This is a genomic window from Pantoea sp. AG702 (genome assembly GCF_003182295.1).
Taxonomy (GTDB): Bacteria; Pseudomonadota; Gammaproteobacteria; order Enterobacterales; family Enterobacteriaceae; genus Pantoea; species Pantoea ananatis.
Genome location: NZ_QGTU01000002.1, coordinates 230,687 through 346,029, shown reverse-complemented (window position 1 = coordinate 346,029; position 115,343 = coordinate 230,687). Strand labels below are relative to the sequence as shown.

104 protein-coding genes, 3 tRNA genes and 1 pseudogene (2 of these 108 running past the window's edge) are annotated in these 115,343 nt (G+C 54.1%); 44 read left to right on the top strand and 64 right to left on the bottom strand.

Going from position 1 to position 115,343, the window contains the following annotated elements:
• The 5 genes in view from DFO57_RS08010 to DFO57_RS07990 are tightly spaced (at most 20 nt apart) and all read right to left on the bottom strand, a layout consistent with a single transcriptional unit that may run on beyond the window.
• Positions 1-72, bottom strand: partial view of a 2-hydroxyacid dehydrogenase gene (locus tag DFO57_RS08010; RefSeq protein ID WP_110015250.1) — the 5' portion only. The gene continues 924 nt to the left of window position 1, outside the view; only the first 72 of its 996 coding nucleotides appear in the window; its start codon is at positions 70-72; its stop codon lies off the left edge, out of view.
• Between the two features lie 16 nt (positions 73-88).
• Positions 89-850 carry an SDR family NAD(P)-dependent oxidoreductase gene (locus DFO57_RS08005; protein WP_110015249.1) on the bottom strand — a complete coding sequence of 254 codons (762 nt, stop codon included), beginning with the start codon at positions 848-850 and terminating at the stop codon, positions 89-91.
• Between the two features lie 11 nt (positions 851-861).
• Positions 862-2,400 (bottom strand): FGGY-family carbohydrate kinase, encoded by a 1,539-nt coding sequence (locus DFO57_RS08000; RefSeq protein WP_110015248.1) that lies wholly within the window; start codon positions 2,398-2,400, stop codon positions 862-864.
• Positions 2,401-2,420: 20 nt separating this feature from the next.
• Positions 2,421-2,972: a glycerol-3-phosphate responsive antiterminator gene (locus tag DFO57_RS07995; RefSeq protein WP_110015247.1), complete on the bottom strand. Its 552-nt coding sequence runs from the start codon at positions 2,970-2,972 to the stop codon at positions 2,421-2,423.
• Between the two features lie 14 nt (positions 2,973-2,986).
• Positions 2,987-3,778, bottom strand: coding sequence for a class I fructose-bisphosphate aldolase (locus DFO57_RS07990; RefSeq protein WP_110015246.1), 792 nt, complete (start codon positions 3,776-3,778; stop codon positions 2,987-2,989).
• A 597-nt stretch (positions 3,779-4,375) separates the two neighbouring features.
• On the opposite strand from DFO57_RS07990, the gene DFO57_RS07985 reads away from it, so the two are divergent.
• Together DFO57_RS07985 and DFO57_RS07980 are read left to right on the top strand one after the other, a co-directional pair.
• Entirely contained in the window at positions 4,376-4,537 is a 162-nt protein-coding gene (locus DFO57_RS07985) for a hypothetical protein (protein ID WP_233255855.1), read from the top strand.
• A gap of 76 nt (positions 4,538-4,613) precedes the next feature.
• Positions 4,614-5,420, top strand: coding sequence for a phosphotransferase family protein (locus tag DFO57_RS07980; RefSeq protein ID WP_199226571.1), 807 nt, complete (start codon positions 4,614-4,616; stop codon positions 5,418-5,420).
• Between the two features lie 253 nt (positions 5,421-5,673).
• Here the strand turns inward: DFO57_RS07980 and dcm are convergent, their stop codons facing one another.
• Positions 5,674-6,996, bottom strand: coding sequence for a DNA (cytosine-5-)-methyltransferase (gene dcm / locus DFO57_RS07975; RefSeq protein ID WP_110015244.1), 1,323 nt, complete (start codon positions 6,994-6,996; stop codon positions 5,674-5,676).
• A 107-nt stretch (positions 6,997-7,103) separates the two neighbouring features.
• Here dcm and DFO57_RS07970 point away from each other — a divergent pair, with 107 nt between their 5' ends.
• Both DFO57_RS07970 and DFO57_RS07965 read left to right on the top strand, forming a co-directional pair.
• Positions 7,104-8,606, top strand: coding sequence for an McrB family protein (locus tag DFO57_RS07970; protein WP_158279689.1), 1,503 nt, complete (start codon positions 7,104-7,106; stop codon positions 8,604-8,606).
• A complete protein-coding gene (locus DFO57_RS07965) occupies positions 8,603-9,850 on the top strand; it encodes an LlaJI family restriction endonuclease (protein ID WP_110015242.1) in 1,248 nt (415 codons plus the stop codon). The genes DFO57_RS07970 and DFO57_RS07965 overlap by 4 nt, the downstream gene beginning before the upstream one ends.
• A 108-nt stretch (positions 9,851-9,958) precedes the next feature.
• On the opposite strand, the gene DFO57_RS07960 is transcribed toward DFO57_RS07965, so the two are convergent.
• The 12 genes and pseudogenes from DFO57_RS07960 to DFO57_RS07900 all read right to left on the bottom strand — a co-directional run bounded on the left by DFO57_RS07960 (position 9,959) and on the right by DFO57_RS07900 (position 18,072).
• Positions 9,959-10,354, bottom strand: a complete 396-nt coding sequence (locus DFO57_RS07960) for a hypothetical protein (RefSeq protein WP_110015241.1) — start codon at positions 10,352-10,354, stop codon at positions 9,959-9,961.
• A gap of 431 nt (positions 10,355-10,785) precedes the next feature.
• Positions 10,786-11,225, bottom strand: a pseudogene (locus tag DFO57_RS07955) (transposase); the annotation flags it as partial.
• A 233-nt stretch (positions 11,226-11,458) separates the two neighbouring features.
• Entirely contained in the window at positions 11,459-11,734 is a 276-nt protein-coding gene (locus DFO57_RS07945; protein ID WP_110015239.1) for a hypothetical protein, read from the bottom strand.
• A gap of 31 nt (positions 11,735-11,765) precedes the next feature.
• Positions 11,766-12,104 (bottom strand): DUF1493 family protein, encoded by a 339-nt coding sequence (locus DFO57_RS07940; RefSeq protein WP_110015238.1) that lies wholly within the window; start codon positions 12,102-12,104, stop codon positions 11,766-11,768.
• Positions 12,098-12,550 (bottom strand): STM2901 family protein, encoded by a 453-nt coding sequence (locus DFO57_RS07935; RefSeq protein ID WP_110015237.1) that lies wholly within the window; start codon positions 12,548-12,550, stop codon positions 12,098-12,100. The genes DFO57_RS07940 and DFO57_RS07935 overlap by 7 nt, the downstream gene beginning before the upstream one ends.
• Before the next feature lie 764 nt (positions 12,551-13,314).
• Positions 13,315-13,665, bottom strand: a complete 351-nt coding sequence (locus tag DFO57_RS07930; RefSeq protein WP_110015236.1) for a DUF1493 family protein — start codon at positions 13,663-13,665, stop codon at positions 13,315-13,317.
• The gene (locus DFO57_RS07925; RefSeq protein WP_064373099.1) at positions 13,659-14,102 is read right to left on the bottom strand and encodes an STM2901 family protein; all 444 of its coding nucleotides are present in this window, start codon (positions 14,100-14,102) and stop codon (positions 13,659-13,661) included. Before DFO57_RS07925 ends, DFO57_RS07930 begins: the two co-directional genes overlap by 7 nt.
• Positions 14,103-14,369: 267 nt before the next feature.
• The gene (locus DFO57_RS07920; protein ID WP_110015235.1) at positions 14,370-16,694 is read right to left on the bottom strand and encodes a phage/plasmid primase, P4 family; all 2,325 of its coding nucleotides are present in this window, start codon (positions 16,692-16,694) and stop codon (positions 14,370-14,372) included.
• Between the two features lie 11 nt (positions 16,695-16,705).
• Positions 16,706-17,029 carry a DUF5375 domain-containing protein gene (locus DFO57_RS07915; protein WP_110015234.1) on the bottom strand — a complete coding sequence of 108 codons (324 nt, stop codon included), beginning with the start codon at positions 17,027-17,029 and terminating at the stop codon, positions 16,706-16,708.
• On the bottom strand, positions 17,026-17,250 hold the full coding sequence (locus DFO57_RS07910; protein ID WP_088900631.1) for a hypothetical protein: 225 nt from the start codon (positions 17,248-17,250) through the stop codon (positions 17,026-17,028). Before DFO57_RS07910 ends, DFO57_RS07915 begins: the two co-directional genes overlap by 4 nt.
• Complete coding sequence (locus DFO57_RS07905; protein ID WP_110015233.1) at positions 17,247-17,786, bottom strand: host cell division inhibitor Icd-like protein; 540 nt, start codon at positions 17,784-17,786, stop codon at positions 17,247-17,249. Before DFO57_RS07905 ends, DFO57_RS07910 begins: the two co-directional genes overlap by 4 nt.
• Before the next feature lie 28 nt (positions 17,787-17,814).
• Positions 17,815-18,072 (bottom strand): AlpA family transcriptional regulator, encoded by a 258-nt coding sequence (locus DFO57_RS07900; RefSeq protein WP_064373074.1) that lies wholly within the window; start codon positions 18,070-18,072, stop codon positions 17,815-17,817.
• Positions 18,073-18,608: 536 nt separating this feature from the next.
• On the opposite strand from DFO57_RS07900, the gene DFO57_RS07895 reads away from it, so the two are divergent.
• The 4 genes from DFO57_RS07895 (at position 18,609) to DFO57_RS07875 (ending at position 23,635) form a co-directional block, all read left to right on the top strand.
• Positions 18,609-18,884: an ogr/Delta-like zinc finger family protein gene (locus DFO57_RS07895; protein ID WP_110015232.1), complete on the top strand. Its 276-nt coding sequence runs from the start codon at positions 18,609-18,611 to the stop codon at positions 18,882-18,884.
• A gap of 11 nt (positions 18,885-18,895) precedes the next feature.
• Positions 18,896-19,720, top strand: coding sequence for a hypothetical protein (locus tag DFO57_RS07890; protein WP_110015231.1), 825 nt, complete (start codon positions 18,896-18,898; stop codon positions 19,718-19,720).
• A 469-nt stretch (positions 19,721-20,189) separates the two neighbouring features.
• The gene (locus DFO57_RS07880) at positions 20,190-21,179 is read left to right on the top strand and encodes an AAA family ATPase (RefSeq protein ID WP_029569537.1); all 990 of its coding nucleotides are present in this window, start codon (positions 20,190-20,192) and stop codon (positions 21,177-21,179) included.
• Between the two features lie 11 nt (positions 21,180-21,190).
• Positions 21,191-23,635 (top strand): S8 family peptidase, encoded by a 2,445-nt coding sequence (locus DFO57_RS07875; RefSeq protein ID WP_029569536.1) that lies wholly within the window; start codon positions 21,191-21,193, stop codon positions 23,633-23,635.
• 13 nt (positions 23,636-23,648) lie between these two features.
• On the opposite strand, the gene DFO57_RS07870 is transcribed toward DFO57_RS07875, so the two are convergent.
• Together DFO57_RS07870 and DFO57_RS07865 are read right to left on the bottom strand one after the other, a co-directional pair.
• Positions 23,649-24,911 carry an integrase arm-type DNA-binding domain-containing protein gene (locus DFO57_RS07870; RefSeq protein ID WP_110015229.1) on the bottom strand — a complete coding sequence of 421 codons (1,263 nt, stop codon included), beginning with the start codon at positions 24,909-24,911 and terminating at the stop codon, positions 23,649-23,651.
• Between the two features lie 163 nt (positions 24,912-25,074).
• Positions 25,075-25,159 (bottom strand) — tRNA-Leu (locus tag DFO57_RS07865).
• 231 nt (positions 25,160-25,390) lie between these two features.
• On the opposite strand from DFO57_RS07865, the gene DFO57_RS07860 reads away from it, so the two are divergent.
• From DFO57_RS07860 to DFO57_RS07840, 5 genes are all read left to right on the top strand, one after another.
• The gene (locus DFO57_RS07860; RefSeq protein WP_006121821.1) at positions 25,391-25,882 is read left to right on the top strand and encodes a DUF2501 domain-containing protein; all 492 of its coding nucleotides are present in this window, start codon (positions 25,391-25,393) and stop codon (positions 25,880-25,882) included.
• 182 nt (positions 25,883-26,064) lie between these two features.
• Positions 26,065-26,700: a hypothetical protein gene (locus DFO57_RS07855; protein WP_006121820.1), complete on the top strand. Its 636-nt coding sequence runs from the start codon at positions 26,065-26,067 to the stop codon at positions 26,698-26,700.
• A 12-nt stretch (positions 26,701-26,712) separates the two neighbouring features.
• On the top strand, positions 26,713-27,381 hold the full coding sequence (locus tag DFO57_RS07850) for a MarC family NAAT transporter (protein WP_013024411.1): 669 nt from the start codon (positions 26,713-26,715) through the stop codon (positions 27,379-27,381).
• 144 nt (positions 27,382-27,525) lie between these two features.
• Positions 27,526-29,094 carry an ABC transporter substrate-binding protein gene (locus DFO57_RS07845; protein ID WP_110015228.1) on the top strand — a complete coding sequence of 523 codons (1,569 nt, stop codon included), beginning with the start codon at positions 27,526-27,528 and terminating at the stop codon, positions 29,092-29,094.
• Between the two features lie 91 nt (positions 29,095-29,185).
• Positions 29,186-30,688: a helicase HerA-like C-terminal domain-containing protein gene (locus DFO57_RS07840; protein ID WP_013024409.1), complete on the top strand. Its 1,503-nt coding sequence runs from the start codon at positions 29,186-29,188 to the stop codon at positions 30,686-30,688.
• Positions 30,689-30,720: 32 nt separating this feature from the next.
• Here DFO57_RS07840 and DFO57_RS07835 read toward each other — a convergent pair whose 3' ends face one another.
• Positions 30,721-31,215: a hypothetical protein gene (locus DFO57_RS07835; RefSeq protein WP_014606710.1), complete on the bottom strand. Its 495-nt coding sequence runs from the start codon at positions 31,213-31,215 to the stop codon at positions 30,721-30,723.
• A gap of 248 nt (positions 31,216-31,463) precedes the next feature.
• Between DFO57_RS07835 and DFO57_RS07830 the strand changes: the two genes are divergently transcribed.
• Entirely contained in the window at positions 31,464-32,753 is a 1,290-nt protein-coding gene (locus DFO57_RS07830) for a DUF445 domain-containing protein (RefSeq protein WP_019106727.1), read from the top strand.
• Positions 32,754-33,098: 345 nt separating this feature from the next.
• Here the strand turns inward: DFO57_RS07830 and DFO57_RS07825 are convergent, their stop codons facing one another.
• A complete protein-coding gene (locus DFO57_RS07825; RefSeq protein WP_029570928.1) occupies positions 33,099-33,944 on the bottom strand; it encodes a BtpA/SgcQ family protein in 846 nt (281 codons plus the stop codon).
• A gap of 29 nt (positions 33,945-33,973) precedes the next feature.
• On the opposite strand from DFO57_RS07825, the gene DFO57_RS07820 reads away from it, so the two are divergent.
• Positions 33,974-34,855 carry a ribokinase gene (locus tag DFO57_RS07820; RefSeq protein WP_110015227.1) on the top strand — a complete coding sequence of 294 codons (882 nt, stop codon included), beginning with the start codon at positions 33,974-33,976 and terminating at the stop codon, positions 34,853-34,855.
• Here DFO57_RS07820 and DFO57_RS07815 read toward each other — a convergent pair.
• The gene (locus tag DFO57_RS07815) at positions 34,848-35,798 is read right to left on the bottom strand and encodes a substrate-binding domain-containing protein (protein WP_014606714.1); all 951 of its coding nucleotides are present in this window, start codon (positions 35,796-35,798) and stop codon (positions 34,848-34,850) included. The genes DFO57_RS07820 and DFO57_RS07815 overlap by 8 nt on opposite strands.
• A gap of 325 nt (positions 35,799-36,123) precedes the next feature.
• Here DFO57_RS07815 and DFO57_RS07810 point away from each other — a divergent pair, with 325 nt between their 5' ends.
• The 7 genes from DFO57_RS07810 to DFO57_RS07780 all read left to right on the top strand — a co-directional run bounded on the left by DFO57_RS07810 (position 36,124) and on the right by DFO57_RS07780 (position 42,783).
• Positions 36,124-37,146, top strand: coding sequence for a LacI family DNA-binding transcriptional regulator (locus tag DFO57_RS07810; RefSeq protein WP_110015226.1), 1,023 nt, complete (start codon positions 36,124-36,126; stop codon positions 37,144-37,146).
• 376 nt (positions 37,147-37,522) lie between these two features.
• Positions 37,523-38,269: an ATP-binding cassette domain-containing protein gene (locus DFO57_RS07805; protein WP_020693768.1), complete on the top strand. Its 747-nt coding sequence runs from the start codon at positions 37,523-37,525 to the stop codon at positions 38,267-38,269.
• Positions 38,270-38,291: 22 nt separating this feature from the next.
• On the top strand, positions 38,292-39,293 hold the full coding sequence (locus DFO57_RS07800; protein ID WP_026021094.1) for an ABC transporter permease: 1,002 nt from the start codon (positions 38,292-38,294) through the stop codon (positions 39,291-39,293).
• A 3-nt stretch (positions 39,294-39,296) separates the two neighbouring features.
• Positions 39,297-40,376 (top strand): phosphotriesterase, encoded by a 1,080-nt coding sequence (locus DFO57_RS07795; protein WP_013024400.1) that lies wholly within the window; start codon positions 39,297-39,299, stop codon positions 40,374-40,376.
• A 12-nt stretch (positions 40,377-40,388) separates the two neighbouring features.
• Positions 40,389-41,144, top strand: a complete 756-nt coding sequence (locus tag DFO57_RS07790; RefSeq protein WP_014595188.1) for a glutamine amidotransferase — start codon at positions 40,389-40,391, stop codon at positions 41,142-41,144.
• A complete protein-coding gene (locus DFO57_RS07785; RefSeq protein ID WP_072136358.1) occupies positions 41,144-42,259 on the top strand; it encodes a M20 family metallopeptidase in 1,116 nt (371 codons plus the stop codon). Before DFO57_RS07790 ends, DFO57_RS07785 begins: the two co-directional genes overlap by 1 nt.
• A 155-nt stretch (positions 42,260-42,414) precedes the next feature.
• The gene (locus DFO57_RS07780) at positions 42,415-42,783 is read left to right on the top strand and encodes an SH3 domain-containing protein (protein ID WP_233255854.1); all 369 of its coding nucleotides are present in this window, start codon (positions 42,415-42,417) and stop codon (positions 42,781-42,783) included.
• Positions 42,784-42,936: 153 nt separating this feature from the next.
• On the opposite strand, the gene lptG is transcribed toward DFO57_RS07780, so the two are convergent.
• Both lptG and lptF read right to left on the bottom strand, forming a co-directional pair.
• Complete coding sequence (gene lptG, locus DFO57_RS07775) at positions 42,937-44,013, bottom strand: LPS export ABC transporter permease LptG (RefSeq protein ID WP_014606720.1); 1,077 nt, start codon at positions 44,011-44,013, stop codon at positions 42,937-42,939.
• Positions 44,013-45,113: an LPS export ABC transporter permease LptF gene (gene lptF / locus DFO57_RS07770; RefSeq protein ID WP_014606721.1), complete on the bottom strand. Its 1,101-nt coding sequence runs from the start codon at positions 45,111-45,113 to the stop codon at positions 44,013-44,015. Before lptF ends, lptG begins: the two co-directional genes overlap by 1 nt.
• A 268-nt stretch (positions 45,114-45,381) precedes the next feature.
• Here lptF and pepA point away from each other — a divergent pair, with 268 nt between their 5' ends.
• From pepA to DFO57_RS07755, 3 genes are all read left to right on the top strand, one after another.
• Positions 45,382-46,893 carry a leucyl aminopeptidase gene (pepA, locus tag DFO57_RS07765; RefSeq protein WP_110015225.1) on the top strand — a complete coding sequence of 504 codons (1,512 nt, stop codon included), beginning with the start codon at positions 45,382-45,384 and terminating at the stop codon, positions 46,891-46,893.
• A 69-nt stretch (positions 46,894-46,962) separates the two neighbouring features.
• Positions 46,963-47,421, top strand: a complete 459-nt coding sequence (locus DFO57_RS07760) for a DNA polymerase III subunit chi (RefSeq protein WP_110015224.1) — start codon at positions 46,963-46,965, stop codon at positions 47,419-47,421.
• A gap of 5 nt (positions 47,422-47,426) precedes the next feature.
• Entirely contained in the window at positions 47,427-50,282 is a 2,856-nt protein-coding gene (locus DFO57_RS07755; protein ID WP_089517655.1) for a valine--tRNA ligase, read from the top strand.
• Between the two features lie 48 nt (positions 50,283-50,330).
• Here the strand turns inward: DFO57_RS07755 and DFO57_RS22855 are convergent, their stop codons facing one another.
• Entirely contained in the window at positions 50,331-50,834 is a 504-nt protein-coding gene (locus DFO57_RS22855; protein WP_232285115.1) for a hypothetical protein, read from the bottom strand.
• 767 nt (positions 50,835-51,601) lie between these two features.
• Between DFO57_RS22855 and DFO57_RS07745 the strand changes: the two genes are divergently transcribed.
• The gene (locus tag DFO57_RS07745) at positions 51,602-52,138 is read left to right on the top strand and encodes a GNAT family N-acetyltransferase (RefSeq protein WP_110015222.1); all 537 of its coding nucleotides are present in this window, start codon (positions 51,602-51,604) and stop codon (positions 52,136-52,138) included.
• A gap of 5 nt (positions 52,139-52,143) precedes the next feature.
• Here the strand turns inward: DFO57_RS07745 and DFO57_RS07740 are convergent, their stop codons facing one another.
• The gene (locus tag DFO57_RS07740; protein ID WP_014595182.1) at positions 52,144-52,905 is read right to left on the bottom strand and encodes a tRNA-(ms[2]io[6]A)-hydroxylase; all 762 of its coding nucleotides are present in this window, start codon (positions 52,903-52,905) and stop codon (positions 52,144-52,146) included.
• Positions 52,906-52,961: 56 nt separating this feature from the next.
• Positions 52,962-53,384 (bottom strand): ribonuclease E inhibitor RraB, encoded by a 423-nt coding sequence (rraB, locus tag DFO57_RS07735; RefSeq protein ID WP_013024385.1) that lies wholly within the window; start codon positions 53,382-53,384, stop codon positions 52,962-52,964.
• Between the two features lie 163 nt (positions 53,385-53,547).
• On the opposite strand from rraB, the gene argF reads away from it, so the two are divergent.
• The 4 genes from argF (at position 53,548) to ridA (ending at position 56,681) form a co-directional block, all read left to right on the top strand.
• Positions 53,548-54,555 (top strand): ornithine carbamoyltransferase, encoded by a 1,008-nt coding sequence (argF, locus tag DFO57_RS07730; RefSeq protein WP_110015221.1) that lies wholly within the window; start codon positions 53,548-53,550, stop codon positions 54,553-54,555.
• A gap of 245 nt (positions 54,556-54,800) precedes the next feature.
• Positions 54,801-55,736: an aspartate carbamoyltransferase gene (gene pyrB / locus DFO57_RS07725; RefSeq protein ID WP_013024383.1), complete on the top strand. Its 936-nt coding sequence runs from the start codon at positions 54,801-54,803 to the stop codon at positions 55,734-55,736.
• Positions 55,737-55,747: 11 nt separating this feature from the next.
• Positions 55,748-56,212, top strand: a complete 465-nt coding sequence (gene pyrI / locus DFO57_RS07720; protein WP_013024382.1) for an aspartate carbamoyltransferase regulatory subunit — start codon at positions 55,748-55,750, stop codon at positions 56,210-56,212.
• Positions 56,213-56,294: 82 nt separating this feature from the next.
• On the top strand, positions 56,295-56,681 hold the full coding sequence (ridA, locus tag DFO57_RS07715) for a 2-iminobutanoate/2-iminopropanoate deaminase (RefSeq protein WP_014606727.1): 387 nt from the start codon (positions 56,295-56,297) through the stop codon (positions 56,679-56,681).
• Positions 56,682-56,728: 47 nt separating this feature from the next.
• On the opposite strand, the gene DFO57_RS07710 is transcribed toward ridA, so the two are convergent.
• On the bottom strand, positions 56,729-57,373 hold the full coding sequence (locus tag DFO57_RS07710; protein ID WP_015701081.1) for a cysteine hydrolase family protein: 645 nt from the start codon (positions 57,371-57,373) through the stop codon (positions 56,729-56,731).
• A 133-nt stretch (positions 57,374-57,506) separates the two neighbouring features.
• Between DFO57_RS07710 and DFO57_RS07705 the strand changes: the two genes are divergently transcribed.
• Positions 57,507-58,475, top strand: coding sequence for a GlxA family transcriptional regulator (locus DFO57_RS07705; protein ID WP_088900618.1), 969 nt, complete (start codon positions 57,507-57,509; stop codon positions 58,473-58,475).
• Positions 58,476-58,486: 11 nt separating this feature from the next.
• On the opposite strand, the gene lplT is transcribed toward DFO57_RS07705, so the two are convergent.
• From lplT to DFO57_RS07665, 8 genes are all read right to left on the bottom strand, one after another.
• A complete protein-coding gene (lplT, locus tag DFO57_RS07700) occupies positions 58,487-59,674 on the bottom strand; it encodes a lysophospholipid transporter LplT (RefSeq protein ID WP_014606730.1) in 1,188 nt (395 codons plus the stop codon).
• The gene (aas, locus tag DFO57_RS07695; protein WP_014595178.1) at positions 59,671-61,821 is read right to left on the bottom strand and encodes a bifunctional acyl-ACP--phospholipid O-acyltransferase/long-chain-fatty-acid--ACP ligase; all 2,151 of its coding nucleotides are present in this window, start codon (positions 61,819-61,821) and stop codon (positions 59,671-59,673) included. Before aas ends, lplT begins: the two co-directional genes overlap by 4 nt.
• A gap of 96 nt (positions 61,822-61,917) precedes the next feature.
• Entirely contained in the window at positions 61,918-63,303 is a 1,386-nt protein-coding gene (locus DFO57_RS07690) for an efflux transporter outer membrane subunit (RefSeq protein ID WP_072136348.1), read from the bottom strand.
• A 3-nt stretch (positions 63,304-63,306) separates the two neighbouring features.
• The gene (locus tag DFO57_RS07685; RefSeq protein ID WP_110015220.1) at positions 63,307-66,408 is read right to left on the bottom strand and encodes an efflux RND transporter permease subunit; all 3,102 of its coding nucleotides are present in this window, start codon (positions 66,406-66,408) and stop codon (positions 63,307-63,309) included.
• Positions 66,405-69,608, bottom strand: a complete 3,204-nt coding sequence (locus DFO57_RS07680) for an efflux RND transporter permease subunit (RefSeq protein WP_013024375.1) — start codon at positions 69,606-69,608, stop codon at positions 66,405-66,407. Before DFO57_RS07680 ends, DFO57_RS07685 begins: the two co-directional genes overlap by 4 nt.
• Positions 69,605-70,828, bottom strand: a complete 1,224-nt coding sequence (locus DFO57_RS07675; RefSeq protein WP_170934929.1) for an MdtA/MuxA family multidrug efflux RND transporter periplasmic adaptor subunit — start codon at positions 70,826-70,828, stop codon at positions 69,605-69,607. Before DFO57_RS07675 ends, DFO57_RS07680 begins: the two co-directional genes overlap by 4 nt.
• A gap of 405 nt (positions 70,829-71,233) precedes the next feature.
• Positions 71,234-72,973 carry a penicillin-binding transpeptidase domain-containing protein gene (locus DFO57_RS07670; protein WP_014595174.1) on the bottom strand — a complete coding sequence of 580 codons (1,740 nt, stop codon included), beginning with the start codon at positions 72,971-72,973 and terminating at the stop codon, positions 71,234-71,236.
• A 276-nt stretch (positions 72,974-73,249) separates the two neighbouring features.
• On the bottom strand, positions 73,250-75,523 hold the full coding sequence (locus tag DFO57_RS07665; protein WP_110015299.1) for a molybdopterin-dependent oxidoreductase: 2,274 nt from the start codon (positions 75,521-75,523) through the stop codon (positions 73,250-73,252).
• 187 nt (positions 75,524-75,710) lie between these two features.
• Here DFO57_RS07665 and galR point away from each other — a divergent pair, with 187 nt between their 5' ends.
• Positions 75,711-76,721 carry an HTH-type transcriptional regulator GalR gene (galR, locus tag DFO57_RS07660; protein WP_013024371.1) on the top strand — a complete coding sequence of 337 codons (1,011 nt, stop codon included), beginning with the start codon at positions 75,711-75,713 and terminating at the stop codon, positions 76,719-76,721.
• Positions 76,722-77,595: 874 nt separating this feature from the next.
• Here galR and DFO57_RS07645 read toward each other — a convergent pair.
• The gene (locus tag DFO57_RS07645; RefSeq protein ID WP_041457449.1) at positions 77,596-79,971 is read right to left on the bottom strand and encodes a beta-N-acetylhexosaminidase; all 2,376 of its coding nucleotides are present in this window, start codon (positions 79,969-79,971) and stop codon (positions 77,596-77,598) included.
• A 247-nt stretch (positions 79,972-80,218) separates the two neighbouring features.
• On the opposite strand from DFO57_RS07645, the gene nrdD reads away from it, so the two are divergent.
• Together nrdD and nrdG are read left to right on the top strand one after the other, a co-directional pair.
• The gene (gene nrdD / locus DFO57_RS07640) at positions 80,219-82,357 is read left to right on the top strand and encodes an anaerobic ribonucleoside-triphosphate reductase (RefSeq protein WP_110015217.1); all 2,139 of its coding nucleotides are present in this window, start codon (positions 80,219-80,221) and stop codon (positions 82,355-82,357) included.
• On the top strand, positions 82,354-82,821 hold the full coding sequence (gene nrdG / locus DFO57_RS07635; RefSeq protein ID WP_014606739.1) for an anaerobic ribonucleoside-triphosphate reductase-activating protein: 468 nt from the start codon (positions 82,354-82,356) through the stop codon (positions 82,819-82,821). The genes nrdD and nrdG overlap by 4 nt, the downstream gene beginning before the upstream one ends.
• Here nrdG and DFO57_RS07630 read toward each other — a convergent pair.
• Complete coding sequence (locus DFO57_RS07630) at positions 82,813-83,448, bottom strand: NAD(P)H-binding protein (protein ID WP_015701089.1); 636 nt, start codon at positions 83,446-83,448, stop codon at positions 82,813-82,815. The two genes, nrdG and DFO57_RS07630, sit on opposite strands and share 9 nt — an antisense overlap.
• A 146-nt stretch (positions 83,449-83,594) precedes the next feature.
• Between DFO57_RS07630 and DFO57_RS07625 the strand changes: the two genes are divergently transcribed.
• Positions 83,595-84,116, top strand: coding sequence for a type 1 glutamine amidotransferase domain-containing protein (locus tag DFO57_RS07625; protein ID WP_013024366.1), 522 nt, complete (start codon positions 83,595-83,597; stop codon positions 84,114-84,116).
• A gap of 39 nt (positions 84,117-84,155) precedes the next feature.
• Here DFO57_RS07625 and DFO57_RS07620 read toward each other — a convergent pair whose 3' ends face one another.
• Positions 84,156-84,584: a YhbP family protein gene (locus DFO57_RS07620; protein WP_014606741.1), complete on the bottom strand. Its 429-nt coding sequence runs from the start codon at positions 84,582-84,584 to the stop codon at positions 84,156-84,158.
• A gap of 82 nt (positions 84,585-84,666) precedes the next feature.
• Between DFO57_RS07620 and DFO57_RS07615 the strand changes: the two genes are divergently transcribed.
• Positions 84,667-84,954 carry a GIY-YIG nuclease family protein gene (locus DFO57_RS07615; RefSeq protein ID WP_015701091.1) on the top strand — a complete coding sequence of 96 codons (288 nt, stop codon included), beginning with the start codon at positions 84,667-84,669 and terminating at the stop codon, positions 84,952-84,954.
• Here DFO57_RS07615 and DFO57_RS07610 read toward each other — a convergent pair.
• A complete protein-coding gene (locus DFO57_RS07610) occupies positions 84,938-85,444 on the bottom strand; it encodes a GNAT family N-acetyltransferase (protein WP_072404344.1) in 507 nt (168 codons plus the stop codon). The two genes, DFO57_RS07615 and DFO57_RS07610, sit on opposite strands and share 17 nt — an antisense overlap.
• Complete coding sequence (locus tag DFO57_RS07605) at positions 85,438-86,013, bottom strand: SCP2 domain-containing protein (RefSeq protein ID WP_014595167.1); 576 nt, start codon at positions 86,011-86,013, stop codon at positions 85,438-85,440. The genes DFO57_RS07610 and DFO57_RS07605 overlap by 7 nt, the downstream gene beginning before the upstream one ends.
• A 154-nt stretch (positions 86,014-86,167) precedes the next feature.
• Between DFO57_RS07605 and DFO57_RS07600 the strand changes: the two genes are divergently transcribed.
• The 3 genes from DFO57_RS07600 (at position 86,168) to DFO57_RS07590 (ending at position 89,180) form a co-directional block, all read left to right on the top strand.
• Positions 86,168-87,163: a peptidase U32 family protein gene (locus DFO57_RS07600; RefSeq protein WP_014595166.1), complete on the top strand. Its 996-nt coding sequence runs from the start codon at positions 86,168-86,170 to the stop codon at positions 87,161-87,163.
• Between the two features lie 9 nt (positions 87,164-87,172).
• Positions 87,173-88,057 (top strand): U32 family peptidase, encoded by an 885-nt coding sequence (locus DFO57_RS07595; protein ID WP_013024360.1) that lies wholly within the window; start codon positions 87,173-87,175, stop codon positions 88,055-88,057.
• 112 nt (positions 88,058-88,169) lie between these two features.
• The gene (locus DFO57_RS07590; RefSeq protein WP_013024359.1) at positions 88,170-89,180 is read left to right on the top strand and encodes a luciferase-like monooxygenase; all 1,011 of its coding nucleotides are present in this window, start codon (positions 88,170-88,172) and stop codon (positions 89,178-89,180) included.
• A 91-nt stretch (positions 89,181-89,271) separates the two neighbouring features.
• On the opposite strand, the gene DFO57_RS07585 is transcribed toward DFO57_RS07590, so the two are convergent.
• From DFO57_RS07585 to rlmE, 17 genes are all read right to left on the bottom strand, one after another.
• Positions 89,272-91,164, bottom strand: a complete 1,893-nt coding sequence (locus DFO57_RS07585; RefSeq protein ID WP_014595165.1) for a DEAD/DEAH family ATP-dependent RNA helicase — start codon at positions 91,162-91,164, stop codon at positions 89,272-89,274.
• On the bottom strand, positions 91,157-91,231 hold the full coding sequence (gene yrbN / locus DFO57_RS23060) for a protein YrbN (protein WP_226374622.1): 75 nt from the start codon (positions 91,229-91,231) through the stop codon (positions 91,157-91,159). The genes DFO57_RS07585 and yrbN overlap by 8 nt, the downstream gene beginning before the upstream one ends.
• Before the next feature lie 110 nt (positions 91,232-91,341).
• A complete protein-coding gene (gene nlpI / locus DFO57_RS07575) occupies positions 91,342-92,226 on the bottom strand; it encodes a lipoprotein NlpI (RefSeq protein ID WP_013024357.1) in 885 nt (294 codons plus the stop codon).
• A gap of 129 nt (positions 92,227-92,355) precedes the next feature.
• Positions 92,356-94,485 carry a polyribonucleotide nucleotidyltransferase gene (gene pnp, locus DFO57_RS07570; protein ID WP_014606747.1) on the bottom strand — a complete coding sequence of 710 codons (2,130 nt, stop codon included), beginning with the start codon at positions 94,483-94,485 and terminating at the stop codon, positions 92,356-92,358.
• A 306-nt stretch (positions 94,486-94,791) separates the two neighbouring features.
• Complete coding sequence (rpsO, locus tag DFO57_RS07565) at positions 94,792-95,061, bottom strand: 30S ribosomal protein S15 (RefSeq protein ID WP_006121766.1); 270 nt, start codon at positions 95,059-95,061, stop codon at positions 94,792-94,794.
• A gap of 123 nt (positions 95,062-95,184) precedes the next feature.
• Positions 95,185-96,129 carry a tRNA pseudouridine(55) synthase TruB gene (truB, locus tag DFO57_RS07560; protein ID WP_015701095.1) on the bottom strand — a complete coding sequence of 315 codons (945 nt, stop codon included), beginning with the start codon at positions 96,127-96,129 and terminating at the stop codon, positions 95,185-95,187.
• Positions 96,129-96,536, bottom strand: coding sequence for a 30S ribosome-binding factor RbfA (gene rbfA, locus DFO57_RS07555; RefSeq protein ID WP_014606748.1), 408 nt, complete (start codon positions 96,534-96,536; stop codon positions 96,129-96,131). Before rbfA ends, truB begins: the two co-directional genes overlap by 1 nt.
• A gap of 65 nt (positions 96,537-96,601) precedes the next feature.
• Positions 96,602-99,286 carry a translation initiation factor IF-2 gene (gene infB / locus DFO57_RS07550; protein ID WP_013024353.1) on the bottom strand — a complete coding sequence of 895 codons (2,685 nt, stop codon included), beginning with the start codon at positions 99,284-99,286 and terminating at the stop codon, positions 96,602-96,604.
• 17 nt (positions 99,287-99,303) lie between these two features.
• Positions 99,304-100,791, bottom strand: a complete 1,488-nt coding sequence (gene nusA, locus DFO57_RS07545) for a transcription termination factor NusA (protein ID WP_014595162.1) — start codon at positions 100,789-100,791, stop codon at positions 99,304-99,306.
• A gap of 24 nt (positions 100,792-100,815) precedes the next feature.
• Positions 100,816-101,268, bottom strand: a complete 453-nt coding sequence (gene rimP, locus DFO57_RS07540; RefSeq protein ID WP_006121761.1) for a ribosome maturation factor RimP — start codon at positions 101,266-101,268, stop codon at positions 100,816-100,818.
• A 211-nt stretch (positions 101,269-101,479) separates the two neighbouring features.
• Positions 101,480-101,556: transfer RNA gene (locus DFO57_RS07535), tRNA-Met, on the bottom strand.
• Between the two features lie 59 nt (positions 101,557-101,615).
• Positions 101,616-101,702: transfer RNA gene (locus tag DFO57_RS07530), tRNA-Leu, on the bottom strand.
• Positions 101,703-101,758: 56 nt separating this feature from the next.
• Positions 101,759-102,094 carry a preprotein translocase subunit SecG gene (gene secG, locus DFO57_RS07525; RefSeq protein WP_014606749.1) on the bottom strand — a complete coding sequence of 112 codons (336 nt, stop codon included), beginning with the start codon at positions 102,092-102,094 and terminating at the stop codon, positions 101,759-101,761.
• A 218-nt stretch (positions 102,095-102,312) separates the two neighbouring features.
• Positions 102,313-103,647, bottom strand: coding sequence for a phosphoglucosamine mutase (gene glmM, locus DFO57_RS07520; RefSeq protein WP_014606750.1), 1,335 nt, complete (start codon positions 103,645-103,647; stop codon positions 102,313-102,315).
• A 6-nt stretch (positions 103,648-103,653) separates the two neighbouring features.
• On the bottom strand, positions 103,654-104,487 hold the full coding sequence (gene folP / locus DFO57_RS07515) for a dihydropteroate synthase (RefSeq protein WP_015701097.1): 834 nt from the start codon (positions 104,485-104,487) through the stop codon (positions 103,654-103,656).
• Positions 104,488-104,567: 80 nt separating this feature from the next.
• Positions 104,568-106,499 carry an ATP-dependent zinc metalloprotease FtsH gene (gene ftsH, locus DFO57_RS07510; protein ID WP_015701098.1) on the bottom strand — a complete coding sequence of 644 codons (1,932 nt, stop codon included), beginning with the start codon at positions 106,497-106,499 and terminating at the stop codon, positions 104,568-104,570.
• 113 nt (positions 106,500-106,612) lie between these two features.
• Positions 106,613-107,242 (bottom strand): 23S rRNA (uridine(2552)-2'-O)-methyltransferase RlmE, encoded by a 630-nt coding sequence (gene rlmE / locus DFO57_RS07505; RefSeq protein WP_014595159.1) that lies wholly within the window; start codon positions 107,240-107,242, stop codon positions 106,613-106,615.
• A gap of 126 nt (positions 107,243-107,368) precedes the next feature.
• Between rlmE and yhbY the strand changes: the two genes are divergently transcribed.
• A complete protein-coding gene (gene yhbY, locus DFO57_RS07500) occupies positions 107,369-107,662 on the top strand; it encodes a ribosome assembly RNA-binding protein YhbY (protein ID WP_013024345.1) in 294 nt (97 codons plus the stop codon).
• Between the two features lie 106 nt (positions 107,663-107,768).
• Here the strand turns inward: yhbY and greA are convergent, their stop codons facing one another.
• Positions 107,769-108,245 (bottom strand): transcription elongation factor GreA, encoded by a 477-nt coding sequence (gene greA / locus DFO57_RS07495; protein WP_006121754.1) that lies wholly within the window; start codon positions 108,243-108,245, stop codon positions 107,769-107,771.
• 246 nt (positions 108,246-108,491) lie between these two features.
• Here greA and dacB point away from each other — a divergent pair, with 246 nt between their 5' ends.
• Both dacB and DFO57_RS07480 read left to right on the top strand, forming a co-directional pair.
• Complete coding sequence (gene dacB, locus DFO57_RS07490; RefSeq protein ID WP_014595158.1) at positions 108,492-109,925, top strand: serine-type D-Ala-D-Ala carboxypeptidase; 1,434 nt, start codon at positions 108,492-108,494, stop codon at positions 109,923-109,925.
• A 474-nt stretch (positions 109,926-110,399) separates the two neighbouring features.
• Positions 110,400-110,825 (top strand): hotdog fold thioesterase, encoded by a 426-nt coding sequence (locus DFO57_RS07480; protein WP_015701100.1) that lies wholly within the window; start codon positions 110,400-110,402, stop codon positions 110,823-110,825.
• 47 nt (positions 110,826-110,872) lie between these two features.
• On the opposite strand, the gene cgtA is transcribed toward DFO57_RS07480, so the two are convergent.
• The 3 genes from cgtA to rplU form a co-directional block, all read right to left on the bottom strand.
• The gene (gene cgtA, locus DFO57_RS07475) at positions 110,873-112,045 is read right to left on the bottom strand and encodes an Obg family GTPase CgtA (RefSeq protein ID WP_013024341.1); all 1,173 of its coding nucleotides are present in this window, start codon (positions 112,043-112,045) and stop codon (positions 110,873-110,875) included.
• A gap of 241 nt (positions 112,046-112,286) precedes the next feature.
• On the bottom strand, positions 112,287-112,544 hold the full coding sequence (gene rpmA, locus DFO57_RS07470) for a 50S ribosomal protein L27 (RefSeq protein WP_009092448.1): 258 nt from the start codon (positions 112,542-112,544) through the stop codon (positions 112,287-112,289).
• A 15-nt stretch (positions 112,545-112,559) separates the two neighbouring features.
• The gene (rplU, locus tag DFO57_RS07465) at positions 112,560-112,871 is read right to left on the bottom strand and encodes a 50S ribosomal protein L21 (protein WP_013024339.1); all 312 of its coding nucleotides are present in this window, start codon (positions 112,869-112,871) and stop codon (positions 112,560-112,562) included.
• A gap of 255 nt (positions 112,872-113,126) precedes the next feature.
• On the opposite strand from rplU, the gene ispB reads away from it, so the two are divergent.
• Both ispB and DFO57_RS07455 read left to right on the top strand, forming a co-directional pair.
• Positions 113,127-114,098 (top strand): octaprenyl diphosphate synthase, encoded by a 972-nt coding sequence (gene ispB / locus DFO57_RS07460; protein WP_013024338.1) that lies wholly within the window; start codon positions 113,127-113,129, stop codon positions 114,096-114,098.
• 233 nt (positions 114,099-114,331) lie between these two features.
• Positions 114,332-114,613, top strand: coding sequence for a helix-turn-helix transcriptional regulator (locus tag DFO57_RS07455; RefSeq protein WP_013024337.1), 282 nt, complete (start codon positions 114,332-114,334; stop codon positions 114,611-114,613).
• A gap of 73 nt (positions 114,614-114,686) precedes the next feature.
• Here DFO57_RS07455 and murA read toward each other — a convergent pair whose 3' ends face one another.
• A protein-coding gene (gene murA, locus DFO57_RS07450) for a UDP-N-acetylglucosamine 1-carboxyvinyltransferase (RefSeq protein WP_014595155.1) crosses the window boundary here: on the bottom strand, positions 114,687-115,343 show its 3' portion. 603 nt of this gene lie beyond the right edge of the window; only the last 657 of its 1,260 coding nucleotides appear in the window; its start codon lies beyond the right edge, outside the window; the stop codon is at positions 114,687-114,689.

Genomic DNA, 115,343 nt, shown 5'->3' with positions numbered 1-115,343 from the left:
CTTGAGCGCTTTTAGTCCTGCTTCCATCATCGCTGCATTGATAAACAGATCGGCAATTGCCAGACATTTCATAATGATTCTCCGTAGATTAACGCATCAACATACCGCCGGTAACATCCAACGTAGCTCCCGTCATATAGCTGGTTTTAGGCGAGACCATGAACACACCGATATCGGCAATTTCGTGAGGCTGGGCAACGCGGCCCACCGGAATACGGTTGACGTAATAGTCAGGGTTCTGCTCAAGATTTTTGCGGATCATCGCGGTATCCATGATCCCCACGGCGATATTGTTCACATTGATTTTTTGTTTTGCGACTTCCCGCGCCAGAGAGATAGCGAAGGCGACAAGGCCGGCCTTACTTGCCGCGTAGTGTGCATGCCCCGTTGTGGAGCCGTGAAATGCAGCCTGGGAAGTGATATTCAGAATGCTGCCCATCCGATCGTGTTTCAGGCAGTGGTTGATAAACAACTGGCAGAGATGGAAGACGGCTTTGAGATTGACATTCATTACCCTGTCCCAGTCCTGCGGGCTGATTTCTGTTACATAGCCACTCAGCCAGATCCCGGCGTTATTCACCAAGATGTCAGCTTTGCCCAGCCTGTCGATACAGGTAGCAAAAAGATTTTCCCGGCTCTGTTCGTCACCGAGGTCAGTTTTAACCGCGATAATCTCAACGTTAGCGCTGGACTTCACCCTTTTGACCAGTTGTTCGGGGCACTCTTCTTCACGCAGATAGGTAAAACAGATATTGACTCCTTCTTTTGCCAGCGAAAGGACAAACTCTTTCCCCAAACCGGTCGCACCGCCTGTCACGATGGCCGTACGATTCGTCAAATTCAGCTCCATTCTTTCCTCACTTAGTGCGAAATGTAGTTGCTGCAGCTTTTCCAGGGAGACTGCATTTCAGATAACAGGTTTTTATAGAGCTGGTATTTTTGCTGGTAAACCCTGTGGCTTTCTGGATCGGGAGACACGGTACGTGAGACATGGACCATTTCATTTGAGGCCGCAAATACATCTTCATACCAGCCCACCATCACGGCGGCTGTCATCGCGGTACCCAACGTGCCGTGCTCTTTGACGTCAACGATTTCCAGCGTGGACTGGAAGATATCCGCGAATATCTGCAGCCAGACCGGGGAGTGAGTGACGCCGCCGGCAATACGAATCGTGCGGCTTAATTGCGGGTTAATATTGCGTAAGCGCTCGGTGTGATAGAGATGGCTGAAGGCCACGCCCTCATAAATCGCCCGCAGAAAATGCGCTTTTCTATGGAAACTGTTCACGCCGATAAAGCCTGCCGAGGCGTCGGGAATGGTGTTGGAGCCAAACACGAACGGAAAGAACAGCAGATGGCTTTCATCCGGCGTCGTTGATGACACCAACCTATTGCACAGGTCATAAACGGACGCTCCCTGCACGGCGGCGGCTTCACGATCGCTCTCCATAAAGTTATTGATAAACCACTCAAGGTTGCTTGCGGAGGTAGGACTGGCCTCGGTGATTAACCATTTCCCCTCAATGGGATAAATGGAGGTCATAAACAAGTCTTTATCAATAACCGGGTGGTCAGTAACGTATTCGTTAATGCTCCAGGTTCCCGTGACGATCGCCATCTTATTGAGGCTGTTAATTCCCGAGGCAATAGAAGACGCCGAAATATCGAATACCCCGCCAGAAACCGGTGTTCCGGCGCATAAACCGGTCAGGCTGGCTACGGCGTCGGTAATTTTTCCACAGCATTCTGTTGAGCGTTTGACAGGGGGCAGTCTGTCTCGCAGTTCAGCAAGCCCCCACCATGCAAGCAATTCCTCGTCATATTCGCAGTCGCGTACGTTGATCAGGTTAGTCCCTGAGATATCGGTAAGTTCAAGAAAAGCTTCTTCCGTCAGGAAAAAACGAATCAGGTCTTTGACCATAAAAATGTAACGCGCTTTTTGCAGCGTTTCGGGTTCGAAGTCCTTCAGCCATGCCAGCAAAGCCACAGGCTGGCCGGCCCAGATTGACTGCATCGTTTTTGGCAATATGTCGGCAAGAAATTCAGGCGATCGTTGCCATTTTTCAACATATTCTCTTGCCCGATTGTCGGTGGAGATAATGCCGTTACGCACCGGCTTGCCGGCTTCATCAACCAGGTACAGGCCGTTACCATGGCCGGTCACGGCAACACCTTTAATCTGGCTGGCGTTGATCCCTGACTTTTCAATCACCTTTTTGATGACCTCGACATTAGCGGCCCAGAGTTCATCGATACTCCGCTCTGTATGAAACTCCTTGGGGGTGATCATCTGCGTCGCTTTTGAGGCGATAGCGAGTACATTTCCTTTACGGTCATAAATGGCTGCCTTGGTGACGGTTCCACCATTGTCGATGCCCATTACGTATTCATCATTCATTAGCGTGGACTCCTTATTGGTTACCATAAGCCGGGATCACTGGTGGTTATTCCTTTGAATCCGGCATGGAATATTTTGTCTACAAGGTATTTCCGCTTAACAAAGCCTCCGGCGATGAATACCACATCAAAGCCTTTCAAATTTCGGCTAATCAACTCCAGACACTGGCAGGCATATTCAGCAGGTAAGATTTCAATTGCGTCCGGTGGACTGTGTTTAACAATATTGAGCGACTGATCAAGCGATCGTGAATCGATAAGTAAAACCCGATAAATGGTCAGTAACCCCTCTTTTTTTGCATAGCGTAGTGCAGAGAGATTGGAAGAAATAACACCATCAACTTTATAATAAATTTTCAGTAGATTTATCCCGACCTGATCGGGTTTGAACCCCCCGAGCAATTCAAGATGAACCAGTACCTTCTTACCGCTTTGATGACATTTACCAATCAGTGACTGTAGGTTTCCAATATTTGCCTCGGACAACAGAACATATTCGGACTGACATGCTATTGCCTTATCAAAGTATTTATATTTCCTGACAGAAGGAATGATGGTGTTATTTGCAAACATATTAATTTCCGAAGTTATTTAGCCATGTAAAGACTATATGCATCTTCCGGTGTCGCGTTTTCATGGATGATGGCATTCAGACCTGCGACTACTTTCGCGGGCTGCGGGTCCTGGGTAATGTTACGCCCCACCGCTACGCCTTTAGCCCCCATCTGCATACAGTGCTGAACAAATTTGAAATAACCATCGATACCGGTTTTTGGCCCTCCCAGGGCAAGCACCGGCACGCCAGCGGCTTCAACGATCAGCCGGTCGTCGGATGTACCGGTGAAACGCGTTTTGATAATGTCTGCCCCCAGCTCAACGGCCGCGCGGGCCGATGCGGCAATGATGGCTGGATTATTCGAGTCATCACTGGTGACGGGATAACCATAAGGGAGTGATTCAACAATCAGCGGCATGTTCCAGCGATCCGATGCCTGCGCGAGCTTCATCGCCATAACGTGTGTCTTTTCTTCGTTGAAGGCCCCCGGGAAGGTCATGCAAACCACCCCCTCGGCCGCGACTTTAAGCGCATCTTCAATAGAAAAAACGGGGGTCGTATCGGGAACGGTATTGTTAAAGATATTCACCGTACTATCGACGCGTAACACGACGGGCACGCGATCCAATGCTTTCCGGTAATTTTTCAACATTCCGTATGTGACGAGTGCACAATCCAGCCCCTGCTCAACCAGCGCCGGGAGTTGATTGATGGTGTTATCAATACCTTCTGTTTTCGTTGAAAAATAGTATCCATCCAGCGCTAAGGTGACGGATTTACCGTCTTTTGCGAATATTCTTGAGAGACGACGTTCTTTGGACATTAATTTACTCCTGAGATAAAAAAACAAAAAAAGCCCTCAGAGACTCGCGTCTCTGAGGGCTTTCTATTCACTTACCCTTTTGATAATGGTTCAGTCACCCAAAGCATTATCAATAATGATTTTTTAGCAAAATGAGAGGGGTTTACTGTTTAAATTAAATCCGTTCTCTTTCTTTATTTAATAACTAACATGCGTGATAACTTTCTGTCCAGTCTGTATCTTTGAAATGGGACACTCATCACATCGGCATTAACTATTGCACTGCACCGCCCAGGCCAAATACGGAAACCAAACCCATTGAAAGATAATAATTAATTCCTCATACCTATGGTGAGACTCATGCTGATTGTTTTTCCTGAATCAATCCTGAAAAAGACCTGAACTTACCGCGGGATTTGATACACCGTTGAGTGAATCATCTCTGTGTTTTAAGTATCCCGCTAAAGCGAACTGGAGATCTTTCGACATACTCAACGCGCTAATGAAGGGGGCAACTCTACGTGACAGGCCGTTTTTGCTGAGCATCAGATTATCGCCGCGTTCCGGCGATTACCCTGAAAGGCTGTTGGCTGAAAGAAGCAGGGGGTTTCTATTGGTGTGCAACTGGATGTGAAGGTCACCTGGTGCCAGATTATTATCAGCTTTAAACCCAGAGACGTGATCAACGGGACGCGGGTGGGATCGATTAAGGATCTGGCTTCGCTGTCCGTCCAGCAGAGAAAGCGTGTGATGAAGGCTATTGGGCTGACTGAGTGGTAAAGGGTTGAGGCGGCCTGCTCCTACGGGGTTAGGAGCAGGCTAGATTTGTTACGTTAAAAGTAAATGCAGAGTTACTATGACCGACGCCGATATAGCGAAAATGGGTAGTGCCCGCGTAAAACGACTTGCGGATGAAGATGGTAAGCCCTGTGCCATTGAGAAAGAGCCGGTAAGTGAGGTGGAATATGCTTTCTATCACAATGCCGCTCCCCTTCTGGCCCAGCTTGGCATTCTGACGCCCGTGGTGAAATCAGCCTGCTACGAACAACGAAAGCTCGTACTCGAATACATTCCTGAACCCATCCAACAAGACGCTGTTATGAGCGATGCGTTCCTGTCCGTGCTTGCGCGATTACACATAATCGAGCCTGATTCCTCATGGAGGTTCAGCACACATCAGTGGGATGAGGCAGCACTTGAAGGCTGCCTCGCTCTGCTTCGCCTGCCTGCTCAGGCGGAACGGCAGTTTCGGGCAATGCAGAAGCACAGCAATGTTCTTTTTGAACAGCATTGCGTGATCTCCGGTGATACCAATGCAGGTAACTGGGGAAAGAGAGAGAATGGCGAACTGGTGCTGTTCGACTGGGAACGCTTTGGCCTAGGTAACTCAGCGATAGATTTAGCGCCTTTGGTCAAAGGGATGGGCGGAGAAGAAGACTACCGGGCGATAGCGCGACGCTATTGTCAGTTGAATAGCAGGTTCAATGCGGATGTGCTGGCAAAAGAGATAGCTCTTGCTAAAGCGTGGATTGTGAATGAGGTGGTGCTGATATTGAGTGAGCGGGGAAAGCCGGAACTGGCGCAGTATTTGGGATGGTACGGGGAGGTGCTGCCTGAGTGGTTGGCATCATTAAGATTAACGATTAAACCACGGTTATTTTAGTAGTTACCAAAAAATGAGAAAATAAAGCGTTTGAAATGGGTAAAACCACCATAAAATAGGATGGTAAAATGCTAAAATACCTCAATTAACATATTTAAAATTTTAATAAAATTACGCAAAAGGCATTTCTATGTGAGATAAATTCCATCCAAAAATATAACAACACCCACATAACACGCAATAATTAAAAACATTTTAAAAAAGTTTAAATAAGTATATAAAAGTGGCGAAATAAAGATACGCCACTCACATTTTAGTTCGCCAGATCTAACTGCTGAATGCGCTTTTCAATAACTAGCTTTTGCTCAGCATTTTGCATCGCTTCAATTAATTTTTCGGCTACAGCTCTAATGACATTTATACAAACAGAATTTCCAAACTGCTTATAAATTTGGCCCTGAGATACAGCATCAACGATGTACTCATCGGGAAAACCTTGTAATCGAGCACACTCGCGTGGGGTCAACTTCCTCGGATTTTTTCCAAGATGAGATTGATCAATTAAAATTTCAGATCCATCTTTATAATATCGAGCGCTAATTGTATTGGTATATTTACTCTCACTATTGAAAAGAGAATATCCAAAGCCATTCCCTTTCTTGCCATGTTCGAGTTTTCTTTTTTGATGACCGACCCATAGCCTATCAGAAATAGTATATTTATCTTCGAATGAAGACAAATTACTTAAATCTTCAAGAATATTACCAACTCGAGTTTCTTCCATCGTTGGTTTGGGCCACTGGAATAGCTCTTCGATATTAACACCGCTAAAATAATCCATATCAAAACCTACAATAAAAATTCGCTCGCGATTCTGTGGTGCGCCAAAATCACCAGCCCTCAAAACTTTATAATCGACCCAATAGTTAAGTTTTTCTGAAAGAGCCTTTCTGGCATCGTCACTTATAGGAAAATCATTTGGAACTGTATCACTATTATTACCTCTCAATATGTCAAGAATAGTGTTTAAAGTCCGTCCTTTATCATGACCTTGCAGTTGTTTAACATTCTCAAGCATAAATGCTTTAGGCCTTTTAGCCGCGATAATTCTTTGAATTTCAAAAAACATGGTACCGCGAGTGTCACTAAAACCTTTTTTTAAACCAGCTTGAGAAAATGCTTGACATGGAAATCCCCCGAGAAGTACGTCATGCTCAGGTATGTCTGTTGCCTTAATTTTAGTAATATCTCCATGTGGCATTTCTCCAAAGTTAGTAAGATAAGTTTTTTGAGAAAACTTATCCCATTCAGATGAAAAAACGCATTGTCCACCCTGTTGCTGAAAGGGAAGTCTTATCCCACCAATACCCGCAAATAAGTCAATAAATGTAAAATCACCTTTTTTTTCAAGGGATTGGCTGAAAGGTGCATTTTTCAAATATTCGTTAATCTTTTCTTCAATGTCGAGAATGGCTTGCCACTTCGCTTTAGAAGGAGAGTGCTCGCCTTCCTCCCATCCGCGAATGGTGCGTTCACCTGAGCTGCCTAGCCCCAAAAGGTTTGCTAACTCCGTTCGCCCAAGGCCTAATCTTTTCCTCAATTCTTTGATATATTGTGGTTTATGAGAGTCGGTCATTCAAAATTGCCTTATCCGGTTTTTCACCCTGCAAAACTATCAGTCTGTTGATAATGAGTCAACATAGTTCTGATCTTATAAGCATTAAATCAGCAAAAGAGGAAAATATGTCTCAGATTTCGATTGAGCAACTTGAAAACTTAAACTTAATTTGGAACGAATCTTCTGATTTTAAAGTGTTTTTTTTAGGCACGGGCTCTTTTTTTGAGGTTACTAATTCGTCAGGTAAAACTCATGACGTTTCATTTCAATGCATCCTGCAATCATTGATTGACATTAGCAAAAGTAACAAAGCAAAACAATTTATAAACTATTCGACTCAACAACCATCCAAGATCACTAATGTGCAAGCACTGGACCAAAAAACTTTTGATGACATTATCGAAACTGGTCCTGCAGAATGCACTGAGTGGAAATATTACGAAAAGATGGTTCGCGTTCTAGCAATACGTGTTCTTACACATCCCCGCGCTCGAGTAGTTGCATCAGAACAAACTAAACTTTTTTTTAATATTGCATCCAGAATAATTCATATTGCCAATAACTTGGATCCTAAGAATCTTGACAACTACATTCCTTTTAATAATGAACAGCTTAATGTTGCCATTTTATATCTCGAACAGATAATTAAAGTTTTCAGCTCAATAACATACCAGAAAAAAATCAATTCGCATCAGTCATTTCTCGAAAAGAAATTAAATACCATTTTCTTTGGTGCACCTGGGACTGGAAAAAGCTGGGTGATAGAGCGTGAGACGGTAAATGCCATTAAGATTAGAACAGTCTTTCATCCTGATATGCAATATAGTGATTTTGTAGGTGCATTAAAACCTCGAATGATTAAAAGCGATAACAATATAAGAGTGGGCTATGAATTTCGTCCTGGACCTTTCACCAATGCTTATATTAAAGCTCTAAATAATCCACGTAATTATGTTTATTTGATAATTGAAGAAATAAATAGAGCGCCGGCAGCAGCTGTTTTTGGAGAATTGTTCCAACTTATAGACCAAGATAATGCCTATGAAATTGATATTGATCCAGATATGTTAGATTATATAAATGAGAATATTGAAAATAAAATAGAAAAAATCTTTCTCCCCCCTAATTTCACAATATTAGCAACAATGAATAGTAGTGATCAGGGAGTTAATTTACTTGACACTGCATTTAAAAGAAGATGGTCAATAAAATATATGCCTATTGATTACAACAACGCGACTCCAGGGGTATTTTTAATACCTGTTACGGGTGCTACTTGTGAGATAAGCTGGGCTAATTTTTCAAAAATTATAAACGAAAAACTCACAAATTTAGGTATACCCGAAGACAGACTTTTAGGTCACCGTTTCATTTCAACAAATGAAATATCTAGCAAAACGGCTGCTACTGATACTTTACGTTTTAAAATTTTTGCTTATCTCTGGGATGATGTTTTACGCCACGGAAAGCGCCAACTGATATTCTCCCCTGAGGTGTTAGGAGAGAACATTAGCAATTTTGGCAATCTCATTTCAGCTTTTGATGCCGGCATGCCTATCTTTAATATTAATGTTGAAGAATCTATTTGTGCAGCAGGAAATATAACTTTATCGACGAATCAATTATGAAAATAAATATCCATGAAGACAGATGTATGCTTAGCCTTTTATCAAAAGATGTAATTGATATTTTGAAGGTTAGAAACATAATTAGAAATGAGCAAGAAAGAATTGATTTTTGCGGCATGGTTATTAGGAGAGAGGAAATTGACGTATTTATTCCTCGCAACAGTTCTATCAATAAAAACAACAATACTAAAAGTATTTGTTCTTTGCTAATGCGAGCAATCCATAAATTTTCACTTAGACGAGAACGCTTTTCTTTATCGGATGGAGATACTGAGCATATTACAGGTGAATCTCTACTCAATCTGGCTTTCAGGATCCTTACAGATTATATTTCACATGGTATTTATTCTAAAAGAGTTTATGAAATAAAGAAAAACCCATCGAAAACCGACTGGAACAGAACGATTAAAAAAAGTAAAATCTATCCTTCTTTTGAGTCTTACATATATTTAGATACTTATGGAAAACGAAAGAAAATATTTTATAATGATCCAATCACACTAATTCATGTCAGTATCATACGTGAAATATATCATTCTTATGGATGGATATTTTTCAATTTTGATTCCAACACAGAATCAAATTTATCCGAATTTGAAAACCCTGTTAGCGATATAAAAATTAAGCTAATGATTTTAGAAAATGAACTTAGACATGTATATTCTGACCGCGAAACAAAATTAATTAAAGATATGATGGATTATCTATCAGAAGTTAATGGTCATCCAGGTCAAGATTGTGTTATTGGCGTTAATAAATTTCAAACTGTGTGGGAACACATGATAGATGCCTGTCTTGAATATAAATTTGATATTAATAATAAGTTAGCAAAGCCATGTTACAAAATTAATGGTCTTTATGAAGTGGCCAAAAATAAAGGTGGTCGTACAGACACAGTTCTCAAAGATGAAACTGGAAAAAAACTTGCAATCGTAGATGCTAAATACTATGGTGCGACTAACCCTAATGAACTTCCTGGATGGCCCGACATCATTAAACAGTTTTTTTATGCCATGGCCCTCAAGGATATTTATCAGAATTCAATAATCTATAACTATTTTGTTTTCCCGGGCGGTTTAAAAAATATCGAGTCAATACATTTGCAAGATCCTATTACTAAAGTTTTAAAAGATGAAAGTTATGAGCCTATAAGGTGTATTTTTATTGAGCCATTTTCTTTGATGAAAGCCTATAATTCAGACAGTAAACTAAAAGATTTATCAAATACTCTTCTTCATATTTAAACCATACTATTTCATTGCAAATAAAGATATAAAGGATATTTTAAAGCATCATATAAATATTGATGCTTTACGTTTTTTTAGGATTATAGATTCTTCGGATAAAAATATTTAAATACGGTGCCAATCATTCGGATGCATATAACCAACGGTTAGTAAATTGTCACCTCTACCATGATAAATAAACCATATACTCCCTGCAGGCGCATAAAAATCCTTACCATTTGCCATGTACAAACGCAATTCATTTTTTTCAGGCTTGGGAAATACTAAATTTAAACGAACAATGCCATTTTGATAGAGTTTAAATTCTTTGGCCGCCAAATCAGGATTACTTTTTACAGGCCCCCGACAAATTTTATCCGGACCAAAAAAATTTATCGCTAAATTTTTTTCATGATCAGTTAAAGTTATTTGGCTTTTTGTCGCCTCATCTGCTAAAGATATTTCAGAATAGGCTCCATCCAAAGCATTAAAAAAACTTAAATGATTTTGATTAAATCTCATGGGAAACTCCTTGTGTGTATAATGTATAAATTTAATTCTTTAATTCTTTAATTCTTTAATTCTTTAATTCTTTAATTCTTTAATTCTTTAATTCTTTAATTCTTTAATTCTTTAATTCTTTAATTCTTTAATTCTTTAATTCTTTAATTCTTTAATTCTTTAACTTGGAATATTAATTCAAATAAATTAAAATTAATAAATCATTGATGATAATTTAGTATTTATTGAAGCAGTTTAATATATAATAAAACTCTGATTGTTAAATGTCTACTTTTTTATAGCTGCACCATTTAAATAAAAAAACTTAAAATACAATGAGTTGAGAAGATTTTACAAAGTGGACTTTAAATCATCCTTCATAAAAAGCCATTTTATATTAAAAGCAAGTAATTAAGACCTTCGACCACAAACACTCTCATTTGGCCAGTAAAAAAATATTTACGTTTAAGCGCTAGTTTAGTTATGCCCCCAGATAAATATGCATCCGCAAGCATAAACTCGTAGCGGAAAACCGATAGGGATAAGTCTGCTAGCCTGCAGGCATGACGTTGCGACAAACCGGTTGCAGAGCACATCAACACCACGGCTTCCCGCTTCTGGCCTGTCGTCAGTACTTTCGCCCCAGAGCAACCTGAAGTGCCTCCTTATCCAGCATGGCTTCGGCAAGCAGCTTCATGAGTCTGGCGTTCTCTTCCTCAAGCGACTTCAGGAGCTTAACCTCATGCATCTTCATGCCGCCATACTTCTTACGCCAGGTGTAAAACGTGGCGTCGGAAATGGCGTGCTTACGGCAGAGCTCACGAGCAGAAACTCCGGCTTCAGACTCGCGGATAATACTGATGATCTGTTCGTCGGAAAAACGCTTCTTCATGGGGATGTCCTCATGTGGCTTATGAATACATTACAAACATCGCGGTGTATTGATCAACGGGGAACAAGTCAAATCTTACATGCCTCTTTGGACAATATGACGTTGTTACGTCTAATCGTCCGTGGCTTGATGTTTTGAAGGAAGCGTTCGCAAAGACTTATTACTGTCACATATTGAGGAAATGATAAGATAAAAGCCCTTTAATGGGCCTTAAAATAAATTAATATTGTGAACTAATCTTCTATTTCAACAAGTTTAAAAACCGTACCATCACTACGAGTCATTTTCCGATTATCGATATCTATACCAAATGCTATAGTTTCGATTTGTTTTGTAACTATAAAGCCAGCGCCGCCCTCTGAATGCTTTTTAGGTAAAATTTTGGTTATGTCCATTGAAACTTTGCCATCCACTATCGGATACACAAGCTCCCATCTTCTATCCTTAAAGCGCCCTTCTGCAATATACCCGTAGGTAATACCTTCAAGCTCGACTGCAAATCTTTTCATTTTTTTCTCCAGAGATATTCAAGATAAATAATCACGACTTTTTGTACTCGTATAACCACTGTCCCGCCTTTGCTGATTCAGCGAACATCCTTACTGTCAGAGGCTTCTTATTTTGTTTTACTGGCTCTTTTTTAAACCATTTACGGAAGAACCAAGAGGTTTTCCACGGATAATAATTGTCAATATTCAACTTTGAAACATCGATATTAAATTGTTCAGAATACTTATCAATAGCTTCAACTAAATCATCAAATTCTGCGTATTCCTGTAAAGCGTCATCGATTTCAAGTGGAACGATTTTGAAGCTGAACGTTCTGACTTGCGGTAATTTTTGTCGAAAGAAATCCAAGACTTGCTCGTAAGTTACCATAACTTATCATTACCTCGTGCTATGCGGTTGTAGTTAGTCGTGGCATTGAAAGCAATTTTTGATAAGTCTGAGGCAACCATAACCCAGCCCAATATCGGCACAGTCCGTCCTACAAAAGCGCCAAGATTGGTAACAAATGAAAACCTTAATCTTTTTATGCTGGAATTGGTGAGTGTTGGAAGTCTGAAAGGAAGTTCTACATTGAGATAGCGTCTTGCTGCCTCTGAGATTAGGGAAGTACCTTTAGTCGTCATTGTACCGCCAATTTTGCCACGTGTTGGGCGATTTGGTTGTCCAACTATGATGAAAGCAGCAGCAGCGATATCTGATACCCCAAGTTGCTCATCTACAGCATCAAGGAATACCCAGAAAAACAACTCGCCTGCTGAAAGGTTAGATACGCCTTTATAGAAGTACGTTCCGTTTAACTCTTCAGTTGTATCCATGCATCAGCCCCACAGATAAGATTGTTTTATCATATGAGTCAGTTTAGAAAGAGTCTATATAAAAAAACATAGGAACCAATAAGCCTCGTTGGTTGTACTACCAACAAGCGGAGCGTAGCGACTTCATCAATTGTCCAGACTGACCACACCTTATCAGGGTAAGCGTTTACTCTTGCGGGAGCGTGGCTGAGACGCTGGCAGAGCCGGATCTGTAGCTACCGGAGAATTACCACCATAAACCTGTTTAGGAGCCATATAAGGCTACACATCGGGCTTAAATGCGTCTGACAGAATGTTTTGGGATGATTTAGAGACGTGGCTAGGCGTCATAGGTTTCAAGTTGAAAACTGAACGTGTTTGAAGCTTGGAACTACATGCCGCTATTAGATAGTATTTCCTAGATCTGGCCACTACTAACTACAGCGGCAATTTCTGGTTAACGGTATATGTCATTTCTTACATGCAAAAAAGGTATAATTTCAATCCTAACTTTTTGATAAGTAATGATTTTTATGACTTGGTGCGAAGGCCGGACTCAAATAATTATGCAAGCGTTTGTTTTAATGGTTATTTTAAAAACACGAAACCCAAAGTGCCCCCTTTTGTGCCCCCTGATTTTTTTTAGCGATTTCAACTGGCAGGGTTCTCAATACGGTTAAGAACTAGTAATGTCGAAAACTATCAAACCCATTGGTTAGGTTCCGAAAGACGGAACCTAACCACGCTCGATGCCTTTTTGGTGGAGCTGGATGCACTTAAACTGATTAGTAGAAAAGCCATCGTCCAGCTTTTGCCGACTCAACAAGCATAAAAATCGTAAGAGGCTTTGGTTCAACATCAGGGACTCTTTGCGACTTAGGCCTTAAGATATTGGGCAGAAAGCCTTTTTCGTAAGGCCAGTATGCAAGAAAGTCAAATCCACTACTATCAACGTTAAATCGTTGAAAATAGTCATTCATTATTTCATCACCAGTCTCTCTGGCCCAAGGATACTTACCTGTTGAGAGGCTGGTTTCGAGCGTTAATTCAGGCTTATCTCTTGAGAAAAGGGGTTTAGAATTATAATTATTGTCGTACCACTCAAAAATAGCGCTTTCTATCGTGTCCTTTACCATAGCTTGTCACCATTCTTTGCAATCAGGTTATAGGTATGGGTTGCTTTCCATGCGATTTGTGTCACGTCATTTAATATAAAGCCAATCCCTAGTATTGGTATCCAGCGTCCAGCAAACGCCCCCAGATTATTAACGTAACTAAATTTAAGTCGTTTGATACTTTCAGTTGTAAGAGTTGGCCAGCGGTTAACTCTTATGTTCAACCAAACGCGGAGATTTGCACTCAAGATCGACGTCCCCTTTGTGGTCCCAGCCGGTTTTCCCCGCGTCGTTTGAGTTGGTTGCCCTAAAATTATAAGTGCCAAAGTAGCTATATCCTCGACACCAAGCTGTTTTTGAGCCTCATCCAGAAATACGAAGAAAAAAAGCTCTCCAGCGGTGAGATTGAACATTCCTTTGTAAAAATACGTTCCACCCAGCTCTTCAACTGTATCCATTTCGCACCTCGCTTGTAGCTGTCTGAATACCATATCTGTCGAATTGGTGTTCGTCCAGAATCGACGTTGGTTAATAACGGCTCAATATGATGTCGTGATTCCCCATAAAAAAAGATTTTATGAATAATCCTTCACACTGTTCACCTTTGAATTTTATTCATTTATATCAGATTCTTAACTGGTGATGAATGGGTGAAGGGTGACGCATATCCTTCACCGCGGGTGAACGATGGGCATAAAAAAACCGGCTTTCGCCGGTTCAGGTTGTCATGCTGCGTTCGGATCGTCGCACTTCGGCAGCCAGTCGGCGCTGCTTTCTTCCGTCAGCCCCAGGTTGGTCTGCATCCCGAGCTTCGTGCGCCGCTTCAGGTAGCTCCTGCCGTACTCGCGCAGGATGCTCTCCAGCGCCTGGCTGAAGGTCTTCATGCTGAGCGGATTGCGGTAGCCGTTGGCCTCCATGTACGCCAGATAGGCGTGGTAGAGGTAGCGACGGGGTTGCAGGGGCCGGATGCTGGCGTTACCCATGTGCAGGCCGTTCGGCTCAGCGGTCGCGAACAGGTAGCCGCAGAAGTCCACCATCGGGTCGGCGTCGCGCTTGATACGCATGGCCTCGCCGGAGTTCTGCTGCTGCTGAAGCAGCGCGCGGGCGTCCTGCGGGTTGCTGAAGCGCTGCATCAGCTGGCGCACGATGACGGCCAGCTCCGCCTGTATCTTCTCCTTCAGCTGCGGGTCGCGCTCGTTTGCCGGGATGATTTCCGCGAAGTGCAGGATGACGCGACGGCGCGACACGCCCCCGCTGCGGTCGGTGAAGCGCATGGGGTTGTTGTTTACGGCCAGAATCACCGCCGGGATGTGGGTCGAGTAGGCGTCGCGGTATTTCGGGTCAACGGACACCGCATCGCCGCCGGTAATCGCCTTGATGCCCGCGCCGTCGCCGCTCCACTTCTCCTGGTCGGGCAGGCGGATGAGCGAAAAGCCGATGACCGAGGCGCGCTCGCGTGACGACTCCAGCGTCTCGATGGTGGCCGACACGGCGTTATCCGTTCCTGCCAGCATGGTGGCGATTTCCGCCATGATGCTCTTGCCACTGCCGCCGGGGCCGGTGACCTCCAGAAACAGCTGCCAGTCGTAGCGGTTCGCCAGCACCATGAACAGCGCGGCCAGAATCACGTCCCGTTTCTCGGCGCTGCGCCCGGCGGCGCGGTCAAGCCACTGCCAGAAGTGCGGCGCGTGGCGCTCCAGCGTTTCGCCCGCCACCGGGCGGGTGTAGTCCACGTCGCTCACCGTGCGCAGCCAGTTCTCGCGCTGGTGCGGGCTGAAGGTGCCGCTGCGGGTGTCGAGCACCCCGTTGCGGAATCCGATGAGCTGTCGCTGCGGTGCAGCCTGCTGGGGCAGCATAAGCTTGAGCGTGTCCACCACGCCCGCCACCTTGCCCGCCGAGAACGGCGCGCGCAGGCGCTGAAACAGCTTCGCCACGTCGCGCCCGAACTGATTGCCGGAAATCACCTTCCACGCCCCGGCCTCATAGCGGCAGAGGATTTCGCCGCTGGCGTCCACGGCCAGGTTACGCCCGTAGTGCTCCGCAACGCGCTCCGCCTTCTCGCTGGCGCTCATGGCCGTAAACTCGGCCTCGCTCATGGTGTCGAACGGGCTGGCGGCGGGCGGGGCCGAGGCCTCGCGCAGCGCCTGCCGGGTGGCGTCCTCCCCGTGCGCGGTAAAGGCGTCGTTCCAGTCGCCAAACACCGGCGGCAGGGCAACCGTTGCGTTGCAGGCCGCTGCAGCGTGTTTCGCCTTACGCTGGCCGTCGCCGTTCAGGTCGCGGTCGGCGGCAATCACCAGCGGCAGCGCCGGGTGCTTTTCACGGACGAGGCCGGCCAGGGAAAGAAGGTTAGCGGACGACAGGGCAACCCACACCGCATCCCCCGTCAGCGCGTGCACCGTCAGCCCGGTGGCGTAGCCCTCGGTGAGCCAGATGCGTTTCGGCGTGCCTTTACCGCTCAGGACGTAGCAGGTGCCTTTCACCTGGCCGCCTTTAAGCGTGCGCTTGTCACCGGCGGCGTTAACCAGCTGGACGTTGACCAGCGCGCCGTCCGCGTCGTGCAGCGGCACCACCAGGTCGCCGGGGCGGTAGGCGGTCAGCGCCACCTTATGCGGCCTGGTGAGTGTCAGGCAGGCCTGCTCCGGCAGCCCCTTACGGGACAGGTAGGCGTTGCCGGTGACCGCTTTTGCGCTGCTCACCAGCTGCTGCGCCAGCGCGGCGGCGGCCGTGCGGGTTGCTTCGTCTTCAGGCTCCGCCTGTGCGTCTTCCGTCACCGGCGGCAGGTTGCCGGTCAGGTCGTTCACGCGCGCGGCGGCCCCGGTCAGGCTGACGCCCAGCGCCTTCTGCACCAGGTCCATGCCGTCACCGGCCCCGCACTGGTTGCAGAACCACGTCCCGCGCCCCTCTTTATCGTCAAAGCGGAAACGGTCTTTGCCGCCGCACACCGGGCACGCCGTGTGCCGGTTCTTCACCACCTTCACGCCCAGCACGGGCAGGATGCGGGGCCACTGGCCCCGAGCGGCGCTGGCCGCGTCTGATACGGTCATTTTCATTGTGTTTTCCCTCAGTGCAGCGGCGGCGCGTCGTGGATGCGCCCGCAGAGTTCGTCCATCACCACCTGGCCTAAAAAGCTCAGGCACGGGGCGGCCTTCAGCGGCCCGGCGGTCAGCAGGTCGTCCAGCAGCGCGCAGGCAATCTCCAGCCCGCGCGCCCGGCCGTGCTGGCGCAGGTAGAAGCCCTCCAGTTCGGTCTCAATGGCGCGCTCCAGGCGGGCCAGCGTCAGGCCGGAATGTCGCTGCTGCTCACGGCACGGGGTAAGCCAGGCGCAGGCCACCGCGCGGCGTGACAGCGCGGCGCGCAGCTCAGGGGACAGGGTGCGTGCGTTCATGCGCTCACCTCCCCGTTCATCCAGCCGTCGCGGCAGCGGGTCACCACGTCATCAAGCTGGCCGGTGATGAGAAACAGCAGCGAGGCCAGCTGTGCGCTGTCGGCAGGCTCCGGCGGGGTGCAGCAGTCGCGCAGGGCCGCCGCGTCACAGGCCAGACGCCCGGCGTTGCGCAGGTGCTCCAGGCGGGCAAGGTCGTCAAGGGTAATGGTGGCGTGATTCATGCGCGCACCTCCGCAGCCGGCAGGCGGGCAGCAAAGGCCAGCACGTAATCGCGGGCCAGCAGCTGGCGGGCGGCGCGTTCGGTGGCGGCAGTGGCGCGCAGCATCTGCACGCGGGCGTGACGCTCACAGCGGCGCACGGCGGCAAACACAAAGACAAATTCTGAATGCGGGGAATTAAGGACGGAAGCCATAAGGGCAATCTCCAATGTTAGTAGCATACAGCTACCACCGGAAACGCCAATTTCACTGGTGGTAGCCCAGACGGGGTTGGCGTAACCGGCAACATTGGAAACCGGCGCTTCGTGAGAAGCCCCCGCCTGAGCCACCATTACACGGACGGCACAACGGATACAGGACCGTCGCCCGAAAAATGGGTGCATCAGAGCACAGACACAAAAAAAGACGCAAGGCGCGTCTGGTGTCGCCAACGTTGTATTCAGGACGCCAATCCCGGCTGTCGATTTTGCGACAGCAGAAACACTGTACCAGGGAAGGCCCCCGGCGCGCAAGCCGGGGAAAGCAAAGAAATGCAGCATGACGGACGGTCTCAGCGGTGGGTGAAGGTCATGCCGCTCGCCCCTGACTCCGGGCAGCGATGCGTTCGTTCATCCAGGCGTTCACCTCGCTGGCTGCCCACGCGACGTTCTTGCCGCCCAGTGAAATCTGCGCGGGAAAGGCGTCGCGGCTGATGAGGTCGTAAATCGTCGAGCGGGACAGGCCGCAGACGTGAATGACCTCCGGCAGGCGCATGAAGCGCTCCTGAACCGGGGGCGCGTAAGGGGCCGCCGGGGCCGAAGATGGTGCGGTTAAAGCAGTGTGCATGGGCTACCTCTCGTTGATTCCATACAGAGCCGGTCGGGTACGTCCGGCATCGGGCAGCTCTTTATTCTGAGCATTTTTCTGCTCCGTTCAACAGGTAAAATAAGCCTTTGTGGACTCAGAAAACCTTGCAAATTCAGTCTGGTGCATCGGGGTGCCATATAGTGGCAAATAGTGACATAGTGAAAAATGGAAGAAACTTAAGGAAATAAATTCAGTGTTATTTATTTCTTATTGTTCTTAAAAGTCCTGTTTCCTCAAAATCGGAAGGGTGAAGGATGGTGAACAGTGGGTGAAGGATTCTTTTTCAACCGTTCACCCTCTAATTTACTGTATTACTTATCTTTTTCTTTCTGGTGAAGAATAGTGAAGGATTTATATAAAACTAAAAGCTGAGCAGTTGGTTTCGTGAGACCTTTCCCTGGCTGGCCAGAAGAAGGGCTTTTTGTCTGAGTCGTCACACAATGTCATCCGGTGGCACCGCCTGTGCCAGCCCCGGCACAATTGACTGACTGAAAACGACCACACAGGAAAACGAAATGGCCCTGAAATGTCCCGAATGCGGTCAGGTGGCCCACACCCGCACCAGCGCCTACGAGGCACCGTCCGTCAAGCGCACCTGGTATCAGTGCCAGAACCTCGACTGCTCCTGCACGTTCACCGCGCTTGAGAGCGTCGAAAAAATCATCGTGAAGCCCCACAAGCCCGTGGCGGCAGAGCCGGAGGCGCAGAGCGATGAGCCTGCACGCCAGCCGCAGACGCTGGGCCGCTACGGCTCCGCCTGCACCCGTAAAGACCGCCACGCACAGCCCTGAGAGGAAAAGACATGACACAGCAGCAGATGACCGAAGAACAGATTCATGCCGTAGCCATCCGCCTGGGTGGCGTGATTGCCAGGTCAGAGAAACCACTGAAAAATGCGGGCTGGCTCATGAAGCTGCCCGAGGCTGAGTTAGCAGAACAGACCGCCGCGCTGGTGAAAAGCCTTCCGGCTGGCTGGCAGCCCCGCATCCAGCAACTCCAGGAAAAAATGCTGGCCTGGGTGGAGGCCAAAAAGGCCGAAGCCGCCGCCACGGAGAGCGTTGAGGCGCTGCGCCAGAGCCAGGCACAGACGGAGCAGGCAGGCCAGGACAACCGGGCGCGCTTTCGTGAGCTGCTGGAGCAGAACGGCGGCACCGTCACGCCGGAGATGAAAGCGCTGCGTGCGGAATACCTGGAGCAGCAGGAAACGGCGACCGAGCTGGCCGGACTGGTTACCCAGAGGGAAAAGCAGCTGCCGGGGCTGGCGGACGTGACCGGGCAAAAGGCTCACGCTTACATCACCTGCCATGAGCGCATCATGGACGAGCGTATTGATACGCTCATTGATGAATTCTTTATCGTGCATGGTGTGGAGCTGGCCAGCCTGCTGAAAATGAAGTACCGCCAGTTTGAACGCGACGGCTCACCCCATGCGCCGGGTGTGCTGGAGGGAGCGAACGATGCAGACACGCTCTACCGTGGCTTTATCATTAATCTGATGCTGCGCTGGACGAATGCAGAGCTGCCGCTGATGTTCCGTGATGATGTTATCAGCCTTGCTGGTCCCTACCCCTTCAGGGGTGCCGGAACTGACCGGCGTAAGCGCAGGCGGTTCCCCGGCCAGAAATAACCCCTCAGCCCGGCATCTGCCGGGCTTTTTTACGTCTGCTGCGTGAGTGCATGTCTATGCTGCATGAAAACGCATGAGTTTCGGGCATCCAGACATGGCAGCAAAGGCCAGCAGCGGCGCGGCGCGAAGCCATTCATGCAGGTGCATGAAAACCGCTACATGAAGTGCGCAGGCGTGGCGGGGCTACGAGCGCGCGCAAGCATGTTAAACTCGATAAGCCACCCAGTAAAAGGTTCTGCTTCTGTCAGATAACCAAGATGCTACACCCTTACAGGCAACTACGAGTTCGATAAAGACGTTATGAACATCACGCACCACGATAAAAACACCACAACCGATTGATAATTAAGGATTATAAATAAAAACTTAGTGAGTGTTAATTGCAAAAAATTAGCGTTAAAATAGCCGCATCAATGAAAAATCATGGCTGCTTCATCTCTGAATGTAGTGACAATGGAAAATATAATTTATGGCTAGCGCAAATCAAATAAAGCTATTAGTTAAAAATTTTATAGCCAAAGATGAAAGAAAGTTTCTCTCAATTGTATTACAGATAGCTGCCCACGAAGCAAGAATAGGACATGCCAAACTAGCTGATGAACTTAGAACATTAGTTGAAAAGGCTAAATTGGTCCACAGCAGTGAAAATGCTGATACTTACCCTCGGGTGTTGTCATCCAGCTCAGCAGCACTTAATCATTCATCAAATGATTTATTTACAGTATCTCACCCTACAGTTTCACTTAATGAAATTATCATTTCAAAAATAGTGAGGAACAAACTATTCCGTTTTCTCGATGAAAACAAGAATGCTAAAAAAATACGTCAGCATGGATTATCACCACGTAGGCACCTTTTATTATATGGTCCACCGGGAACAGGTAAAACACTTACAGCCAGTGTCATTGCTCATGAGTTACACCTTCCTTTATTCACCGTAAGAATGGATTCTTTGATTACAAAATACATGGGTGAGACCTCGGTAAAGCTGAGGGGGATATTTGATTACATCTCTCATAATAGAGGAGTTTACCTTTTCGATGAGTTTGATTCCATCGGTTCGAAGCGAACTATGGATAACGATGTGGGCGAGATCAGAAGGGTATTAAACACATTTCTCCAACTTATGGATGAGCACATATCTGATAGTTTAATTATCAGCGCTACGAATCATAAAGACATTTTGGATAGTGCACTGTACCGTAGGTTTGATGATGTCATAGAATACGAACTCCCCCAAAGAGAAAATATTGAAACACTTATTAAAAACAAATTCTCGACCTTTAAAATTCAAATTAAAGACTTTGAAAATATTATCGATGCTTCAAATGGGCTTAGTTATTCTGAAGTCGCTAAAAGTTGTGATGACGCCATAAAACTAGCCATAATAAATAATAAAAAAATTATTAACCAGATGGAACTCGAAGAAATTCTCAACGAAAGAAAAAGCTATAAATAAAGGTGAAAAAGATGAAAGGACACATAAAAGTAACACCATCCTATAGGCTAATTGATTTCTCCCCTATCCCTCTATCTATTACTGTGGAACGAAAACCAGTTAATAGAAATGCGCATTTTGCGAAGCTTAATCAATCGTTAAAATTAGCGATTGATGAATTCAAAAAATCTGATGACTTTACTGATTTCATTCTCAGAGATGAAGACAAACCTAAGCACTTAGTTCTTACCTTTAAAGAAAATGTTGATGTAGATGATAGAATTGCACTATCCACATTAAGTTCACACGGCATGACCCTTTTATCAGTAAACAATGTCGAAGGCCGAACAGTTGCAAACGTTTCAGTACCTATCGAAAAAATTAGTAAAATTGATGAAATATTTAACGAATATCTTAATAAAGAAACAAAATCACAAGAACCAAAGAATAGGAAATTTGTTGAATCGATTTCAGATATTGAGTTTGGAAGTATTAGATCACTTTGGATTAGCCCTGAAGCATTACCGGATGATAATAAGGAAATTATAAACGTCGAACTTTGGTTCGATTTTAGTAAAACAGATAAAGATGAAACAGTTCACAGAATTCATCAAGCCGCTCAATTGGCAGGGGTTACTCTAAAGCAACATACTTTGATCTTCAAAGAGCGAATAGTAAAACTTGCATATGCATCATTGTCACAATTATATAATTTACAATTACTTTTAGAAAACATAGCTGAGATTAGACCCGCGCAAACTATTAGTAACACATTCTTAGATATGAATCCCGCTGAATCATACGAGTGGGTGGGTTCTTTAAAGACAAGAAAAATTAGCAACCCTATTCCAGTTTGTGTATTAGACACAGGAATAAACTCAGCCCATCCATTGCTTCAAGAGTTTACCCCTGAAGAAACAGTTATAAGTTCAGAGCCCACATGGTCTACCAATGATATCAAAGGTCATGGGACGGCCGTTTCAGGTATTGTTCTATATGGAGATCTTAAGCTGGCACTGCAGAGTGGCGTAACTGATATAACTTCGACAATAGAATCAGTTAAAATTCTACCTGATGAGGGGGAAAATGATTATGATTTGTATGGAGCCATAATAACCGACGCAGTTTATAACATTGAAGCGATACGACCAAGTCAAAAAAGAATTTATACAATGGCAGTAACTTCTGGATATAAACTCAGGGGTATTGCCTCAAGCTTTTCCGCAGCAATAGATGTATTGGCAAGCGGAAGTCCCGATGACGACATGAAGAGAATTTTTGTTATTTCCGCAGGAAATATGGACCCTAAATTTCTAAAAGACTACCCAGAATCAAATTTTACCTCAACAATAGAAGATCCAGCAAACTCATATAATTCAATAACTGTAGGATACTGGGCTAGTGAAGGTAATATTGTTGAAAAAGGTTATAGATTACTAGCAGACCTGACCGATTTAGGCCCGTCATCCACTACCTCAATGAGTTGGATTTCATCATCCCCCTTTAAACCAGACGTTATTTTTGAAGGTGGAAACTATGGTTTTGATGATGAGTATGAATTCCCAGCGAACCTCGAAGAATTAAGCCTACTGACAACTTCAAATGAATTTATTGACGGAAAATTTTTCGCTTCATTTATCGAAACCAGTGCTGCAACTGCTCTAGCTTCGAATTTCATATCAAAATTATGGTCTCAATATCCTGATTATCGCCCAGAAACAATCAGAGCACTACTGATACATAGCGCAGAATGGCCTCAAAGAATTATCGAAAGATTTTCCCCACTAAAGAACAAACAATCAGTTTCTAATCTATTAAGAGTAGCTGGTTATGGTCAACCAAATCTTTCTAAAGCGCTTACAAGTGGTGATAAGTCAGTTAATTTGGTTGTAGAAGATCAAATACAACCTTATACACCAGAAGGCACTATGAACAAAATGGTATTATACAGCTTACCATGGCCTTCAGAAGAACTTGAAAAACTAGGTGATATAGAAGTTAAATTAAGAGTTACACTCTCTTATTTCATCGAGCCTAATCCAGGTGAGAGAGGTTGGGAAAACAAATTCAAATACACTTCCCATGGTCTTAGATTTGATTTCAATTGCGCTGGGGAAGAATCAGGTGAATTTGTAGCTAGAATAAACAAAAAGTACAGGAACTCTAATCCAGATATAGATATAGGTGATAGCGATTCTGACAAGTGGCTTCTCGGACCCACAATGCGTAACAGAGGCTCAATTCATAGTGACGTATGGGTTGGAAGTGCAGTAGAGCTTGCTGATAAAAAATATATAGCTGTTTACCCAGTCAGTGGTTGGTGGAAAGAGCTTAAAAAAGAAAATCGACAATCCAGTATTGCTCAATTTAGTTTAGTTGTTTCGATTGAAACGCCTGAAAATAATTTAGAATTACATAACAAAATCTCTCAAATTTTAGAAATAGACACTTCAGTTCAAAGCGTAGTATCAATATAATTAGGAAACTCCCTTATTTTAGGGGGTTTTTCGCAAATTCATATGGTGAGATTAAACCATGCGTGTTTTCATCAAGATAATCAGCCCACCATTGTGCCATTAATCTTCTTTCATCTAAGTGCTCAGAAGTGTGGATGTAGGCTGCTCTAACATTATTTCGCTCTGAATGACTCAATTGTCTTTCTATTGCATCATCACTCCACAATCCAGATTCACCTAAAGCACCTCTTGCCATAGTTCTGAATCCATGCCCGCATACTTCTGTTTTTGTATCATAGCCCATAGTGCGCAAGGCATTATTAATTGTGTTTTCGCTCATCACCTTGTTTGGGTTGTGATCGCCAGGAAATAAGAGTTCATTGTCGCCACTTAATTGTTGCAACTGAGCAAGCAAAGCCAACGCTTGGTGGCTTAACGGAACTATATGTTCTTCCTTCATTTTCATACCACGATGGGAATGTCGTACTCCCTCAATCTCTTTACGCTTTGCGGGAATTCGCCAACAAGCCTTGTCAAAATCGAATTCTTTCCATCTTGCAAAGCGCAACTCACTAGAACGAACAAAGGTAAGCAAAGAAAGTTCAACAGCTATACGAGTCATAATACGCCCACCATAAACACGCAGACGCTCCAAAAATTCAGGGAACCGACTAAAGGGTAATGCTGGATAGTGACGTACTTTAGTAGTAGACAAAGCTCCTGCCATATCCATAGCGGGGTTAGATTCGATATAGTCATTCTGCACGGCATAACGCATAACGGCTGTAACACGCTGCTGAAGTCGCTGGGCAACGTCGTGCTTACCACTGGCATCAACTTTTTTAATTGGGGCTAAAAGGTGGCTAGTTTTGAGCTGGCGAATGTCGGACGAACCGATATGTGGAAAGATATAAAGCTCAAGATAGCGGATAACGCGCGAACGATGGTCTTCGCTCCAACGTTTGTTGCTGGCGTGCCACTCTCGAGCGATTGTTTCAAAGGCATAAGCCCCCGCATTTTCTGTCTCGGCTTCCTTAGATTGAGCTTTTGGATCAATACCTTGTCCTAACAGCTTTTTTGCTTCGTCGCGTTTAGCTCTTGCTGTAGCAAGCGTCACTACCGGCCAGACACCAAATGCCAAGCGATCTTCTTTTTTATCAGAAGGCCGTCTGTATTTCATGCGCCAGTATTTAGAACCTTTTGCCGAAACCTCGAGATACAACCCGCCGCCATCGGCCATTTTATAGGTTTTGTCTTTTGGCTTTGCTGTCTCTACCTGTCTGGCGTTGAGCTTCATTTGGGGGCACATTTCTTATCGAAGTTAAGATGCCCCCAATTATGCCCCCAATGACATCAGGATTTCAACGGACAACCTCGGACGACTCAGGACATAAAAATCGCTGCAAGCATTGATTTTTAAGGGATAATTGGACTTACTCGGATGGTCTTGGAAGAACTAATGGTGCCGAAGGCCGGACTCGAACCGGCACATCTTTCGATGGTTGATTTTGAATCAACTGCGTCTACCGATTTCGCCACTTCGGCACTGAAGAGGATGCGGAAAACGTTGGGGATTATACCGTTACGTGCCCAGCAAGCAACCCAATTCCGCTGTGATGTGCGCTAAGCGGCGAAAAAACACACGGAACCCGGTAAACCCGCGCTGTCTCGCTGCCAGAATCCTCCCAAACCGCCTTCCACTTATGTTTCCGTCGGAACTTTCTCATCCGCACCGCCTCTTAACAGCACGAAGCATAAAACCCAACCGAGGTCGAAATGAAAAAGCGCCATATCGCCTGCGCCCTGGCAGCCCTGCTGCTGGCGGGCAATGCGTCAGCTGCAAGCTGGCAGGATCAACTCAGCAGTGCCGCCAACCAGCTGAGCCAGCAAAATAACGGCGCAGCAGGTCAGCAGAACGGCGGGCTGTCGATGTCCTCCATTACCAGCCTGCTGAACAGCAACGACAAAGCCATGAGCGCCAACAGCATGACCAATGCCGCCGGCGTGATGCAGTACTGCGTGGAGCACAACGTGGTGAAAAACAACGTGCAGTCGGTAAAAGATCAGGTGCTAAGCAAGCTGGGCCTGAATACCACCGCGGCACAGGAGCAGAAACCGGATTACACTCAGGGCGTGGCCGGGCTGCTGAACACCGGCAATGGCCAGCAGCTAAACCTGCAAAGCCTCAGCAACTCGCCGATGGGCGAGAAGCTCAAAACCAAAGCCTGTGACGTGGTGCTGAAACAGGGTAAAAACTTCATCTCCTGACAGCCGCCTGCCAGCCCCGCGCTGGCAGGTTTATCGCCCCTTCTTACCCGCTTTTTTCCCGCCAGTCAGTCCCCCGCCCTCTGTCTGCATCACCTTGTATCGCAACACGTTAAGTCATAAGTTTTCCTTCCTAATGCGTTGGGCGCTATAGTGATGTTTTGGATTTGAACAGGACAGCACGCATGAAAGGTATCAACATCGCAATTTACTTCGATCCAGACCTGATCACAGCCTGCGTAAATGCGTCAGAAGGGAGCTATGTAAACAAAAAGTTCGAGTACGACGATGGGGTGATCGAAGAGATCTACCAGTGGCTCGAAGAGTACGATCCCAACCGCACGCATATCTGTCTGATTGAAAACGAAAGCGCCGAGCTGCTGGCCGACGAGCTGGTGGATAACGGTTATCACGTCCATCAGGTCACCATCCACCAGCTGCTGACCTGGTTCGCCGCCGAACCGCCCAAGTCCCCGGATGGCACGCCGATGCGCCTGATGCTGCGCTATATGGCAGAAGAGCATCCGCGCGAATATGAATCCCGCACGCCGCAGACCGAAGCGTTGATGGAGATGTTCGACGAGCTGGACGCGCTGGAGATGGTGGAAGATAACGAAGACGAAGATAATCTGCCCGCCGACCTGCTGCGCAGCATGAAGAAGCACAAAATCAGCGCCAGCGATGCGGCACAGCGCCTGATCCCCGACGTAAACGAACGTATCCGCGAGCACCTGATGCAGTACCCGGAGCTGATGACGCCGGAGATCCTGCAAGACTTCTTCCCGGAGCTGCTGGAAGCGCTGGAACGTCCTAAACACTAAGCGGGATAAGGCATGCTGGAGTTAATCAAAGCAATCGGGTTGGGGTTGGTGGTGATCCTGCCGCTCGCCAACCCGCTCACCACCGTGGCGCTGTTTTTGGGCCTGGCCGGTGAGATGAATTTTCAGGAGCGCAACCGTCAGGCGCTGCAGGCGAGCATCTATGTGTTCGCCATCATGATGGTGGCCTGGTACGCAGGCAGCGCGGTGCTGCACACTTTCGGTATCTCCATTCCGGGGCTGCGCATCGCGGGCGGGCTGATCGTGGCGTTTATTGGTTTTCGGATGCTGTTTCCGGCGAAGCCGGTGGGCCATTCGGTTGAAGCTAAGCACAAGCACGATGAGCTGGAAACCGCACAGGAACCGGTGAACATCGCCTTTGTGCCGCTGGCGATGCCGAGCACGGCGGGGCCAGGGACGATCGCGATGATCATCTCCTCGGCCTCTACCGTGCGCAGCGGGGTGGATTTCCCTGCCTGGGTACTGAACGTCGCGCCGGTGCTGACATTCCTGGTAGTGAGCGTGATTTTATGGATTTCCCTGCGCAGTTCAGGGGCGATCATGCGCCTGGTGGGTAAAGGCGGCATCGAGGCGATCTCACGCCTGATGGGCTTTTTGCTGGTCTGCATGGGCGTCCAGTTCATTATTAACGGCGTGCTGGAAGTCATTCATAACTTCCACTGACGGCCTGAGCCGCCCGCCTCTGGGCGGCTTATCACCTAAGACAAATCGGCTAAGGCAAAACTGGCATAGCTCAGAACAAACCGGCATTTTGACCTGCTCTGGCGCGGGTTACAGTAGGGTTATCAATCATTAAGGATAACCGCTATGCGCAAACCGCTGCTCCTGCTTACCGCCCTTGCTCTCTCCTCTGCCGCCCACGCGGCAACGCCGAAAGATACGTTTGTGGTCGCCGTGCCGCTGGACGGCATTATCAGTTTCGATCCGGCGGAAAGCTTTGAAACCGTCAGCAACAGCAGCCTGCGTAATATCTATCAGACGTTACTGGAGCCGGACCATCAGGATCCGCAGAAGCTGGCCCCGCTGGCGGCCCTGCGCTGGCAGGCGGGCAAAACTCCGCACAGCCTGGTGTTTGACCTGAATCCGCAGGCTCGTTTTGCCAGCGGCAATCCGTTAACGGCGCAGGATGTGGTGTTCTCCTTTACCCGCGCGGTGAAGCTAAACAAAGCGCCCTCGTTTATCCTCGGGGAATTTGGCTGGACGCCGGAGAACATCGATCAGCAGTTCACCGTGATCAACGATCATCAGCTTGAGCTGCGCTGGCCGGCAGAGATCGGGCAGGATCTGGCCCTGCGCCTGTTGACCGCGCCGGTCTCCTCCATCGTTGACAGCAAGCTGGCGCAGTCGCATGCCGCCAATAACGACTTCGGCAATGGCTGGCTGAAAACCCACTCGGCGGGCAGCGCGTCCTATGCGATCAAGCAGTTCGTGCCCCTGCAGGCGCTGGTGCTGGAGGCCAATCCCAACAGCACCCAGAAAGCGCACCTGAAACGGGTGCTGCTGAAAGGCGTGGCCGATCCGGGTACCCGTCGGCTGTTGATCCAGCAGGGCGATGTGGATGCGGCTTACCAGCTGGGGCCGGATCAGCTTGCCTCGTTGAAAAGCGATCCCAACGTGCACATCGCCGCCTTTCCCTCCAGCCTGATCTACTATCTTGGCTTTAACACCAAAAGTACGCAGCAGCCTGCGCTGGGCAATCCGGCCTTATGGCAGGCGGCGCGCTGGCTGGTGGACTACGACAGCCTGGCGAATCAGCTGCTGAAGGGGCAATATCGCGTACACCAGAGCTTCCTGCCCCAAGGCTTTGACGGCGCGCTGGAAACCAAACCGTTCCACTACGATGTCGAGAAGGCCAAAGCGATTTTAGCCAAAGGCGGCATTAAGCCCGGCGCGCATATCGCGCTGTCGGTGGTGAATCAGCCGCCTTATATCGATATTGCCCAGGCGCTGCAGTCGAGCTTTGCGAAGGCGGATGTAAATCTGGATATTCAGCCGGTGGCGGAATCCGAGCTGTGGAGCAAGATGCGCAGCCGCAACTTTGAATCCATCTTTACCTACTGGGGCGCGGACTACATCGATCCCAATACCAACGCCAGCACCTTCGCCTATAACGTGCCGAACGGCAGCAAAACCCTGGCCTGGCGCGTAGGCTGGGATATTCCGGAACTGAGCGCCCTGACGCGCAAAGCCGCCGGAGAAAGCGATGCCGCGAAGCGCCGGGCCGATTACGTCTCGCTGCAACAGCAGCTTCAGCAGAACTCGCCTTACGTGGTGATGCTGCAGGGCGAGGTTCAGGTGGCGCTGCGCAAGAACGTGACGCACGCGCAACAGGGGATTGGCGTCACGCTACTGAATTTTGAAGAGGTGGAGAAGTAAATTTCAGGGCGGCAGCACGTAATCTTTACTCACGTCTGCCGCCCCTCTGGCTATGCTTAACGCATGACTGACTGTTTATGAGTGCCGCGCTATGACCGCTCCCCTGCTTATCGCCCAAACCCCTGACGTTCAACTGCACCTGCTGCCACAGATGGCAAACCGCCACGGCCTGATCACCGGTGCCACCGGCACAGGAAAAACCGTGACGCTGCAAAAGCTGGCGGAATCCTTCTCTGCCATCGGCGTGCCGGTGTTTATGGCGGATGTGAAAGGCGATTTAACCGGCGTGGCGATGGCAGGCCAGAGCAGCGAAAAGCTGCAGGCGCGGCTGGCCAACATCGGTGTGACCGACTGGCAGCCGACCAGCAGCCCGGTGGTGCTGTGGGATATTTTCGGCGAGAAAGGCCATCCGGTGCGCGCGACGGTGTCGGATCTGGGGCCGCTGATGCTGGCGCGGCTGCTGAACCTGAACGAGGTGCAGAGCGGCGTGCTGCAGATCATCTTCCGTATCGCTGACGACCAGGGCCTGCTGCTGCTGGATTTTAAAGATCTGCGCGCCATGACACAGTACATCGGCGATAACGCGAAAAGCTTTCAGACGCAGTACGGCAACATTAACAGCGCCTCAGTAGGCGCGATCCAGCGCGGGCTGCTGGCGCTGGAGGAGCAAGGCGCAGAGCACTTCTTTGGCGAGCCTATGCTGGAGATTAGCGACTGGATGCGCGTTGACAGCAACGGCAAAGGCGTTATTAACATCCTGTCGGCCGAGAAGCTGTATCAGATGCCCAAACTTTACGCGACCAGCCTGCTGTGGATGCTGTCAGAGCTGTATGAACACCTGCCGGAAGCGGGCGATCTGGATAAACCGAAGCTGGTGTTCTTCTTTGATGAGGCGCACCTGCTGTTTAACGAGGCGCCGCCGGTGCTGCTGGAGAAGATTGAGCAGGTGATCCGCCTGATCCGCTCCAAAGGCGTGGGGATCTGGTTTGTGACGCAGAATCCGGCGGACATTCCCGACAGCGTGCTGGGCCAGCTGGGCAACCGGGTGCAACATGCGCTACGCGCCTTTACCCCGCGCGATCAGAAAGCCGTGAAAACCGCCGCCGAAACCCTGCGCGCCAATCCGGCGTTTACGACCGTGGAGGCGATACAGGCGCTGGGCACCGGCGAAGCGCTGATCTCCTTTCTGGATGCCAAAGGCAGCCCGTCGGTGGTGGAGCGGGCGATGGTGATCGCACCCGGCTCGCGCATGGGGCCGGTGAACACGGACGAGCGCAACGGGCTGATCAACCATTCTCCGCTGTCGGGCAAGTACGACACGGAAGTCGATCGGGAATCGGCTTACGAACGTCTGCAACAGGGCGTGCAGGCCGCCAGTGACAAGGCCAATGCGCCCGAAGCCAAAGGCAATGCGGTGGCAGTGGATGACGGTATTCTGGGGGGATTAAAAGACATTCTGTTTGGCAGCACCGGTCCGCGCGGCGGCAAGCGGGACGGCGTGGTGCAAACCATGGCAAAAAGCGCGGGGCGTCAGATTACTAACCAGATCGTTCGCGGCGTGCTGGGCAGCCTGTTTGGCGGACGCCGTCGGTAAAATACGGTGGCAGCCGGGCTGCCACCTCAACGCTACTTGTGTTTCCAGCTGGTGGACACCGGATTGGTGACGGTGTTCTTTTCTTGGGTATAAGTGCCGTTCTGCTGGGCGATCGCCTCGCCGGTATCAACAATCGCGTTCTGAATAAACACGTTCTGCTTGTCGCCGCGCACAAAGGTCAGCTGATGGAAGGCGGTTTTGTTGCCCCAGTCGGTGGAAGGCAGCGAGATAAAGCGCACCGTGAAGGTCTCATCATCAAACTTACCCTGCATCACGTAAACGCCGTAGTGGTTTTCGCCCTGCGAGATGATTTTATAGGTGCCGTTGTCGTAGTAATAAATTTCGGCATCGGGGAAGGGTTTTTTGTCGTACATTTTACGGTAATGCAGCACCTGCTTAATGGTGGGCTGCCCGAAGCTGACGGTCAGGTTTTTACCATCCTGCGAGGTGGTCAGCCCTTCCGCCTGCGCGGATACGCCACTCATTAACATCAACAGACTTGCGGTTGCCGTTGCGATTGCTTTCACGTGAATTCTCCTGGTCTGGTTCCATGGATAGGGTGCGTCAACGTACGGAGACTGCACCGGAAATGTACACTGACGTAACTGTTTATAAGAGTGGTAATTTTTGAGGTTATTAGTTTTTAGGAACAGTCTGATGCGGCAATCGCCCACCGCGTTAAGACAGGCCGGTTTAATGCCAGGCTTAACTGGATTTGAGGGCCGGGACTGGGCGATGTTGACGTATTCATCAGGCAAGCTGCTAAGATCAGGACATGGATAAACAACGTGAACTAAAACGGACCAAACGTCTGGCGCTGTCGCTGCTGCTGCTGGCTGCCGCTACCTTTGTGGTTACCCTGTTTCTGCCGCCCAACTTTTACGTCAGCGGCATCAAAGCCATCGCCGAAGCCGCGATGGTCGGCGCGCTGGCTGACTGGTTTGCGGTGGTGGCGCTGTTTCGCCGCGTACCGGTGCCGTTTATTGCCCGTCATACGGCGATCATCCCGCGCAATAAAGATCGCATCGGGGAAAATCTGGGCCGCTTTGTGCAGGAAAAGTTTCTGGATACCGATTCGCTGCTGAATCTGATCCGCCGTCACGATCCCTCGCAGATGCTGGCCACCTGGCTGAGCGCGCCCGGCAATGCCGATCGGATCGGTCGCCACCTGTTGCAGGTCATGCGCGGCTTTCTCGATCTGACCGATGACGCGCGCATCCAGCACTTCATGCGCCGCGCGGTGCATAAGGCGATCGACAAGGTGGATCTCAGCCAGAGCGGCGCGCTGATGCTGGAAAGCCTGACCAAAAATAACCGGCATCAGGAACTGCTGGATGCGGCGGTCGAGCAGTTGCTGCGGCTGCTGCATAAGCCCAGCACCCGGGAATTTATCGCCAGCCAGCTGGTGCGCTGGCTGAAGCGCGAGCACCCCATCAAGGCCAAAATGTTGCCGACCGAATGGCTGGGGGAGCACAGCGCAGAGCTGGTGGCCAACGCGGTGGATTCCCTGCTGGATGACGTGGCGCTGGATCAGGGCCACGAGCTGCGGCTGGGCTTTAATCGCGCGGTAGATCGCCTGATCGAAAAACTGAAAAACGATCCCGAGATGGCCGAGCGCGCCGAGGTGATCAAAGGCTGGCTGAAAGACGATCCCACGCTGAACCGCTATATTGGCGAGCTGTGGGGCGATCTGCGCGACTGGTTGAAAACGGATCTCAACAGCGAGGCGTCAAAAGTGCAGGACAAGGTCCGTCAGGCGGCCCTGTGGCTGGGCGAAACCCTGGCCGCCGATGAAGGGCTGCGCAGCTCGATGAATCAGCATCTGGAAGACGCTGCCCGCAGCGTCGCGCCAGAATTCGCGGCGTTCCTGACGCGCCATATCAGCGACACGGTGAAAAGCTGGGATGCGCGCGATATGTCGCAGCAGATCGAGCTGAATATCGGTAAGGACCTGCAGTTTATCCGCATCAACGGCACGCTGGTGGGCGGCACCATCGGCCTGATTCTCTACCTGCTGTCGCAGATTCCGGCGGTGCTGCCGGTGGTGAAAGGCTGGCTGGCCTGACGTAACCGTTCTGCTTTTTCGAACCCTGTGATTAAAGGGAGGTGAATATCACCTCCTTTAGGTGCGGCCTGAACGTGATTTACCTGAAGGACTTCACGATAATTTCAAGCTCTTGCAGTAGTGCAACCATGAGCTTAAGAAATACGCGAGCGATTTCTATCCATCTCATACGCTGGCTCCTGTGGTCAGGAGCACTTACAGCCTGCGACCCTTTCCGCTGCCTGTAACAGGCTGATTAGGTTGATAATGCATGATGTGCACCGCACGTAACCGTGCTGACGTAAACAAAAAACCTCGCCTCACCCGCGGGGTTTTTTGTTGCCTGTGGCTGACGTTAAACGGCGGCTAGGCCTTATCCAGCGCCGCCTGCGCCACGGCCATAAAGTGTTTAACCCTTTCCCGATCCACATCGTTCCACCAGACGCCGTCCACCTTGAGCGCGCTGGCGACAATTACGCCCTGGGTGCGGCCCAGGATCTGGCAGACATTGGCAGGCGTGACGCCCGACCCCACCAGCAGCGGCAAGGCGGTGGCGGCGCGGATCTCGTCGATTTCGTCCAGGGTGGCGCTGTCGCCTGTGCGCTGTCCGGTGGCGATCACGGCGTCCGCGTCAAAGAAGTCAACGTCGCGCGTCAGTTCCTGAATGGAGCGGTCGGCCACTATCGCATGGCTGCCGTGTTTAACATGGCTGTCGGCAAACACCCGAATATGTTCGGCACGCAGCTGGCTGCGGTAGCGCAACGCTTTGGCGGCGGCCCCTTCAATAAAGCCTTCGTTGGCGATGTAAGCATTCGCCCACTGGTTGACGCGGATAAAATCCGCCCCGCCCGCCAGCGCGGTGGCAAAGGCCGGCAGCGCCGCGTTCGCCAGCACGTTAATGCCCAGCGGCACGCCAAACCGTTCGCGCACTTTTTCCGTGATAACCGCCATCAGGGCTGAGGTTTCCGGGCCAATATCCTCGGGTTTTGAAAACGGAATATCGCCGTGGTTTTCAATAATCAGGCCATGAACGCCGCCGCAAATATAATTTTCCGCATCGCGCAGGGCACGCTCTGTTATCGCCTTGACTGATTTCCCCCGGTATTTAGGCGAGCCGGGAAACGGGTCACAGTGAATCACGCCAATGACCGCTTTGGGGCGGGAAAATATCGCTTGTATTGCATCATTTTTTTCTGCTGATATAGCAACCATCTTGTCTTTATCCTGTTCAGGGAAACACTATGCGTGTTTATGTGGCCGGAAATATCACTGTCGATGAAATCTGGAGCATTGCCGATATTCCGCTAAAAGGCGCATCGGTTCATGGAAATAAAGTTTCGCAGGATATCGGCGGTAAAGGCGCGAATCAGGCGATTCTGTTATCCCGCTGCGGCATAGAAACCCATTTAATTGCCGCAACGGGCAAAGACAGCAATGGAATAACTCTTCGCCAGCAGCTCACTCAGGAGCCGCTTTATTTTGTGCCCGCTGAACCGGTCCATCCCTTTAGCGATACTTCGCTTATTCTCAACAGCGCCGACGGCGACAACGCCATTATTACCAGCACCGGTGCAGCCGATGCGTTGAGCATTGATATCATCAGTGCACATCTGGCCGCGGCACGCGCTGGCGATGTCCTGGTGCAGCAGGGCAACTTCTCGCCGGAGAAAACCCATGCGCTGTTCCAGCTGGCGAAGTCGCGTGGCCTGATCACCGTCTTTAACCCTTCGCCGGTCCATGCCGGGTTCAGTGCCTGCTGGCCGCTGGTGGATATTGCCGTAGTGAATCAGCACGAAGCCCGGCAGTTGCATCCTGAAGCGGTTAAAACGTTAGTGGTTACTCACGGTAGCGCGGGTGCCTGGCTGATTCAGGGCGACCGCCGCGAGTTTTGCCCTGCCACGCCCGTCGAGGCGCTGGATACCACCGGCGCGGGCGATACCTTTCTTGCCGTCATGCTGGCGTCGGCACTCAGGCGCCAGGTTCAGATTGATAAGTTAGCACTTACTCATGCCAGTCAGGCCGCCGCCATCACGGTGAGCCGTCGTGGCACGCTGAGTGCCTTCCCCTCCGTCAACGAACTCGCCGCACTGCTGAGTGCAGGCGGCGAGTCAGGCGTTACTTAAACATCGCGCGGTAGCTGTCCACGTTGGCTTTGGTGACGACCGTCGCCGGTACCAGAATAGTTTTCGATACGGTTTTGCCGGACGTCACCGCGTTCAGAGCTTTGACCGCCTCTTCACCCATTTTTTTCGGGTCCTGCTGCAGGACGGCGGTGACATAACCGTTATCGATACCGGTGATCGCTTTTGACGTCAGATCCCAGCCGAACACCTTGATGTCTTTCTGCCGCCCCTGGTTCTCTACGGCCGCAATCGCGCCCAGTAACGCCGGTTCACCAGTGGCATAGATGGCCGTCAGGTCCGGGTTGCCGGTGATCAGGTTCTCTGCTGCCGTCATCGCGGTGTCCTGCACGTTCTGGCCATCCACCACGTCCGCGACGGTAATGCCAGGATTGCTCTTAATGGTGTCTTCAAAGCCTTTCTGACGCTGGTTCTGCACGGCTGAGTTCAGCGCGCCCACAATGCCCAGCCGCGCTTTGCCGCCCATATTTTTCGCCACGTAATCGACAAAATATTTGCCGATAATCTTACCGCCTTCCAGATTATCCACGCCCACCTGCGCCGCCTGTGGGCCCGCCGGTAATACCGCATCAATCGCAATCACCGGTATTTTAGCGGCGGCTGCTTCTTTAATCGCAGGCATAATGCCGTTGACGTCAATCGCGTCCACCATAATGCCCTTCACGCCCTGCTGAATATAATTTTCGATCGCGTCGTTTTGCGATACGGGATTATCGTTGGCGTTGAAGATCACTAAATTTTTACCGCTGGCTTTCGCTGCTTCCTGTGCGCCCTGATTCATCTGATTAAAGAACAGGGCCTGCTGGTTGATCTGTACCAGCGCATAAGTCGGTGCTGCATGAGCCAAAGTAAAAAACGAACCCGCTGCCAGTAAGCCCGTTGCCAGCGCAACAGAACGCAGTTTTCTGGTGTTAAATGCCATCATCTTAAAATTCCTCGTCGGGAATGTGCGATAACCAGTCGATCTCCGCATCGAAATGCAGAGGGATTATTGTTGGCGGGCAAATATCGTGTGAATGGCTTATTCAGCCTGAACCTGAATAACCGCGTTTCTGCTCACTGTCCATTATGGTGAACACCTGAAACGGGCTAAGCCGGTGTGGGAGTGACTCCCGGGTAATGCGGTAAACTGTCTCTACCATTCTCTTCCGCTCAGATTTTGTCAAGCGATTATTTTATCGCCAGGGGCAGCGCAAAAATACTGTATCCGGCGCGCGTAACTGTGTTACAGATAGCCGATTCTGGGCAAGATGGCTGTGGATATGATTAAAAAACGGGTGCTGTTATCCGACGTAGCGACGCTGGCCGGGCTGTCAAAAGCGACCGTATCCCGCTATATGAATCAAAGCATTATGCTGCCGCAGGACACCATCGATCGCATTGAAGCCGCCATTCGCCAGCTGGATTATCGCGGCAACAGCCTGGCGCGCCGCCTGAGCAAAGGCGGCAGTGAAACCTTAGGGCTGGTCCTGCCCGATATTACTAACCCTTTCTTCGCCGAACTGGCGGACGCGGCGGAAGAAGCCGCTTCGGCCTGTGGCTACAGCCTTGTGCTCTGCATCACCCGCAACCATCCCGGCAAAGAAAGCCAGTTTATCCGCTGGCTGGATACCTGCCAGGTGGATGGCCTGCTGTTTACCACCAACCACCCGGATAACGGGCTGCTGCGTAAGGAAATTAACCGTCACCAGCGTATTGTGCTGCTGGATGAAGATATTCCCGGCAGCAGAGTGCCAAAGGTGTTCGCCGATAATGTGCAGGGCGGCCGCATTGCTACCGAAAAGCTGATCGCCGCCGGTCATCGTCACATCGCGTTTGTTGGCGGGCCGGATGAGCTGATGAGCGTGCGCGAACGCTATCAGGGCTTCTGCACCGCCATGGCGCAGGCGGGCCTGACCGTGCCGCCCGAATGGGTGATGTACGGCGAATACCAGCGTGAGTTTGGCGAACAGGCGCTTCAACACCTGTTCAGCCGGCCGCAACGCCCAACCGCCGTGTTTGCCGCCAGTGACTATCTGGTGCTGGGCTTGCTGGATGGTCTGCGCGCACGCGGGTTGCAGGCTCCCGAGGCGCTGTCTCTGGTGGGATTTGACGACGCCACCTATGCCGATTTTACCCAACCCCGCATTTCCACCATCCGCCAGCCCGCCCGGGAACTGGGCCGCACGGCGGTTCACATTATGCTGCGCATCCTGAATGACGAGCCCGATATTCCCCCTGAAACCCGCCTTGCGGTGGAATGGGTGGCGCGCGATTCGATACAGATGTGTTAACAGCGTCCCAAAATGGCGCAAAAGTGCACAACTTTAGCGCAAATAACGCGCTTTTTAATTTCTGCGCGTTATAGTTAGTAAACCGGTTTACCAAAAGTTAGCATTTAAACGTGTTTAAAAACAACGTGTTAAACCGGATGTGTAATGCCTGTGTTGCAGGCTGGCACGGATGCTGCAATGACGTATCTGGCAAGCAAATATCGTTACAGCGGTTGTTCAGCGATTATGTATGAAGGCTTTATCTGGCAGGTAAACCGGTTTACAAGGGCGTAAACCGTGCACGATAACGTTTTTTTATCTCTGTTCAGCTTTTCCCGTTAGTGGTGATGGGAGTTATCGAATGCAGCAATCACAAACTGCCCCGGCACGGGTAGAGATGGTGAATATAACCAAAACCTACGGCGCGATACGGTCCCTGCGCGGCGTGAACTTACAGCTGGCGCCCGGCGAAGTGCTGGGCCTGGTGGGCGATAACGGCGCGGGCAAGTCCACGCTGACCAAAGTGCTGTCTGGCGCGGTGGTGCCCACCAGCGGCACGATCCGCATTGACGGTGAAGAGCAGCAGTTCAGCAATCCGGCGGATTCTCGCCGCTGCCATATCGAAATGGTTTATCAGGACCTGTCGCTGTGCGACACCGTGGATGTGGCGGGCAACCTGTTTATGGGACGCGAGCCGATGAAATCGATCCTCGGCATTCCGTTTCTTGATGAAGAGAAAATGCACGCTGATGCGCGCGAAATGCTGAAAGGCCTGGGCATTTCCATTCCTGATACGCGTTTGCTGGTGCGCAATCTGTCCGGCGGACAGCGTCAGGCAATTGCCATTGCGCGCGCGGCCGCCTTCGATCCCAAAGTGCTGATCATGGATGAGCCCACCGCCGCGCTGGCCGTGGCTGAGGTGGAAGCGGTGCTGGAGCTGATTCGTCGGGTATCGGCGCGCGGCGTCAGCGTGATCCTGATTACCCATCGCCTGCAGGATCTGTTTCTGGTCTGCGATCGCATCATGGTGATGTACGAAGGCACCAACGTGGCAGACCGCCGGGTGGCGGACACCGATCTGGGCGAAATTGTGAATTTGATCGTGGGCGAAAAATTTGTCGCCCGCTCTGCGGCGACGCACTGAGCGAGGTAACAGGATGACTATTATGAATCTGAGCGGTTCCCGTATGGCCCAACACTCGTTGCCGCGTCGCCTGCTGCACAATCACTCTGGCGTGGTCAGCATCGCGCTGTTCTTTGTGTTCTGTTGCGTGGTGTTTTCGTTGATCACCGGCAACTTTCTCAGCAGTGCTAACTGGCTCAATATCATTCGCCAGAGCGCGCCTCTGCTGATCGTCGCCACGGCGATGACCCTGGTGATCACCACGGGCGGGATCGATCTTTCGGTGGGATCGACGCTGGCGCTGGTCGGTGCGCTGTCGGCTATTGCGCTGAACAACTGGGGACTGCCCTGGCCGGTGGTGTTGCTGGGCGGCCTGCTGCTGGGCGCGCTGGTGGGCGCTATCAACGGCTTCTTTATCGCCTATGAGGGCATTCCGGCCTTTATCGTCACGCTTGCCACCTTAGCCGTGGTGCGCGGGGTCGCGCTGCTGATTACCCAGGGCTATTCCATTCCCATTCCTGCCGACAGCCTGTTTGCCTTTATGGGGCGCGCGAAAGTGCTGGGCGTGCCGATGCCGGCGCTGATCGGCATTGTGGTGCTGATTGTCGGCCATATCGTGCTTAATCATATGCGTTTTGGTCGCTATGTCACCGCGATTGGCGCGAATGCCGAAGGCGCGCGCCGCAGCGGGATTAACACCAAAGCCGTGACCATGAAGGTCTATATCATCAGCGGCATGGCTGCCGCGCTGGCGGGCATGATTATCACCGCCCGTCTGGGCAGCGGCTCCTCTAACCAGGGCGAAGGCTTTGAGTTACAGGTGATTGCGGCGGTGGTGCTGGGCAGTACCAGCCTGTTTGGCGGCTTCGGCACCATCATCGGTACATTGCTGGGCGCGCTGTCGATTGCCATTATTCAGAACGGCCTGATTTTGTCGCACATCTCTCCTTTTTACACGCAGATCGCGACCGGTACGATTATTTTGCTGGCGATCTGGCTGAATACCCGCATTCTCAACCCGACCCGCGCGGCGGCAAAAGGATAGCCAATGAAACACTCTATTTTTCGGCATCCGGATCCCCTACCGCTCGGCATCAACAGCGGCTATGTCATGACGGTGCTGGGGCCGCTGCCGGTCAGTGAGATGGGCGTGACGCTGATGCATGAACACATTCTGCTGGATGCGTCCGGCAAGTGGGTGCCGCCCTGCTGCTGTGGCGATCGCCATTTAGCGGAAATGCCGGTGAGTATGGAAAACCTGGGCGAACTGTCGCTTAACCCGTTAATCAGCCGCGATAATTGCCAGCTGTTCGATGTGGATCTGGCGATTGAGGAGCTGATGAAGTTCCGTGCTCTCGGCGGTGACACGGTTGTCGATCCTACCAATATCGGCATCGGTCGGGATCCCAAGGCATTGCAGCGCATCGCCCGCCTGACCGGGCTGAACATCATCATGAGCACCGGCCTGTACCTGGAGCCTTCGCATCCGGAATGGGTGAAAACGATTAGCGTCGAGGCGTTAGCTGACAAGCTGATTTACGACCTGGGCGGCCGGGAAGAAAAACCCGAGGTACTCGCCGGGTTGATCGGTGAGATCGGCGTGTCCAGCCGCTTTACCGCCAGCGAGGAGAAATCTCTGCGGGCGGCGGGCCGGGCCAGTGCAGCAACCCGGGTGCCGATTGAGGTGCATCTGCCCGGCTGGGAGCGGCTGGGGCACAAGGTGCTGGATATTCTTGAACACGAAGGGGCCGATCTGCGCCACGTGGTGCTGTGCCACATGAATCCCAGCTTTGCCGACAAGCGCTATCAGCGTGAGCTGGCCCAGCGCGGTGCGTTTCTGGAATACGACATGATCGGCATGAGCTATTACTACGCCGACGAGTCCGCGCAGTCACCGTCCGACGAAGAGAACGCCCGCGCCATCCGTGAACTGATCGATGACGGCTTTATTGAGCAGATTTTGCTGTCCCAGGACGTGTTCCTGAAAACCATGCTGACCCGCTACGGCGGCCACGGCTATGGCTACATCCTTAAACATTTTGTTCCGCGCCTGAAACGCCACGGCGTGAGCGGCGAACAACTTGAAACCTTACTGATTGCTAACCCACAGCGCGTTTTTGGTGGGTAAGGGAGAACCGTAATGCAGAAGAAAATTTTACTGGTCGGGGAATCCTGGACCAGCACGTCCGTTCACGTTAAAGGCTTCGATCAGTTTGCCACCGCCACCTGGCACAATGGTGCAACCGACTTTATGGCGGCGCTGGCCGACAGCGACTATGCCATCACCTATATGCCCGCGCACGCGGCGGCGACCGAATTTCCGCTGACGCTGGCCGGGCTGCAAGCGTGGGACGCGATCATTCTGTCGGATATCGGCGCGAACACGTTGCTGCTGCATCCGGATACCTGGCTGAAGAGCCAGCGCACGGCGAACCGTCTGACGCTGATCCACGACTATGTGGCGGCGGGCGGTGCCTTGATGATGATCGGCGGCTACTTCAGTTTTCAGGGCATCAACGGCGGCGCGCGCTATCGCAACACGGCGGTCGAGAAAGTGCTGCCGGTACGCTGCCTGGCCTGGGACGACCGCATCGAAACGCCCGAAGGCTCTTATCCGAGCGTCACCGAATCCCATGCGCTGTTTACCGACATGCCCGACGAATGGCCGTGGTTACTGGGCTATAACGAAGTGGAAATGCACCCTGAAGGCAAACTGCTGGCAACCATTGCCGGCACCGCGCATCCGTTGCTGGCGGTGCGCGAATATCAGCAGGGCCGCTCGCTAGTGTGGACCAGCGATATGTCTGCCCACTGGTTGCCGCAGGAATTTGCCCAGTGGCAGGGTTATCGCCAGCTGTGGATCAACTGTCTTGACTGGTTAACGGTTCGCCACTGATGGCCCTTACCCGCACGGCGGATCTGGCGTTACAGCTGATCCGCTTTGATACCCTCAATCCACCGGGTAACGAAGCCGCCTGCATGATGTTTTTTGCCGGCTGGCTGGAGGAAAACGGCTTCGAGGTCACGCTGTCATCCTTCGGCGAAGGACGCCATAACCTGATAGCCCGCCTGCGCGGCGAGCAGGCCGGACCTGCGCTGGCCTTTACCGGCCATCTGGATACGGTGCCGCTCGGTAACGCCGACTGGCAACACGATCCCTTTGGCGAGATCGTGGACGATCGGCTCTATGGCCGGGGTTCGAGCGATATGAAAGCGGCCGTTGCCGCCTTTGCCGTGGCCTGCGTCACGCACCAGCAGGCCATTCGCCAGGGGCCGGGCGTGGTGCTGCTGATTACCGGCGGTGAGGAAACCGGCTGCGACGGCGCGCGGGCGCTGATCGATACCGCTGACCTGCCCGAGGTGGGCGCGCTGATCGTTGGCGAACCCACCGCGAACTATCCGGTTATCGGCCACAAAGGCGCACTGTGGCTGCGCTGTGAAACACGCGGTAAAACCGCGCACGGCGCGATGCCCGAGCTGGGCATCAATGCGATCTACCTGGCGGCCGATGCGCTGGGTAAAATTCAGCATTTCTCCCCCGGCGCGCCGCATCCGCTGATGAAACAGCCCACGATCAACGTCGGGCGCATCACAGGCGGCCTGAATATTAACTCCGTGCCTGACCGCACGCAGTTTGACGTGGATATTCGTAGCGCGCCCAATCTTCAGCACGCCACCATCCGTCAGCAGCTCAGCACCTTACTGGGCGAAAGTGTGACGATATCTACGCTGGTGGACCTGCCAGCAGTGCTCAGTGAAGGCGATCACGCATGGATTCAGGCGGTTTATCAACGATGCCAGCCATTGCATGATGCGCCCCTGGTGCCGCGCATTGTGCCCTACTTCACCGATGCTTCACTGCTGTTGCCCGCGCTGGGCAATCCGCCCTGCATTATTCTGGGCCCCGGCGAGCCATCGATGGCGCACCAGACCGATGAATATTGCCTGCTGAGTAGGTTAGCCGAGGCGGAGACGCTTTATGGTGCGTTGATTTGTGACGGAGTGCGATGACCTGTGAAGCGGTATTCTCCTGAAGCACGGCCGGGTGAAGGCGATCTGCCCTACAAGGTCGGCAACAATGCGGAGATGGTGTCGGTGATGTAGACGCGCTGCTGGCACGCCGCCCGGTAAACCCGATTTAGCTGTCTGTTAAAGCTGTTCGTAAGATGGCAGGAGAAAAAATCATAAGAGCACAGGCCGTGGTCACCGATGAATACAGGTCGGCATTCCCCGATCCGATTACGATTAAGGCCGACGAGATAGCCGTGGTGAGCCACTGCGATCTTGAATGGCGAGGATGGATATGGATTACGCTGCCCGATGGCAAAGCGGGCTGGGCGCCAGAGCAATACTTTTTGCCACTGAGCCCAAATGAGGTTGTCTGTCTGGAAGACTATAGGGCACAGGAGTTAACCGTCCATCCCGGTGAGGCCCTGATAGTGACGCAGGCGCTTAACGGCTGGTACTGGGCTGAGAAGCCTTCTGGGGAAAATGGATGGGTTCCTCAGGAATGCCTTACCTTACTAGATCGATAATCCAGTCTGTAAAACATCAGGGCAACCGGATGCACCTTTACTGGCACGTGACGATCGCCACCGCATCAGGCGGTGAAATTCAGGCGTTCGATTCGTCACCGACACCAGCCATAAAAAAAGGCCGCATCGCGCGGCCTTTCTGACTGTCAGCATCTATCGCCGTTTTATCAGCATAAACAGACTGATGGCAAAGAAGGCAAAGCTTGGCAGGATCGCGCCGAAAATCGGCGGCAGACCATAAACCAGGCTGAGCGGGCCAAAAATCTGATCCAGTACGTAGAACAGGAAGCCGAAGCTGATCCCGGTGACCACGCGCACGCCCATGGATACGCTACGCAGCGGACCAAAGATAAACGACAGCGCCATCAGCATCATGACCGCCACGGACAGCGGCTGGAAGATTTTGCTCCACATGTTCAGCAGGTAACGGCCAGACTCCTGACCACTTTGCTTAAGGTATTTGCTGTAATCGTAGAGGCCGGTAATCGACAAGGCATCCGGATCCAGCGCCACCACGCCCAGTTTGTCTGGAGTCAGGCTGGTTTTCCACTCGCCAGTCAGGCTTTGTGAGCCGGTGATTTGTTTCGGATCGGTCAGATTCGATTCGTCCACCTGAGACAGCACCCACAACTTCTTGTCTTTATCCCATTTCGCCGTTGCAGCATAGCGGACGCTCTGTAAACGGCGATCGTCTGTGAAGCTGTAAATGCTGACGCCGTCAATTTCATCGTCGCCTTTAACACGTTCAATGTAGATAAAGTTGTTGCCGTCTTTGGCCCACAAACCGCTCTGCGTCGACACCAGCGCGCCACCATAGAGCTGCTGCGCACGGAAGTTTCGCGCCATCTGCTCGCCCTGAGGGGCGACAAACTCGCCGATAGCCATGGTCAGCAGCACCAGCGGAATAGCCGTTTTCATCACCGACAGGGCCACCTGCATGCGGGTAAAGCCCGCCGCCTGCATGACCACCAGTTCACTACGCTGCGCCAGCGTTCCCAGCCCCAGCAATGCACCTAACAGGGCCGCCATTGGGAAGAAGATTTCGATGTCTTTTGGCACACTCAGCAAGGTGTAATAACCTGCATCCAGCGCGCTGTAGGCACCCTGTCCGGTTTTACGCAGCTGATCGACGAACTTGATAATGCCGGACAGCGAGACCAGCATAAACAGCGTCATCAGGATGGTATTAAATATCGTTTTACCGATATAACGATCGAGAACGCGAAACATCAGACCGATCCTCCGCGTGTAAAGCGCGCACGAATTCGACGCATCGGCACGGTATCCCACAGGTTAAGCACGATCGCTAACGCCAGATAACTGATATTCACCACCCACATCCAGATAGCCGGATCGAGGCGGCCTTTCGCCCCGCTTGAGCGCAGCGAACTCTGCAGCAGGAAGAAAATCAGGTACAGCAGCATCGCGGGCAGCATCGAGAGCACGCGTCCCTGACGCGGGTTGACCACGCTGAGTGGCACCACCATTAACGCCATAATCAGCACGGAAAAGACCAGCGTAATACGCCAGTGAAGTTCGGCCTTAAACTCAGGTGTTTTGTTCGATAACAGCGTAGCAAACGTGGCCTGGTCTACATCGTTAGGATCCAGCGTGGCCTGCTTATAACCTACGTAAGCCTGGTAGTTAGTGAAGTCGGTGATGCGGAAATCACGCAGCAACGCCGTTCCCTCGAAGCGAGTGCCTTTATCCAGGGTCACAATCTGTGAGCCGTCATTCTTTTGTTCCATATGGCCGCTGTCGGCCAGCACCACGGAAGGCCGCGCATTCCCTTTTGGCCGCAGCTGTGCCAGGAAGACATGGCCAAAATTGCTGCCCTTAACGTCTTCAACAAACAGTACGGTGTTGCCATCGCTGGATGTCTGGAACTTCCCGGCAGCCATTGCCGCTGCGCCGGGGTTCGCTTTAGCGTTTTGAGTGACCTGTTCCTGATAGCGCGACGACCAGGGGCCAAGCCAGATGACGTTAACCGCAGCCACTAACGAGGTGAACAGCATCAGCACCATCGCCGCTTTGACCAGCACCGCCTTACTCAGGCCGCAGGCATGCATAACGGTAATTTCACTTTCCGTATACAGCCGCCCGAGCGTCATTAAAATCGCCAGAAACAGGCTTAGGGGCAAAATAAGTTGCGCCATTTCAGGCACGCCGAGTCCTAACAGCGTCAGAACAAGGTTTGTCGGCACTTCGCCATCCACCGCAGCCCCTAAAATCCTTACCAACTTCTGACAGAAGAAGATCAACAGCAGGATAAACAGGATAGCCAGCTGGCTTTTGAGCGTTTCCCGAACCAGATATCTAATAATGATCACGCTTAATACGCCTGTGAAAACTTGTCTTTTTGCAGGAAAATCGCTAATTTCAACGCTTATTAGCCATTTTTCTTCATAAATGGCCGTCGTCGACGCTAAAAATGTATGGTAATCGCGTTTGGGTGGTGAAAAAACAACATCTTGTCACCCTGATTCATTATGACCTCCAGCAGCATGCTGTCATGTTGCTCTAATTAATAAATGGGTCACGAACGCGCTACATTCTAGCGGCAGCAGCGGCCGTTGTCTTTAAGATTCAGGAGAGTGCATGGAGTTCAGTGTAAAAAGCGGTAGTCCGGAAAAACAGCGCAGTGCATGCATTGTAGTTGGTGTTTTCGAACCGCGTCGTCTGTCACCGATTGCCGAGCAACTGGATAAGATCAGCGACGGCTATATCAGCGCCCTGCTGCGCCGCGGTGAACTGGAAGGCAAAGTGGGCCAGACGCTGCTGCTGCATCATGTGCCGAATATCCTGTCAGAGCGTATTCTGCTGATTGGCTGCGGTAAAGAGCGTGAGCTGGACGAGCGCCAGTACAAGCAAGTGATCCAGAAAACCATCAACACGCTGAATGACACTGGCTCGATGGAGGCCGTGTGCTTCCTGACCGAACTGCACGTCAAAGGGCGTAATACCTACTGGAAAGTGCGTCAGGCCGTCGAAACCTCGAAGGAGGCGCTGTATAACTTCGACCAGTTGAAGAGCAACAAAGCGGAGCCTCGTCGTCCCCTGCGTAAGCTGGTGTTTAACGTGCCGACGCGCCGTGAACTCACCAGCGGTGAGCGCGCCATTCAGCACGGGCTGGCGGTGGCCGCCGGTGTGAAAGCGGCAAAAGATCTGGGCAACATGCCGCCTAACATTTGTAATCCTGCGTACCTGGCATCTCAGGCGCGCCAGCTGGCGGATGCCTACAGCAAAAACATCACGACCCGCGTGATTGGCGAGCAGCAGATGAAAGAGCTGGGCATGAACGCCTACCTCGCGGTGGGCTCGGGATCGCATAATGAATCCCTGATGTCGGTCATTGAGTACAAAGGCAACCCGGATACTGACGCACGCCCGATTGTGCTGGTTGGCAAAGGGCTGACGTTTGACTCCGGCGGTATCTCCATCAAGCCTGCGGACAGCATGGATGAGATGAAGTACGACATGTGCGGTGCGGCCTCGGTTTATGGCGTGATGCGCATGGTCGCCGAACTGAATCTGCCGCTGAACGTAGTGGGCGTGCTGGTCGGCTGCGAGAACATGCCGGACGGCAAATCCATGCGTCCGGGCGACGTGCTGACCACCATGTCCGGTCAGACGGTTGAAGTGTTAAATACCGATGCTGAAGGCCGCCTGGTGCTGTGTGATGCGCTGACCTACGTGGAGCGGTTCGATCCGGAAGTGGTGATTGACGTTGCCACACTGACCGGCGCCTGCGTTATTGCCTTGGGTCATCACGTCAGCGGACTCTTGTCGAACCACAATCCGCTGGCGCATGAACTGATTGGTGCCTCGGAGCAGTCTGGCGACCGCGCCTGGCGTTTACCGATGGCCGATGAGTATCAGGAACAGCTGGAATCCAATTTTGCCGATATGGCGAACATTGGCGGCCGTCCGGGTGGGGCGATTACCGCAGCTTGCTTCCTGGCCCGTTTTGCGCGCAAATATAACTGGGCGCATCTGGACATCGCCGGTACCGCCTGGCGTTCAGGCAAGGCCAAAGGCGCCACCGGTCGTCCGGTGCCGATGCTGTCGCAGTTCCTGTTGAATCGTGCTGGCCTGAACGGCGACGATTGATCGTACGGACCACCGAACCCATCGGGGCGGAGCTTACTCCGCCCTTCTTTTCTTTAAACAGGCAATTCGATGAAAAACGCAACCTTCTACGTGTTGGAAACCGATGCATCCAGCGGTGGCTTAAGCGCCGTCGAAGCGCTGGTGTGCGATCTGGCGGAAACACGCTGGCGGGCCGGTAAGCGGGTGCTCATCGCCTGTGAAGATGAGCAGCAAGCCATTCGGCTTGATGAGGCGCTGTGGCAGCGCCCCGCCAACGCCTTTGTGCCGCACAATCTCGCCGGGGAAGGTCCGCGCTACGGCGCACCGGTTGAGCTGGCATGGCCGCAGCGTCGGGGCAATTCGCCACGCGACCTGCTGATCAGCCTGCTGCCGCAGTTCGCAGATTTTGCTACTGCTTTCCATGAAGTGATAGACTTCGTTCCTTACGAAGACGCTCTCAAACAGCTGGCGCGCGATCGCTACAAAGCGTATCGCAGCGTTGGCTTCCAATTGAATACGGCAACGCCGCCACAGCCGCAAACGACATAGCAGAAATGGATAAGACATATAACCCGCAAGATATCGAGCAGCCGCTTTACGAGCATTGGGAAAAGCAGGGCTACTTCAAACCGAATGGCGACACCAGCCAGGAAAGCTTTTGCATCATGATCCCGCCGCCGAACGTCACCGGTAGCTTGCACATGGGTCACGCCTTCCAGCAAACCATCATGGACACCATGATCCGCTACCAGCGCATGCAGGGCAAAAATACCCTGTGGCAGGCCGGTACCGATCACGCAGGCATCGCCACCCAGATGGTGGTTGAGCGCAAGATCGCCGCAGAAGAAGGCAAAACCCGTCAGGATTACGGTCGCGATGCGTTCATCGACAAAATCTGGCAGTGGAAAGCTGAATCGGGCGGCACCATTACCCGCCAGATGCGCCGCCTGGGCAACTCGGTTGACTGGGAGCGCGAGCGTTTCACCATGGACGATGGCCTGTCTAATGCGGTGAAAGAAGTGTTTGTGCGCCTGTACAAAGAAAACCTGATTTACCGTGGCAAGCGCCTGGTGAACTGGGATCCGAAGCTGCGTACGGCAATCTCTGACCTGGAAGTGGAAAACCGCGAGAGCAAAGGCTCGATGTGGCACATCCGTTATCCGCTGGCCGATGGCGCGAAAACCGCCGACGGTAAAGATTATCTGGTCGTCGCGACCACCCGTCCGGAAACCCTGTTGGGTGATACCGGCGTGGCGGTAAACCCGGAAGATCCGCGTTACAAAGATCTGATCGGTAAATTTATCATGCTGCCGCTGGTTAACCGCCTGATTCCTGTGGTGGGCGATGAGCACGCCGACATGGAAAAAGGCACCGGCTGCGTGAAAATCACCCCGGCGCATGACTTTAACGACTACGAAGTGGGCCGTCGTCATAAGCTGCCGATGATTAACATCCTGACCTTCGACGGCGATATCCGTGAAAGCGCCCAGGTTTATGACACCAACGGCGAAGCCAGCACCGCTTACAGCGACGCGATTCCTGCTGCGTTCCAGAAGATGGAGCGTTTTGCCGCCCGTAAGGCCATCGTGGCTGCGGTAGACGAGCTGGGCCTGCTGGAAGAGATCAAACCGCATGATCTCACCGTGCCTTACGGCGACCGTGGCGGCGTGGTCATCGAGCCGATGCTGACCGATCAGTGGTACGTGCGTACGGCACCGCTGGCAAAAGTCGCGGTTGAAGCGGTTGAGAATGGCGATATTCAGTTTGTACCGAAGCAGTACGAGAACATGTACTTCTCCTGGATGCGTGATATTCAGGACTGGTGTATTTCCCGTCAGCTGTGGTGGGGCCACCGTATTCCGGCCTGGTATGACAACGACGGCAACGTTTATGTGGGTCGTACCGAAGACGAGGTTCGCGCCGAGAACAACCTGGCCGCCGATGTGGCGCTGCGCCAGGACGATGACGTGCTGGACACCTGGTTCTCATCAGGCCTGTGGACCTTCTCGACGCTGGGCTGGCCGGAAAATACCGAAGCCCTGCGCACCTTCCACCCCACCAGCGTGCTGGTGAGTGGCTTCGACATCATCTTCTTCTGGATTGCCCGCATGATCATGCTGACCATGCACTTCATCAAAGATGAAAACGGCAAGCCGCAGGTGCCGTTTAAAACCGTCTACATGACCGGTTTGATCCGCGACGAAGAAGGCCAGAAGATGTCGAAATCCAAGGGTAACGTGATTGACCCACTGGATATGGTTGACGGCATTTCGCTGGAAGATCTGCTGGAAAAACGCACCGGCAACATGATGCAGCCGCAGCTGGCGGAAAAAATCCGCAAGCGTACCGAGAAGCAGTTCCCGAACGGCATTGAGCCATCAGGTACCGATGCCCTGCGCTTTACGCTGGCGGCGCTGGCCTCAACCGGCCGTGATATCAACTGGGACATGAAGCGCCTGGAAGGTTATCGCAACTTTTGTAACAAGCTGTGGAACGCCAGCCGCTTTGTGCTGATGAACACCGAAGACCAGGACTGCGGTCAGAACGGCGGCGAGATGACGCTGTCGCTGGCGGATCGCTGGATTCTGACCGAGTTCAACCACACGGTAAAAGCCTATCGTGAGGCGCTGGACAGCTATCGCTTCGATATCGCTGCCAACATCCTGTATGACTTCACCTGGAACCAGTTCTGTGACTGGTACCTGGAGCTGACTAAGCCGGTGATGAACAGCGGCAGTGAATCCGAGCTGCGCGGCACGCGCCATACGCTGGTTCACGTACTGGAAGCGCTGCTGCGCCTGGCGCACCCGATCATTCCGTTTATCACGGAAACCATCTGGCAGCGCGTGAAAGGCCTGAAAAACATCAGCGACGACACCATCATGCTGCAGCCGTTCCCGCAGTTTGATGCAGCGAAAGAAGATGCCGAAGCCAAAGCCGACATCGAGTGGATGAAGCAGGCGATCATCGCGGTCCGTAATATCCGTGCGGAGATGAACATCGCGCCCAGCAAGCTGCTGGATGTGCTGCTACGCGACTGCTCCCCGGCGGCCCAGCGCCGCGTTGAGGCCAACCGTAACTTCCTGTCACGCCTGGCGCGACTGGAAAGCCTGACCATTCTGCCTGCGGGCGAGAAAGGCCCGGTGTCGGTGACCAAAATCGTGGAAGGCGCCGAGCTGCTGATCCCGATGGCGGATCTGGTGGATAAAACCGCCGAGCTGGAGCGCCTGGCCAAAGAGCTGCTGAAGCTGGATGTGGAAATCGAGAAGATCCAGACCAAGCTGGCTAACGAAGGCTTTGTGTCCCGTGCCCCGGAAGCGGTCGTTGCCAAAGAGCGCGAGCGCGTCGCCGAGATGGAACAGTCAAAAGCAAAACTGATTGAACAGCAGGCGGTGATTGCCGCGCTGTAATCGTTCTGGTTTGCTTTCGCTAAAGCCCACGCGCCGACGTGGGCTTTTTTATGGCTTCATTTGCGGCGCATTGGGGAGTAGCGCGTTCAAGACCGCCGCCGTCGTCACCTTATCGCCCTTAATCAAGAGACAGTTCTGGCTCATGCCAACCAGGTCCGCTTTGGCTTTCTCATCTGCCTGCCATAGGAAGGCATTCCTTTTCAGCGCCCTTTGCCTGAGCGCCTTTAAACGTGCCGGGCAGATCAGGTGGGTTTCGCCGTTGGTAAATGCCTCGATGCCTGTAATCAAACGTGCATCGCCCGTCGCTTTACTGGGCCCCCAGACAGAAGTGGGGAAGTAATAGGCCGGGAAGTCTTTCGACGGCACGGAAAACACCTTTTCGTGCCAGGACGCCATGCCGACGATTTCAATCGCACGCTGATTAATCTGCACCAGCTGAACAGAAAACAGCGTAAACACGCCGAGGACCAGCCCAGGTGAAAACGCCAAAATGGGTTTGAAGCCATGATGCGCTTTTATTTTATTGGTCAACAGTGAGAACAGCGCCGGCATAAAGAGCAGCAGATATAAACCGGTAATAATAAAATACTGCAGCAGGGTATTTTTCGCTGAGAAATAGATATCACCTGGCAATAGAAACAACAGAGGAAAAAAAGAGAGAACAGAGACAGCAACAGAGAAAAGCGTGTAAGAGAGATTGATGCTAATGACATTCAGGCTTATTTCTGCCAGCAAAAAACGCCTTTTACATTTTGCAGTTAGTCCGTTCTCAGCCGACCGAATGCGCTTGAGCCTGGCAAGCAGCTGGCGCTGGCGCTGTTGCCGGTGGCGATTAATCCGGTGATTCACCAGGCTGTGTACGCACAAAGCCACAACGAATGCCGCGGGGAGAATCAGCCAGGCGCGTGTAGTGCTGCCAAAATAAAGCCATGTGAAAATAGTCAGGAAGGTGCTAAAGGTGGTGATCGCGCAGCAGCCTTCGTTATAGCGCCGCGTCGGGCGAGCTTTTTTGCCCTTTTGCGCGGAGGATATTGAACAGAACCCGGAGGGAATAAGTAACGTGACCGAAAATACGCTGAAAAACAGTATCGAGGTGATAAGAATAGCAATAACGCCAGTCACATTATTTATTATCAGCGGAAAAACATCCGGCCTGCCAATCCATTGAAAATATGCCCAGACGTTGATAAAGCCGACAATAATAAAGAAAGGGAAAAGGTCTTTAATGGTTTTAAAACTGAAACGGGAAAACACGTTATACGCCTCCATGCACGGTGAACATTATTGCTTTTGCCCGACGATAATGCTATTTCTGACGCATGTCTAACCTGATTCCGTCACGCTACCCCGTTATGATCCCTGATACTCAGCCGCAACCCTTGCTGCGTCCTATCGTCGCCGACGACAATCCTCATATCGCCCGGGTGATCCGCGACGTTTCTGCGGAATTTGGCCTGACGGCTGACAAAGGCTATACCGTGGCCGATCCCAACCTGGACCAGCTTTATGAACTTTACAACGCCGGGCACAGCGCCTACTGGATTGTGGAACATCAGGGAAAAGTGATGGGCGGCGGCGGCATTGCCCCCCTCGCCTGCAGCGCGCCGGATATCTGTGAGCTGCAAAAGATGTATTTCCTGCCGGGCATCCGTGGCCTCGGCGTGGCGCGTGAACTGGCGCTTTTAGCCATGGCGCACGCGCGTCAGCGGGGCTTTCGCCGCTGCTATCTGGAAACCACCGGCAGCTTAACCCGCGCCATTAAGCTCTATGAATCGCTGGGTTTTGCCCGCATCGACCATGCGCTGGGCTGTACCGGACATGGTGACTGCGAGTTCAGGATGCTGAAAACGCTGTAATGCGCTTAAAACGCCGGAACACCGCTGTGAAAGCGCAGCTCCGTGTCCGGTTCACTGATTAGCCTGGCCTCCGCTTCCCCAATCGCCCGCACGCGCGCCGAAATGTCTTTCGGTGAGATCTGCGCGGCCAGCGCCAGGTAATCCTGGTAATGCCGGGCTTCTGAACGCAGCAGCGAGATATAAAACTTCTCTAATTCGCTATCCAGATAAGGCGCCAGGCTGGCAAAGCGTTCGCAGGAACGCGCCTCAATATAGGCACCGCAAATCAGCTTATCCACCAGCGTATCGGGTTCGTGGGTGGTCACTTCACGCAGCAGGCCTTTGGCGTAACGGCTTGAGGTGATTTTCTGATAGACCAGCCCGCGCGCCTGCATAATTTCCCACACCTGATAAAAGTGATGCAGCTCTTCTTTAATCAGCAGCACCATTTTCTCAACCAGATCGTCCGCCCAGGGAAGCTCGTTACGCACAATAATGGCTTTGGTCAGATTTTTATGGGCGTTGATAAAATCGCTGTCGCCGTCCTCGCGGAAGATAAAATTCTCGTAAGGCTTCAGCCACGCCAGAATCCGGTCACCGCTGGGTTTGTCGGCAACGTATTTGCGGATCAGCCACACGGCGGTCTGGGCCGCTTTCAGTTCGCATACCAGATGGTCAGTGAGCAGCAGGGTCAGGTTTTCCGGTTTACGCGCCTCAAGGATCCAGGACTGAGGCGTGCGGCAGAGCAAAAACTGATGTATCGGTTCAAGTAAAGGTGCGTAATTCATGGATGTCAGACAGGGCCGGAGAACAGGAAAGGCGGAGCAGGCTCCGCCGGTGTTGATTAGTGGCGAATGCCGTTGTCGTCTTCGTCGATAGCCTCGCCGTCGTCTTCGTCGTCATCCTGGGCGTTCGGGTCTTCGAAGTAGGTACCCCAGCCGTCATAGTCGACGTTGTATTTGGCTACCAGGTTCACCAACTGCTCCACCTGGGCATCAATCAGCTCCGCTTTCAGCGCGCCTTCGCTGAGGATGTCCACACACATCACGGTAGTGCCGTCTTCCAGCTCCAGCTCTTCTGGCTCGGTGACTTCATAGCCCAGTTTAAAGGCGTCCACCGCCGCTTTTTCCAGCGAGTCGAAGTTGTTACAGGAGAGATGGTGCTCAATGGTATAGAGCGCATCGGGATCGCTGCCATCCTCTAACAGTTCTTCGATGATCAGCCGCGTCTCTTCACGCTGCTCTTCCAACAATGCTTCAAATGCCATGGCGATATCCTCTCTGAGTTCGGCAATAAGTGATTATTTTCCCATACTGCCTGTCGCGCCACTACACAAAACAGAAAAGATTATTCTCGCCAGGGTTGAAAATGCATATTCATACGGTTAAATTGAATTTTAATTCATTATAAACCCCGTACCGGAGTGCTGTATGAGTCAGTTGTATCAACGTCATTTCCTCAGGCTGCTGGATTTTACCCCGGCTGAGATTGACTACTTGCTTACCCTGTCCGCCGAATTAAAACGCGCAAAAAAAACCGCCAGTGAAACCCAGTACCTAAAAGGCAAAAACATCGCGCTCATCTTCGAAAAAGACTCGACCCGTACCCGATGCTCTTTCGAAGTTGCCGCTTACGATCAGGGGGCAAACGTCACTTACCTCGGCCCAAGCGGCAGCCAGATCGGCCATAAAGAGTCGATGAAAGACACCGCGCGCGTGTTAGGCCGAATGTATGACGGTATTCAGTATCGGGGTTACGGTCAGGCACTGGTCGAAACCCTGGCGGAACATGCTGGCGTGCCGGTGTGGAACGGCCTGACCACCGAGTTCCATCCAACGCAGCTGCTGGCCGATCTGCTGACCATGCAGGAGCATCTGCCAGGCAAGCCGCTCAATGAGATGACCCTGGTGTACGTGGGCGATGCTCGCAACAATATGGGTAACAGCATGCTGGAAGCGGCGGCACAGGTTGGCTTAGATCTGCGTATGGTCGCGCCGCAAAGCTGCTGGCCGGAAGCCGACCTGGTGGCTCAGTGCCGTCAGGTTGCCGAACAGACAGGCGGCAAAATCACCCTGACGGCCGATATTGCCGAGGGCGTGAAAGGCGCCGATTTCATCTATACCGACGTCTGGGTTTCCATGGGTGAAGCCAAAGCAGTGTGGGAAGAACGTATTGCCCTGCTGCGCGACTATCAGGTCAACCACGCGATGCTCGCGCTGACCGGCAATCCGCAGGTGAAATTCCTGCACTGCTTACCGGCCTTCCATGACGATCAGACCACGCTGGGCCGTCAGATGGCGGAACAGTACGGCCTGCAGGATGGCATGGAGGTCAGTAATGACGTCTTTGAGTCGGCGCACAGCATCGTATTCGATCAGGCGGAAAACCGGATGCACACCATTAAAGCGGTGATGGTGGCCACGCTGGGACAGCGCTAATCGGGTTGCCGCAAACGTTTACCTGTGGCGCGATTTTTCCTTGATGCGCATGCCTGATGGCGTATAATGCGCCACAATTTGCCGGAGGAAACATGCAACAGCATCGTGCACAATGTGACGCGCTACCTCGCCTCAACGCAGGCGGCACCGCTGTTTCTTTCCGTCATCGAACCGATCTTAAAAAAGCCCCTTTCTAAGGGGCTTTTTTTTGTCCGCAATCCGGCCGCGCCGCAGAGGAGAGAGCTATGGCTAACCCGCTATATCGCAAGCATATCATTTCAATTAACGATCTCAGCCGCGACGAGCTGGAGCTGGTCCTGCACACCGCTGCGCAGCTTAAAGCACATCCCCAGCCGGAACTGCTGAAACATAACGTGATCGCCAGCTGCTTCTTTGAGGCCTCGACCCGCACCCGGCTGTCGTTTGAAACCGCCATCCATCGCCTGGGCGCCTCTGCGGTGGGCTTCGCCGATGGCAGCAATACGTCACTGGGTAAAAAAGGGGAAACCCTGGCCGATACCATTTCGGTTATCAGCACCTACGTGGATGCCATCGTGATGCGTCATCCGCAGGAGGGCGCCGCGCGGCTGGCCACCGAGTTTTCCAACGGCATCCCGATTCTAAATGCCGGAGACGGCGCAAATCAGCACCCAACGCAAACGCTGCTGGACCTGTTCACCATTCGTGAAACCCAGGGGCGCCTCAGCAACCTGAACGTGGCGATGGTGGGTGACCTGAAATATGGGCGCACCGTGCACTCTCTGACCCAGGCGCTGGCGAAGTTTGACGGCAACCGCTTCTTCTTTATCGCCCCGGATGCGCTGGCGATGCCGGCATATATTACCGATATGCTGGACGAGCAGAATATCACCTGGTCACGTCACGACAGCTTTGAAGAGGTGATGCCGGATCTGGATATTCTCTACATGACCCGGGTGCAAAAAGAGCGACTTGACCCTTCAGAATATGCCAACGTCAAAGCGCAGTTTATTTTACGCGCCGCAGACCTGAACGGTGCGCGCGACAACATGAAGGTGCTGCACCCGCTGCCGCGCATCGATGAAATCACCACCGACGTGGACAGCACGCCGTACGCCTGGTACTTCCAGCAGGCCGGTAACGGCATCTACGCACGCCAGGCTTTACTGGCATTGGTTTTAAACAGCGACACCGCCCTGTAAGGAGTGACAGTATGAGCCAGGATAACAAACTGCAGGTCGAAGCCATCAAAAACGGCACGGTTATCGATCACATCCCTGCGCAGGTAGGCTTTAAGCTCCTGTCGCTGTTTCGCCTGACCGAAACCGACCAGCGCATCACCATCGGCCTGAATCTGCCGTCGGGGGAGATGGGCCGCAAAGATTTGATTAAGATCGAGAACACCTATCTCACGGAAGATCAGATCAATCAGCTGGCGTTTTATGCGCCGCACGCCACCGTCAACCGCATTGATGACTATGAAGTGGTGGCCAAGATCGCCCCTGCGCTACCGGATCGCATCGATCGGGTGCTGACCTGTCCGAACAGCAACTGCATCAGCCGCAGCGAACCGGTGTTCTCCAGCTTCGCCGTGAAGCATCGCGCCGATGAGGTACACCTCAAGTGTAAATACTGTGAGAAAGAGTTCGCCCGTCATGTGGTATTGGGTCACTTTTAATCGGCCCTACCGCGCTTATAATGAACCGCGTTTTATGGCGGGCAGCGCCTTTGCTGCCCCGGCCTTACTCTAAGGAGAAATGATGTCTCGTGAAATCAGTACGGAAAAAGCCCCAGCGGCTATCGGCCCCTACGTGCAGGGCGTTGATCTCGGCAGCATGATCATCACCTCGGGTCAGATTCCGGTGAACCCGGCCACGGGCGACGTTGCTGAAGACGTATCGGCACAGGCGCGCCAGTCGCTGGAAAACGTGAAGGCGATCGTCGAAGCGGCGGGCCTGAAGGTTGCCGATATCGTGAAAACCACGGTATTCGTGAAAGATTTGAATGACTTTGCGACCGTAAACGCCACCTACGAAGCCTTCTTTACCGAGCACAATGCGCCCTTCCCGGCGCGCTCCTGCGTGGAAGTGGCCCGTCTGCCCAAAGATGTGAAGATTGAGATTGAAGCGATCGCGCTGCGTCGCTGAATCTGACCGCGCACGGCACTGACCGTGCGCGTTTTTGCACACTGCCCTTACCTTTCCTGGTATAGCACTCCCCGCGCCCGTTGATTTGAGCGGTAAAGCGTATCACGCACCGGCAACATACCATTGTCCACGCACGTCAGCCACTGCTGGGTTGAAAGCACCGCCGCAAAATTTGACTGCAATACCACACAAAATACCCGATGGATCTCTTCTGCGCTCGCCTGTCCTGCCTGATTCTTATATGGCAGCGATCCGCTGGCATCATGAAGGTATTCTACGGCGGTTCCCCTGTGCCAGGCGTGGTTAATGGTGGAGGCATTACAGTTGTGGGTCATGTAACCCGTAACGGTAAGCGTATTAATATCGCGCTCTGCCAGCCACTCCGCCAGTTGCGTGCCGGCGTAGGCGCTGGCACGGGATTTTTTTAGCAGAAGATCGTGCGGACGTGAAGCCACGGTGGGATGCAGTTGCCAGCCGTCGCTGTCTACCGCAAACAAGGGGGCATCAGCAGGCGAGGTCTGCTGCACCACAATCACCGGGATCCCCGCCTCACGCGCCTTATCCATGACAAGACCAATATTGGTCAGCGTTTCATCAGGGCTGGGATATTCCAGTGGAAGATTGCCGCTAAAATACTCATTCTGAACATCAATTACGATCAAGGCGCGCTTTGCGGTGAAGGTTGTGACCATTAGCAGAACTCCTCTGAAAATGCCGGGCTGACGGTGCGCCAGTCCTCTCACCCCATCTTCCCCTGTAGCCGGAATGCGGTATAGTGGCCCGAAAGACAATAAACGAAATAATCGGGCCAATATGGAAACCAGGATGCCACCCAGCACTATCGCCGTTTTGGCGTTTAACGGTATAAGTCCTTTTCACCTTTCAGTGCCTTGCCTGGTGTTTGAAAACCGTGCCGGTGAAGGTTTACCTGCCTTCGATCTGCGCGTCTGTGCCGTGGATGCTGACGAAAATGCTAAGCTGCGCACCGTCGCGGGTTTTACGTTACATAGCGATCTGACGCTTGAGGATGCCATGCAGGCCGAGGTGTTAATCGTCCCTTCCTGGCGCAGCGCAACGGAACGTCCACCCGAGTCCATGCTGAATGCGGTGCGAACGGCCTGGCAGCGCGGGGCAACGGTGGTCGGCCTTTGCCTGGGCGCCTATGTGCTGGCGGAAGCCGGGCTGCTTGATGGACAGCAAGCCACCACGCACTGGAGCGCAGTGGCAGATTTTTCGCAGCGCTATCCGCAGATCACATTACTGCCTGACGTGTTGTATCTGGATGCGCATGACGGGCGACTGGTGACGTCGGCCGGCACCGCAGCAGGGCTCGATTGCTGTCTGCATTTAGTACGCCGCTGGTATGGCGCAGAGGTGGCGAACCAGATTGCACGGCGGCTGGTCGTTGCGCCCCACCGTCAGGGCGGCCAGGGGCAGTATATTGAACAGCCCCTGCACCATCAGCCGGGCGGAGACCGTTTATCGGATTTATTGAACTGGATGGTGGCGAACCTCGCTGAGCAGCATACGCTTGATGCACTGGCGCAGCGAGTGTCCATGAGCCGGCGAAACTTCACCCGACGCTTTCGTGAGCTGACGGGAATGACGGTCAACCAGTGGCTGCTGGGCCAGCGTCTTGCGTATGCTCAACGTTTGCTGGAAAGCACGCGCCAGCCGATCGAAAACGTGGCGCAACAGTCAGGCTTTGGCAGTGCGGTATCCTTGCGCCAGCACTTTAACAGGACTTTCAAGACCTCGCCGGGAGCCTGGCGTAACTTGTTTAGCCGCGACTGACTGCGAGAATGTTACATTTTAGGACGCCACAGCCACAGCACGGCAATCGCCAGTGCAAACAGTGCGCCGAAGCCCATGCCGGTCGCCACCGCGGGCGCGCCAGCCCGTATGGCTAAGGTATACAGCCCAAGCATCACCAGCATGGCGGTGTTTTCAACGAGGTTCTGTACCGCGATGGCATTACCGGATCCCACGCTCTGTTTGCCCCGCTCCTGCAGCAGCGCGTTAAGCGGAACCACGAAGAAACCGCCGAGTACGCCAATCACTAACAGCAGCAGGTAAGCATTCAGCAGCGTATGTTGCAGCGAGAAAATTACCACCACGATCCCAATCAGCACACCGGCAGGCATACAGCGGCGCACGGTCTCCAGCGTAACCAACCTTGCCGCCAGCGCCGCGCCCACGACGATACCGACCGCCACCATGGCATTCAGCGTGGTCGGGGTTTTGTTATCCTGGATCCCCAACGCCACCGGCACCCACAACACCAGCAGAAAACGCAGCGTGACGCCTGCGCCCCAGAACATGCTGGTCCCGAGCAGGGAGAAACGCGTTTCAGCGTTGTTCCACAGTACGCGCGTTGCGGCAATAAAGCTGCGCAGCATGGCCGCGAAGTTCCAGCTCTGGCCGGGACGCGCGGCGTGCAGTTTAGGGATAAACAGATTCGCCGTTACCGCCACGGCATAGGTCAAGGCACAGACCGCCAGCGCGGCAACCAGGTTCCAGTCAGCCAGGATGCCGCCCGCCACCGAGCCCAGTAAGATCGCCGCAATGGTGGAAGCTTCCATCAGCCCGTTGGCTTTGACCAGCTTCTCGTCATGGGCGATTTCCACAAGGATGCCGTATTTGGCGGGCGAATACGCCGCCGCGCCGATCCCCACCAGGGTGTAACCCAGGAAGGGATTAAAGCCAAAGCAGATGATCATCGCACCCAGTAGCTTCAGGCTGTTGGCAAACATCATGACCCGCCCTTTGGCAAAGCTGTCCGCCATCTGCCCCACAAACGGGGCCAGCAGGATATAGGTTGCCACGAACAGCATCTGCAGGATCGGCTGGCTCCAGTCGGGATAGAACTGGTTTTTTAATAATGCCAGGGTGGCAAACAGCAGGGCATTATCGCCGAACGCGGAGAAAAACTGCGCCACCATTACCGCTATCATGCCGCGCGACAATAACGGCGCATCACGTTCTACGATCATGCCTGTTCCTCTTCCGCCATGTTTTTCAGCGTGACATAGTCAGGTTTACCACTGCCCAGGAGGGGCAACGTTTTTACCACGCGAATGTCGCGAGGTACGGCCAGCTCGGCAGCCCCCAGCTCACGCGCGGCTTTTTGCAGGCTCTCGCGTGCCAGTTCGCTGTCGGTAGTAAACAGCACCAATGCTTCACCCCGATTACCGTCAGGCCGCAGCGAGGCCGCATGCTGTTTATCCGAAGAGGCCTTCAGGGCAATCTGCTCGACCACCTCCAGTGACACCATCTCACCGGCTATTTTGGCAAAGCGTTTGGCTCGCCCCTGAATCTGGCAGAAGCCGCCCTCATCAAAGCTGACGATATCGCCGGTATCGTACCAGCCCGCTTCACTCTGGCCTTCGCCGTTATCAGCTGCCGGGGTTTCCAGCACGCCGGGGTTCTCGACCCGCAGATAGCCCTTCATGATGTTAGGGCCACGCAGCTGTAGCTGCCCGCCGTTTTCGATGCCCGGCACCGACATCAGGCGAGAATCCATTCCCGGCAGGATACGGCCCACGGTATGCGCTTTCGCGGCCATCGGCACGTTGATCGCCACCACCGGCGCGCATTCGGTGACGCCATAGCCTTCCAGAATACGAATGCCGTACTTGTCCATATACAGCTGGCGCGTGGTTTCCTGCAACTTCTCTGCCCCGGCCACCACGTAGCGCAGTCGCGCAAAGTCATAGGGCTGGGCAAAGCGGGCATAGTTACCCAGGAAGGTGGAGGTCCCAAACAGAACGGTGCAGTTACGGTCGTAAACCAGCTCCGGCACGATCCGGTAGTGCAGCGGGCTGGGATAGAGAAAGACCTGCGCTCCGGTCATCAGCGGTGTAAACAGCCCCACGGTCAGGCCAAAAGCATGAAACAGCGGCAGGGCCGACATAAAACGGTCGCGCGGCGTAAAGTCTGCCACGGTACGGATCTGTTCAACGTTGGCCAGCAGGCTTTTGTGCGAGTGCACCACGCCTTTGGGATGGCCTTCCGATCCCGACGTAAACAGCACCATCGCCGCCTCTTCCGGCTGCTGCGCCACCTGGGCCTGGCGCGGCGCGATCAGATGCGCCAGTATCCAGAGCTTGTCTTTGAGCGTGACGGTATCCTTCAGATCTTCCAGGTAGATCCACTGTACCTCTGTCAGGCCCTGCGGCAGGTGCCACAGGTTGCCCTTGTCCAGAAACTGGCGGGACGTAAACACGGTTTTCACTTTTGATGCGGTCAGCGCCGCGCGCATGCCGCTTACGCCAGCGGTATAGTTCAGCATCGCAGGCACGCGCCCACGCAGGGAAGCGCCCAGGATAGCCGCCGCGGTGACCGTGGCGTTAGGCAGCAGCAGCCCTACGTACTCGTTGGGCTGACTGTAACGCTCCAGAATCCGTCCGACGCCCAACGCTTTTTTCAGTAAACCGGTATAGCTGTCCGGTTTGAAATTCACGTCTTCAATGCAGCGTTTAAACGCGCCGTAGCGCTGGCGGGCATTGAGAAATGCCTCAAACAGGGTTTCCCGTGGGCGCACGGCCATGCGTGCTTCCATCATAATGTGATGCAGGTGTTCACCGGCCAGCACGCGACGATCACGGGCGCGTTTCGCTTCAGGCATCGGAATATGGGTGCCGGGTAAAACGCTGAGTGTGATGCGCGGAAACAAACGACGCTTAAAGACGCCCGCCAGGCGACCAAACGGCGTAAACTCCGCGCCTTCAATGCGCATCGGCACCACGGTGGCACCAGATTTTGCCGCGACAAATCCGGCCCCGCTGTAAATTTTCATCAGCGATCCGGTGACGGTAATCCGGCCTTCCGGGAAAATGACCACCGGACGCCCGCTGTCGATCAGCCGCACCAGCTGCTTCAGCCCCAAAGGTTTAGTGGGATCGAGCGGAACAAAATCCACGTACGGCTTGATGAGACGTAAAAACCAGTGCTCGCTGATCGATGAGTAAATCGCAAAAACCGGTTTGATGGGCAGAAACAGCGCCAGCAGCGCCCCATCCAGAAACGAGGTGTGATTCGGGGTAATCAGCACCTTCTGCTTATGCAGTTCAGCGAGATCGCCCCGGAGTTCAACCCGCCACAGCAGGCGGAATACCAGGCGGAAAAAGGTGAATAACATGCCGGCTCCTTAGCATCTTAAAAATAGCCACTCACGATGCAGGATTTAGCCGTAATCGACAACTGATTATTGGCAGATTTCAGCGCTATGCCGCCTTCATGGTGCGGTATGCCAGCCGCCGCCCAGCGCCGCGATCAGCGCCACGCTACTGACCCACTGTGTGCTTTTCAGCGTCAGTAAACTTTGTTGCGCGCTCAGGCTGCTGTTTTCGGTTGTCGCCACATCCAGATAGTCAATCATCCCGGCCTCATACTGATTGCGTGTGACCTGGGCCGAAGTCTGCGCGGCGGCGGTGGCGCGCTGCTGTGCGGCGATTTCGCCCTGCAGCGTGTTCAGTTCCACCAGGCGGTCTTCGACATCCTGCATCGCCGTCAGCACCGTCTGTCGATAGTTCGCCACGCTGGCATCGTAGGCAGCGCGGGCCTGATCCACACTGGCCGAGGTGGCGCCAAAGTCCAGCAGCGAGCCGCTCAGCTCGGGTCCCAGCGACCAGACGCGGTTAGGTAACGCGAACAGGTTATGCAGCGCAGAGGCGCTCACGCCGCCGCTGGCGCTGAGGGTGAGATCGGGATAGTACCCGGCGGTGGCAACCCCGATCGCCGCGTTGGCTGCCGCCATTTTACGCTCGGCCATGGCGATATCGGGACGGCGCTGCAGCAGTTCGGCCGGTAAGCCGCCGGGAATCGCCGGTAAGGTTGCCGTCAGGGTTGCGGCAGGCAGGCTGAAATCCGCAGGCGCTTTGCCCACCAGCAGGGCGATCGCATGTTCCATCTGGGCACGCTGCCACTGATAATCCTGGGCCGAGGCGCTGGCGCTCTCCAGCTGTTGCTGCGCCTGAGCCACCGTGGCGCGGGATTCCGTTCCCGCCTGATACTGGTTCTGTATCACGCTCAGATAACGCTGATAGGCGGCGATGCTCTGCTGATACAAACCAATTTTTTCGTCCATGATGCGCAACTGGAAGTAGTCTTCCGCCAGCTCGGTCTGGGCGCTCAGGGTGATATTGGCGAGTTCCGCTGCGCTGGCCTGCGCGCTGGCCTGATCCTCTTCCCGTGTCCGACGCAGTTTGCCCCATAAATCCAGCTCCCAACTGGCATTCAGCGCCGCCTGATGGCTGCTGCTGGTGGTGCGCGTGCTGTCAGTGTGGCTGCCGCTCCGCGTCGCACTGGCGTCATAATCCAGGGTGGGAAACAGCGCCGCCCGGGACTGCGCCACCAGCGCCTGCGCCTGGCGATACTGCGCCGCGTATTCAGCCACATTCTGGTTAGAGAGGCTGACCTGACTGAGCAGGCTGTTTAGCGTGGCATCCTGGTACACCGACCACCATTCGCCCTTGTGCCGATCGTCCTGGGGCGTCGCCTGCTGCCAGCCTCTGGCCTCTTTGTAGTGAACCGGCATCGCCATCAAAGGGCGTTGGTAATCGGGGCCAACAGTACAGCCGCTCAACAGCAGCACCAGCACGGCCGGAAGACGTGATTTCATGATTCAGGTTCCCGCATGGCGCAGACGACGCCATTGACGTTGGGTGGCACGGCTCAGGCGATCGAGCCACAGATAAATAACCGGTGTGGTAAACAGCGTCAGCAGCTGGCTCAGCGCTAAGCCCCCGGCGATGGCAATGCCGAGCGGGCTGCGTAAGTCGGCATCACCGCCGCTGCCCAACGCCAGCGGCAGCGCCCCGAAGAACGCGGCCAGCGTGGTCATCATAATGGGGCGAAAACGCATCAGGCAGGCCTGGGTAATCGCCTGCTGCGGTGAAAGGCCAAGCCGCCGCTCGGCATCAATGGCAAAGTCGATCATCATAATCGCGTTCTTTTTTACGATACCAATCAACAGGATAATGCCGATCAGCGCGATCACCGTGAGCTGCGTATTGGTCAGTAACAGCAGCAGCAGCGCGCCCACGCCCGCCGAGGGCAATGTCGACAGAATCGTCAGGGGATGAATATAGCTCTCATACAGCACGCCAAGAACGATATAGACCGCCACCAGCGCCGCCATAATCAGCCACGGCATCGTGGCGGTCAGTTGATTAAATTCGGCCGCTGTTCCGGCATAGCCCGCCTGAATGGTTGAGGGCAAGCCAATCTGGGCCATCGCCTGTTTGATCAGCGCCTCCGCCTGCTCCAGCGAGACGCCGTCATTCAGGTTAAAAGCCACGGTGCTGGTAGCTGACTGCCCCTGATGCGTCACCGTCAGCGGAGCATTGCCGCCCGTGAAGCTGACAAAGGCCGACAGCGGAATGCGGTCGCCGCTGTCGTTAATGACGTACAGCTGCTGCAATATCGCCGGATCGCGGGTATCGCTGTCCTGCAGCGACATCACCACGTGATACTGATTGAGTGTATGGTACAGCGTGGCAATCTGGCGCTGGCTGAACGCGTTATTCAGCATCGTGTCCAGCATCTTCACATTCACCCCCAGCCGGGTGGCCTGGTCGCGGTCGATCGTCAGCATCACTTCCTGACCGCCGGTTTGCGCATCGGAATCAACGCTGTTGAGCTGCGGAATCGCCGCCAGTGCCGCCTGGACTTTAGGCGTCCACTCGCGCAGCAGGGCCAGATCGTCCGCCTGCAGGCTGTACTGATAGGTGGCATTGGCACTGCGCCCGCCGATGTGCAGATCCTGCGCCGCCATCAGAAACAGCTGCGCGCCGGGGATCTTACTGGTTTTCTGGCTTAAGCGGTTAGCCACCTGGCTGGCCGTGGCATCACGCTTGTCAAAAGCTTTAAGCCGGACAAAAAAGTCGGCGTTATTGCGCGAGCCAAACATCCCGCTGCCCATGGATGACATCACGCTTTCAACGGCAGGATCGGACCGAATGATGTTGGTGAACTGCAGCATCTTCGGCTTCATCGCCTGAAACGAAATATTCTGATCCGCCCGTAAGGCCCCCATCAGCAGGCCCGTATCCTGTTCGGGGAAAAAGCCTTTCTGCACCACCGTATAGAGAAACAGGTTAAGCAGCACGGTGAGCAGCAGGCTGAACAGGGTCAGTTTCTGATGGCGCATGACCCAGTTGAGACCGCGCGAGTAGGCCGCAAGCGCGTGGTTTAACTGATTTTCAATCCACTGATAGAGCGGATGCGGGCGCTTGCTCACGTTGGGTTTCGGTTTCAGCAGCCGCGCGCAGAGCATCGGCGTCAGGCTCAGCGAGACAAACATCGAAATCACCAGGGAAACGGTTAGCGTGATCGCAAACTCGCGAAACAGCCGCCCCAGCAAGCTGCCCATCAGCAGGATGGGAATAAACACGGCAATCAGCGAGACCGTCATCGACAGCACGGTAAAGCTGACCTCCCGCGCACCGCGGATGGCCGCACGCAGCGGGCGCTGGCCGGCTTCAATATGGCGGGTGATATTTTCCAGCACCACGATGGCGTCATCAACCACGAATCCCGTGGCGATGATCAGCGCCATCAGCGACAGGTTATCCAGGCTGTAACCCAGCAGGTACATCACCGCACAGGTTCCGATCAGCGAGACCGGTAGCGCCAGGGCCGGAATGATCACCGCCTGCAGGTTGCGTAAAAAGACAAACACCACCGCAATCACCAGCAGCACCGCAATCAGCAGCGTTTCTTCGGTATCGTATAGCGAGGCGCGCACGCCGGGCGAACGGTCCACCACCACCTTAAGCTGAGTATCGGCAGGCAGATCTTTTTCCAGGGCAGGCAGGCGGGCTTTAATGGCATCGATGGTGTCCAGCATGTTGGCGCCCGCCTGGCGCTTGATGCCCACCATGACCGCCGGTTGGGCATTGAGGAAGCCGGCCTGATAGCGGTCCTCCACTGAATCGTACACGCTGGCGACGTCGCCCAGCCGCACGCCATTGCCGTCTTTGTTGCTGATAATCAGGTTGCGATAGCTGGCGGCTTTGTCCAGTTGGCCATTGCCGTCCACCATCCACGACTGGCTGCTGCCCTGCAGCGAGCCTTTAGGCAGCGTGGTGGTGCTGTTGGCCACTGCGCTGCGCACCGTATCCAGCGAAATACCCGCGTGGATGAGCTTAAGCGGCTGCAGATCGATGCGGACCGCAGGCAGCGCGCTTCCCATTAATGACACGTCGCCCACGCCCTTGATCTGCCCCATCGCCTGCTCGATTTTACTTTCGGCCAGATCGTAGAGTTCACCCGGCGAGCGGGTGGCGGAGGTCAGCGCCAGCATGACAATCGGCGCATCCGAGGGGTTGGCTTTGTGGTAGGTCGGCAGCGATGCCATCGCGCTTGGCAGCAGGCTGCGTGCCGCGTTGATCGCCGCCTGCACGTCGCGTGCCGCGCCGTTGATATCCCGGTTAAGTTCGAATTGTAAAATGATGGTGCTGGAGCCCTGCGAGCTGTTTGAGGTCATCTCGGTGATACCGGCAATCTGCCCCAGCGAGCGTTCCAGCGGCGTGGCAACCGTTGCCGCCATGGTTTCCGGGCTGGCACCGGCCAGGCTGGCATTAACCATAATAGTCGGGAAATCCACCTGCGGCAGCGGGGCCACCGGCAACAGGCGGTAGCCCAGCACGCCAAGCAGCAGAATCGCCATCGTCAGCAGCAGCGTGGCGACCGGGCGTAAGATAAACAGCCGGGTCAGGTTCATTGCCCGCTCCGCGCCTGTTGCTGACGGCGTTTCACCCAGGCATTGCCGCGCTGGGCAATCCCATCAAACCACAGATAGATCACCGGCGTGGAGAACAGCGTCAGTACCTGGCTGACGATCAATCCGCCGACAATCACCAGCCCCAGCGGCTGCCGCAACTCGGCACCCGATCCGGACGCGAGCATCAGCGGCAGTGCGCCCAGCAGCGCCGCCATGGTGGTCATCAGTATCGGGCGGAAACGCAGCAGACAGGCCTGATGAATGGCTTCCCGGGGGGAGAGATGCTGCTTGTTTTCGGCCTCCAGCGCAAAATCGATCATCATGATGGCGTTCTTCTTCACGATGCCGATGAGCAGAATCACCCCGATCAGCGCAATCAGGCTGAACGCCGTATTCGCCAGCAACAGGGTTAACAGCGCCCCGACCGCCGCTGAGGGCAGCGTCGAGAGGATCGTCACCGGATGGATAAAGCTTTCATACAGAATGCCCAATACCACATACATCGTCAGCAGGGCCGCCAGTATCAGCCACAGCGTGTTACCTGTGGCGCTTTGAAACGCCGAGGTTTCTCCCTGATAGCGCAGCGTAATCGCCGAGGGCAGCTGCAGCTGTGCAGTCACTTTGGTAATGGCGTTCTGCGCATCTTCCAGCGAATAGCCGTCGTTGAGATTGAAGGAGATCATCACCGCCGGAAACTGATTCAGCCGCATGTGCATCAGCGACCCGGTCCGTTGATGGATCGTGGCGATGGCGGTCAGCCTGACCATGCCGCTGCTGGTGGTTGTGGCCGTGCTGGTAGCGGTTGAGGCTGATGAGGTATCCGGGCTGCTGCTGGCAGACGTGCTGTCTGATGCGGTGCTGGACGTGCTGGCAGAGGGTTTCAGATACACATCGTCGAAAGCGGCCGGGCTTTGCTGGTATTGCGGAGCGACTTCCAGCACCACGCGATACTGATTCGACTGGGTAAAGATCGTCGAGACCAGCCGCTGTCCAAACGCGCTGTAGAGCGCGGTATCAACGTCCGCTGCGGTCACGCCCAACCGCGCGGCTTTGTCCCGGTTCAGCTCGACATAAGCCACCTGGCCCTGATCCTGTAGGTTACTTACCACGCCGTTGAACTCTGGCCGTTTCTGCAAGGCCGCCACCAGTTTCGGCGACCAGGTCACCAGGTCTTCGCTGTTGGCATCGTCAAGGGTGAACTGATACTGGCTCGGCGTGACCTGATCGTTAACCGTCAGATCCTGTGCCGGTTGCAGATAGAGCTGAATGCCGACCACGCGCGTTGCCGCCTGCTGCAGCTGTTTGATGATTGCACCGGCTTTGTCGTCGCGTTGACCAAAGGGCTTCAGGTTGATCTGCAACCGACCGCTGTTCAGGCTGGTGTTGTTGCCGTCAATACCGATGGTCGAAGAGACGCTCTCAACCGCCGGATTCTGCATGATCACCGCAGACAGCGCCTGCTGGCGCTTCGCCATCTCGGTAAAAGAGACGTCCTGCGTGGCCACGGTCACGCCCTGAATCAACCCGGTATCCTGAGTTGGGAAGAAGCCTTTGGGGACAAGGATATACAGCAGCGCGGTGAGAGCAAAGGTTGCCAGCGCCGCCAGCAGCGTCAGTTTCTGATGATCCAGCACCCGGGTCAGCAGGCGGTCGTACCCGCGAATCAGCCAATCAAAAACCTCGCCGCCTTTGCGCGCGAAACGGGACTGCTTCTCGGGCGGAACAAAGTGCAGCAGGTAAGCACATAGCATCGGCGTTAAGGTCAGCGAGACCAGCATTGAAACCAGAATGGATACCGCCAGCGTGATGGCAAACTCGCGAAACAGGCGCCCCACCACATCGCCCATAAACAACAGCGGAATCAGCACCGCAATCAGGGAAAAGGTCAGAGAGATGATGGTAAAGCCAATCTGCTGCGATCCCTTTAACGCCGCCTCCAGCGGTGGCTCCCCTGCTTCCAGCCGCCGGGAAATATTCTCGACCACCACGATCGCGTCGTCGATCACAAAACCGGTGGCAATCGTCAGCGCCATCAGCGACAGGTTATTGAGGCTGAAGCCAGCGAGATACATCACGCCAAAGGTTCCCACCAGCGAAAGCGGTACCGCCACGCTGGGGATCAGCGTGGCCGCCACGTTACGCAGGAACAGAAAGGTCACCATCACCACCAGCGCAATGGAAAGCATCAGCTCAAACTGGACATCGCTGATGGAGGCGCGAATGGTTTGGGTACGATCGGACAGGATGGTCATTTTCACGCCGTCGGGCAGCGCGGCCTGCAGCGTGGGCAACTGCGCCTTGATGCTGTCCACCACCTGGATGACATTCGCCCCCGGCTGGCGCTGCACGCCGATCACGATGGCCGGGTGGTTGTTGGCCCAGGCAGACTGAAAGCTGTTTTCCGGTCCCTGCTCAATATGGGCGATGTCCTTCAGCCTCAGGGCGGCGCCGTTCTGGTAGGTCAGAATCAGGTTGCCGTATTCGGCGGCGGTGCGCAGCTGGTCGTTGGCGTCGATAGTGACGGAGTGATAGCGGCCGTCAAATCCGCCCTTGGAGCCTTTGACGTTGCTGTTGCCGATAAGCGTATTCACGTCTTCCAGCGTCAGGCCATGGGCCGCCAGCGCCTGAGGGTTCATCTGCACGCGAATTGCCGGTTGGTGACCGCCCGCGAGCGTTACCATGCCCACGCCGGAAATTTGCGAGAGCTTGAGCGCAACGCGGGTATTCACCAGGTCCTGAACCTGCGTCAGCGGCAGAGTATCCGAGCTGGCAGCTAAGGTGATGACCGCACTGTCGGCCGGATTGACCTTTTTATAGGTGGGCGGCGTGGGCAGATCGGTCGGCAGCAAATTATTGGCGGCGTTGATGGCGGCCTGCACCTCCTGCTCGGCCACATCCAGCGACAGATCCAGGCTGAACGTCAGGGTGATGATCGACGATCCGCCTGAGCTGGTCGAGCTCATCTGGCTCAGGCCTGACATCTGTCCCAGCTGGCGCTCCAGCGGTGAAGTGATCGTCGATGCCATTACGTCCGGGCTGGCACCGGGATAGAGCGTTGTCACCTGAATAGTTGGGTAATCGACCTGCGGCAGCGCCGACGTTGAAAGAAACCGGTAAGCAAACAGGCCAGCGATCAGCACGCCCGCCATCAGCAGGATGGTGGCGACCGGACGCAGAATAAAGAGGCGTGACGGGTTCATTGTGCCTCAGCCGGTGGGGTCGGTTGGGTGCTGTCCGCGACCGAAACTTTACTGCCGTTGGTCAGGCGATCGATCCCTTCCGTGACCAAACGGTCGCCAGGCTTCACGCCCTGCAGAATAGCCTGCCACGTCTCACCGTAAGCCGGACCTGCCGTAACCGGCTGGCGCGTCACGGTGTTGTCTTTATTGATGATAAAAACAAAGCTGCCGTCGCTGCTCAACTGTAACGCCTGCGCCGGAATAATGGTGGCGCCTTTCAGCACGCTGGTTTGCAGGCGTAGGTTCACAAACTGGTTGGCGTACAGCGCCTCGTCGTCGTTAGCGAACATGGCTTTCAGCGTAATGGTGCCGGTCGCCGTGTCGATCTCGTTGCTGATAAATTTCACCTGCCCCTGACTCAGGGCATGCTGGTTATCCTGATCGAAGGCGGTGGCGGGCAGTGTCCGATCGTGATGAAGGGCTTTTACCAGCGTCGGGATATGACTTTGGGGCACGCTAAAGGTAACGGCGGCAGGCTGCATCTGGGTAATGGTCACCAGCCCGGTCGTGGAGGCACTCTGAATCATATTGCCCGGATCGACCTGACGCAGCCCTACCCGACCACTGACGGGTGCGGTGATGCGCGCATAGCCAATATTCAGCCTGGCGCTGGCAATCTGGGCCTGATCGGCAGCCACTGCGCCGCGATACTGTCCCACGGTCGCGATTTGCGTATCTAAATCCTGGCGGGACAGCGAGTCCTGGGCCGCCAGTTTACGGTAGCGTGCCAGCGTCAGTTCGGCACTTTTCAGCAACGCCATATTTTCGCTGAGCTCCCCCTGATACTGATTCAGCGTGGCCTCGTAGCTGCGGGGATCGATCTGCGCCAGCAGCTGGCCCGCTTCAACCTTCTGCCCTTCGGTGAAGTAAACCTTCTCCAGTTGACCGTCTACCCGGCTGGTGACCGTTACGCTGGCATTGGGGATCACCGTACCCAGCGCGTAGAGATAGACCGGCACATCGGCGGTGCTGGCGGTGCCGCTGTGAACCAGCGTCGTGCCGCCTTTCAGCATACCAGGGCCGCCATGGCGTCCGGCATGACCGCGCGCGGGCAGGATGCCGCCTGCGCCTTTATGGCCCATCAGTCGCCATGCCACGGCGGCAACCATTAACAGCGCAATGAGCAGAAGCAGCCATTTCAGCCAGCGGGAACCACGGGTACGGGGAGCGTGAGTAGTCATCGAACTCTTCAGGTAAACAGGGATAAAAGAAATCCTCCGGATGGGAGGCATCGTCGAAACGGCATCTGCAAAGATTATCGGCTACTTGTGTTACGACTTTCCATCGCCAAACCGTAAGGGTTGCGTTAAGAAACCTTACCAGTCCCCTGTCCACGGGGTGGACCCGCACGGATAACAGGGGCTGGCGGCCGGAATAGTGGGCAAAAAAAACCCACGCATCTGCGTGGGTTGGTGTAATAACGATTGGCCTTGCCGGAGCAGTGCCCGTTTTCACACCCATCAATACCTCTGGGATGTCCATACTCTCACCCTGCAGGAGTCAGTGACAGGTGAAAAAGGAAAATGAATTCGGCGAAATGAAACGAGGTGTAAAAACATCCACACCTCACTTACAGTTTGATTTGGTTAGGATTTATCTGAACCACTATCCACAGGCTTGCTGTAGATGGCATCCGGGGCAATATTCATGTGCTTGAGCACCGGCCCCATGATGTTACCGAACACCGGCGCGGCTACGGAGCCACCGAAGTGATCGCCCGCGGTAGGATGGTTAATCATTACCACCAGCGCCACCTCAGGATGGCTGGCCGGGGCAATACCTGCGGTGTAGTTCACATAACCGCCGTCATACTTCCCGCTGCTGCCCATCTTTTCAGCCGTACCGGTTTTGGTGGCCAGTCGATAGCCCGGTACCGCCGCTTTCAGTCCGGTACCGCCCGGCAGGACGTCACTTTCCAGCATGTGCACCACTTCCTTGACCGTTTCCGGATTAGCGACCTGCTTGCCCAGCACCGGCGGCGTCACTTTGGTGATCGACAGCGGACGATAAACGCCATAGGAACCCAGCGTGGCGTATTCACGGGCAATTTGCAGCGGCGTGACGCGCAAACCGTAGCCGAAGGAAAAGGTCGCGCGTTCGATATCGGCCCAGCGCGTGCGGTGCAGCGGGAAATACCCAACGCTTTCGCCGGTCAGCCCCAGCCCGGTGGGTTTACCCAGGCCAAATGCGTAGTAGGTGTTCACCAGGGCTTCCGCCGGCATCGCCAGGGCGATATGTGAAACGCCGATGTCGCTCGATTTTTGCAAAATGCCGGTCATGGTCAGGCGCGGCCAGTGACCGACGTCGCGGATCAGGTGGCCGTTAACCCGGTAAGGCGTGGTATCCAGCACGGAATCCGGCCGGACGAGGTGACGTTCCAGCCCTTCCATCACCACAAGGGGTTTTACCGTTGAACCCGGCTCGTAGCTGTCATTAATGGCGGTATTGCGCATCTGCGCTGGGGTTGCCCCCTGATAGTTGTTGGGGTTGAACGAGGGATAAGAGGCCATCGCCAGAATCTCGCCCGTATCAATTTTAACCAGCACCGCCGCGCCCGAATCCGCCTTGTTTAGCAGCACGCCATCGCGCAGCTTACTGTAGAGCGTGTACTGGCTGAATTTATCAATGCTGAGCTGCACCGTCGGCGGCTGAGTGGGCGGCTGGTAGCTAATCATCGCGATAATATTCCCCGCCGCATCCTGCCGGTAGACTTCTTTACCCGGCTGGCCCTGCAGGACTTTATCAAAGCCCTTCTCCAGTCCGTTGAGGCCGGTGTTATCGGCCCCCACAATACCAATCAGCGGCGCGGAGGCTTCGCTCATCGGATAAAAGCGACTGTCGTCGTAGACTTCACTGATGCCTTTAAGCTTCAGATCTTTAATATCTTTGGCGATCCCCAGTTCGACTTTGCGCCCGAGATAGAGAAAACGACGTTTGGGGTTAGCGGTGATCTGTGCCGCGACCTCTTCTGGTCGCATACTTAATGCCGCCGCCAGATAGGCCCACTTGGCGCTGGTAAAATCAGGGTTGCTCTCCAGCACGCGCTGCGGATCGGCGATGACATCCCGCGACGGTACGCTGAGCGCCAGCGCTTCGCCGTTGCGATCCAGTAAGGTGCCACGGCTGGTCGGAAGCGTAACGGTACGCAGCGAGCGCTGATCGGCCTCATGTTCCAGCATGGGCTGATTAAGAAACTGCAAATCGGCGACGCGCACCAGCAGAACAGCCATGCAGGTAAATACGCCCAGGCAGATCAGGCGAAAACGGAAAGGGTTAAACGGGGCTTTTATCTGGTCTTTACCCAGTAATTTTTTAATCCGGGGCATGGCAATCCGCTGCGCTTAAAAAAAAGAGGTCAATCCCGCAGTTATAATCAAAGCACGGGTAAAAACACAGGAAAACTGTGTATCAGTTCGTTATCGTTCAGTTTATTTCGGGCAAAAAAAACCTGCGTATCTACGCAGGTCGGTGTAATCAAGAAAAGATCAGTTGATGTTCACCCATCAATACCTCTGGGATCCTGAATGTAGCAAGCGAAACGGCTTTTTCGCCACGACTGAAACGCAACAGATGCCTGCAAAATGTAACCAGCCGTGTGAACCTTAGGCTTTTGTGCAAACGGCATGTTTTTTAATGTCAACCAGGCAACTCATGGCGTTAGGTCCCTGCGTCAGGGAAGACGTGCCGATATCCAGGGTTAACACATTGGGGTTGCCCGCCCGGTCAAACGGCTGCCACGCTTTGCCAAAACCGGGATCAAACCAGGCGCCGGTGGAAATGATCACCACGCCCTGCTTCAGCCCCTCGGTCAGACGCACGCCGGCCAGTATTTTGCCGCGTGAATTGCTGACCTCAATTTCGTCACCGTCTCCGATATGCCGCACCGCCGCATCCTGCGGATGCATATACAGGGTTTCATGCCCGGCGGTTTTGTTACCCTGAACGGTAGCCGTCGCATCTAACTGGCTGTGTAACCGGTCCGATGGCTGAATGGAGATCATGTGTAGCGGATAATCACGGCTGGCTGCCGCGCCCAGCCATTCCTGAGGCTCACGCCATTCCGGATGCCCGGCCATATCCTCCAGGTGGTAGTCGGCGATGGTCTGGCAGAACAGCTCAATCTTACCGCTGGCAGTCTGTATCGGGTTGGCCTCGGGATCGGCGCGGAAGTCTTCCATAAAGATATAAGGCTTACCGCCTTCGGGGATCTCCACAAAGCCACGCTGCCAGAACTCACCGAACTCAGGGAAAGGAATGCCACGACGGCCGTGCGCCACCGCACATTGCTGGTAGAGATGTTCTATCCACTGCATCTCGTTGCGCCCTTCGGTGAAGGTATCGCGATAGCCTAAGCGCTCGGCGAGATCGGCAAAAATATCAAAGTCGTTCCGTGCCTGATGTTGCGGCTTAATCGCCTGGTGCATTGCCAGTACAAAACGGTCACGTGATGAACCGCCGATGTCATTACGCTCCAGCGTGGTGGTGGCGGGCAGCACGATATCGGCCATCTGCGCCGCAGGTGTCCAGACGATATCCTGGACCACTACGGTATCCGGCTTCTGCCAGCCTTCCACCAGCCGGTTAAGCTGCTGGTGATGGTGAAACGGATTGCCGCCCGCCCAGTGCACCATATGAATGTCCGGATAGTGCAGGATTTCGCCCTGGAAACCATAAGGCTGGCCGGGATTGAGCAGCATGTCACTGATGCGGGCAACCGGAATGGACAGGCCCGAAGGGTTCGGTCCGGTGCTCATCATCGGCGCGGGGCCTTCCTGACGCGGATTGCCCACGCTGTTCATCGAGCCGTGTCCAAACGAGAAGCCCGCACCCGGCAAGCCCGGCTGCCCGAGCATGGAAGAGAGCGCGATCATCATCCAGTAAGGCTGTTCGCCACGGTGGGCGCGCTGGACCGAATAGGAGCAGGTGATAAAACTGCGTTTGCCGATCAGCTGTCGGGCCAGATGTACAATGCGATCCGCCGGGATATCGGTGATCTTGCTGGCCCAGCCGGGCGTTTTGGCGATGCCGTCGCTTTCACCCAGCAGATAGGCACGTAGCTGTGGCCAACCGGTGCAGTGACGGGCCAGAAACGCCTCGTCGGTCGCACCACGCTGACAAATTTCGTAACCGAGTGCCAGCATCAGCGCCACGTCGGTATTCGGCCGGATCGGGATCCACTCCGCGTTAACAAACTCTGGGCAGTCATCGCGCATCGGGCTGATGTTAATCACCGGCGTGCCTTTTGCCGCCAGCTGCTCCAGCGCCGGTTTCAGGCTGTGCTGGCCTGCGCCGCCGGATGCCACCTGAGCATTTTTTAACGCCAGCCCACCGAAGGCGACAAACACCTCCGCATGTTCCACCACCTGCGGCCAGTCGGTGACGCGCCCGGTCAGCGGCATGTAGGTGCCCATCACGTAAGGCAGGAAAAACTGCGCGGCGCCCCAGCTGTAGTTGCCTTGCTGATCGACGCCACCGCCACCCTGGAAATAGAAGCGGCGCACCAGCGTACGCGCATGGTTGACGCGCCCTGCCGATGACCAGCCGTAAGAGCCATTAAAAATGCCGGATGCACCGTAGCGTTCGCGAATACGGCGATTTTCCTCGGCCACCAGATCCAGCGCCGTCTCCCAGTCAACGGCAACAAAATCTTCGCGTCCGCGCAGCGTGCGGTCACTGTTTTCGCGCGATTTCAGCCATGAGCGGCGCACCATGGGCTGGCGAATACGTTTGTCTGAGTAAACCAGTTCCGGGATGGTGTTGAGCATCGGCGAGGGATCGGCGTCGGCAAAAAAAGGTTCGCAGCCGATAAGACGATCGTTTTCGCTTACCGCGGTAAAGGCGCCCCAGTGCGCCAGATGTGGCACTTTAGTTTTCATGGTCATCGCTATGGCAGGTGTTGGGATCAGCAGCATAGCATGGGCCGCAACCTGAACAGAAGGCATCACCAACCGTCTGATTTTACCCTGTTTGCGACAGCGCTGGCATTCTGTTGTCTTGATGTGCGCCCGCTTTTCCGTAACACTGGTGCGATGTGTAAACGTTTCCCCAAAATCAGGTAATCGCATGGCCACCATTAAGGATGTTGCCCGGTTGGCGGGAGTTTCCGTCGCCACGGTTTCCCGCGTCATCAACAATTCGCCTAAAGCCAGTGACAGTTCACGTCAGGCGGTCAGCCAGGCGATGGAGTCGCTGCAGTATCATCCAAACGCCAATGCACGGGCGCTGGCGCAGCAATCCACTGAAACGCTGGGGCTGGTGGTCGGGGATGTTTCCGACCCGTTTTTTGGCGCGATGGTGAAAGCCGTTGATGAAGTAGCGGGCCAGACAGGCAACTTTCTGCTGATTGGTAACGGTTACCATAATGAGCAAAAAGAGCGGCAGGCTATTGAGCAGCTGATGCGCCATCGCTGCGCGGCGCTGGTGGTGCACGCCAAGAAAATCCCCGACAGCGAGCTGGAAGTGTTGATGAAGCAGATGCCGGGCATGGTCTTACTGAACCGTCTGCTGAAGGGTTTTGAAAAGCGCTGCATCGCGCTGGACGACCGCTACGGCGCCTGGCTGGCGACGCGCCATCTGATTCAACTGGGCCATCAGAATATTGCGTTTATCTGCTCCACTCACACGATTTCCGATGCGGAGGATCGCCTGCAGGGTTATTACGATGCGCTGCAGGAGCACGGCCTGCCCTGCAACGATCGGCTGGTCGCCTGGGGCGAGCCGGACGAAGTCGGCGGCGAGCAGGCGATGACGGAGTTGCTGGGGCGCGGTAAAAACTTCAGCGCCGTGGCCTGCTACAACGACTCCATGGCCGCCGGTGCCCTGGCGGTGCTGAGCGACAACGGCGTGCAGGTGCCGGAAGAGATGTCACTCATCGGCTTCGATGACGTGCTGGTTTCCCGCTACGTTCGCCCTCGCTTAACCACGGTGCGTTACCCGATTGTCACCATGGCGCAGCAGGCCGCTGAACTGGCTCTGGCGCTGGCACATCAACAGCCGCTGCCGGAAGTGACCAATATGTTCAGTCCCACGCTGGTCCGCCGTCATTCTGTCGGCGGCCCGGCGACCTCATCCTGAGTTGATCCTTGCCTTGCCGCGACGCTCAGCGCGGCATAATCTCCCCTGGAAACCCATCCGCCGAATCAGCTTCAGGCCATTGTTCCGTATATCTTTTCCATCCCTCATCTTCTGCGGAATAAGCTGGTGGCATTCGTGTTGCAGGAAGGCGGCAAGGTGAGTCATCCCGGGAGCTTACTGCAGTAAGTGACCAATATGTTCAGTCCCACGCTGGTCCGCCGTCATTCAGTCGGCGGTTCGGCGACCTCATCCTGAGTTCATCTTTACCTTGCCGCGACGCTCAGCGCGGCATAACCTCCCCCTGGAAACCCATCCGCCAAATCATCCCCAAACCATTGTTCAAAATGTCTTTTCCATTCCTAACCTTCAAGGGAATAAGCCGGTGGCATTCGTGTTGCGGGAAGGCGGCAAGGTGAGTCATCCCCGGGAGCTTACTGCAGTAAGTGACCACTATGTTCAGTCCCACGCTGGTCCGCCGTCATTCAGTCGGCGGACCAGCGACCTCATCCTGAGTTCATCTTTACCTTGCCGCGACGCTCAGCGCGGCATAACCGCCCCCTGGAAACCCATCCGCCAAATCATCCCCAAACCATTGTTCAAAATGTCTTTTCCATCCCTCATCTTCTGCGGAATAAGCCGGTGGCATTCGTGTTGCAGGAAGGCGGCAAGGTGAGTCATCCCCGGGAGCTTACTGCAGTAAGTGACCGGGGTGATGAGCCGCGGCCAACGCACCTGCGGCGCGAAGGACACCCGCTTATTGGCTGGGGTGATGAGCTGCGGCCAAGGACACCTGCGGCGCGAAGGACGCCAGCTTATTGGCTGGGGTGATGAGCCGCGGCCAAGGACACCTGCGGCGCGAAGGACACCCGCTTATTCATTTGAAGGCGCGGAGGAGGGCCTCAAGAGGCCTGACAAGGGCGATGACGGTTTCGTCCTGCACCTGCGCCGCCGCATCCAGCTTCGCATGCATTTGCGCCATTTCGCTGGCCCCAAACGCCTGGTTACGGACATAGGCATTCACCATGTTAATGCCCATGACGCTCAGCTCATCCACCTGTTTCGCGCTGCTTTCCAGCGCCTTAAGTGGCGCGCTGCCGTTGAGTAATGGCGCAACCTGAGCAGCGTTATCGTGCCAGCGTTGGAGTTGAGAGCGAATAGCTGCGGCAGCCGCCACGTTGCTTCTGTCTTCAACCAGCGCGACCACCTGCTTATCCAGTGTTCTGACGGCGTCGCTTTCTGCCGGTAAAACATCGGCCAGCCGGTTCAGCGGCTCAAAGTAGTTGTAATGTCCGGCCTGAAACTTGAGATGCTGTCGAGTGTAATACTGGGCCGGTTCCAGCGCCTGAGCCAGCACGCGCAGCGGCTGAATATCCGTGCTGTTTGCAAGCCGCGTCATCTGTCGGTCTGCCTGATAATGCTGCTGCAGCCCCACCGATACGGTCGTCCAGCGGTCCATTGCCGCCAGCCGCTGGTACATGCTGTCGGGATCGGTGACATCCTGGGCTGACCATAACCGCTCCGCCACCACAAACGCACGCGGCCAGAGTTTGGTATCAATAATCGCGCTGTTGACGTTTTCGGCCCACAGCGCGGCCTCACCGCCCAGCAGGTTTTGCTGCATCTGGCGCGCATCCGGCAGCACAGGCTGAATCCCCTTGGGCACCGCGTCGAGCCGCTGCCCTTCGGCCGCGTAACGGACGTTACCCACCAGCATGTATCCGCTCAGTTGATTGTTCGCCAGGGTGACGACCGGTTTGAACGGTCCCATCCAGGTATCCACCGTGAACGTCAGCCGGTTCGCCGAAAGCCAGTCGATGGCGTTCACCAGACGACGCGATTTTCCGGCAAAGTCGATAAAACCGCGCCAGCCGTCGCGGCCTTTAATCAGGGTGAAACTCCCCGTTACCGGGCTGCCTTTTAACCGCGGCATGGTAAAGGACCAGCTCTGAGCCTGTTCGCCCGACTGCACCACATCTTTGCCGTTAAGGCCCTGAGGATAGATTTCGTTGCGATAGTGATAGCTGGCCGGCTGAGGCTGATCGAGATAAAAACCCGTGGACAGAATGCCGCGATAGCCGTTTTTCGCTACCGTGCCCAGTGCATCCTGTCCCTGCCAGGACTGAATCAGAATGCTGTGCGGCAGATCGGGATGGGCAATTTCATCCCAGCCCACCATGCGCCGCTGGTGTTTTTCGAGGATTTTCTCAACGCGCTGATTGAACCAGGCCTGCAGCGCATGGGGATCGGCTAATCCACGATCGCGCATAAACTGCTGAACAGCGGCGGATGCCTGCCACTGGCTGGGGTCCACCTCATCGCCGCCGATATGCAGGTAGGGATCGGGGAAGATCGCCGCCATTTCCCCCACCAGCGCGTCAATAACCTGATAAACCTGTTCGTTGCTGGGATCCAGCAAGGGTTTGAAAACGCCCCACCCGCGTTCCATCTGATACGGCCCCGGCGCGCTGATCAGTTCCGGCATCGCCACCGCCAGCGCGGAGGCATGGCCGGGTATATCCAGCTCCGGCACCACGCGCACGCCACGCTCAGCCGCATACTGCACCACCTCACGCATCTCCGCCTGAGTATAGAAAAGCCCGTCGCTGGCTTTCTGCTGCAGTTGCGGATAGCGGAGGGAGGCAAAGCGCCAGCCCTGATCGTCGGTGAGATGCCAGTGCAGCACGTTCATTCGCGCCGCCGCGATCCCATCGATCTGGCGTTTCAGCGTTCTGACCGGCATAAAATGGCGGGCGCTGTCGATAAGGATGCCGCGCCAGGCAAAGCGCGGTTTATCGTGAATTGTTATCCAGGGAATACGGGTGCCTTCGGCACTGTTTTCTATCAGTTGCAGTAACGTTTCCATGCCGCGCATCGCGCCAAAGCGGCTGTTGGCTTTCAGCAGCACGCCGTCGCGGTTGACGTCCAGTTGGTAACTTTCATCGCTGTCAGGCTGAGGGACAGGGTTGACCGCCTGCGCGATGGCAATACGAATTGTGGGATGCTCAACCGGCTGATCGGCGGGTAACAGCGGCCAGCCGGTTTGGCGAGCGATGCGCGACAGCCAGCGTGTTTCGGCGCCGGGCAGCGTGTCCCCGACAATCTGTAGCGTCAGCTGTGGGGTGAGCGTCAGCCAGCCTGCGTGGGCAGGTTGCTCAACCTGCTGTGGCCACGGCATGAGCGGCAGCGTATCGGCGGCGGCGGAAAAGGTCAGCGCACAACAACAGATCAGCACATTTCGACGTAACGGCATTGGCACGGCTCCCTGCGGGTCAATGGCTAAAAAGAACGATAAACAGAGTTAAGTCATTTTGCTCCGCTAAGCAAATTCGCCCGCCGGAAAAGGCGATCTCGGGTCTGTTTTTTTTCAGTGTCGATTTTATCTTCTTGTTCAAGGCTTCTTTGCTTCAGGTCAAAAACAAGCCGATTAATTCACTGCAATTACTACATGTTGAGTCTAAAATCCAAAAACACACCCATATGTAGTTAACGGAGAAAAAATGGCAACGGTGGTGGTGAAGCGCGACGGATGCCGCGTAGGCTTTGATTCACAGCGTATCGCCGCAGCAGTGAAGGCTGCGGCACGGGCGGCAAACGTGGAAGATGCACGGTGGTGCGACACGGTGGCCGATCGGGTCAGCACTCAACTGGCCCATCGTCAGGAAGTGGATATCGGTGACATCCAGTATGCGGTGGAAGAAACGCTCATGGCCGGGCCTTACCCGCAGCTGGCACGCACCTATATTGAGTATCGTCACGATCGCGACGTGGAGCGCGAGCGCCGCAGCCATCTGCATCACGCCATTCGTGGCCTGGTGGATCAGACCAACGCCGCCCTGCTGCATGAAAATGCCAATAAAGACAGCAAAGTGATCCCCACCCAGCGCGATCTGCTGGCCGGGATCGTCGCGAAGCACTATGCGCAGCAGCAGATCCTCCCCCGGGACGTCGTTCAGGCGCATGAACGCGGCGAGATCCACTATCACGATCTCGATTATTCCCCCTTCTTCCCCATGTTCAACTGCATGCTGATCGACCTGAAAGGGATGCTGACCAACGGCTTCAAGATGGGTAATGCCGAGATCGAGCCGCCAAAATCCATCGCCACCGCAACGGCCGTCACGGCGCAGATCATTGCGCAGGTCGCCAGCCATATTTACGGTGGAACCACGCTGAACCGCATTGATGAAGTGCTGGCACCCTATGTGGAAAAGAGCTTCGCAAAACACCTTGCCGTGGCGCAGGACTGGCACATTCCTCAGGCGGACGCCTATGCTCGCGAACGTACCGAAAAAGAGTGCTATGACGCCTTCCAGTCGCTGGAATACGAGGTAAATACGTTACACACGGCAAACGGGCAAACCCCGTTCGTGACCTTTGGTTTTGGCCTGGGCACGAGTTGGGCGGCACGGCTGGTTCAGACCTCCATTTTGCGTAACCGCCTGGCGGGGCTGGGTAAAAATCACAAAACCGCCGTGTTCCCAAAGCTGGTCTTTACGATTCGGGAAGGCGTGAACCGCCGTGCGGGAGAGGTTAACTACGACATTAAGCAACTGGCGCTGACCTGTGCCAGTAAGCGGATGTATCCCGACATTCTGAATTATGATCAGGTGGTCCAGGTCACTGGCTCCTTTAAAACTCCCATGGGCTGCCGCAGTTTTCTGGGCGTTTACGAGGAAAACGGTGAGCAGATTCATGAAGGCCGGAATAATATCGGCGTCATCAGCCTTAATTTACCGCGCATTGCGCTGGAAGCAGACGGAGACGAAACCCGTTTCTGGACCTTGCTGGATGCGCGGCTGGCGCTGGCGAAGCGGGCGCTCATGACGCGCGTTGCCCGACTCGAAAAAACCAAAGCCCGCGTTGCGCCTATCCTGTACATGGAAGGCGCCTGCGGCGTGCGGCTTAATGCCGATGATGAGATTGGCCCCATTTTCCGCAATGGCCGCGCCTCGCTGTCACTGGGCTATATCGGTCTGCATGAAACCCTGAATGCCCTGAGTGGCGCGCAACACCATCCTTTCGATGATGCGGCGCTGCGCGCTAAAGGCGTTGCCATCGTGGCCCATATGCGTGCGGCTACCGATGCCTGGAAAGACGAAACCGGCTACGGCTTTAGTCTCTACAGCACGCCCAGTGAGAACCTGTGCGACCGCTTCTGTCGTCTGGATGCCGCGCAGTTTGGCGTGGTAAAGGGGGTAACCGATAAAGGCTACTACACCAACAGCTTCCATCTGGACGTTGAGAAGAAGGTGAATCCCTACGATAAGATTGATTTTGAAGCGCCCTATCCGTCGTTGGCTAACGGCGGGTTTATCTGTTACGGCGAATATCCCAACGTGCAGCACAACCTCAAGGCGCTGGAAGACGTGTGGGATTACAGCTATGACCGCGTGCCCTACTACGGCACCAACACGTCGATTGACGAGTGCTACGACTGCGGGTTCAACGGGGAATTCACCTGCACCAGTCGCGGCTTTACCTGCCCCAACTGCGGCAATCACGATCCTGCCCGGGTTTCCGTTACGCGCCGCGTATGTGGCTATCTCGGCAGCCCGGATGCGCGCCCGTTTAACGCCGGTAAACAGCAGGAAGTGCAGCGTCGGGTGAAGCACCTGGATAGCGGACAGCTGGGATGATGCGCATCCATCGTTACTACGATGTGGATATCGTGAACGGGCCCGGCACGCGCTGTACGCTGTTTGTCTCAGGCTGCGAGCACCAGTGTCGCGGCTGTTACAACCAGAGCACCTGGCGGCTGGATTCCGGCGTGCCGTTTACGCTGGAAATGGAGGAGCAGCTGTTAGCGGATTTACAGGATACGCGTATCCCGCGTCAGGGTTTATCGCTGAGCGGCGGCGATCCGCTGCATCCTCATAACGTGCCGCATGTTCGTCGGTTAGTGAAACGGGTAAAACAGACGTGCGCAGGCAAAGATATCTGGTTGTGGACCGGCTATGACATGCAGGCACTCAGCCCGGCACAGCGCGCGATCCTGCCCTGGATAGACGTGGTGATTGACGGGCGGTTTGAAGAGGCAGAACGCGATGCCACGCTCCTGTGGCGCGGCAGCCGAAATCAGAAAATCTGGTATCTACGCTGAAACACGGGGGATCGCGCCGGACTCGATCAGCGTGAACCCCGTATTTTCTTCGGCAAACGCCTGGTGATGCAGGCAGCGAGCCACGTCCTGAGCCGACACGGCACGCCAGTTGCCTGGCAACCAGGCGAACAGCGGAGCCATCAGGCTTTCTCCCCGACGTTTATCTTTTCGTTCACCCAGCAACAGCGAAGGCCGGACCACCGTCAGGCTCGGCCACGCCTGATGGCGCAGCGCATTTTCCATCTCACCTTTCACGCGATTGTATAAAAAGGGGGAGTGACGGTTAGCACCGTGCGCACTGACCACCAGCATCTTTCTGGCCCCCAGACGTAACGCGTTCAGGGCGGTATCCACCACCAGCGTGTAATCCACGTGAATAAAGGCCTCTTTACTGCCCGCCTGCTTACGCGTGGTGCCCAGACAGCAAAATACCGTCGTCAGCGGTGCCTCCAGCGGGCGCAGGACATCCGTGAGATCGGCTTCAACAGGGTTGACGACCTTGTTCATTGCGGGAAGCGCACGACGGCTGGGCGCAATAATTTCATCCACGCGCGGATCGTCGATCAGTAAACGCAGCAGACAGGATCCCACTAAGCCGGTTGCGCCCGTCAGTAATACACGATTCATCTCAGAATATTCCCTGTTTCGCTGCCAGCCGTGCAAAATCTGGCCAATGTGAGCCGCCTGGCTTGCGTTCTCAGAATCGACAACCAGGCTTAACAGGTCATCAGGATAGCGCAGTATGCGCCTGACATGCCTAAAGGAGAGTATAGATGAGCACCAGAATTGCGGTTCTGATCACCGATGAATTTGAAGACTCTGAGTTTACCTCGCCAGCCGAAGTCTACAAACGTGCGGGCTATGAGGTGGTTACCATTGAGGAGCAGGCAGGTAAAACCGTGAAGGGCAAACAGGGCGATGCTGAAGTCACCATCGATCGCAGCATCGACGACGTTAGCCCGGCGGAATTTGACGCACTGCTGCTACCGGGTGGACACTCGCCGGATGCGCTGCGCGGTGACGACCGCTTTGTTGCCTTTACCAAAGACTTTGTGGCCAGCGGCAAACCCATCTTTGCTATCTGCCACGGGCCACAACTGCTGATCAGCGCAAACGGCGTTCGCGGTCGTAAAATGACCAGCGTGAAGGCCATTGCGATCGACCTGATCAATGCGGGTGCCGACTTCCGTGATGAGGAAGTGGTGGTTGACGGTGACAAGCTGGTCACCAGCCGTACGCCGGCGGATCTGCCTGCCTTTAACCGTGAGTCCCTGCGTATTCTGCAGGCACTGTAACGGCCCACGCCCTTTTCCGCCAGGAAGGGGGCGCTTTATTTACGCCTCGCGTTGCCAGACAATTTTTTTGCCGAAACCCAGCGCATTGTCGGTCATTTTCAGCTCATCAAGCGTAATTTCCCACAGGGGCGCAGAAACCTTGCGCGAAACCGGGAAGCGACGCTGGTACGCGGTGCGCGCCTCAGACGCGTCTTCTTCGCTGAGCGGCCGGATATGACCCCGATACTGCACGCCTTTTATCAGCAGTACCGTCTTCGGCTGTCCATTGATTGTCCCCGCCACGCGGTTATTTTTCATTGCTAACAGGCCATGACGCGTATCCGACTCCGTCATGAGCCAGAAAGCCATGCGTAATTCATCAAACACGTAGTAGCAGTTTGCACACCACAGATCATCGTCAGCACAGCAGCACAGGGACAGCACATGCTGCTTTTTCAGGTAGCGAACAAGATGGGCAAGGTCAGACACAATCAACTCCGGGTAAGGGCGACGGATAGCACGGCGCAAAGAAGCGCGCTACACTGCCGGACGGGCATTTCTGGAACACATTATGAGTCAGCACTGGCAACTTTACCTGATACAAACGGCCGCAGGCATGCTGTATACCGGCATCACAACCGACGTTGCGCGCCGCCTTGGACAACATGCCTGTGGGCGCGGGGCGCGTGCCCTGCGCGGTAAGGGCCCGTTGGCGCTGGTCTATGCCTGCGCGGCGGGCGACCGGTCGCAGGCTTCCGCGCTGGAGTACCAGGTTAAGCAACTGACCCGTCAACGAAAACTACAGTTGGTTGCCGAGCAACCCGTAAGCCTTGCCGCCTGGCTCACGGCAGTGGATTAAAAGGCGCGGAATACTCAATGCGCCCTTCGGCCCCGTCAAACGCGTTGTCTGCCAGAGGGTACACCAGGAAAGAGGCTTCGCTATCCGGCCAGCGGCAGTGCAACCCATGCCGTGCTGCGGGCTCGAAACCCAGGTGGTGATACAATGCGGGATCGCCCCTTACCACAACGGCGCTGTAGCCAAACTCATTCAGCGTATCCAGACCTTCGTAGACCAACTGTTTCGCTATGCCCTGCCCACGTAGGCTTTCATCCACGGCCAGCGGAGCCAGTCCGACCCAGTTGCGATCTTCCCCCTGCAGGGTAACCGGGCTGAAGGCGGCATAGCCCAGCACCTGCCCTTCATCGTCTGTGGCGACGACGCCCAGCGTTAGCAGCCCGTCTTCACGCAGGGCCTGAGTCAACTCGGCTTCGGCTGAGGTGGGAAAACAGCGTCGCAGTAATGCATCGATACCGGCGGCATCCACGCCAATTTCTGTGCGTATTAACATGAGACACCCGCGCGTGCCTGTGCGGCTTTCGCGTCCTGTTGCATTGTTGTCTCCACGATTGCGGCCATCTGTTGAATGGCGGTACGTAACCCCTTGGGCATGGTGTTGAGTTCAATTGCATCCATTACGTTCTTAACCTCCAGTCCCAGTTCCGTATCCCCTTCGATCAGCAGTCGGCGCTGAAAGAAAAGCATATCAGGATCCGCTTTGCGTGCTGCTACCAGCAACAAATCATTGGCGTTGCCCCGGAACCAGACATCTGCTTCGGCATGCTGCAACACCCTCAGTTGGCCGCCTTCCAGCGTGGTGATCCACGTGAGATTAATATCGCTAATCTCAATCCCCAAAAAGCGTCCCTGAAGAAAGTCTAACTCACCTTCGGCTAAAACATGACGAAATTGCCAGTTTAAGAGTTGTTGCAAGAGCTGCTTCTTCAATATGAAGGGAGCAAGTGTTGCAGGTAAGCTAAGGATTTTAGGGCCGTTTTTGACTAAACTGGCAGATAACCGCTGGAACACGTTTTGCACTCCTGTCACAAAAATTTTAGCTATATTGCCATAGAGTGCCATTCCCGCCTCCTTTGAGATCAATAAAACCTATCGTAAGCGGGTTAAAAAAAAGCCAGGCTATCTCATCAATGACCGTTTCACTGCCCTAAATCAACATTTGCCCAAAGCGCCATGACTAGACTCGTGCCCCATCTGCATCACGAGAGGATTGAGTATGGAGCTGCTGTGTCCGGCCGGAAACCTGCCTGCGATACGAAGTGCGGTCGAAAATGGCGCCGATGCGGTTTATGTCGGACTGAAAGATGACACCAACGCGCGTCACTTTGCAGGATTGAATTTTACAGATAAGAAACTGCACGAAGCGGCGTACTACCTTCATCAGCATCGCCGTAAACTGCACGTGGCGATCAATACCTTTGCACATCCTGACGGCATGCAGCGCTGGCAGCGGGCTATCGATGTGGCGGCAGACAGCGGTGCTGATGCGCTGATCCTGGCGGATATTGCAACGCTGGAATATGCCACCGCGCGCTATCCTCACATCGAACGTCATCTGTCAGTGCAGGCTTCCGCCACCAACCTTGAGGCCATTCGTTTTTATCATCGCCATTTCAATTTGCACCGAGTGGTACTGCCGCGCGTACTGTCGATTCATCAGGTAAAACAGCTGGCGCGCAGTACACCTGTTCCGCTGGAGGTCTTTGCCTTTGGCAGCCTGTGCATCATGGCCGAGGGCCGCTGCTACCTCTCTTCCTGGCTAACCGGTGAATCGCCAAACAGCAAAGGCGCCTGCTCCCCCGCGAAGTTTGTTCGCTGGCAACAAACACCGGCCGGCATGGAGGTGCGCCTTAATGACGTGCTGATCGATCGCTATCGCGCAGAGGAAAGCGCCGGCTATCCCACGCTGTGCAAAGGCCGTTATCAGGTTGACGACCAGCGCTATCACGTGCTGGAAGAGCCCACCAGCCTGAATACGCTTGAACTGTTGCCAGAGCTGATGCGGGCAGGCATTGCCTCCGTAAAAATCGAAGGCCGTCAGCGCAGCCCTGCCTACGTATCCGATGTCGCCCGCGTCTGGCGTCAGGCTATCGATCGCTGTCAAGCTCAGCCGGATAACTTTGAAGTGGCACAACAGTGGACGAAAACGCTGGGGGCCCTGTCAGAAGGCACGCAGACCACCTTAGGCGCCTATCATCGTGACTGGCAGTGAGGAAAAACCATGAAATACTCTCTCGGCCCCGTGCTCTGGTACTGGCCCACCGCCACGCTGGAACATTTTTATCACCTCACTGCTGACAGCAGCGCTGACATTGTTTGTCTTGGGGAAGCCGTCTGCAGCAAGCGACGCGCCACGCCTTTTGCCGCCTGGATGGATTTAGCACGAATGCTGTCAGCCCGTGGGAAGCAGGTGGTCATTAGCACGCTGGCTTTGCTGCAATCCCCTTCTGAGCTCAAAGAGCTACAGCGCTATGTAGAGAACGGCGAGTTTATTATTGAGGCCAACGACCTGGGCACCGTGAATATGGCGGCAGAGCGCAAGCTGCCCTTCGTTGCGGGGCCCACGCTCAATGTTTATAACGCCGATACGCTGCAGCTTTTAGTCAAAGAGGGCATGACGCGCTGGTGCTTGCCCGTTGAAATGCCGCGCGACTGGCTAGTGGAGCTGCTCCAGCAGTGTGAGACAAGGGGCATCCGCCAGCAGTTCGAGGTGGAGGTGCTGGGTTATGGTCATTTGCCGCTGGCCCTGTCAGCCCGCTGCTTTACAGCACGTTCGGAGAATCGCGCCAAAGATGCCTGCGAAACCTGCTGTATTCATTATCCCCATGGACGCCGGGTCCTCTCACAGGAATCGCAACAGGTTTTCGTCCTGAACGGTATCCAGACTCTGAGCGGTTACTGCTATAACCTGGGGAACGATCTGGTTGGTATGCACAACTATGTAGATATCGTGCGGTTGTCACCTCAGGATGAGGAAACCTTAAGCCTTATTGACCGTTTCCGCGCAAATGAAGAGGGGCAGGCCCCCCTGGATCTGGCGAAAAATCGGGACTGTAATGGCTACTGGCGCAAGCTGCCGGGCATGGTTTTGCAGGCTGGCGACTGAAAGGCACATACAGGCAACATACGGCGAGTGTAAAAAGTTTTAATATGGCGGATGTTACGCAATACTTGATGGCGCAGGGTATGACACCTGCGCTATACACTCTGGAGTACTCATGTCTGAGAAAAAAAGCGTTCGCCTCTCCGTACTCGATCTTGCCCCTGTTCCTCAGGGTGCCACGCCTCGTGATGCGTTTCACCATTCACTCGCGCTGGCGCGTCAGGCTGAAGCCCTGGGATTCGAACGTTACTGGCTGGCTGAACACCATAATATGACCGGCATTGCCAGTGCCGCCACGTCTGTGCTGATTGGCTATCTGGCCGCGAACACCACAACGCTGCGTCTGGGTTCGGGCGGCATTATGTTGCCGAATCACGCGCCGCTGGTGATTGCAGAACAGTTCGGCACTCTGGCCTCGCTTTATCCCGACCGTATCGATCTGGGATTAGGCCGCGCCCCCGGCTCGGATCAGCGCACCATGCTGGCCCTGCGCCGCAACCTGTCGGGCATTCAGGCCGATACCTTCCCGGACGATGTCGCTGAGTTGATCGACTGGTTTGATGCGGAAGCCGGCGCGCAGCCACCTGTTCAGCCGGTGCCCGGTTTAGGCCTGAAAATTCCGGTGTGGCTGCTGGGTTCCAGCCTTTACAGCGCACAGCTGTCGGCCAAAATGGGACTGCCGTTTGCCTTCGCCTCGCACTTTGCCCCGGACCAGCTGTTCCAGGCTCTGCATGTCTATCGCGAGAACTTTACGCCTTCAGCCCGTCTCGCCGAGCCGTACGCTACGGTGTGCATTAACGTGGTTGCCGCTGACAGCGAAAGCGACGCGCGTTTCCTGTTCACTTCAATGCAGCAGCAGTTTATTAATCTGCGCCGCGGCAAGCCGGGCCCGCTGCCTGCCCCGGTCCAGAACATGGACAGCCTGTGGTCGCCGTCAGAACAGTATGGCGTTCAGCAGGCGCTGAGCATGTCGCTGGTAGGGGATGTCGAGAAAGTGCGTCACGGACTGGCTTCACTGCTGCGTGAAACCCAGGCGGATGAGATAATGGTTAACGGTCAGATTTACGATACGCAAGCCCGTCTGCACTCGTTTAAGCTGGCGATGGACGCTGCACGCAGCCTGTAAAGCAGCAGCCGCCCTTCTGGGATAAGCCAGAAGCAGGACAAAAAAAGGGAAGCCCGCAGGCTTCCCTTTTTATTACGACGATTTAGCTCGCTTACGCGTCACGACGACGTGGTGCAGCCGCACCGTCTTCACGACGTGGACCACGACCGCCTTCGCGGTTGAAGCTGCGTCCGCCTTCACGACCACCTTCACGGCGCTCAGAAGAGAAACGACGCGGGCCCTGACCTTCAGGACGTGCACCGCCGCCACGACGTTCGCCAGCACCGGCGCCAGGACGACGCTCGCCACGGCCACCTTCGTGCGGCTGAGCATCACCCAGCAGCTGCATATTCATTGGCTTGTTCAGAATACGCGTACGGGTAAAGTGCTGCAGCACATCACCTGGCATGCCTTTCGGCAGCTCGATGGTGGAGTGCGTACCAAACAGTTTGATGTTACCGATGTAACGGCTGCTGATATCGCCTTCGTTGGCAATTGCGCCCACGATGTGACGCACTTCAACACCGTCGTCACGGCCCACTTCAATGCGGTACAGTTGCATATCGCCAACGTCACGACGTTCGCGACGTGGACGGTCGCCATCACGGCTTTCGCGTGGACCACGTGCATCACGGCTCTCACGACGATCGTCACGCTCACGGAATTCACGACGCGCTGGACGTGGTGCATCAGCAGGAACGATCAGCGGACGCTCACCCTGTGCCATTTTCAGCAGCGCAGCAGCCAGCGTTTCAATATCCAGCTCTTCTTCAGGCTGCATCTTCGCCAGCAGCGCACGGTACTGTTCCAGATCGCTGCTTTCCAGCTGCTGCTGAACTTTTGCCGCGAACTTAGCCAGACGACGCTGACCCAGCAGTTCTGCATTTGGCAGCTCAACTTCTGGAATGGTCAGCTTCATGGTGCGTTCGATGTTACGCAGCAGACGACGTTCGCGGTTCTCTACGAACAGCAGTGCGCGACCTGCACGACCAGCACGACCGGTACGGCCGATACGGTGAACGTAAGATTCTGCGTCCATCGGAATATCGTAGTTAACAACCAGGCTGATACGCTCAACGTCCAGGCCACGGGCCGCAACGTCGGTAGCAATCAGGATATCCAGACGACCATCTTTCAGGCGCTCCAGCGTCTGCTCACGCAGTGCCTGGTTCATATCGCCGTTCAGTGCCGCACTGTTGTAACCGCTGCGCTCCAGCGCTTCAGCCACCTCCAGCGTTGCGTTTTTAGTCCGCACGAAAATGATCGCAGCATCGAAGTCTTCTGCTTCAAGGAAGCGAACCAGCGCGTCAGTTTTACGGCCGTAAGCCGTCCAGTAACTCTGGCTGATGTCTGGGCGCGTAGTCATGCTTGACTGAATGCGCACTTCCTGCGGATCTTTCATAAAACGCTTGGTAATACGACGAATCGCTTCTGGCATGGTGGCAGAGAACAGTGCGGTCTGATGACCTTCTGGGATCTGCGCCATGATGGTTTCAACGTCTTCGATGAAGCCCATGCGTAACATTTCATCGGCTTCGTCCAGCACCAGACCACGCAGGTTAGACAGATCTAACGTGCCACGTTTCAGGTGATCCAGCAGACGGCCTGGAGTACCTACGACAACCTGTGGTCCCTGGCGCAGGGCGCGCAGCTGCACGTCATAACGCTGGCCGCCGTAAAGGGCAACCACGTTCAGACCGCGCATATGTTTAGAGAATTCGGTAACAGCTTCAGCTACCTGCACCGCCAGTTCGCGGGTCGGTGCCAGCACCAAAATTTGCGGTGCTTTAACAGTTGGATCGATGTTGTGTAACAGCGGCAGCGAGAACGCTGCAGTTTTACCACTCCCGGTCTGCGCCATACCTAATACGTCACGGCCCGCCAGCAGGTGAGGAATACACTCAGCCTGGATTGGGGATGGCTTGACATAGCCCATGCCGTTCAGTGATTCAAGGAGTTCGGCGTTCAGGCCAAGTTCTGCAAAAGTGGTTTGAATATCAGTCATGTAGTACACGTGCCTCGTTGATTGCGGCGGCCAGTCTACATAACTCGTCGTGAAAACTTTCAGTCATTTTCATCAAAAAGTGTGAACCGGCTCAAATTAGAAGTTTTGACGAACAGAAAAGCCCTCATCCCTGAAGATGATGACTTGACAGGTTTTACAGGCAAAAAAGTTCGTCAGCTATTGCTGGTCAGATTCTGATAAATCGTCTTGTGCCTGGCCGAGTTGCGCCAGTTCCAACAATGCGTATCGGTGTTCAACAAAGTTATTCACGTTGTTGGCAACCGCCAGTTTGAACAACGCTTCTGCGTTGTCCTTCTCCCCCAGACTTAGGTAATACTTACCTAAATAGAAGTTGGTTTCACTGAGATGTTCAGCGAGCGAGGTGTTATCCGTTGCGTCCGCCTTGAGACGTTCCATCAGTGTTGCTTCGCTGATGTCGCCCAGGTAGAACTCGACAATATTCCATCCCCATTGGTCCTTGACCGCTTTGTCGTAACGCTGCTTAAGCGCCACTTTTGCTTTGTCGGCATCCATCCTGCTTTCAACCAGGTAGAGCCACAAGCTGCGGAAAGGATCGTTAGGATCGTCTTGATAAAACGCCAGCAGATCATCTTGCGCTAACTTGTATCGACCGCCGTAATAGAGGGCGATACCACGATTTAAATGCGCATAGTTGTAAGTTGGATCAAGCTCAAGTACAGAATCAAACGCTTCATAGGCGGCATCAAAGTTGCCCGCCTGCGTTAAGTATATACCAAGATAGTTAAACACTTCTGGCATATCCGGTCTTATAGACAGCGCTTGCGAAAAATCGTTCCGCGCTAATGCCCTCAGACCCAAACTATCATACAACACTCCGCGCTCATATAACAGCTGTGCGCGTTCATCATCGGTAAGGGCTCGACTGGCAAGAATTTGTTCCATGCGAGCCAGAATCACTTCCTGTTGCAGTGTGGGCTGTAAAGGTACTGCAAGAACTTCGTTCTTACGCCAATTGGAGTTGCTGCATCCTGCCAGCGTCAAAGCTGTCGCAACAAAACACCAGCGCAAAAAAGGCTTCATTTCCCACTCCCGAATACAAACATTGGGACAACCATCCTGTTATCCGCCTGCTGTGCACAAGGATTCCCGCCCTCGCGATGACACAAAAGCCTCTCCCTGCCAGGCAAGGAGAGGCAAATCAGGAAAGACTTATTCAGCGTCAGGTGCGCTCTCAGCTGCAACAGCTTCAGGCTTGGTTTCTGTCGCTTCTTTGATGCTCAGACGTACGCGGCCCTGGCGATCGACTTCCATCACCTTCACCGGGACTTCCTGACCCATCTGCAGATAGTCAGTCACTTTCTCAACGCGCTTATCGGCGATTTGAGAAATATGCACCAGACCTTCTTTACCACCGCCGATAGCGACGAAGGCACCAAAGTCTACGATACGTGTGACTTTACCGCTGTAGATACGGCCCACTTCGATTTCTGCGGTGATCTCTTCGATACGACGAATCGCTTCTTTCGCTTTCAGACCATCGGTTGCTGCGATTTTCACGGTACCGTCATCTTCGATTTCGATGGTTGTACCGGTTTCTTCGGTCAGCGCACGGATCACAGAACCGCCTTTACCAATCACATCTTTGATCTTGTCTGAATTGATCTTGATGGTGTAAATGCGCGGTGCGAACTCAGAGATTTCCTGACGCGGCGTGCTGATAGCCTGTTCCATTACGCCCAGAATGTGCAGACGCGCACCTTTGGCCTGGTTCAGCGCAACCTGCATGATCTCGCGGGTGATGCCTTCGATTTTAATGTCCATCTGCAGCGCAGTGATACCTTCGCGGCTACCGGCGACTTTAAAGTCCATATCGCCCAGATGATCTTCATCACCCAGGATGTCGGACAGGACAACAAACTTGTCGTCTTCTTTCACCAGGCCCATTGCGATACCCGCAACAGAGGCCTTGATTGGCACACCGGCATCCATCAGTGCCAGAGAGGCACCACAGACCGAGGCCATAGAAGAGGAACCGTTAGATTCGGTGATTTCAGAAACCACACGCACGGTATACGGGAAATCTTCAGCTTTAGGCATCACGGCCAGCACGCCGCGCTTCGCCAGACGACCGTGACCGATTTCACGACGCTTAGGCGAGCCCACCATACCGGTCTCACCAACGGAGTACGGAGGGAAGTTATAGTGGAACAGGAAGCTGTCGGTGCGTTCGCCCATCAGCTCATCCAGGTTCTGCGCATCGCGGGTGGTGCCCAGCGTCGCGGTCACCAGCGCCTGTGTTTCACCACGGGTGAACAGTGCGGAACCGTGTGTACGTGGCAGAACCCCCGTGCGCACGTCCAGACCACGGATCATGTCTTTTTCACGGCCATCAATACGTGGCTCGCCGTTCAGGATGCGGGTACGAACCACATTCTTTTCCAGGCTGTGAACGATATCGCCGATTTCGGCCGCATCGAGTGATTCATCTTCTGCCAGAAGCGCAGCAATGGTTTCGTCTTTAATGACGCCAACCTGGGTGTAACGCTCTTGCTTATCGGTAATGCGGTATGCATCGCTGATACGGGTTTCGGCCAGCGCCGCAACGCGTGAAATCAGTGCAGTATTTGCCTGCTCTGGCTGCCAGTCCCAACGCGGTTTGCCCGCTTCGGCAACCAGTGAGTTGATGTTTTCAATCACGATCTGCTGCTGATCGTGGCCAAACACCACCGCACCCAGCATCTGCTCTTCAGACAGGATTTCCGCTTCAGATTCCACCATCAGAACGGCGTTCTGTGTACCGGCAACCACCAGGTCCAGACGGGATGTTTTCAGCTCATCAGCCGTTGGGTTCAGTACGTACTGGTCATTGATATAACCTACGCGTGCCGCACCGATAGGGCCGTTGAAAGGCAGACCTGACAGCGCCAGGGCTGCAGAAGCACCGATCATGGCAACGATGTCCGGGTGAACCTGTGGGTTAACTGAAACAACGGTCGCAATAACCTGCACTTCGTTGACGAAACCTTCCGGGAACAGCGGACGCACCGGACGGTCAATCAGACGTGAAATCAGGGTTTCGCCTTCGCTTGGGCGACCTTCACGACGGAAGAAGCTACCTGGGATACGACCAGCAGCGTAAGTACGCTCCTGATAGTTAACGGTCAGTGGGAAAAAGTCCTGACCTGGCTTGGTTTTTTTCTGACCAACAACGGTGACAAATACTGCGGTATCGTCCATGCTCACCATCACGGCGGCGGTCGCCTGGCGAGCCATCATGCCGGTTTCCAGCGTGACGGTATGTTGACCATATTGGAATTTGCGTACGATCGGATTAAGCAAAATCAAAGTCCTTAACATCGGGGCAGTGCTATATTGAGCCTGCCATTGATTACCGATCCTCGTTGCATCCTCGCGACTAATGACAACCCTTAACCGCCCCTGCGGTAAAAGCCTCTCATTAGCCGCGCGAACCTCTGCAAACAAAGATCACACCCAACAACAATACATGAGTTTGCTCAGGATTGCTGCGCATTGCTCGAAAAAAGGGGCCATAAAGGCCCCCTTTTCATGAAACTCGCACAAATCAGATCGCCAGTCTGGTTTTAGCGCACTTAAGTGGCATCCCTGACGACCCGATTTTAAGACTTAGCGACGCAGACCGAGACTTTCGATCAGGCTGCTGTAGCGTGCAACGTCTTTACGCTTCAGGTAGTCCAGCAGCTTACGACGCTGAGATACCATGCGCAGCAGACCGCGGCGGCTGTGGTGGTCTTTCTTGTGCTCAGAGAAGTGGCCCTGCAGATGGCTGATCTGCGCGGTCAACAGTGCAACCTGAACTTCGGTTGAACCGCTGTCGTTAGCACCACGACCATATTTAGCAACGATCTCTGCTTTAGCTTCTACGCTTAGAGACATAATAAACTCCAGTTAAATGAATGTATGGGCGCCGATCTCTAATTCAGCATCCCGCTTTAAAGCCGCGCCATTCTACTCTTCGCCAGAGGGCAACGCAAATGCCCAACGCGGAAAGCGCACAACTTAATTCTGATACTCCACCACTAAACGGCGGGGGGCAATTCGGCCATCCTCGGCAATTTCAGCCATGCCGATAAATTTGCCCTCTTCACCTTCGGTGACGCGTACTAAGCCCTGGGCTGGCGCCTGACTGGCGTGAACCGGCTGGCCCTGCTTAAAGTACGCGGCGACATCGGATGAGACGTTAACCGCCGGATAATCGGACGCCGGGCTGTCCATTGGCAGAAGCAGCGGATCAAGGTGCTGCGCCAGATCTTCACCTGTCTCACTGGCGCGATGCTGCAGTGCCTGGAGCTGCTCCAGTGTGACCATCTTCTCAAACGGATAACGGGCAACCTGTACCCGGCGCAGCATGATGACGTGCGCACCGCAGCCAAGCTTCTCGCCCAGATCGTCAATAATGGTGCGAATGTAGGTACCTTTGGAACAGTGGACGTCCAGCTCCAGCTCATTGCCCTGCCAGCGAATAAACTGCAGCGCATAAACGGTAATCGGGCGGGGTTCACGTTCGATGGTGATGCCTTCACGTGCGTACTCATACAGTTTTCTGCCCTGATGTTTCAGTGCAGAAAACATGGAAGGCACCTGCATGATATCGCCACGAAAACTGTCCAGCGCCGTGTCGAGTTCTGCCTGAGTGAAGGTCACAGGACGGGTCTGCACCAGATTGCCGTCCGCATCGGAGGTATCGGTGCGTTCACCCAGGCGGGCAATCACACGATAGCGCTTATCGGAGTCCAGCAGATACTGAGAAAACTTGGTGGCTTCCCCCAGGCAAATCGGCAACATGCCGGTGGCCAGAGGATCGAGCGCGCCGGTATGTCCTGCACGGTTAGCGTTGAAAATACGCTTGACCTTTTGCAGGACATCGTTGGATGACATCCCTTGTGGTTTATCCAGCAATAAGACGCCATGGACGTCGCGACCGCGACGACGAGGACGACTCATTACGCCTCCTCGTCATCGTCCGTGGCTTCAGGACCACGACGCTCAACGTCTTTTTTCACCACGTTGGTGACGAGGTTAGACATGCGCATCCCTTCGATCAACGAGTTGTCGTAGAAGAAGGTCAGTTCCGGCACGATACGCAGGCGCATGGCTTTACCCAGCAGCGTGCGGATATAACCCGAGGCTTCTTTTAACGCTTTCAGGCCATTTTGTACGGCTTCTTCATCTTTATCATTGAGGAAGGTAACAAACACTTTGGCGTAAGCGAGGTCACGGGATACCTCAACGCCAGAAACGGTCACCATCATGCCCAGGCGTGGATCTTTAATTTCACGCTGCAGGATCATGGCTATCTCTTTTTGCAGCTCCTGCGAAACACGCTGCGGACGGCCAAATTCTTTCGCCATTTTTATTTCTCCCAAATAATTCGGGAGGCCAGCGGCCTCCCAAATTGCATCATTAACGCTAAGACTTAAGCGATAGTGCGTTTAACTTCAATCACTTCGAAGACTTCGATCATATCGCCGACACGAACGTCATTATAGTTCTTCACGCCGATACCGCACTCCATGCCGTTACGCACTTCGTTCACGTCATCTTTAAAGCGACGCAGTGATTCCAGTTCGCCTTCGTAGATCACCACGTTATCGCGCAGTACGCGGATTGGGTTGTGACGTTTGATATTGCCTTCCGTCACCATACAACCTGCCACTGCACCAAATTTCGGTGATTTGAACACGTCACGCACTTCAGCCAGACCGATAATCTGCTGTTTGTACTCTGGAGCCAGCATACCGCTCATCGCGGCTTTCACTTCGTCAATCAGGTTATAGATGACGGAGTAGTAACGCAGATCCAGGCTTTCAGCATCGATCACGCGGCGCGCGGACGCGTCAGCACGAACGTTGAAGCCCAGCAGGATAGCGTTGGATGCCGCTGCCAGCGTGGCGTCGGTTTCGGTGATCCCGCCTACGCCTGAACCGACAATCTTCACCTTCACTTCGTCGGTGGAGAGTTTCAGCAAGGAGTCGGAGATCGCTTCCACAGAACCCTGTACGTCGGCTTTGAGCACGATGTTCAGTTCGGACACTTCGCCTTCGGTCATGTTCGCAAACATGTTTTCCAGCTTAGATTTCTGCTGACGCGCCAGTTTCACTTCGCGGAATTTGCCCTGACGATACAGTGCCACTTCACGCGCTTTCTTCTCGTCACGTACCACGGTCGCTTCATCACCCGCTGCCGGTACACCGGACAGGCCGAGGATCTCAACCGGGATTGAAGGACCCGCTTCCATCACTTCGCGGCCCAGTTCGTCACGCATCGCACGGACACGGCCGTATTCGAAGCCGCACAGAACGATGTCGCCCTTGTTCAGCGTACCTTCGCGTACCAGCACGGTGGCAACCGGACCACGACCTTTGTCGAGGAACGATTCAATCACCACGCCGCTCGCCATACCTTCACGGATAGCGGTCAGCTCAAGGACTTCAGCCTGCAGCAGGATAGCATTTAACAGGTCATCGATACCGGTACCCGCTTTCGCAGAGACGTTAACGAACATGTTTTCGCCGCCCCACTCTTCGGGGATGATCCCGTACTGCGTCAGCTCGTTTTTAACACGATCCGGATCGGCTTCTGGCTTATCGCACTTGTTCACCGCAACCACTACCGGCACTTTCGCCGCTTTGGCGTGCTGGATAGCTTCAACGGTCTGTGGCATCACGCCATCATCCGCCGCGACGACCAGGATAACGATATCCGTTGCCTGCGCACCACGTGCACGCATCGCGGTAAACGCGGCGTGGCCCGGGGTATCCAGGAAGGTTACCATGCCGTTTTCAGTTTCGACGTGATACGCACCGATGTGCTGCGTAATACCGCCCGCTTCGCCAGAGGCGATTTTGGTCGAGCGGATATAGTCCAACAGGGAGGTTTTACCGTGGTCAACGTGGCCCATGATGGTCACGACCGGCGCACGGGATTCCTGTGCGGCATCGGTATCACGATCGTCCATTACCGCTTCTTCCAGCTCGTTCTCACGACGAAGGGTCACTTTGTGGCCCATTTCTTCGGCAACCAGCTGTGCGGTTTCCTGGTCGATGACCTGATTGATGGTCGCCATGGCGCCCATTTTCATCATCGCTTTAATGACCAGTGAACCTTTGACGGCCATTTTGTTAGCCAGTTCGGCAACGGTAATGGTTTCGCCAATGATGACATCACGGTTAACCGCCTGCGCTGGCTTGTTGAAGCCCTGCTGCAGTGCGCTTGGTTTGCGATGCTTACCGCCTTTACCGCCACGAACCTGCGCACGCGCTTCTTCGCGGTCAGTTTTGGCTTCTGAATGCTTGTTGCCTTTTTTCACCGGACGGGCAGCTTTCGCACTGCGGGTACGGGCACGGCCTGCTTCAACCTGACGATCGTTCTCGTCTTCGGCCTGGCGGGCATGCGTAGAGGTGGTGACGTGATAGTCGCCCTTATCCTCTTCTTCAGGCTTTTCCCATTCAGCCGCTTTTTCTACGGCTAAACGGCGGGCTTCTTCCGCAGCGAGGCGGGCAGCCTCTTCCAGCTTACGGCGCGCTTCTTCTTCCGCTTTACGCTTCAGTTCGGCGGCTTCCGCTTCACGACGTGCTTTATCGGACTGCGCGGCCTTGGTCACTTCGTCGGTAGGTTGATTAGTCACTTTCTCATTTTCCGCTGCTGCACGCTTGGCCTTTTCAGCGGCTTCGCGCCTGGCTTTCTCTTCGGCTTCACGTTGCGCTTTCTGTTCCGCTTCACGACGCGCTTGTTCAGCGGCCTCGCGTTGCGCCTGCTCTTCCGCTTCACGCTGTGCCTCAGCTTCCGCTTCTGCCTGAGCTTGCTCAGACTCTGCATCACCTTTCACGTACGTACGCTTTTTGCGGACTTCGATTTGCACCGACTTACTTTTACCCCCGGTGCCAGGAATATTCAAGGTGCTACGCGTTTTGCGCTGCAATGTCAGTTTGCCTGAACCGGCCTGACCATGCTTCAGGTGAGACAGTAAGGTTTCTTTCTCGTGCTGGGTCACCGCATCATTTTCAGACTTTGGGATCCCCGCATCAGCAAACTGCTGTACCAGGCGATCGACCGAAGTCTGAATTTCTGCTGCCAGCGATTTTACGGTTACATCTGTCATGCTGTTCCTTCCTGTTATTACGCGTCATCGCCGAACCAGCAGATATTGCGTGCGGCCATAATTAGCGCGCCAGCTTGCTCATCAGTCAGCCCTTCAATATCCGTCAGGTCGTCAACACCTTGCTCGGCGAGATCTTCCAGCGTGCAAACGCCTTTCGATGCCAGACGGAAAGCCAGTGCACGATCCAGACCTTCGAGATTCAGGAGGTCTTCTGCAGGTTCCTGATTACCCAGGCTCTCTTCTTTTGCCAGTGCCAGGGTGGTTAACGCATTTTTTGCTCGTTCACGCAGGGCTTCAATGGTCTCTTCGTCGAGGCCGTCAATTTCCAACAGCTCGTTGATTGGCACATAGGCCATTTCTTCCAACGTTGAGAAGCCCTCTTCCACCAGAATGGTGGCGAACTCTTCGTCGATGTCGAGATGTTTAGTGAACATATCGATCGCCGCATGTGCTTCAGCCTGATGCTTGGCCTGCAGATCATCGACGGTCATCACGTTCAGCTCCCAGCCACTCAGCTGTGAAGCCAGACGCACGTTTTGGCCATTACGGCCGATCGCCTGGGCCAGATTGCCAGCCTCAACAGCGATATCCATCGTGTGGTTATCTTCATCAACCACGATTGACGCCACATCGGCCGGAGCCATGGCGTTAATCACAAACTGTGCCGGGTTGTCGTCCCACAGCACGATATCGATTCGCTCGCCGCCCAGCTCACTAGACACTGCCTGAACACGCGCACCGCGCATACCCACACAGGCACCAACGGGATCGATACGTTTGTCATTGGTTTTTACTGCAATTTTGGCACGCGAACCCGGATCGCGGGCAGCGGCTTTAATTTCAAGGACTTCTTCGCCAATTTCTGGCACCTCAATGCGGAACAGTTCGATCAGCATTTCAGGTTTAGAACGCGTCACAAACAGCTGCGCGCCGCGTGCTTCAGGACGCACGGCATACAAAACGCCGCGGATACGGTCGCCCGGACGGAAGTTTTCACGTGGCAGCATGTCTTCACGCAGGATCACGGCTTCAGCATTGTTGCCCAGGTCCAGCGAGATGTTGTCGCGGTTAACTTTTTTCACCACACCGGTGATGATTTCGCCTTCCTGCTCGCGGAACTGATCCACCACCATCGCACGTTCGGCTTCGCGCACTTTTTGTACGATAACCTGTTTCGCCGTCTGCGTCGTGATACGGTCAAACGTAACAGATTCAATCTGGTCTTCTACGTATTCGCCCAGATTGAGAGACTCGTCTTCGTAGCGCGCCGCATCCAGCGTAATTTCGCGCGTGGGCTGCGTAACCTGCTCTACGATTTCCCAACGACGGAACGTGTCGAAATCGCCGCTCTTACGGTCGATGCTGACGCGTACGTCAATTTCCTGCTCGTACTTTTTCTTGGTCGCAGTCGCCAGCGCGCTCTCCAGCGCTTCGAAGATTTTCTCACGCGGCAGGGCTTTTTCGTTAGAAACGGCTTCTACAACAGCTAAGATCTCTTTGTTCATCCTGGTTAGCCTCAATCCGGACTTTTAAAAGTGGGGGACCAGGTTCGCTTTCTGAATATTACTCAGCGCGAACACCTCGTCGTTACCCTCAACGTTTACCGTTATCATCTCGCCCTCAACAGACTTGATGATTCCCTGCCATTTACGGCGGTTTTGAACGGCCATACGCAGCACCAGGCTCACCTCATCGCCGGTAAAGCGTGCATAATGTTCTGCAGTGAACAGAGGACGATCGAGCCCCGGTGAGGACACTTCAAGGTGGTAAGGCACCGTGATGGGATCTTCCACATCCATCACCGCACTCACCTGGTGGCTGACGTCCGCGCAATCGTCAACATTGATGCCATCTTCACTATCAATATAGATGCGCAGGGTTGATGTGCGACCACGAACGAATTCAATTCCGACCAGTTCGTAGCCGAGCGCTTCTACCGGAGCAGATACCAACTCTGTCAATTTTTGCTCTAATGTGGACAAGCCCACCCCCAAGACATAAAAAAAGGGCCTATAGCCCAGTATTACGATTCGCTAATAACAAAAAACCCCGAATATTCGGGGCTTTTTATCACTGGACCCTGTATGCCGCACTGCGGCCCGGACGCCCATCCAAAAGAATTTTTTTCAAAATTCGCTGCTTATGCGCCCGTCGATGCACACAGTATATTTGAAAAAGAACTCTAAGGGAAAGTGGTTGCGGGGGCCGGATTTGAACCGACGACCTTCGGGTTATGAGCCCGACGAGCTACCAGGCTGCTCCACCCCGCGTCCGAAAACGTGGCGAATATTACGCCGAACATGCATAAAATGCAAGTAATACTAAGATTTGGTACCGAGGACGGGACTTGAACCCGTAAGCCCTTTCGAGCACTACCACCTCAAGGTAGCGTGTCTACCAATTTCACCACCTCGGTACTGCACTGACTGCGACGCTGTTCTGCCGCTTTTTCCTGACGCTATATTGCTGCTATTAGTGCGGGATATCATTGCCCGGCGTAGCCGGTTTAGCTGGCTGAGTCTGCTGTTGAGACTGAGCTGGCGCAGTGAGGTTTTCCCACTCGCTTCCTTTGGACGTCTTGTTACTGTTCAGGTTACCCAGAATCAGGCTAATCACGAAAAACAGCGTAGCCAACACTGCGGTCATGCGAGTCATAAAGTTACCCGACCCGTTAGAACCAAACAGCGTGCCAGACGCGCCTGCACCAAATGATGCTCCCATATCAGCGCCTTTGCCTTGCTGCAGCATAATAAGACCCACAAGGCCAATCGCTACAATAAGGAAAACAACTAACAGAGCTTCGTACATAATCAACCTGTTTCCTTGCGCGTAATCCGCACAGTTAAAGCTTCAACCAATATGACGGGGAGTATGTTCATCACCCATCAGAAGCGGGTGTGAATACTAACCAATGGCGCATACCTCTGCAAGTGCAATTTAGCTGTGGCAGGCTGATTGCAGAAAAAAGCGCCAGTGCGATGATTTTACAGGCAGGAACAGCACGCTGTCCCGGCCTGTCACCTGCGTCAGACCGCTTTCACCGCATCCGCAATCTGGTTAGCTAGCGCAGTGACCTGGGCTGCATCCTCGCCTTCTACCATCACGCGGATTAACGGCTCCGTACCGGATTTACGCAGCAGCACGCGCCCACGGCCGGCCAGGGTTTTCTCCACGTCCTGCGCCACGGTTTTCACCGTTTCGCTTTCCAGAGGATCGTGTTCACCCGTAAAGCGCACGTTGACCAGCACCTGAGGCAGCATCTTCATCCCAGTGCACAGGTCATGCAGGCTCATGTGATTGCGCACCATCGCAGTAAGCACTTGCAAACTTGCTACGATCCCATCACCGGTAGCGATTTTATCCAGCAGAATCACGTGGCCTGAGTTTTCAGCGCCGAGCCGCCAGCCTTTTTCCTGTAATTTTTCGAGCACATAGCGGTCACCCACTTTGGCCCGCACAAAAGGAATGCCTAACTGCTTCAGCGCCAGCTCCAGCCCCATATTACTCATCAGCGTGCCGACAACACCGCCGCGCAGTTGCCCCTGACGCAGGCCTTCACGGGCGATGATATACAGAATCTGATCGCCATCGACCTTCTCGCCCAAGTGGTCCACCATCATGATGCGATCGCCATCGCCATCATAGGCCAGGCCGATGTCCGCCTTCTCGGCCAGAACGCGCTGCTGCAGCATTTTCAGATCGGTCGCACCGCACTCTTTGTTGATGTTCATGCCATCAGGCTGTACACCAACGGCAATCACCGTTGCGCCCAACTCACGCAGGACATTCGGCGCGATGTGGTAGGTGGCACCGTTAGCACAGTCCACCACAATTTTCAGGCCACTCAGGCTCAGCTCACTGGGGAAGGTGCCCTTACAGAACTCAATGTAACGTCCGGCGGCATCCACAATTCGGCTGGCGCGACCCAACAGGGATGATTCCACACAGGTCAGCGGCTTTTCCATTTCCAGTTCAATCGCTTCTTCTACATCATCAGGTAGCTTGGTGCCTTCGGCTGAGAAGAACTTAATGCCGTTGTCGTCAAACGGGTTATGGGAGGCGGAGATAACAATACCGGCCTCAGCGCGAAACGTGCGGGTCAGATAGGCAATGGCAGGCGTCGGCATTGGGCCGGTAAACGCCGCTGACAGCCCTGCGGCGGCCAGTCCTGCCTCCAGTGCAGATTCCAGCATATAGCCCGAAATACGAGTGTCTTTGCCGATAATGATTTTTTTTGAACCGTGGCGCGCCAGCACTTTACCCGCAGCCCAGCCGAGTTTTAAAACAAAATCCGGGGTAATCGGAGACTCTCCCACTTTGCCGCGAATACCATCTGTACCAAAATATTTACGATTACTCATGCTCTATCATCCTTTAGCTCTTTGTGTCGCCTCGACCACCCGCATCGCCTCGACCGTTTCTTTTACATCATGAACGCGAATAATGTGTGCTCCCTGCATGGCGGCGATCACCGCGCAGGCCAGGCTGCCGGTCAGACGCTGGCCAGGCCCGACATTCAGCAACTGACCAATCATTGATTTTCGTGACATGCCAACCAGCAGGGGCAGACCAAAATGGTGAAATTCGCTGAGTCGAGCCAACAGTTCATAATTGTGGCTGAGATTCTTACCGAAACCGAAGCCCGGGTCGAGCAGCAGATTCTCTTTTTTTATTCCGGCCGCCTCGCAGCGGGCCAGTTGCTCAACGAAGTAAGCATCCACTTCGCTGACGATATCTTGATAGGCCGGTGCCTGCTGCATGGTGCGTGGATCGCCCTTCATATGCATCAGGCATACCGGCAGGCCAGTCGCGGCGGCGGCGGCCAGCGCTCCTGGTTCAGACAGAGAGCGCACGTCATTGATGATGTGTGCCCCCACGCTCGCCGCTTCCCTGATGACCTCAGCCTTAGAGGTATCCACGGAGATCCAGACTTCAAAGCGCTGAGCGATTGCTGCCACCACGGGGATGACCCGCTCAAGTTCTTCCTCAACGCTGACCTCATCCGCGCCGGGACGCGTAGACTCGCCGCCCACGTCGATAATGGTTGCGCCGGCATTCACCATTTCATTGGTATGCGTGAGTGCATCCACCAACGCATTGTGTTTACCACCATCCGAAAAAGAGTCCGGCGTGACGTTAAGAATGCCCATCACATGTGGAAACGACAAATCAAGATGGGAATCACGGGCGAACAATTTCATGGTGATGTACTCCTTGTAGCGCAATGTATAGATGTAAAAAACCCCGGACCAGCCGGGGTTTTATTAAAAGACGTGAAGTCTTATTTGTCGAACTGTTCTGACATGGTGTTGCCTGGATTTGGCGTACGCGGCTCATCGACCGGACGCGGTGCCTTTGGCGTGCCATTATTATCAGAATTGCTGCTGGTGCCGGGATCTTCCCAGCCCGCAGGCGGACGCACTTCACGGCGAGCCATCAGGTCGTCAATCTGTGGTGCATCAATGGTTTCATACTTCATCAGCGCATCTTTCATGGCATGAAGGATGTCCATGTTTTCACCCAGAATCTGACGCGCACGCTGGTAGTTCGTATCAATCAGGTGTTTAACTTCCTGATCGATAATACGCGCGGTTTCATCTGACATATGCTTGGCTTTCGCCACAGAACGGCCGAGGAACACTTCACCGTCTTCTTCTGCATACAGTAACGGACCGAGTTTTTCAGAGAAGCCCCACTGGGTCACCATGTTACGTGCCAGGTTGGTCGCCACTTTGATGTCGTTTGATGCGCCGGTTGAGACATGCTCAACACCGTAGATGATTTCTTCTGCCAGACGACCACCGTACAGGGTCGAAATCTGGCTTTCCAGTTTCTGACGGCTGGCGCTAATCGCATCGCCTTCAGGCAGGAAGAAGGTCACACCTAATGCACGACCACGCGGGATAATGGTGACTTTATGCACCGGATCGTGTTCCGGCACCAGGCGACCAATAATGGCGTGACCGGCTTCGTGATAAGCGGTGGACTCTTTCTGCGCTTCCGTCATCACCATGGAGCGGCGCTCTGCACCCATCATGATCTTGTCTTTGGCTTTTTCGAATTCCACCATCGATACAACGCGCTTGTTGCTGCGGGCAGCAAACAGCGCGGCTTCGTTTACCAGGTTAGCCAGATCGGCACCTGAGAAGCCCGGCGTACCGCGCGCGATGATCGCCGCGTCAATATCCGTTGCTAATGGCACGCGGCGCATGTGCACTTTCAGGATCTGCTCACGGCCACGCACGTCTGGCAAGCCAACAACAACCTGACGGTCAAAGCGGCCCGGACGCAGCAACGCGGGGTCAAGCACGTCTGGACGGTTGGTTGCGGCAATCACGATGATGCCTTCGTTGCCTTCAAAACCGTCCATCTCAACCAGCATCTGGTTCAGGGTTTGTTCACGTTCATCGTGACCGCCACCTAAACCGGCACCACGCTGACGACCGACCGCATCGATTTCATCGATAAAGATAATGCACGGTGCCGCCTTCTTGGCCTGTTCAAACATATCGCGCACACGAGATGCACCGACACCGACGAACATTTCAACAAAGTCAGAGCCCGAAATGGTAAAGAAAGGCACTTTCGCTTCGCCGGCAATCGCTTTTGCCAGCAAGGTTTTACCGGTACCCGGCGGGCCAACCATCAGCACGCCTTTCGGAATTTTACCCCCGAGCTTCTGGAAGCGGCTCGGCTCACGCAGGTATTCAACCAGCTCACCGACTTCCTCTTTCGCTTCGTCGCAGCCTGCAACGTCAGCAAAAGTGGTTTTAATCTGATCTTCCGTCAACATACGGGCTTTGCTTTTACCAAAGGACATCGCGCCTTTGCCACCGCCGCCCTGCATTTGACGCATGAAGAAAATCCACACACCAATCAGCAGTAACATTGGGAACCATGAAATGAAGATAGATGCCAGCAGGCTCGGCTCTTCAGGTGGTTCACCAACCACTTTGACGTTCTTGGTCAACAGGTTATCGAGTAACTTGGGGTCATTGACAGGAATGTAAGTGGTGTATTTATTGCTGTCTTTTTTGATAACGTTAATTTCACGCCCGTTAATACGTGCCTCGCGGACCTGATCCTGGTTCACTTCCGACAGGAAGGTTGAATAATCAACCCTACGGCCATTCGACTCGCTGGGCCCAAAGCTCTGGAAGACCGACATCAGCACGACCGCGATGACTAGCCAGAGAATCAGGTTTTTCGCCATGTCACTCAAGGGATTAACCTCATATTACAACGGTGTTAACAGATAGCGTAGGGTACTATAGATCCTTCGTACATGGAATCGCAGCAGGAATGCCGGGTTATCCATCACGTCGGTTACAGTTTGCGCCCAGTCGCCACAATATAAACTTCACGTGAACGTGAACGTGAAGCGTCAGGCTTACGTATTTTCACTTTCGTAAACAGGGAGCGAATTTCCCGCAGGTATTCATCAAAGCCATCTCCCTGGAACACTTTCACAACAAAACTGCCGCCTGGAGCCAAAATATCACGGCACATATCCAACGCCAGCTCAACCAAATACATCGACCGGGGAATATCTACGGCAGGTGTACCACTCATATTCGGTGCCATATCCGACATGACGACCTGGACCTTCTGCTCGCCCACACGTTCAAGTAATGCTTTGATCACCGATTCTTCACGAAAATCACCTTGAAGGAAATCGACACCAACAATAGGATCCATCGGCAGAATATCACAAGCGATAACGCGACCTTTGGACCCAATTTGCTGTACCACATATTGCGACCAGCCGCCGGGTGCAGCACCCAGATCTACCACGGTCATCCCGGGTTTGAAAAGCTTGTCACCCTGTTGGATTTCATCAAGTTTAAACCAGGCGCGCGAACGCAACCCTTTTTTCTGTGCCTGGAGCACGTATTTATCGCTAAAGTGTTCCTGTAGCCAGCGGCTGGAGCTGGCTGAACGCTTTTTACCGGTCATAAAATTTCCAACTAAATCGTCATCGTAGCGATAAATCTGCACGCGATAGGCTGCGTCGATTTGGCGATATACCCGAGATGGCGGTAGAATGAACCGTTTTCAATCCCCGAGTAAGTAAATAATACGATGAATCTAAGTACCAAACAAAAACAGCACCTCAAAGGCCTCGCCCATCCGCTCAAGCCAGTCGTCATGCTCGGAGGCAATGGCCTGACCGAAGGTGTACTGGCTGAGATTGAACACGCGCTGGAACATCACGAATTGATCAAGGTGAAAATTGCCTCTGAAGAACGTGAAACCAGGCAGCTGATCGTTGAAGCTATCGTACGTGAAACCCGTGCCAGCAACGTTCAGGTCATTGGCAAAACGCTGGTGCTGTATCGCCCCGCTAAAGAGAGCAAAATTTCTCTGCCACGCTAGGTGGGCAAAGAAAGTGCCATGCTCTTACATGGGATAAAAGGCCGCAGCGCGGCCTTTTTCCTTTCTTTACACTGTACGGCAATGCTTTTCAGACAATTGCACCCTGTCAGATGTACTCCACCTTCAGGATTTCGTACTCGACATCGCCGCCTGGCGTTTTGATAATCGCCACGTCATCGGCTTCTTTCCCTACCAGGCCACGGGCCATCGGCGAGTTAACAGAAATCAAATTCTGCTTAAAGTCTGCCTCATCATCACCCACGATGCGATAGGTAAACTCTTCATCCGTGTCCACGTTCAACACGGTTACCGTTGCGCCAAAAATCACGCGGCCGGTTTTCGGCATCTGTGTGACGTCAATGACCTGCGCATTAGAGAGTTTGGCTTCAATCTCCTGAATGCGTCCCTCACAGAACCCCTGTTCTTCACGCGCGGCGTGATATTCGGCGTTCTCTTTCAAATCGCCGTGCTCGCGGGCCTCCGCGATGGAGGCAATAATGCGCGGGCGCTTCACCGTTTTCAGCTCATGCAGCTCTTCGCGCAGCCTTTCAGCGCCTCTTAACGTCATCGGAATCTGGTTCATTTTAGCTCCTCGTCATCATTCCTGTTTCACGGTGCATCCTGACCGGTGACTGCAGAAAAAAGCGTTCTGCGGCGCAAGACCTCGTTTTGCAAATAAAAGAAGACTGACCCGGAAAGTGTTCCAGGCCAGAAAAGGTTTTGCAATTTGATACGTATTTTAACCCAGAGTTCCCTGCGGGTCATCGTTTACTTTCCACCGTCCAGGGACGTAGTATTGTCGCCTTCACCTGTCAGTTGCCGCGAGATTATGCGATTTTCACGACTTGTTACCGGATTAACCTGTGCTTTTATGCTGCAGGCACAAGCAGCGCCAGTTGATGAATACATGCAATATCTGCCAGATGGTGCCAATCTGGCTTTGCTGGTGCAAAAAGTGGGCGCATCCACGCCAATTATCGATTACCACGGGAAACAGATGGCACTTCCCGCCAGTACCATGAAAGTGATCACCGCCCTGGCGGCATTGCTGGAACTGGGCGGTGATTACCGTTTTCAAACCACCTTTGAAACCAAAGGCGCGCTGGTCGATGGCACGCTTAATGGTGATTTAGTAGCCCGGTTTGCTGGCGATCCTACCTTGGGTCGTCAGGATCTGCGGAATATGGTCGCGGCGTTAAAAAAACAAGGCATCACACACATCAAAGGTAATCTGGTCATCGATACCTCGGTGTTTGCCAGCCATGATGCGGCGCCTGGCTGGCCGTGGAATGACATGACCCAGTGCTTTAGCGCACCGCCGGCGGCGGCTATTGTGGATAAAAACTGCTTCTCGGTTTCACTCTACAGTGCCGACAAACCGGGAGAAAATGCCTTTATCCGCATTGCGTCCTACTACCCGGCTCACATGTTAAGCCAGGTGCGGACGATTGGGCGCAACAGCGGTGACGGACAATACTGCGAGCTGGACGTGGTGCCAGGCGAGCTGAACCGCTACACCTTAACCGGCTGTATGCGTCAGCGTAGCGATCCGCTTCCTTTAGCCTTTGCGGTTCAGGATGGCGCGGCCTGGGCAGGCGAAATCCTGAAAGCAGAACTGCGTTCCGCCGGTATTGATTACAGCGGCCATCTGCTACGTCAGACGCAGGTGACCGAGCCGGGCACCGTGCTGGCATCAACGCAGTCAGCGCCGCTGCATACGCTGCTGCATATGATGCTGAAGAAGTCCGACAATATGATTGCCGACACGGTGTTCCGCACCATTGGTCATCATTACTTCAACGTACCGGGCACCTTCCGCGCAGGGTCAGATGCGGTTCGTCGCATCCTGCGCGAAAAAGCCAATATTGATTTGGGTAACAGCATCCAGGTGGATGGTTCGGGCCTGTCACGTCACGATCTGATCTCCCCCGCCACCATGATGCAGGTGCTGCAATATATTGCGCAGAACGACAGCAAACTGGACTATATTTCGATGCTACCGCTGGCCGGACACGATGGCACGCTGCAGTACCGTGGCGGCCTGCACGAAGCCGGTCTGGATGGCAAAGTCTCGGCTAAAACCGGCTCACTGCAAGGCGTATATAACCTTGCAGGCTTTATCACCACCTCTAGCGGGGCACGCGTGGCGTTTGTGCAGTTCCTTTCTGGCTATGCGGTTCCGCCGCAGGATCAGCGCACACGCCGTATTCCGCTGGTGCGCTTTGAAAGCCGGCTCTATCGCGATATCAATAAGAATTACTGATTTATATTAGGAAACGCAGCGGGCGACCACCTGCTGCGTTTTTTTATCATCGCTAAAAAGTCAGGTATAACGCCTCGGTTTCAGGCGCGCAACAACCTGTTCAGGATACCTTCGCCTGCTCTCCAGCCGCATCACTCCCAGCCGCATGGCTTTTCTTATGCCAGGATCTTACAGAATCGGTACCTGTTTTGCGGGTTATCTGCGCCCCGCCTCACGCTGGCACCCTGGGTAATCGCATAAATTTTCTTAACCGAATCCACCCGGGTTCAGGGACGGTAACGGGGATCGCAGGCAGAGGCTGCAACGCCCTGTCGCCCGGCCCAGTAAACGCCCTTCTGTTACCCTTGAGATGCAATGCTGACGTAAAAGTGGACAGCCGCAGGCGGTTATCACTACGCTAATTCTTTCGCCTCTGCGTTACGTCATGTGACATCGCAGCGTGGAAGACGATGGCGCAACCCTGGGAGCCTGACAATGGCAACGATCTGGAAACGCGTAGTGTGTCTGGATGCGCTCAATGCGCAGAGCACTCATACGCTGGTGGCGCATGTGGGCATCATTTTCACCGCAGTGGGTGATGACTATCTTGAAGCCACCATGCCAGTAGACAGCCGCACGCAGCAGCCCTTTGGCCTGCTGCACGGCGGCGCCTCAGTGGTGTTAGCCGAAACGCTGGGTTCTGTGGCGGGTTATCTGGCATCAGAGGATGGCAGCCGCGTGGTGGGCATCGAAGTGAATGCCAGCCATCATCGGGCCGTTTCAGGTGGTCTGGTGCGCGGTATCTGTCGTCCGCTGCATGTGGGGAAGCGGAATCAGACGTGGCAGATTGAGATTCGTCACGAGCAGGATAAATTATGCTGTAGCGCACGGCTTACCGTTGCGGTGCTGGCGCAGCCCTGAAAGAAATCTGCCCCCGTTCCGGTGGAAAGGGGGCAGTCATAAGCGGTCTAGCGCTGGTAGATGATTTCGACGCCTTCGTCGTCATCCTCATCCCAGTCGTCATCCCACTCTTCATCTTCTTCAACCGCCGCGGTTTCAATGGCTTCTTTGTGGTAATCGTCCCACATGAACTCCACTTTCTCCGGCTGTTTTTCTTCAACGTCAGCTTCTTTCGGATTGGCGTTGATAAAGCTCATCACGTCCCAGCACAGGTCCGTAACGCCCTGACGGCTGGCGGCAGAGATAAGATAGTATTTATCTTCCCAACCCAGCGCCTCGGCAATGGCTTTTGCACGCGCCTGAGCTTCTTCTTCATCAATCAGATCGACTTTGTTGAATACCAGCCAGCGCGGCTTGTTAAACAGCTTATCGCTGTATTTCTCCAGCTCGCCCAAAATAATACGGGCGTTCTCAACCGGATCGCTCTCGTCAATGGGCGCAATGTCGATCAGGTGCAGCAGCACGCGGCAGCGTTCCAGGTGCTTCAGGAAGCGAATACCTAAACCTGCGCCCTCGGCTGCGCCTTCAATCAGGCCGGGGATATCGGCCACCACAAAGCTCTGCTCGCTATCCATACGCACCACGCCCAGGCTTGGCACCAGCGTAGTAAAGGGATAGTCCGCAACTTTTGGTTTAGCAGCAGAAACCGCACGGATAAAGGTCGATTTCCCGGCGTTAGGTAAACCCAGCATGCCTACGTCAGCCAACAGCATCAGCTCCAGCTGCAGGTCGCGTTTCTCACCGGGCGTACCCATGGTTTTTTGACGCGGACTGCGGTTTACCGATGATTTAAAGCGGGTATTTCCCAGACCGTGCCAGCCGCCTTTTGCCACCATCAGGGTCTGCTGGTGGCGCGTCATATCGCCCAGCGTTTCGCCCGTTCCCTGGTCGATAACACGGGTTCCCACCGGCACTTTAACGGTGATATCTTTACCACGCTTACCGGTACAGTCGCGACTCTGACCATTCTGTCCCCGCTCGGCGCGGAACGACTTTTCGAAACGATAATCGATCAGGGTGTTAAGGTTTTCGTCAGCCACTAAGAATACGTCGCCGCCGTCACCGCCATCACCGCCGTCCGGGCCGCCTTTCGGGATATATTTTTCACGGCGGAAACTGACACAACCATTACCGCCATCACCTGCGACGACCAAAATTGTCGCTTCATCTACAAACTTCATTTTCTTTCTCCGTCACACAATCGTCTGCAATACGCTGCAGACGGGTCCGCCAGGGTCTTCTGCGCGACCAGCGGCGGATAAATCAAAACTGGCTGACGCCAGCGTGTACATAAAGTGTACAGCAAACATTCAGGCGATGTCGCCTGTCGGGCAAGGGGTCGCAGAATGTAAAAAGCCCCGCAACAGTTGCGGGGCCTTCAATTCGTGCGTTCAGACGTTAACCGTCTGCGTCACGACAACCTTACTCAGCAACGATGCTGATGTATTTACGGTTGTTCGGACCTTTAACTTCGAATTTTACTTTGCCGTCTGCAGTAGCAAACAGGGTGTGGTCACGACCACAACCAACGTTGCTACCTGCGTGGAATTTGGTGCCACGCTGACGAACGATGATGCTACCTGCCAGAACAGATTCGCCACCGAAACGTTTTACGCCCAGACGTTTTGCATTGGAGTCACGACCATTTCGAGTCGAACCACCAGCCTTTTTATGTGCCATTTGTCAGATCTCCTCTTACGCCGTGATACCAGTGATTTTCACATCAGTGAACCACTGGCGATGGCCAGCTTGCTTACGGTAGTGCTTACGACGACGAAACTTAACGATCTTAATTTTCTCGCCACGACCATGAGCAACAACTTCTGCCTTGATCACACCGCCTGAAACCAGTGGCGCGCCGATTTTCACGTCTTCGCCATTTGCAATCATCAGAACCTGGTCAAACTCAATGGTTTCACCGGTTGCGATGTCCAGCTTTTCCAGGCGAACGGTCTGACCTTCGCTTACTCGGTGTTGTTTACCACCACTTTGGAAAACCGCGTACATATAAAACTCCGCTTCTGCGCTTGCCTTTCAGTTCATCAGGCGGCGCGCTAAATATTCACAATAGGGCGCGAATTCTACGCAAAACTCAAACAGAAGACAAGAGCACTTTGCACACTCTTGCAGAAAAAAAACACAGGCTCAATGCAAACGTTTCTCAACCTGAAAATTCAAGTACAATCAGTAACAGATTACTGAACGCTGGCTGGGTAAAACCGCTTACCATGGCAAAGAAACGAGTCATAGCTGAAAAGACGAATGAACTTAGAACAGATTAACGAATTAACCGCACAGGACATGGCTGCCGTTAACCAGACCATACTCGACCAGCTGAATTCAGATGTCTCGCTCATCAACCAGCTGGGTTATTACATCATCAGTGGCGGCGGTAAACGCATTCGCCCCATGATTGCCGTGCTGTCGGCGCGCGCCATGGGTTATCAGGGCGATCTCCACGTCACCAACGCGGCGCTGATCGAATTTATCCACACCGCCACGCTATTGCATGACGATGTCGTGGATGAATCCGATATGCGCCGTGGCAAGGCCACCGCGAACGCTGCATTTGGTAATGCAGCCAGCGTGCTGGTCGGTGATTTTATTTATACTCGCGCCTTCCAGATGATGACCAGCATGGGATCGCTACGTATCCTGGCGCTGATGTCTGAAGCGGTGAACGTTATCGCGGAAGGGGAAGTGCTTCAACTGATGAACGTCAACGATCCTGACATCACAGAAGAGAGCTATATGCGGGTGATCTACAGCAAAACAGCTCGCTTATTCGAAGCCGCCTCTCAGGCCTCGGCGATTTTAGCGGAGGCAACGCCAGCGCAGGAAAAAGCCCTACAGGATTATGGGCGCTATCTGGGAACCGCCTTCCAGTTAATTGACGATTTACTTGACTACAGTGCCGATGGGGAAACCCTGGGTAAAAATACCGGCGACGACCTCAGCGAAGGTAAACCCACCCTGCCACTGCTTCACGCCATGAACCATGGTTCGCCTGAGCAGGCGAAGATGATCCGCGATGCGATCGAACAGGGTAACGGTCGCCATTTACTGGCGCCCGTTCTGGAAGCGATGAACCAGTGTGGCTCACTGGAATGGACGCGTCAGCGTGCGGAGCAAGAGGCCGATAAAGCCATTGCAGCCTTGCAGATTCTGCCAGAAACCCCGTGGCGCTCCGCCCTGGAAGCGCTGGCGCACATGTCAGTCCAACGCGATTTCTGATTTCTGTTCCTGACGGAGCCACCACGGCTCCGTGACCTTCTCCCACTCCTCCTTCTTCTTTCACGCGTTACACTCCTTTTGAGTCAGGCCGCTCAGTTCTGTCTGCTTGCCTAAATATTACTGGAATCTTATGGAAATTTTCTGATATAAAATTCAGCAACTTTCCAGATAGGATGTAGACAAGTCAGCATCACTCGCGCGTTACGCACTGACAAGGACAAGGAGAAAAGGTTATGCAGAGCAGGACAGAGGACTGGCATCCCGCCGATATCATTGCCGCACTACGTAAACGTGGCACCACGCTGGCGGCGCTTTCACGTCAGTCGGGATTAAGTTCATCAACCCTGGCCAACGCGCTCTCGCGCCCCTGGCCCAAAGGCGAATGGCTGATTGCCGATGCGATCAATGTTCATCCGTCAGAGATATGGCCAAGTCGTTATTACGATCCCGAAACCCATTGTCTCCTGGATCGCAAAAAGCGTGTGCGACCGACTCACAACGAGACCAAAAGCTAGCGTAACGCGATCGGTAGCCGAAAAAAAACCAGCCTTGTCATAAGGCTGGTTTCATTAGCATGACGCCGCGAGATTATTCGCCGCTGATGCGCTCAATATTCGCCCCCATCGCTTTGAGCTTATCTTCGATATGCTCGTAGCCACGGTCAATATGGTAAATACGATCGACCAGCGTTGTTCCTTCCGCAATACAGCCTGCCAAGACCAGACTGGCCGAGGCACGAAGATCCGTTGCCATCACCTGCGCACCTGACAAGGTTTCTACACCGTGACAGATTGCAGTATTGCTCTCAATTTCTGCATGCGCGCCCATACGAATCAGCTCAGGGATATGCATAAAGCGGTTTTCGAAGATGGTTTCGGTAATCAAACCCGTTCCTTCTGCCACCAGATTCAGCAAGGTAAACTGTGCCTGCATATCGGTCGGGAATCCCGGATGGGGAGCCGTACGCACGTTAACCGCTTTAGGTCGCTTGCCGTGCATATCCAGGCTGATCCAGTCTTCACCGGTTTCGATGTCTGCCCCTGCATCGCGCAGCTTCGCCAGCACCGCATCCAGCGTATCGGGCTGTGCATTTCGGCAGATGACTTTACCGCCGGAGATGGCTGCCGCAACCAGGAAGGTGCCGGTTTCAATGCGATCGGGCAGTACACGGTAAACGCCGCCGCCCAGACGCTCGACGCCTTCGATAGTAATTTTATCGGTACCGGCACCGCTGATTTTGGCGCC

What these genes read in the sequence shown, in the direction of transcription:
- ispB (WP_013024338.1), top strand. Translation starts at nt 113,127, where the DNA reads ATGAACTTAGAACAGATTAACGAATTAACCGCACAGGACATGGCTGCC.
- DFO57_RS07665 (WP_110015299.1), bottom strand. Translation starts at nt 75,523, where the DNA reads ATGAAAACTAAAGTGCCACATCTGGCGCACTGGGGCGCCTTTACCGCG.
- dcm (WP_110015244.1), bottom strand. Translation starts at nt 6,996, where the DNA reads ATGACCGACTCTCATAAACCACAATATATCAAAGAATTGAGGAAAAGA.
- DFO57_RS07705 (WP_088900618.1), top strand. Translation starts at nt 57,507, where the DNA reads ATGCCACCCAGCACTATCGCCGTTTTGGCGTTTAACGGTATAAGTCCT.
- DFO57_RS07920 (WP_110015235.1), bottom strand. Translation starts at nt 16,694, where the DNA reads ATGAAAATGACCGTATCAGACGCGGCCAGCGCCGCTCGGGGCCAGTGG.
- DFO57_RS08005 (WP_110015249.1), bottom strand. Translation starts at nt 850, where the DNA reads ATGGAGCTGAATTTGACGAATCGTACGGCCATCGTGACAGGCGGTGCG.
- DFO57_RS07870 (WP_110015229.1), bottom strand. Translation starts at nt 24,911, where the DNA reads ATGAAGCTCAACGCCAGACAGGTAGAGACAGCAAAGCCAAAAGACAAA.
- DFO57_RS07860 (WP_006121821.1), top strand. Translation starts at nt 25,391, where the DNA reads ATGAAAAAGCGCCATATCGCCTGCGCCCTGGCAGCCCTGCTGCTGGCG.
- DFO57_RS07780 (WP_233255854.1), top strand. Translation starts at nt 42,415, where the DNA reads ATGGCAGGAGAAAAAATCATAAGAGCACAGGCCGTGGTCACCGATGAA.
- pyrB (WP_013024383.1), top strand. Translation starts at nt 54,801, where the DNA reads ATGGCTAACCCGCTATATCGCAAGCATATCATTTCAATTAACGATCTC.
- DFO57_RS07605 (WP_014595167.1), bottom strand. Translation starts at nt 86,013, where the DNA reads ATGGCACTCTATGGCAATATAGCTAAAATTTTTGTGACAGGAGTGCAA.
- DFO57_RS07845 (WP_110015228.1), top strand. Translation starts at nt 27,526, where the DNA reads ATGCGCAAACCGCTGCTCCTGCTTACCGCCCTTGCTCTCTCCTCTGCC.
- DFO57_RS07740 (WP_014595182.1), bottom strand. Translation starts at nt 52,905, where the DNA reads ATGAATTACGCACCTTTACTTGAACCGATACATCAGTTTTTGCTCTGC.
- DFO57_RS07710 (WP_015701081.1), bottom strand. Translation starts at nt 57,373, where the DNA reads ATGGTCACAACCTTCACCGCAAAGCGCGCCTTGATCGTAATTGATGTT.
- galR (WP_013024371.1), top strand. Translation starts at nt 75,711, where the DNA reads ATGGCCACCATTAAGGATGTTGCCCGGTTGGCGGGAGTTTCCGTCGCC.
- DFO57_RS07480 (WP_015701100.1), top strand. Translation starts at nt 110,400, where the DNA reads ATGGCAACGATCTGGAAACGCGTAGTGTGTCTGGATGCGCTCAATGCG.
- DFO57_RS07960 (WP_110015241.1), bottom strand. Translation starts at nt 10,354, where the DNA reads ATGAGATTTAATCAAAATCATTTAAGTTTTTTTAATGCTTTGGATGGA.
- DFO57_RS07805 (WP_020693768.1), top strand. Translation starts at nt 37,523, where the DNA reads ATGGTGAATATAACCAAAACCTACGGCGCGATACGGTCCCTGCGCGGC.
- nrdG (WP_014606739.1), top strand. Translation starts at nt 82,354, where the DNA reads ATGATGCGCATCCATCGTTACTACGATGTGGATATCGTGAACGGGCCC.
- DFO57_RS07890 (WP_110015231.1), top strand. Translation starts at nt 18,896, where the DNA reads ATGACACAGCAGCAGATGACCGAAGAACAGATTCATGCCGTAGCCATC.
- nlpI (WP_013024357.1), bottom strand. Translation starts at nt 92,226, where the DNA reads ATGAAGCCTTTTTTGCGCTGGTGTTTTGTTGCGACAGCTTTGACGCTG.
- DFO57_RS07830 (WP_019106727.1), top strand. Translation starts at nt 31,464, where the DNA reads ATGGATAAACAACGTGAACTAAAACGGACCAAACGTCTGGCGCTGTCG.
- DFO57_RS07855 (WP_006121820.1), top strand. Translation starts at nt 26,065, where the DNA reads ATGAAAGGTATCAACATCGCAATTTACTTCGATCCAGACCTGATCACA.
- rbfA (WP_014606748.1), bottom strand. Translation starts at nt 96,536, where the DNA reads ATGGCGAAAGAATTTGGCCGTCCGCAGCGTGTTTCGCAGGAGCTGCAA.
- DFO57_RS07745 (WP_110015222.1), top strand. Translation starts at nt 51,602, where the DNA reads ATGTCTAACCTGATTCCGTCACGCTACCCCGTTATGATCCCTGATACT.
- DFO57_RS07925 (WP_064373099.1), bottom strand. Translation starts at nt 14,102, where the DNA reads ATGGATACAGTTGAAGAGCTGGGTGGAACGTATTTTTACAAAGGAATG.
- DFO57_RS07790 (WP_014595188.1), top strand. Translation starts at nt 40,389, where the DNA reads ATGCAGAAGAAAATTTTACTGGTCGGGGAATCCTGGACCAGCACGTCC.
- glmM (WP_014606750.1), bottom strand. Translation starts at nt 103,647, where the DNA reads ATGAGTAATCGTAAATATTTTGGTACAGATGGTATTCGCGGCAAAGTG.
- DFO57_RS07755 (WP_089517655.1), top strand. Translation starts at nt 47,427, where the DNA reads ATGGATAAGACATATAACCCGCAAGATATCGAGCAGCCGCTTTACGAG.
- DFO57_RS07675 (WP_170934929.1), bottom strand. Translation starts at nt 70,828, where the DNA reads ATGACTACTCACGCTCCCCGTACCCGTGGTTCCCGCTGGCTGAAATGG.
- infB (WP_013024353.1), bottom strand. Translation starts at nt 99,286, where the DNA reads ATGACAGATGTAACCGTAAAATCGCTGGCAGCAGAAATTCAGACTTCG.
- DFO57_RS07965 (WP_110015242.1), top strand. Translation starts at nt 8,603, where the DNA reads ATGAAAATAAATATCCATGAAGACAGATGTATGCTTAGCCTTTTATCA.
- DFO57_RS07645 (WP_041457449.1), bottom strand. Translation starts at nt 79,971, where the DNA reads ATGCCGTTACGTCGAAATGTGCTGATCTGTTGTTGTGCGCTGACCTTT.
- DFO57_RS22855 (WP_232285115.1), bottom strand. Translation starts at nt 50,834, where the DNA reads ATGCCGGCGCTGTTCTCACTGTTGACCAATAAAATAAAAGCGCATCAT.
- DFO57_RS07990 (WP_110015246.1), bottom strand. Translation starts at nt 3,778, where the DNA reads ATGTCCAAAGAACGTCGTCTCTCAAGAATATTCGCAAAAGACGGTAAA.
- rpmA (WP_009092448.1), bottom strand. Translation starts at nt 112,544, where the DNA reads ATGGCACATAAAAAGGCTGGTGGTTCGACTCGAAATGGTCGTGACTCC.
- DFO57_RS07880 (WP_029569537.1), top strand. Translation starts at nt 20,190, where the DNA reads ATGGCTAGCGCAAATCAAATAAAGCTATTAGTTAAAAATTTTATAGCC.
- rraB (WP_013024385.1), bottom strand. Translation starts at nt 53,384, where the DNA reads ATGGCATTTGAAGCATTGTTGGAAGAGCAGCGTGAAGAGACGCGGCTG.
- DFO57_RS07585 (WP_014595165.1), bottom strand. Translation starts at nt 91,164, where the DNA reads ATGACTGATATTCAAACCACTTTTGCAGAACTTGGCCTGAACGCCGAA.
- nusA (WP_014595162.1), bottom strand. Translation starts at nt 100,791, where the DNA reads ATGAACAAAGAGATCTTAGCTGTTGTAGAAGCCGTTTCTAACGAAAAA.
- DFO57_RS07905 (WP_110015233.1), bottom strand. Translation starts at nt 17,786, where the DNA reads ATGCTGCATTTCTTTGCTTTCCCCGGCTTGCGCGCCGGGGGCCTTCCC.
- DFO57_RS07800 (WP_026021094.1), top strand. Translation starts at nt 38,292, where the DNA reads ATGAATCTGAGCGGTTCCCGTATGGCCCAACACTCGTTGCCGCGTCGC.
- DFO57_RS07895 (WP_110015232.1), top strand. Translation starts at nt 18,609, where the DNA reads ATGGCCCTGAAATGTCCCGAATGCGGTCAGGTGGCCCACACCCGCACC.
- yhbY (WP_013024345.1), top strand. Translation starts at nt 107,369, where the DNA reads ATGAATCTAAGTACCAAACAAAAACAGCACCTCAAAGGCCTCGCCCAT.
- DFO57_RS07785 (WP_072136358.1), top strand. Translation starts at nt 41,144, where the DNA reads ATGGCCCTTACCCGCACGGCGGATCTGGCGTTACAGCTGATCCGCTTT.
- lplT (WP_014606730.1), bottom strand. Translation starts at nt 59,674, where the DNA reads ATGATCGTAGAACGTGATGCGCCGTTATTGTCGCGCGGCATGATAGCG.
- DFO57_RS07795 (WP_013024400.1), top strand. Translation starts at nt 39,297, where the DNA reads ATGAAACACTCTATTTTTCGGCATCCGGATCCCCTACCGCTCGGCATC.
- DFO57_RS07590 (WP_013024359.1), top strand. Translation starts at nt 88,170, where the DNA reads ATGTCTGAGAAAAAAAGCGTTCGCCTCTCCGTACTCGATCTTGCCCCT.
- rpsO (WP_006121766.1), bottom strand. Translation starts at nt 95,061, where the DNA reads ATGTCTCTAAGCGTAGAAGCTAAAGCAGAGATCGTTGCTAAATATGGT.
- ridA (WP_014606727.1), top strand. Translation starts at nt 56,295, where the DNA reads ATGTCTCGTGAAATCAGTACGGAAAAAGCCCCAGCGGCTATCGGCCCC.
- DFO57_RS07825 (WP_029570928.1), bottom strand. Translation starts at nt 33,944, where the DNA reads ATGGTTGCTATATCAGCAGAAAAAAATGATGCAATACAAGCGATATTT.
- nrdD (WP_110015217.1), top strand. Translation starts at nt 80,219, where the DNA reads ATGGCAACGGTGGTGGTGAAGCGCGACGGATGCCGCGTAGGCTTTGAT.
- DFO57_RS07455 (WP_013024337.1), top strand. Translation starts at nt 114,332, where the DNA reads ATGCAGAGCAGGACAGAGGACTGGCATCCCGCCGATATCATTGCCGCA.
- DFO57_RS07840 (WP_013024409.1), top strand. Translation starts at nt 29,186, where the DNA reads ATGACCGCTCCCCTGCTTATCGCCCAAACCCCTGACGTTCAACTGCAC.
- DFO57_RS07625 (WP_013024366.1), top strand. Translation starts at nt 83,595, where the DNA reads ATGAGCACCAGAATTGCGGTTCTGATCACCGATGAATTTGAAGACTCT.
- DFO57_RS07680 (WP_013024375.1), bottom strand. Translation starts at nt 69,608, where the DNA reads ATGAACCCGTCACGCCTCTTTATTCTGCGTCCGGTCGCCACCATCCTG.
- argF (WP_110015221.1), top strand. Translation starts at nt 53,548, where the DNA reads ATGAGTCAGTTGTATCAACGTCATTTCCTCAGGCTGCTGGATTTTACC.
- DFO57_RS07980 (WP_199226571.1), top strand. Translation starts at nt 4,614, where the DNA reads ATGACCGACGCCGATATAGCGAAAATGGGTAGTGCCCGCGTAAAACGA.
- DFO57_RS07810 (WP_110015226.1), top strand. Translation starts at nt 36,124, where the DNA reads ATGGCTGTGGATATGATTAAAAAACGGGTGCTGTTATCCGACGTAGCG.
- rplU (WP_013024339.1), bottom strand. Translation starts at nt 112,871, where the DNA reads ATGTACGCGGTTTTCCAAAGTGGTGGTAAACAACACCGAGTAAGCGAA.
- secG (WP_014606749.1), bottom strand. Translation starts at nt 102,094, where the DNA reads ATGTACGAAGCTCTGTTAGTTGTTTTCCTTATTGTAGCGATTGGCCTT.
- ftsH (WP_015701098.1), bottom strand. Translation starts at nt 106,499, where the DNA reads ATGGCGAAAAACCTGATTCTCTGGCTAGTCATCGCGGTCGTGCTGATG.
- DFO57_RS07610 (WP_072404344.1), bottom strand. Translation starts at nt 85,444, where the DNA reads ATGTTAATACGCACAGAAATTGGCGTGGATGCCGCCGGTATCGATGCA.
- dacB (WP_014595158.1), top strand. Translation starts at nt 108,492, where the DNA reads ATGCGATTTTCACGACTTGTTACCGGATTAACCTGTGCTTTTATGCTG.
- DFO57_RS07685 (WP_110015220.1), bottom strand. Translation starts at nt 66,408, where the DNA reads ATGAACCTGACCCGGCTGTTTATCTTACGCCCGGTCGCCACGCTGCTG.
- DFO57_RS07970 (WP_158279689.1), top strand. Translation starts at nt 7,104, where the DNA reads ATGTCTCAGATTTCGATTGAGCAACTTGAAAACTTAAACTTAATTTGG.
- DFO57_RS07760 (WP_110015224.1), top strand. Translation starts at nt 46,963, where the DNA reads ATGAAAAACGCAACCTTCTACGTGTTGGAAACCGATGCATCCAGCGGT.
- DFO57_RS07670 (WP_014595174.1), bottom strand. Translation starts at nt 72,973, where the DNA reads ATGCCCCGGATTAAAAAATTACTGGGTAAAGACCAGATAAAAGCCCCG.
- DFO57_RS07850 (WP_013024411.1), top strand. Translation starts at nt 26,713, where the DNA reads ATGCTGGAGTTAATCAAAGCAATCGGGTTGGGGTTGGTGGTGATCCTG.
- DFO57_RS08000 (WP_110015248.1), bottom strand. Translation starts at nt 2,400, where the DNA reads ATGAATGATGAATACGTAATGGGCATCGACAATGGTGGAACCGTCACC.
- DFO57_RS07815 (WP_014606714.1), bottom strand. Translation starts at nt 35,798, where the DNA reads ATGATGGCATTTAACACCAGAAAACTGCGTTCTGTTGCGCTGGCAACG.
- DFO57_RS07935 (WP_110015237.1), bottom strand. Translation starts at nt 12,550, where the DNA reads ATGGATACAACTGAAGAGTTAAACGGAACGTACTTCTATAAAGGCGTA.
- DFO57_RS07600 (WP_014595166.1), top strand. Translation starts at nt 86,168, where the DNA reads ATGGAGCTGCTGTGTCCGGCCGGAAACCTGCCTGCGATACGAAGTGCG.
- folP (WP_015701097.1), bottom strand. Translation starts at nt 104,487, where the DNA reads ATGAAATTGTTCGCCCGTGATTCCCATCTTGATTTGTCGTTTCCACAT.
- cgtA (WP_013024341.1), bottom strand. Translation starts at nt 112,045, where the DNA reads ATGAAGTTTGTAGATGAAGCGACAATTTTGGTCGTCGCAGGTGATGGC.
- DFO57_RS07940 (WP_110015238.1), bottom strand. Translation starts at nt 12,104, where the DNA reads ATGGTAACTTACGAGCAAGTCTTGGATTTCTTTCGACAAAAATTACCG.
- aas (WP_014595178.1), bottom strand. Translation starts at nt 61,821, where the DNA reads ATGTTATTCACCTTTTTCCGCCTGGTATTCCGCCTGCTGTGGCGGGTT.
- DFO57_RS07595 (WP_013024360.1), top strand. Translation starts at nt 87,173, where the DNA reads ATGAAATACTCTCTCGGCCCCGTGCTCTGGTACTGGCCCACCGCCACG.
- pepA (WP_110015225.1), top strand. Translation starts at nt 45,382, where the DNA reads ATGGAGTTCAGTGTAAAAAGCGGTAGTCCGGAAAAACAGCGCAGTGCA.
- DFO57_RS07930 (WP_110015236.1), bottom strand. Translation starts at nt 13,665, where the DNA reads ATGGTAAAGGACACGATAGAAAGCGCTATTTTTGAGTGGTACGACAAT.
- DFO57_RS07995 (WP_110015247.1), bottom strand. Translation starts at nt 2,972, where the DNA reads ATGTTTGCAAATAACACCATCATTCCTTCTGTCAGGAAATATAAATAC.
- DFO57_RS07820 (WP_110015227.1), top strand. Translation starts at nt 33,974, where the DNA reads ATGCGTGTTTATGTGGCCGGAAATATCACTGTCGATGAAATCTGGAGC.
- DFO57_RS07910 (WP_088900631.1), bottom strand. Translation starts at nt 17,250, where the DNA reads ATGAATCACGCCACCATTACCCTTGACGACCTTGCCCGCCTGGAGCAC.
- truB (WP_015701095.1), bottom strand. Translation starts at nt 96,129, where the DNA reads ATGAGTCGTCCTCGTCGTCGCGGTCGCGACGTCCATGGCGTCTTATTG.
- lptG (WP_014606720.1), bottom strand. Translation starts at nt 44,013, where the DNA reads ATGTTTCGCGTTCTCGATCGTTATATCGGTAAAACGATATTTAATACC.
- rlmE (WP_014595159.1), bottom strand. Translation starts at nt 107,242, where the DNA reads ATGACCGGTAAAAAGCGTTCAGCCAGCTCCAGCCGCTGGCTACAGGAA.
- greA (WP_006121754.1), bottom strand. Translation starts at nt 108,245, where the DNA reads ATGAACCAGATTCCGATGACGTTAAGAGGCGCTGAAAGGCTGCGCGAA.
- DFO57_RS07615 (WP_015701091.1), top strand. Translation starts at nt 84,667, where the DNA reads ATGAGTCAGCACTGGCAACTTTACCTGATACAAACGGCCGCAGGCATG.
- DFO57_RS07875 (WP_029569536.1), top strand. Translation starts at nt 21,191, where the DNA reads ATGAAAGGACACATAAAAGTAACACCATCCTATAGGCTAATTGATTTC.
- DFO57_RS07630 (WP_015701089.1), bottom strand. Translation starts at nt 83,448, where the DNA reads ATGAATCGTGTATTACTGACGGGCGCAACCGGCTTAGTGGGATCCTGT.
- DFO57_RS07690 (WP_072136348.1), bottom strand. Translation starts at nt 63,303, where the DNA reads ATGAAATCACGTCTTCCGGCCGTGCTGGTGCTGCTGTTGAGCGGCTGT.
- DFO57_RS07945 (WP_110015239.1), bottom strand. Translation starts at nt 11,734, where the DNA reads ATGAAAAGATTTGCAGTCGAGCTTGAAGGTATTACCTACGGGTATATT.
- DFO57_RS07900 (WP_064373074.1), bottom strand. Translation starts at nt 18,072, where the DNA reads ATGCACACTGCTTTAACCGCACCATCTTCGGCCCCGGCGGCCCCTTAC.
- pyrI (WP_013024382.1), top strand. Translation starts at nt 55,748, where the DNA reads ATGAGCCAGGATAACAAACTGCAGGTCGAAGCCATCAAAAACGGCACG.
- DFO57_RS07915 (WP_110015234.1), bottom strand. Translation starts at nt 17,029, where the DNA reads ATGAACGCACGCACCCTGTCCCCTGAGCTGCGCGCCGCGCTGTCACGC.